The following is a 111,447-nucleotide window of genomic DNA, read 5'->3' on the forward strand; positions in this document are numbered from 1 at the left end:
GCCGCAACGACCCGATTCCTCCTGCCACTGCGCCCACGCAAAGACGCTGACTCTTGAGGCAGCGGACTCGCTGCAACGGCATACAGGCGCCCTGCCTGTGCATCGGACCTCCCGGTTCGCCTTCATCCCCTACGCACGCACCCACCACGCCCCGGCCTCTCTGGCCTGGAGCGTGGTGGAGGTGCGCGCGTAGGTCTGGCTCGCCCTTTATCGCCCCTTAGGGCCGGCACTTCAAGGCGTCGCCGTCAACGGCTGCGCTCACAACATAGAGGATCTACTTTGTTCATTCCGATCATGGCGGAGGCACACGCTCGCCCGCAATCAACCAGGCCATCCCAGGAACGGCTGAATCACTCTCCTGCAGCTTCCACCAAACAGGACATCTGCACCTATCACCTGGTGCGCGTCAGCCGCAACCGCAAGACCGGCCCGATCCCGGTGACCACGACGAGTGCGAACTCGTGCCCACCGAGCTGCAGCTTCAAGGGCAATGGCTGCTATGCCGAAAGCGGACCCCTGGCCATTCATTGGCGCAGCGTGTCACAGGGACGGCGAGGCCACAGCTTCGATGAATTGCTCCAGGAGATCTCCACCTTGCGGCGCCATGCCCTGTGGCGCCACAACCAGGCAGGTGACCTGGCGCCTGAAGCGCCCGGTGTCATCGATGCCGGCCAGCTCACACGGCTGGCCATGGCAAATCGGGGGCGTCGTGGGTTCACTTACACCCACTATCCGCTCACCCGTAACAACCAGGCGGCGATCCTTAACGCGAACCGGCTTGGCTTCACGGTCAACCTCAGTGCCGAGACCTTGGTCCAGGCTGACGCGTATGCGGACCTGGGCATCGCGCCCGTGGTGGTCGTCCTGCCCCAGGGGTGCACCAAGCCAATGCGAACGCCTGCCGGGCGCCAGGTGATCGTCTGCCCTGCCAGCACTGGCAACTCCGATTGCCTGAACTGCGGGATCTGTCAGCAACGCGATCGCGCCGCCATCGTGGGCTTCCCGGCCCATGGCAGGGGGGCCGAGCGCGTGCAGGCAGTGTTCTTTGACAAGAGTTCGCGATGAGCACGTCCCGAACAAACGACTCAGCGAAACCCGAGGAGCCTGGATTCGACGAGGCCTTTCTGGAACGTGTGGATCGGGCGGTCCTACTTTCCAAGCAGCGTGACCCATACCGTCTGGATCAGGTCCATCGCGCTCTTGAGCAAGAGGCTTACCTCGCAGCAATCGCTACGCCACTCAGTGACGGTCCACCTCGCAGAAACGCATCAACCGCTACTTCCGATATCAACCAAGGAACCCCTTCATGACCCCTCGAAAAACTATTCACCAATGCCGAGTTGGCCGAGCAGCCGAAGCCCGCATTGAGCGGCGACGCACCACAGCTGTTGCGAATTCGAAGTCTGTGGCTATGCAGAAGGCCGGGATCGCCGCCAACGGAGTCAGACGATTCGCGTCGTTGCCGTGGGGTAGTGCTGCAAGGATGTCGGCATGAATACGGCTGCAGGTCCGCTGGAATACCTGGTTGTCTACGCGCTGGTCTTTTTGGCTGGACTCATCGTCGGCTTGGCGTCAGGTCTGCGAGATCTTCTTGGCGGCTGACGACTCTTCTGCAGCGACGCTGAACCACAAGCGCATCGCGAGGCACCGCCCGTGATCTGTCAGTTCGCAGATATTCCACGTCAGCTTGGCTCGTCAAACAAGCCGGCTTCACCGGCGACCCTTGAGGCTAGGAGGGCGAAGTGGAGCGGAAGTGCTTACCGAACCTCAGAGAGGTTGCTCGCAAACTCGACGAGCGACCTTCGCTGCTTCTGGTTCAGTTGTCCAAACCACAGAATGAGCTTGGCCAAGTCGTCATCCGGTGCGTAGAAATATGCGACTGGCACGTTGAGTTCAGAAGCCAATCGTTGAGCAAATGCAATGTTGGGCTCGTGAATTCCGCTCTCGTAACGGGAGATGCGTGCGCTCGCAGTACCTTCATCCAACCCCGCTCTCACACCTAGTCGATCTTGCGGCAAGCCGGCCGCAAGCCTCGCCATGCGAAGGCGTGCTCCAAAAACGGAACGAGCAGGGTTGAGAGACGGCACCTTACGATATTCGTAACAAGGAGCAATCTCGTCTCTACGTTTAACGTAGAATTTTCAAGGCTGAAACCCCAGACGGGTTGAAGCCAATCATCACCATGACCCATCCAGCGTCCGCAGGGCAATGAGCCGGTCGGACACAGGTGTGAATTGGCATGTCTCTCTTGATCCTGAGGAGGTTCAACACGTTTCTTGCCACGACATACACGAACAAGAAGTGCTGCGCGTCAAAGAACCAGGCAGACCTGGTTCTCGAGCCGAAGCGGCACCCCTTGACGGCTTCGGGAGGGAAGCCTCCATTTTTTAGAACCGAATCATGAACATTCACTTCGCCAAGAACAACCAGACCCGCTTCGTCAAGCACGGGTACTCGTGGCAGCTCTTCTTCTTCGGACCGATCGCATTCCTGATGCGCGGTCAATGGCCGCTGGCACTGTTGTGCGCGGTCTTCCTGTATGCGGCCTTCTTCGTTGTGGGGCTGGCCATCTTGCTGGTGCTTGACCCGGCCGAGGACTGGGTAGCACAGACCTGGGCGATCCTCATCGCTTGTGGCCTGATCGGGCATTTCGGAAACAGGCTCTCGGCACGCTCCTATGTGAAGAACGGCTGGGTGCCGGTCGACACTTTTCCACCCGACTGGAACATCCCACAGCTGATTGCGCCCAAGTCTGCCGATACCAAGCTTGGTTGAGCGGCCTGCGGTCTGTTCGGCTGCGCTCGTTTGGTCACGCTTCAAGTCCATCTTTTCAAGGCTCCCCATGAGAACCATGCACAGCACTGTCTTCGCCGTGCTTACTGCGATCGTCTTCACCCCTTTGGTTCTGGCCAAGGGCATCGATCCGCTGATCAGCCCCGATGCCGTGAGGCACCAGATCGACCGCTCGGCCATGGAGATCCAGATCCAGGGTTGGAGTCGTGACCTCAAGTACCCGGTCTATCCGGTCCAGGTGCAGGCAGGGGCCGGCGGCGTTTACTACACGACCACCGAACGCGCGAGCTCCTATAAGGAGTTCGACTTCGACGAGCTGCGCTGTGAGATCGGTGATGCCGATCGCGCCGTGCTGAAGACGCCCGGCTATGCCTGTGCCGATGGCGTGTGCATGACCAAGGAAGGTGCCGTGCTCGGCACCGATCCGCGCCGGCCGCGCAATCTCAAGCATCGCTGCTAGGCGCGCTCTGAGCAGCAATTGCGGCGAGGGCGGGTGAGGCAGCAACCAAGCGCGTCCGCCTTCCCCATATCCATCACTTCCACAACCATTTTTTACAGAAGATCTTTCAGATGATCCCCCTCAATGACATCAAGTTGATCGGCCTCAGCTTCTCTCTGTGCATGCTGGCTGCCTGCGGCGACAGCAAGATTTCCGCCGTCAAGGACACGCGCTTGGGTGGCGATGAGTTCACCATCGGCGAGACCCTGAGCAAGGTCAAGGAATGCAAGAGCACCGACTGGTCCAGCGAGATCGTCAACAACTCCACCGTCGTCACGCACATCTGCGCGGTGAAGCTGGATGACGAATTGCTCAACGCATCCAAGAAAGGGGAGTTGGCCGCCTTGAAGACAAGAGCGGGTCTCGCGAACATCTCCGTCACCACTGCCTTGTCGCAAGCCCGCAGTGCCCATGCAGAAGCAGTGCGATTCAGTCAGGAGCGCTCGACGCAGTGGGCCCGAAGGGTGGCCGAAGTCGACAAGCGGATCGAATACATCGCCACTGAGCCACGTTCGCAGTTCATCTCGATCAACGGGACTGCACTGAGGCGAGGGGAGGCGCCGCCGGACGCCGCGGCATGGGAAGCGCGTCGCTCCGAGCATCTGGTTGTGGCGAATGGCGAGAAGGAAAAGTTGCTGGCGGAGATCGAGGCCGAGAAGCAGAAGGCTCAAGCTGCGATCGACGCCGCCCTCAAGCAGATCGACGACGCGACGGCGTGGAACGAAAAGTACGCCCAGGAGATTCAGCGGACCTACGAAGTCGTGGCCAAGGAAGTCGGCACCTACTACGACAAGAGCCACACCCTCAAGGTCAAGACCACTTTCCGATACCGTGAAGGCGGCAATGCCGAGCCCGTGTCAGCCGCCTTGTTCATCGATGATCTTGAGGGAAGAAGTGCCATGCCGGTCTACCTGATGGATCCCAAGCGTATGCGGGAGTACCTCACCTACCTGACGAAAAACGGGATGGGGATGGAGGCGCCCCGGTTGTTTGACGAGCGCTTTCCCATCGAAAACATCAGTGGTCCAGACGGTGGTTTTCGATACAAGAGCTCCAAGCCGGCAACATGAATCTCCACTGTGGAAGAGGCAGCTCCGCCATACTGGCATCGAGGCTCCTGCAGCCCGCTGGTGCGCCCCGATCTTCTTCGCTGCAGGAATCAGTAGAACTCACGTCAATGCTAGGCGAATGAACGTATGCCGTTCTGAGCAAGCCACATCGATCTGGGACAGAGGCAATTCGCTCAATTCTCTCTTTGTGCGCCGCGTTTCTGCAGTGGTGGGGTACTCCACTTCATAGGCACTCTTTTTTTTCTCGGCCTTCTCTCCAATGGAAAGATAGAGGTTGTGGAGCATTATTTATTTGCGCGTGCCTTACTGATAGTACGCTGGATCACACGTAATTTTCTCCAGCGCAGGTCAAGTCAAAAGAGGTATTTAGGCATTTCCGATATGCATTTAGATCGCATACAAAAAATTATCGGACACGCCGATAGATTTGATTGGGAGCAAACATCCAAAACGCGGTTCGCTTCGCTATCCTAAGCAACGAAGTTTCGCACTTGCGCGATGCGGTCTGCTGGATAAGCCAAGGACAGACCTCAACCGAAGCGGCCAGTCGTTGTGCCACCATGGACTGTGCGTCAGTGCTTCATACGCCGACAGCTATCGCGATGGGGAAGGGGTCACACAGTGCGTCGGCCGCGACCTGCGTTCAGATACCCGCGCAAGGCGCGCGATCTTTCATCGCCGAAGTCACGCAGGTGCTTCAGCGCGCCGCAGTCGACGCCTTCAGCGCCTCCACCTGCGCCGCATACGCCTTCTCGATCCGCTGCAGCCGCTGCTCCCGCGCAGCATCGTTGACCCACGCCGCCGACAACGCGCGCTGGCGCCCCAGCTGGTATTCCAGCTTCGCTTCCGGCAGCAGCGCACTGTCGTCCGCCGCGACGTAGCCATACGCCGCGCGCAGGTTCTTCAGCACCTCGCGCTCGGCGTCGGCGCGCGGGCCCTTGCCCTTGCCGTAGCCGACCAGGAAGGCCTGCAGCTTCGCCTGGAACTCGGGCGGGTAGTCGCGGCGCACCACCATCGGCGCGCCGGGCGGTGGCTCGGACTCCCAGATCACCTGCAGCCGTGCGGCCTCGACCGGGAACTGCTGGCGGAAGCGCTCGAAGTCGGTGGTGTTGTTGGTGGCCACGTCGGCATCGCCGTTGGCCACGGCCAGCGCGGTGGCCTGGTGGGTGCCGACGAACTCGCTGCGAAAGCGCGTCTCCATCTCGATCTGGTTCGGCAGGAAGAGCTGACTCTGCGGCACGATGAAGCCGGTGACCGAGCGGCTGTCGCCGCGCGCGAGCCGCCAGCGTTCGGGCTGGGCCAGCAGGACCTCGAGCGTGTTGAGCGGCCCGGTCTTGCGCGCGAGCAGCACGGCGCGGTGCTCGGGCATGCCGTCGCGCCGCGCGATCTGCGCCACCACCTTCATGCGCCGCTGCATGACGGCGTCGAGCGCCATCTTGGCCGAGAGAAAGGCCATGTCGATCTCGTCGCGGCCGATGGCGCGGTCGAGCTCTTCGTACGACGGCACCGAGTACGCGCTGACGGGCAGGCCCAGCGCGCGGCTCATGTCGGCCATGAGCGGCGTCCACAACGCACGCGACTCGACGGTGCCGCCCAGCGGCAGTACGCCGAAGCGCACCTCCTTGATCACCAGCGGGCCTTTGGCGGAGGGCACTGGCGCAGGCTGCGCGCCCGCCAGCCATGGCGCCATCAGCGACGACACGGCCAGCGCGAGCATCGTGCGACGGTTCAAGGGCTCACATCCTTCAAGACAGCCAACTGGTCGGCATAGCCGTTTTCCAGCCGCTGCAGCCGCGCCTGCCGTGCCGCGTCGTTGACCCACTGCGCGGTCTTCGCGTTCTGCATGGCGAGCTGGTAGGCGAGCTTGGCGGCGGGCAGCAGCGAGCTGTTGTCGGCAGCGACGAAGCCCGCCAGGTCATGCAGCGACTTGAGCACCACGCGCTCGGCGTCGCCGCGCGCTCCCTTGCCGCGGCCGTAGGCGACCAGGAAGGCCTGCACGCGCTGGCGCAGTTCGGGCGGGTATTCGCGGCGCACGACGATCTGCGCATGCGGGATCAGCTCCGACTCCCACAGCACCTGCAGCCGCTGCGCCTCGGCCGGAAAGCGCAGCTTGAAGCGCTCGAAGTCGGCCGAGTTGTTGGTGGCCACGTCGGCCTCGTTGTTGGCCACGGTCAGCGCGTTGGCCTGGTGCGTTCCGACCACCTCGCTCAGGAAACGCGTTTCCATGACGATGTGGTTCGGCAGAAAGAACTGCAGCTGCGGCACGATGAAGCCCGACACCGACTGCCGCTCGCCGCGCGCCAGTCGCCAGCGCTCGGGCTGGTCGACGAGGTTTTTCAGCGTGTTGAAGGGCGGCGCCTTGCGCGTGAGCAGCAGCCCGCGGTAGCCGGGCAGGCCGTCGTGCCGCACGACCTGGGCCACGACCTTCATGCGCTTCTGGCTCACGGCGTCGAGCGCCATCTTTCCCGACAGGAACGCCATGTCGACTTCGCCGCGCTGGATGGCCTGCTCCAGCGCTTCGTACGAGTTGACCGAGAGCACGCTCACCGGCCGCTGGATGGCGCGGCTGAGTTCGGCCAGCAGCGGATCCCAGTCGCTGCGCGACTCGAAGGCCCCGCCCAGCGGCAGGATGCCGAAGCGCACCGGCGCATCCGCGGCGGGCGCCGACGCCTGCGCCGCCGCCAGCAGCGGCAGCAGCAAGAGCCCCATGGCCAGCGCCAGGGCCGCACGGCGGCCGGTGCCGGGAAAACTGCCGAAACGACGCAAGAAGGCGTGCATGGAAGGAGCGGAAGACACGGGGCCCGCGGCGAGCCGGCGGGGTCTAACATGGGCGACGCGGACGCCATTACATCCCAAATGCGAGTCTTTCTCGTGATGTTTTTCCGGTCTTCCCTGTTCGGGGCCGTGGCCCTAAGCTCGCGCCCCATGCGTTCAAGGCCTTCATGAACTGGAACTTCCGCCTCCTGCGCGGGCTGGCCCGCCTCACCTTCGCCCAGCAGCTGATCCTGCTGGCGCTGGTGCCGGCCACGGCGGCCACGCTGGTGGCCATCGCGGTGCTCACGCGCCAGCACCTGGGCAACCTCACCGAGCTGATGCGCGCCAACGCGCAGACGGTGGCGCTGCAGGTGGCCACGGTGGCGCAGGCGCCGCTGGCGCGCATGGACCGCCGCGCGCTGGCGCGCACCGCGCAGACCGGCACCTACCAGCCGCACGTGCAGCAAGTGCAGATCTGGACGGAAGACGGCGAGATCGTCGCCAACTCCGAGACCGTCGACCGCCGGCGCGGCGAGGGCCTGCAGGTGGTGGTGCCGATCGTCAGCGACGACGGGCGCCACAACGGCAAGGTGATGGTCGAGATCGGGCTGGACGCGGTGCAGAGCGCGCGCCGTTCGGTCTGGCTCAACGTGGCGCTTGTGCTGGCCATGAGCCTGCTGGGCGTGGGGCTGGCCGGCTGGTGGGCGGCGCGCCGCATCAGCGAGCCGATCCGCGCGCTGGGCGAGGCGGTCGACCGGCTCGGCGCGGGCGAGGCCGCCAGCGTGGCGATCGAAGGCACCTCCGAGGTGCGCCACCTGCAGCACGGCTTCAACCAGGCGGCGCGCGCACTCGCCGAAAGCCACCGGCTGCTGCAAAGCCGCATCAACGAGGCCACGGCCGAGCTGGCGCGCAAGAACCAGCTGCTCGAAGTGGCCAGCCAGGCCAAGACGCGGCTGCTGGCCGCCGCCAGCCACGACCTGCGCCAGCCGCTGCATGCGCTCACGCTGTTCTCCGACGGACTGGCCAACGGCGAGACCGACCCGGTGAAGCTGCAACGCATCGGCCACATCCGCGAATGCGTGGATTCGCTCGACCGGCTGTTCTCGGAACTGCTGAACCTGTCGCAGCTCGACGCCGGCGTGCTGCAGCCGCAGTGGGCCGACTTTCCGCTCGACCGCCTGTTCGACGAGATCAGCCGCAACTTCCGCCCCGTGGCCGAGCAGCAGGGCCTGCGGCTGGTGGTGCGCAAGACCGAGCTGTGGGTGCGCTGCGACTACGTGATGCTCTCGCGCATCCTCAACAACCTGGTGTCGAACTCGCTGCGCCACACGGTCGAGGGCGGCGTGCTGATCGGCGCGCGCGCCCGCGGCAAGGGCGTGCGCATCGACGTGGTCGACACCGGCGTGGGCATTGCCGCGCACCACCAGGCGCGGGTGTTCGAGGAGTTCTACCAGGTCGAGCCGGCCAGCCGCAGCAACGCGCCCGGCGGCGCGCGCGGCATGGGCCTGGGGCTGGCCACGGTGCAGCGGCTGGCCGAGCTGCTGAACACGCGCGTCGAGCTCAGCTCGCGCCTGAACAAGGGCACCTGCGTGCGCGTGCAGGTGCGCGCCGCGCCCGCCGCGCTGCCGGCGCCGGTGGCACCGGCGCCGGCAGCGGCCAGCGCCGACGACGAGAGCAACGGCGACAGCCTGGCCGAGCTGCGCATCCTCGTCATCGACGACGAGCGCACGATCCTCGAAGGCCTGAGCGTGGTGCTCTCCAACTGGGGCGCCACCGTGCTGGCCGCGCAGACGCGCGCCGAGGCGCTGGCGCTGGCCGATGGCTGGGACACGCCGCCCGACGTGGTGGTGAGCGACCTGCTGCTGCAGGGCGGCGACAACGGCCTGGACGTGATCGCCGCGCTCGAGCGCCACCCCAACGGCATCGGCGCCGGCACCGCGCGCCTGCTGGTCACCGGCGAGACCAAGCCCGACCGCCTGCGCGAAGTGGCCGCCGCCGGCATCGCCGTGCTCTACAAGCCGGTGTCGCCGCGCGTGCTGCGCCAGGCGATCCAGGCGCAGCGCGCGGCCGCGCTGATGGTGGCCGCGGGCCTCTGACACGGTACCTTCCCTGTAGGCGCCGGGTAGTCCGTCGGACATAGACCAAGCAGCCGCCGCGGTGTGATCTTCCTCACACGCGCAGGCCCTCGCGCATGCGGGCATAAGCCCTCCGCCTTATCGCGGGAAACAGGGCGCGTCCTTACATTGGACCATTGCCTCTCGCTGCACAAAGCAGTCCATGTCCGTCGCTGTGAACCCTCCCATTCCGCTTTTCTCCGGAAGAGTGCACCGTGCTGTCCACGCGCTGCTGGCCGTCGGCCTCGTGCTGTGCCTGGCCGCCGCGCCGCGCGTGGCATCGGCGGCCACGCTGACGGTGCTCGTCGGCGACGACCAGGCCGCGTCGGCTGAGTTCGTGCAGCAATTGCGCACCGGCCAGTCGGCCTCCGGCAAGTTCGAACTCGTGCGCATCGGACCGGGCGCCCCGGCCGCGGAGCCGGCCAGCGCCGACACCGAGCCCGCCGCCAACACCGGCGTGCGCACGCGCAGCCTGCGCACCGCGAGCGACGCGGGCCTCACCGTGGCGGTGGGCACCGCCGCCGCGCGCGCCGCCCTCGAACGCCCCGGCGCGGAGCCGCTGGTGCTCGCGATGCTGAGCCGCCTCGACTACGAGACCCTCAAGGCCGCCAGCCCCGCCGCCCTGCGGCGCGGCGACCGGCGCGTGGGCGTGCTGTTGCGCGACCCGGCCATGGCCGACCAGCTCGCGCTGGTGAACGCCGTGCTGCCGCAGAAGCGCCGCCTGGGTGTCATCGCCACGCCCGAATCCGAACCGCTGGTGCGCGAGTTGCAGCGCGCCGCGCAGAACGCCAATCCGGCCTGGGACCTGCAGGTCGAGATCGCGCCCGACGCCCGCTCGCTGGCCACCGCGCTGCGCGCGCTGGTGCCGCGCAGCGACGCCCTCATGGTGCTGCCCGACCTCATCGGCGACAGCCAGGCGGCCACGCTCTCGGTGCTGCATGCGGGCGCCGGCGCGGGCCTGCCGGTGTTCGGTGCCAGCGAAGGGCTGGTGCGCTCGGGCGGCCTGGCGGCGGCGGTCTCCACGCCCGGCCAGCTCGCGCAACAGGCGCGCCAGCTCGGACAGAAGGTGGCCAGCGCAGGCAGCACCGGCAACAGCAACAGCCCGCTGGTGGAGGCGGCCACGCCGGCCACCGTGCGGATCAACGCGACCGTGGCACGCGGGCTCGGACTGCGTCCGCCGGAGGAACGGGAGCTCACCGAACGACTCGCAGCCCCGCGATGAGCACCACGCCGGTCCCCCCAGGCCCGCTGTCCCGCCCGACGGCGGCGGGAGCAGCCACGGCGACCGAATCGCCACCGCCGCCTCCACCACCGGCCGCCGCCTCGCTCGTCGTGCGCGGCAACCTGCAGCGCGACCTGTTCCGCCTGGGCGTCGTGCCCTGCGCCGCGGTGGCGCTGGCGCTCACCGGCTGGTTCACCCACAACCGGCTGCAGACGCTCGAAGCCGCCTTCGACGCCGAAGGCCAGGCCGTCGCCAAGCAGGTGGCGGCCATGTCGGACCTGAGCCTGTACGCGGGCGACCTGCCGGCGCTGCAGAACGTGGCCTCGGCCGCGTTGCGCGGCGGGCAGGTGACGCGGGTGGAGATCAGCAACAGCGCCGGCGTGTACGTCACGGCCGGGCCCAAGAACGAATCGCTCGCGCAGCTGCGCATGTTCAGCGCGCCCGTCACCTTGCGCGAGGCCTCGCGCGCCAGCGCCTTCGCGCCGGCCGGCTCCACCGCGGCGGGCGACACGCCCATCGGGCTGGTGCAGACCTTCCGCGACACCACCGCCTACACGCACGAGCGCAGCCGCTCGCTCATCGCCGGCATCGGCATCGCGCTGGTCGCGCTGCTGGCGGCCTGGGCCTCGGTGCGCCACATGGCGCGCACGGTGGCGCGGCCGCTGCGGCGCGTGTCGCGCACCGTGGCGGCGCTGGAGGCCGGCCACTTCGAGGTGCGCTGCGACGTGGTCGAAGGCGGCACGCGCGGCACGCACGAGCTGGCGGTGCTCGCGCACGACATCGACCGCCTCGCCGAACGCCTGCAATACAACCGCCAGGTGAGCGAGGAGCGCGTGCGCGAAGCCACCGCCGTCGCGCTGCAGCGCATGGCCGAGGCCGAGCAGGCCGCCCTGTCGCGCGCGCGCTTCCTGGCCGCCGCGAGCCACGACCTGCGCCAGCCGCTGCATGCCATGGGCCTCTTCATCGACGGCCTCCTGCCCAGCGCCACCGAGGCGCAGCGCCCCGCCGTGCTGCGGCTGCAGGAGAGCACCGGCTTCATGGGCGTGCTGCTGGACGACCTGCTCGAAATTTCGCGGCTCGATGCGCAGGTGCTCACGCCCGCCATCACGCGCGTCTCGCTGGCCGCGCTGTTCGACCAGCTCGACGCGCAGCACGCGCCCGCCGCCAGCGCGGCGCAGGTGCGGCTGCACTGGCGCGACCGCGGGCTGGCGGTGCGCAGCGACGCGGCCATGGTGCAGCGCATCGTCGGCAACCTGGTGGCCAACGCGCTGCGCCACGCGCCCGAAGGCGGCACCGTGCTGGTGGCCGCGCGGCGCAGCCGGGCCGGCGTGCGCATCGAGGTGCGCGACAACGGCGTGGGCATCGCGCCCATCCACCAGGGCCGCATCTTCGAAGAGTTCTACCAGGTGGCCAACACCGAGCGCGACCGCCGCCGCGGCTTCGGCCTGGGGCTGGCGATCTGCGCGCGCATCGCCACTTTGCTGGGCACCCGCATCACCGTGCGCTCGGCGCTGCAAGCGGGCAGCACCTTCGCGTTCACGCTGCCGCCCGCGCGCAAGGCCGACGTCGCGCCGCCCGAGCCCGCACCGGTGGCACCGGCGCCGCTGGCCGGCCTGCGCTGCCTCGTGGTGGACGACGACCCCGCCATCCTCGACGGCACGCACGCGCTGCTGACGCAGTGGGGCTGCGAGGTCGAATGCGTCACCACCGGTGCCGAGGCGCTGGCGCGGCTGGGCACCGGCGACATCGTCTACGACGCCGTGCTGTGCGACCTGCAACTGGCCGGCGACGCCGACGGCGTGGAAGTGATCGACGCCGCCCGCCGCCTGCAGCCCGGCGCGCTCGCCGTGCTGGTGTCGGGCGCCACCGGGCCCGAAGTGCTGCAGCGGCTGCGCCACGGCGGCGTGACGCTGTTGACCAAACCGGTGGCGCCGGCCAAGCTGCGCGCACTGCTCACCACGCGACGCCACGCGCCCGGCGCCTGACCCCGCATGCCCACCGCCATCGACCTGAAAAACGTCCGCCCCTTCGTCGCCACGCCCTGCCACGGCGGCGCGGTCGGCACCGAGTGCGTGCGCAGCCTGCTCGGCCTGGTCAACCTCGCGTGGACCCACGGCTTCGCGATGCAGACGCGCTTTCTCGACGGCGACAGCCTCGTCACGCGCGCGCGCAACCGGCTGGCCGCCGAGTTCCTGGCCGACACGCGCTGGACGCACCTGTTCTGGATCGACGCCGACATCGGCTTCGAGCCCGAGGCCGCGCTGCGACTGCTGGGCGCGGGGCGCGACGTGGTGGCCGGCGTGTACCCGCACAAGAGCGACGGCTGGCCCGAAGGCGGCCTGCGCGCGCCGCTGCCGGCCGGCACCACGCGCGCCGACTTCGAGGCGCTGCATGCGGCGTTTCCGGTCAACGTGAACGACGCGGGCGCGCACGTCGATGCCGACGGTTTTCTCGAAGTGCTGGACGCACCCACCGGCTTCATGCTGATCGCGCGCCGCGTGCTCGAACAGATGGCGCAGGCGCTGCCCGAGCTGCGCTACACGCCCGACCGCATGGACGACCCGGTCGCCGCGGCGCGGCCGCACTACCGCTTCTTCGACGTGTTTGCCGAGCCGGGCAACGGACGCTACCTCAGCGAGGACTACGGCTTCTGCCGGCGCTGGCAATCGATCGGCGGGCGCGTGCACGTCGACACGCGCTCGCGGCTGTCGCACCAGGGTCTGCGCACCTACCGTGGCGACTTCGCGAGGACGCTGGGGCTGAGCGACTGAACCGCTTGCAGGTCGGGCGGCAAGGTGCGGCGGTCGTAGTCGCGCTCGGGCTCGATGCACCTCAGTTGCAGCCCCGGCCCTTCCTCCGCGAGGTAGTCGTAGCCGATGGCCTGGAACTGCCGCGCCGGATCGAGCCGCGTGTACAGGTCGCGCCGCACCACGCGGTCCGCGTGACGGATGCTCTTCAGGTGATAGAGCCGGTAGCGGCTGTAGAACATCAGGCCGTGGCGCTGCGCGTCGTCGGGCAGCCAGGGGCCGTGCAGTTCCGAGCTCAATTCGAACGAGATCTGCTGCGGCAAACGGAACAGCCGCGCGCGCGACTTGCGGCCCCACGGGCCGTCGCTGCGCCAGGCGTCGGGCGAATTCCAGAGTTCGCAGGACACGAGCGACAGGCTCGCGAGCTGGTGGTCGGGCAGCGAATCGACGGTGGCATGCAGGTGGCGCAGGAACAGCGCTTCGTAGCGCTCGTCGGCATCGCACACCAGCACCCAGCCTGCGCCCTGGCGGCGCGCGGCTTCGAGCAGGCGGCGCTTGTTCTCGTTCTCTCGCCAGACGTGCGCGCCGTCGTCGCGCGACGGGTTCGACAGCAGCTCCAGCAGCATCGGTTCGCGCCGCAGGATGTCGGCGGTGGCGTCGGTCGAACCGTCGTCGAGCGCGACGATGCCGTCCACATGGCCGCGCAGGTGGTCGAGGCAGCCCGGCAGACAGCGCGCCTCGTTGCGCAGCTGCAGCACGCAGACGATGCGCAGCCGCGAGGTGAGACGCTGTGCGATCAACGGGCGCGCGCACCGCGGGCAATGAAAGGCGCTGGCCTCGTGGTGCAGCAGGCGCGCGCAGACCTCGCACTGGCGGCGCGAGCCCATCGGCACCACGGGTGCGGCGGCCAGCCAGGCCGGTGCTTCAGCGGGCCATGCGCCGGCGCTGTCGTCACGCGCGATGCGGTTGAAATCGCGGCCCCAGCCGGCATCGCCGGCGCGCGCCTCGTGCGGCGTGCACTTGATCCAGTCCACATCGCGGTCGAACTGCTCGCCGCCCGTGCGCGTTTCGGCCGACAGGTGCAGCAGGTGCGCGTCCGGACAGGCCAGAAGTTGCCAGCCCGCCATCTCCAGGCGCACGCGCAGGTTGTCGTCGTCGCCGCCCCATTCTTCGAACGATTCGTCGTAGCCATGCACGGCATCGAAGGCCTCTCGCGCGCAGCACAGCGAGCCGTAGAAGGTCTGCAGCAGCAGCTCGGGCGGCACCTGGCGCGCGAAGACGGCCTCGAGCGTGTCCGTGAGTTCGTCGAAGCGCGCGAAGCCGACGCGGCCGACCGCCACGCCGCGTGCGGGCCCCGTCGCCGCGTGCAGCAGCAGGGCCAGCGCATCGCCCACGTAGGCGGACTCGGGCGAATGGACCAGCACGAAGCGCCCCGCGCTGCAACGCACGCCGGCGTTGATGGCTTTGCAGGGTGGTCGCCATGCATGTGCGACGTCGTTGACGAGCACCTTCCAGCGGATCTGCGGAAAGCGTTCGACCAGCGCCAGCACGCCGGCTTCCTCGCCGGGCTCGTCGAGCGCGAGCACGACCTCGATGCCTGGCCGCGCCCAATACCCGGCATTCATCGGCAGCACGCGCTCGAACTCGGCAAGCTTGCGGTAGAAAGGCAGCACGACGCTGAGCCACGGGCGGTTCGTGTCAGCCTCTCGACCTTCCGCCGTCATGATGTTCACTGCATCGCTCCTTCAGCGATGACGCACCGGAGATGCCCATGCAAGGCTGCTACATCAACCTCGAGCGAAGCACCGAGCGCCGCGCCGCGATGGACGCGCAGTTGCAGCGGCTCGGGCTGACGAATGTCTGGCGACACGCAGCCATCGATGCGCAAACGCTTGCGCCCGGCAACACGGCGATCACGACCGGCGAGCGCGCCTGTTTTCTCTCGCACACCGAAGCCCTCACCCGCGCGAACCCCGGCGAAGCACTCCTGGTGCTCGAGGACGACGCACAGCTCAGCGAGGCCCTGCCGGCCGTGCTGCGCAGTGGCGCGCTCGCGCAACTGGAAGCGGAAGGCTGCGACATCGCGTTCCTCGAATGCCAGCCCGTGACCTCGACGCAGCACCTGCTCGCGCTCTGGCACAGCCTGCAACGGCGCCTGCCGCCGCAAGGAAGTGGTGCGCCGCGCCATGCACTGTCGGGCATCGACTTCCTCGACGCGCGCACGCTCTACAACTGGGGCGCGGTCGCCTACGTCGTCACGCCGAAGGGCCTGCGCGTGCTGCCCGCGCTGCTGCAGGAAGCGCTCGCGCACGGGCCGTTGCAACCGTACGACCTGACGCTGGGCACCTTCCTGCGCGACGGCCGCCTGCAAGGCACGGTGCTCTCGCCCTTCCTCGCCACGCCGGCCTGGGGCAGCCATGCCGACAGCACCCTCGGCAGCCCCGCGGAATCGGCGGCGCACGACGTGCTCGGCGGTGCGTTGCGGCGCCTGTTCTTCGCCGGTCCGCTCGAAGGCCTCGAGGCCCATGTCGCGCCGTGGCGGCACGCGCCGCTCACCGACGACCCGCAGCTGCGGCTGCTCGCGGACCTGATGGCGCAGCTCTTCGTGCTCACGGCCCGCGATCACGCGCCGCGCTGACACCTTCTCAAAAATCCGAACAGCCGTTGCGCCGCTCGGTGTTCACGCAGCTCAGCAGGTTGGGCCGCGAGCGCACGCGCGACCATTCGCGCGCCAGCACGTCGGCGCCCTGCTGCGCGCGGTCGCCGTCCAGCGGCCCGGTGGCCAGGCAGATCGGCGCCTGGCCGATGTTCCGGTCGTACAGGTACGAGGTCAGCGGCTCGCGCACCACGTCCACCGAAGGCAAGAGCGGCAGGCCGCTCACGCGCAGCTGGCCCGGCACCACGCGCACGGCGTAGCCCTCGGCCGAGGTGAAGCTGCCGTTGATCGGGTACAGGCCCGTCGGGCTGCCCGGCAGCGCCGGCGAGAACATCGAGCCGCTGAAGCCCGCCCCGGTGTCGCCCAGGATCAGCCCCGTGATGCTGTAGATGAAGAAGGGGTTGGGCGCGCCCACGGTGCGCGACGCGTCGGCGATCACGATCGTCGCCGTCGGCTGCTGCGCGTAGATGAAGTGGTTGTCGCCCGGCGTCACGGTCACGGTGCACAGGCCCAGGTAGGCGCAGTGATAGAAGTTCGGCAGCGGACCCGAGCCGGCCAGGCCGCCGCGCGTTTCGCCCACCCAGGTGTCGGCCCACACGCGCCACAGCGCGCCCGAGATGCCGTGGCCGCCCGGGTTCTGGAAGCGCGCCGCGGCCACGAGGTCGGTGCCGCTGGTGCTGCTGACCGGTGCGCCGAGCGTAAGGTCGCCGCTCAGCGTGCGCACGAACACGGTGTTGGCGGCCATCGAGTCGGCCGAGGTGATCTGCGGCAGGTTGCCCGCCGCATCGAAGCCCGTGACCGACACCGGCCCGATGGTGACCGCGTTCGCGTCCACGTAGGCAAAGCCGCCGGCCGCACCGCCGCCGACCGTGGCCACGTCGTTGCCCGGGTTGCGCAGATCGACGCTGCCGTTGCGCGAGCGCGCGAGCAGCGCACCCGCCGTGATCGTGCCCGCGCCCGACTGGCTCACGTTGCCGCCCGACAGCAGCCCCAGCGTCGCGGCCGAGACCGGCGCGTTGAGCGCGATGCCGCCGCCACCGCCTTCGTTCTGCAGGGTGAGCGCACCCGAGGTCGTGAGCGCGCCGGCCACCGTGATGGCGCCCGCGTGCGTGGTGCTGCCCGCGACGATGGTCAGCGCCGACAGCTGCGCGAACTCCGCGCCCGACACCGAGAAGCCGTTGACCGTCGGGCCGCCCAGCACGATGGGCGTGGCCGTGTCGTCCGACGCGACCATGTTGACATCGACCCCGCCCGGGCGCAGGTCGATGGCGCCGGCCGCGACCACCGGCGCCTCGATGACGATCGAATCGCCGCTGCCGTCGTTGCTCGCGCGCAGCAGCACGTTGCCGCTGCTGCGGATGCCGGGCAGCGCGCCCGGCGCGGTCGGCGCGCCGCCGGCCTGCAGCACGACGCCGCGCCCGCCGTTCTGCGAACGGCCCGTGACCTCGATGTTGCCGCCGCCCGTGGTGACGAGCTGCGCGCCGTTTTCCAGCCGCACGCCGCTGTCTTCGGTGGCGCCCGGCGCCGAGGGGTCGTTGTTGAAGTTGTAGCCGCGCACCGCGATGTTGCCGCTGCCGGTGGTGATGGAGCTGCCGCCGTTGATGAGCACGCCGTGCGCCGCCGCGAAGGTCGACGAAGCCTGGCGCCGCGCCACGCCCTGCACCGTGACGTTGCCGCTGGTGGTGCTGATGGTGCTCGGCCCGATCTGGCCGCTGGTGATGACCACGCCGCTGTCCCAGGTGGTCGAGGTGCCGCGGATGTCGACGTTGCCGGTGGCACTGGCGATGCGCGCGCCCTGCAGCAGCACGTCGCCGCCTTCGATGCGCACGTTGCCGCCTGCGCCCGCGTTGCTCTGGCCGACGCGCGTGTCGACCTGCACGTCCTGCGTGAGGATCACGGTGCCGGTGGGTGCGCCGGGCTGGCCGCTGAGCAGCGACACGTTGCCGCCGTCGGTGATGACCTGCCCGCCGTTCAGGCGGATGAAGCCGCTGCCGGGCGTGCCCGTGCCCAGCGCGTTCATCGTCACGCTGCCGCCTTGCGTGAGGATGTTGCCCCCGAAGTCGATGAAGCCGCTGTTGCCCGACGGCGTGCCGTCGGGGTTGACGCCCGCGTTCATCACCACGTTCAGGTCGTCGCCGCCGGTCGCGCGGATCGTGGTGCCGGGCGTGCGTGTCTGGATGCCGCTGGCGGCGTCCAGCTGCAGCGTGAGCGGTCCCTTGGAGCCGGTGTAGTTGATGTCGACGTCGGCATCGAGCGTGATGACGCCGCCACCGCCCGTGCCGGTGCCCGTCGTGATCTTCACGCTGGTGCCGCCGTTCAGCGCGGTGTTGATGTCGCCGTCCTGGATGGTCGAGTTGGCGACCGCGTCGTAGGGGTTGGTCGGCAGCGTGCCCGCGGCCGTGCCGTGGGCGATGGTGAGGTCGAAGGGGTCGATGAACCACTGCCCCGCCGCGCCCACCGGTGCCGACGCGTCGACGCGCGCGCCGCGCAGGTCGAAGCGCCCGGCCGAGGTCTCGATGCGCCCGCCGTCGCCGCCGGCCGCGCCGCCGCGCGCCGAGAGCTGGCCATGCGCGCGCAACGACTCGGTCGCCACCACCTTGATGCTGCCACCGTTGCCCGCGCCCGTGCCCGCGTTGGCTTCCAGGCGCGTGTTGCCGCCGACGGCGATGGCGTTGCTGGCCGCGATGTCGATGCTGCCGCCGCCGGTCGCGCCGCTGGCGTGCAGGCGCGCCACCGCGGGCGAGCCGTCGAAGTTCGTGGCGCCGTCGATGAGCACGTTGCGCCCTTGCACCGAGATGCTGCCTCCCTTGCCGCTGTCGCTGGCCACCGAGGCCAGCGTGCCGACGCTGGTGCCCACGCCGGAGATGAAGGTGACCATGCGCATCGAGATGTCGGTGCCCTGGGCGTCGATGGCGATGGTGCCGCCGTCGGTGCGCAGCGCCGTCGGATGGTCGGCGTCGGCCGTGACGGCCACGCCGTAGGTGGGCGTGGTGGACGGCGTGATGATGATGTCGGGGCTGCCGAGCGTGGCGCTGAAGCCTTCGCTGCCCGCGCGGCCGATCACGTCGATGCGCCGGCCCGCGCCGGCCGAGACCGCGCCGCGGATGGCCACGCCGTTGCCGCCGCCGGCGGACATGTTCCCTGCTGCAAAGCCCGTGTCGGTGCGCAGGCCGTCGAGGTTCGCACCCTGGCCTTCGATGCGCACGTCGCGCTCGCCGGCGACGGTGGCATCGTCGATGACGACCGCCGTGCTGGCGCCCACCGCGGCGCCGCCGATGTTGGAAGTCCAGGTCGGGCCCTGGCCCTTGATGCCGATGTCGCCCACGGACTTCAGCACCGCACCGCTGCCGATGGCGACGCCGCTGCGCCCGTAGCCCGCGAGGCCGTCGAGCTGCAGGCCGCCGGCGCCCGCTTCGACCGTGCCGCCCGTGATCGACACGCCGTTGCTGCCGCGGAAGATGAAGTCGCTGTTGTTCTGGTCGTCGATCCAGGTGCGGCCCTGGCCGCGCATCGTCACGCGGCCTTCGCCGCCGGTGGTGACCTGGCTGCCGGCGAGCGTCACGCCGTCGCGCCACACGAAGTCGCCGGTGTCGCCGCCGAGCGGGACGATGCCACCGATGGCGCGGCCGTTCTGCGCGTCGCCCTGGCCGAAGAAGCGCACGTCGCCACCGTTGGCCGCGATGGTCGCGCCGGTCAGCACGATGGCGCCGGCAAAGTCGGTCTCCGCAGAAGGGTTGCCGCTGCTGTTGTTGATGTTCTTCGCGTTGGTGGCGACACGGCCGGACGCGTCGGCGTTGAAGTCGACGTGCAGCGCGCCTTGCTGCGATGCGATGGCCGAGCCCTCGTTCATCACGATGCTGCCGGCCGAATCGACGCGCAGCCGCGCCGTGCCGCCCTCGCTCTTGACGACCTGCACACCGGGCGCAAAGGTCACGCCCGCGCCGAGGCCGGTGCGCCCGCTCGCCAGCGTCACGTCGGTGCCGCGGCCCAGCGTGTCGCCGACACTGCCGGCGCTCACGGAGCCGCCGGTGAAGGCCGGCAATTTGCTGTCATACGCCGGCACGTTGCCGGCCTCGACGATGCCCAGGTCGGACTGCTTCGCGTTCACCGTCCAGCTGCCGTTGGCGCCGCCCTGCGCGCCACCGCCTGCGTCCACACGCACTGCCTGCACACGCACCGCATCGGCTTCGTTGGAGATCGCACCGCCCTTGCCGGCGCCCGCACCGCGCGCGGTCATCTCGCCGTAGGCCTGCAGCCGCGACTCGCGCTCGGGCGCCGGATCGGCCTCGCCCACCAGGGCCTGGCCCTGGGCGCTGGCCGTGGTGAGGGTGCCGCCCGCGCCACCCGTGGTGGCGTCGGCGCGCAGCACCGAGGTGGACGACAGCGCCACGTCGTAGCCATGCACCGACACGCTGCCGCCGCCGGCCTGGCCGCTGGCGTCGATCACCGCGCGCTGGTCGCCGCCGCCGGTGCCTTCGATGCGCACCTGCCCCGCCGCGATGCGGATGGTGCCGCCGTGCTGCCCCGCGCCCATGCCGGTGGCATCGAGCGTGCCGCCGTTCATCTCGATGCGGTTGTTGCTGCCGGCGCCGAGCACGATCTCGCCGTTGACGTTCTCCAGCGTGCGCGCGCGCACCGTGCCCGACTGGTTCACCACCAGCTCGCCCGCCGTGGTGGAACTGCCGATGAGCATCACGCGCCCGCCGTCGGCCTGCAAGGTGGCGCCTGCGGCGTTCACCACCTTGGCACTGGTGGCCATGGCATCGGCCGCGACCACGAGGTTGGTGAGCCCGTCGTTGCCCAGGTCGAAGCTGATCTTGCGGCCCGAGGCCAGAGCGACGGTGCCGCGGTTGGCGGTGATGCTGCCGGTGTTGGTCACCTCGGCGCCCATCAGCACCACGGGGCCGCCCACGGCGGTGAGCACGCCGGCGTTGCTCACCACCTTGGCGTTGGCGTCGTCGCGCAGGAAATCGAGCTTGGTGCTGGCAGCAGTGAGGAAGTCGTTGTCGGTGGTGTTCAGTGCCAGCGTGGAGGCCACGAGACCGCCCACGTTGACCGTCGCGCCCTGGCTGAACACCACGCCGCTCGGGTTGATGAGGAACACGCGCCCGTTGGCCGTGAGCTGGCCGGCGATGGTCGAGAGCTCGCCGCCCGTCACGCGGTTGAGCAGGATGCTGGACACGCCCATCGACTGGTTGATGTTGACCGCGTCCTTGGCACCGATGGAGAAGCTGTTCCAGTTGATGATCGCGCGCAGCGACGACTGCGAGATGCCCAGCGCCTGTCCGCCCACACTGGTGGCCGACGTGGTGCTGCCCACGGTCACGCCGCCCTGCGTGGTGTAGCCGTTCGGGCCGAAGCTCGGCAGGATGGTTTGTGCCAGCGCCGGGGCCAGGCCCATGCAGGCAATCGAAAGCGCCAGCGGGCGCAGCGGATGCCGGGGTTGGAAGGGGGTGCGGGGCTTCATGGTCAGAACGCCTTCTGCAGCTGCACGTACAGCCGCGGGTTGCGCCCGCCGCCGTCGGTCTGCGCGGGCGGTGTGCCGGCGCGCCAGGCGAGCGTGGCGTTGATCGAGAAGTTGCCGGGGCGCGACCAGCTCAGGCCGATGCCGTAGCCGCGCAGGCTGTGGGAGTTCTCGCCGTCGAAGGGCGAGGGATGGCGCGCGATCTTTCCGCGCGCCGCGTCGTAGAACAGGTAGGGCGTGATCTCGTCGGTGGCGGCCCAGCGGTATTCAAAGGTGCCGATCAGCCCCTGATCCACCAGCAGTTCGCCCGAGGGGTAGGCGCGCACCGCGCGCGCGCCGCCGAGCGCGAGTTTTTCCGAGGCGTCGAGGTTCTTGCTGGCCCACTGCCCGCCGACCGAGAAGTACAGCGAATGGCGCGGCACGATGGCCTGCAGCCGCGACACCTGGAAGCTCAGCTTGGTGAAGCCGCCTTCGGTGTGGCGCCCGCCGAACTGCTGGTCGGACTGGAAGCTCTGCGCGTCGCGGATCGACAGGTCGCCGTGGTACAGCGTGCCCGAACTGGCCCAGTAGCCGCCGCCGAGCACCTCGTCGCGCCGCTCCCAGGCCCAGCCGATGCCGAAGCCCTGCACGCGCTTCTTCGCGGTGAAGTCGACGCCGCGCAGCTCGTCGGTGAGGTCTTTCACGTCGGCCGTGAGGCGCAGGAAGAGGTTCTGCTGGCGCTGGCGGATCAGCGGGTAGTTGAGCGACACGTCGAGCACGTCGGCACGGCCGCGCGCGTCGAGGTCGACGAACTGGCCGCCCAGGTCGTAGCTCACGCGCGAGATGCCGATGCCCGCGCGCAGGCCGCTGGTGCCCAGCGGCGCCTCGTAGGCCACGCGGCCGTACTGCAGCGCGTTGCTGTTGGACAGCAGCAGGCGCGCATCGAGGTTGTCGCCGATGCCGAAGGGGCTGAGCCAGCGCGCCGTGCCGCCCACGCGGTAGCGCCCTGCCTCCTTGGTGCCGTGGTTGTCGGCCTCGGCCGAGAAGGCCCAGCGCGCGCCGGCCTCGACCTCGACCGAGAGGTCGGTGGTGCCCGCCTGCGCGCCCTCTTGCAGGCTCGACGACACCTTGAGGCCGGGCTGGTCCGACAGCAGCAGCATGGCGCGCTCGTAGGCCGGCGCGTTCACCGCCTCGCCCGGCTGCAGTGCCGCCAGGAAGCCGCGCACGCGCGCCTCGCTGATCGGCGCCTCGGGCGCCACCAGCACGTCGACCTTGCCGAGCCGGCCTTCGATGATGCTGATCTCGACGATGCCGTCGCGCACGGTCTGCACCGGCACCACGGCCTGCGCGAGGAAGTAGCCGCGCTCCTTGTAGCGCGTGGTGATCGCCTGCGCGAGGCCTTCGAGGTCGCCGAGCGTGACCTCGCGGCCGATGTACGGCGCGGTGATGGTCTGCAGCTCTTCGTTGCTCAATGCCTTCACGCCGTTCAGGCGCAGGTCGGTGAGCTTGAAGCTGCCCGCGGCGGCGGGCTGCGGCGGCGCGGGCAGGGTTTGCGGGGCGACGGCGCCGGTGGCTTGCGCCACGGGGCGGCCGCAGCTACCGCACGGGTCCTTGGTGGGCAGCAGCGTGGTGGCCTCTTGCGCATGGGCGCGGGGCATGGCGACCCACAGCGTGGCACCGACGAGTGCAGTCGCCGCGATGGCGATCGGCGTCGGCCGAGGACGAAGGCGGATCGCAGGGGCCATGGCAGTGCTTCTTTGCAGGAGGGAGCGTGGCGAAGACATGGTCAGCTTCCCACGGTGAGGCGCCAGTTGCCGATCAGGTTGAACGGCGCCCAGAAGAAGGGGTGGGACATCTTGGGGTCCTTCAGCACGGCCAGCTGTCCGGCCTGCATGGCCTTCTGGATGTCGCGCCCTTTGGCGAGTTCGCCATAGAGCGTGCCCATGAGCACGGCGGTGGCGTCGTCCGACACGGGCCACAGCGAGGCGATGAGGCTGGAGCTGCCGGCCGAGAGGAACGAGCGCGTGAAGCCCAGCACCTCGTCGCCCTGCGCGATGCGCCCCAGGCCCGACTCGCAGGCCGAGAGCGTGACCAGCGCCGTGCCGTCCATCGGCAGCGCCAGGATCTCGTGCGCCTCGAGAAAGTTCTGCTTGCCGCCTTCGTTGGCCAGCAGGATGCGCGAGTACAGCGGATCGACCTCGTCGGCCTCGGCGTGCGCCGCCACGTGCATCAGCGGCGAGCGCGAGGCCACGTCGCGGAACTGCGTCTTGGTGGCGGCCGCGCCCATGTACACCGTGTTGCGCGGGAAGAGCTGCGCGAGCTGCTTGACCTCGGTCTCGGCGCCCGGCAGGTCGTACTTGTCCTCGATGCGCGGATTGCCGAAGGCCGTGAGCGATGCGTTCACGCGCGGCGTGCGCTGCGCCAGCTGCACCGCGATGCTGATCGACGGTGCCACCGACACCGGGTGCGTCTCGATGAGGTAGCGCCCGTCCAGGCGCAGCGCCTGGAACGGCAGGTAGTGCAGCGGCCCGTGCGGCACCACCACCACGCGCTGGCCCGGCGCCAGGCCCAGCGGGCCGAGCAGCGCGGCGCCCAGCTTGTCGGCGTTGGTGATGGCCGCGCGGCGGCCGCGCACGATCGAGTTGCGGAAGGTCTCGACGAGTTCGGTGAGCTCGTCGCGCTTCACCGCGATGCGCTTTTCGACGATGCTGTCCGGCCCCACGACCCAGACCATCAGGCGGTCGGGCAGCGCGTGGTACTGCACCACGCGCTCGTCGGCCGCCAGCGTGCGCTGCAGCGCCGCCACGCCGACCGTGCCGGCCGACGATTCGCTGAGCTTGGCGCGCCCGCGCACCGCGTCGAGCAGCGCGCGCGAGCGGCTGTGCTCGCTGACCTCGAAGGCGCGTTGCGGATCGCCTGCTTCGCTGTACACCGCCACGCCGCGCTCGAACACCGACTGCAGATCGGAGAACAGGCCCATCTTCACTTCTTCGCTGCGAAAACGCGCGCGCACCTGATCGACGTCGGCGAGCGCGCGGCCCGCGGCCTCGGCCGCGGCCTGCTTCTGGCCCAGCGCGAGTTCGCTGCGCGCCACGCCGTCCCAGGCCCAGAGCCGGTAGTAGGCGGTGTCGGTGCCGACCTGACGCGTGGTGAGCGCGCGGTACTTGTCGCGTGCCTCGGCCGGCTTGTTCTCGGCCAGCAGCAGGCGGGCGCGCGTGCGTTCGAGCTGTGCGGCCAGCGGCGCCTCGCGCGGCTCGGCCATGTCGCCGAGCACCTGGCGTGCGCGTGCCGCGTCACCCGATTCGATGAGCGCGTTCACCAGCGAGGCCTGCACCAGCGGTGCATAGCGCGGCGAGCTGTTGGCCAATGCCTCGTCGTAGCTGAGCACCGCGCCGGCGAAGTCGCCGCGCCGCGTGCGCACGTCGCCGATCACCTTCTGCACCGGGCCGACCACCAGCTTCGGGTCTCGCGCGGGATGGCGCAGCGCTTCGCGCGCGAACTCCTCGGCTTTTTCGAGCTGGCCCGAGTAGCTGTAGACGATCGCCAGGTCGCGGTTGGCCACGGCGCGCAGGTTCGGGTCGCTGGTGGCGTTGGCCAGGTGCAGCGCCTTGCTCGCGGCGCGCACGCTCTGGCGGAACTCGCCCGCCTCGGCCAATGCGACCGCCTGGCTGCAGTATTGATAGCCCGAGAGCTTGACCGCGTCCTGCCCGTAGAGCACCGCGCCTTCGCTGGTCAGGGCCAGCAGCGTGTCGGTGTCGGCCAGCCGCGCCTGCGCCATGCGGTCGGCAGCGGCCTCGGCATTCGGGCCGCCCGCCGCCGCGGCGGGAGTTGCAGGTGGTGGCGCGGGACGTTGTGCCAGCGCCGAAGGGCCGCCGGGACCCAGAAGCAGCACACCCACCAGGCCGACCGCACCGGCAAGACCGGCACGGCGACGCGCCGGATGCGCACATCCCCATCTCGAAAACCACGCCATTGAACCCCCTCGACCCATGCACTCGCTGCCGCGAACGCTCGACGCCGCGGGAGTGCGCGCCGTTCAGGCCTCGTGGGAAAGTCTAGGAGCGGGTGTTCACCTCGCCTATTCGCAATACGGTCTAGCGCAAATGGCGTAGAGCCGGTTCACGCTAGGCGGGCACGCTGTCGATGTTGAGTCGGTCCCAATGCCGGTGCTTCGCAATCGCCGCAATGAAGTCGTGCGCGATCTGCGTCGCCGCCGTGGCGTCGCCCAGGTTCGTGACCGGCGTCTCGGCCACCACCACACCGGCCGGCGCCTCGCCCTCGGGCGTGACGCCCAGCGTGGCCAGCAGCTGCACGCCCTCGCCCACCGCGCAGATCGCCTTGCAGTGCTTGTAGGCCTCGAGCACGAAATGCACGGCATCGCCCTGCGCCGCGAGCGCCGCAGCGCCCTCGGCACCCGCAGGCACGAGCACCGCGTCGAACAGCACCGAGGCGGTGTTGGTGAAGGTCATGTCGACGTCGATCTGGCGCTTCGACGCACTGGCCACGGTGCCGAGTTTCGGGCCCACCACCTTGCACAGCACGCCCACCTGTTCGAGCGCGTCGCGGATCGGCTTGAGCGAGGCCGAGTCGACGCCGTCGGCCACGAGGATCGCGACCTTGCGCGTGCGCACCACGCCGTCGGCGCTGCCGTCGCTCATGCGCAGCGCGGGCGATTCGTCGATGGGCAGCTCGATGCGGTGTTCGCGAAAGCCCGAGTACCCTGCGGCCGCTTTCGCGTCGGGCTCGCCGATGCCCAGCGGCTCGGCCACGCGGCGGGCGAGTTTCTCGTCCACGTGCGCGAGGTTGTCGACCATGCGCTGGCGGATCGCGGGCACTTCGAGCTTCGAGAGTTCGAAGCGGAAGGCCGCGACGATGTGCTCCTTCTCGGCCATGCTCTGGCTGTTGAAGAACAGGCGCGCCTGCGTGAAGTGGTCATCGAACGACGGGCTGCGGCGCCGCACCTTCGGCGACTCGATCTCTTCGGGGAACGACTGGAAGCCGTGGCTGCCGCCGTCCACGCGGAACTCGGTGCCGCTGCCCAAGGTGTTGGGCTCGTAGGCGACCTGGCCGCGCGCGATGGTCTGGCGGTGCATGCCGTCGCGCTGCATGTTGTGGAACGGGCACACGGCCTTGTTGATCGGCAGCTCGTGGAAGTTGGCGCCGCCCAGCCGCGAGATCTGCGTGTCGGTGTAGCTGAAGAGGCGCCCCTGCAGCAGCGGGTCGTTGCTGAAGTCGATGCCCGGCACGACGTGGCCCGGGTGGAAGGCCACCTGCTCGGTCTCGGCGAAGAAGTTGTCGGGGTTGCGGTTGAGCACCAGCTTGCCGATGCGCTGCACGGGCACCATCTCTTCGGGGATCAGCTTGGTCGGGTCGAGCAGGTCGAAGCCCAGCGATTCGGCCTTGTCGGGCGCGATGAGCTGCACGCCGAGTTCCCACTCGGGAAAGTGGCCCTGCTCGATGGCCTCCCAGAGGTCGCGACGGTGGAAGTCGGGGTCCTTGCCGGCGATCTTCTGCGCCTCGTCCCACACGAGGCCGTGCACGCCGAGCTTGGGCTTCCAGTGGAACTTCACGAAGTGGCTCTCGCCGCGCGCATTGACGAAGCGGAAGGTGTGAACGCCGAAGCCTTCCATCATGCGAAGGCTGCGCGGAATGGCGCGATCGCTCATGGCCCACATCAGCATGTGGGTGCTCTCGGGCATGAGCGAGGCGAAGTCCCAGAAGGTGTCGTGCGCGCTCGCGGCCTGCGGCATCTCGTGGTGCGGCTCGGGCTTGACGGCGTGGATAAGGTCGGGGAACTTCATCGCGTCCTGGATGAAGAACACGGGGATGTTGTTGCCCACGAGGTCGTAGTTGCCCTCGCGCGTGTAGAACTTGACGGCGAAGCCGCGCACGTCGCGCACGGTGTCGGCCGAGCCGCGCGAGCCGGCCACGGTCGAGAAGCGCACGAACACGGGCGTCTTCGCATCGGGGTCCTGCAGGAAATCGGCGCAGGTGTACTGCGACATCGACTGGTAGACCTGGAAGTAGCCATGCGCCGCCGAGCCGCGCGCGTGCACGGCGCGCTCGGGAATGCGCTCGTGGTCGAAGTGCGTGATCTTCTCGCGCAGGATGAAGTCTTCGAGCAGCGTCGGCCCGCGCACGCCCGCCTTGAGCGAGTTGTGGTTGTCGGGAACCTGCAGGCCCTGGTTGGTCGTCAGGTGCGTGGGGTGCTCGGTGGTGAAACCCTCGAGCTGCAGCTGCTTGGCGTTGGCGCCGTCACCGGTCTTGGCGGTGCTGGCGCGGCGGCCTGCGGCGGCCTTGTTCTGGGGGGACATCGGGGTTCTGGGCATCGATGCGGGTCGGCTCAGCCGGCCTCGTTGCTGTTGCCGCTGCCGATGAAGATGTCGAGCACGTTCACCACGGCGATCAGGCCGATGCAGGCGGTCACGGCAGCCACCGCCCAGATCAGGATGTCGTCGCCCCAGGTGCCCATGAGCGAATCGAACAGTGCCGAGATTTCCATGATGTTTTTCCCTCCGAGAGAAGCGGGGCCGCAAGCCGGCAAATCCGCAAAGAGGAAGCTTAGGTGGGGCCCGGTGCGCGGGCCGTAGTGGCCGCCCCTCCCCGTCTGTGGGAGAAGGTGGGCGTCACCGGTAGGAGGGCGCCGACAGGCGCGAGCCTCAGGCGGTCAGGTCGAGCACGCGCTCGCTGGGCCGCGCGAAGTAGAACCACTCGGCGCCCGGCAGCGCCATCGCGTTCGGGAACACGATGAAGCCGTCGTCGGGCGCGCTGACCAGCGTGCCGTCGTGCCGCATGCCCACGGGCTCGCCGCGCTGCACGGGGTCGAAGGTGGCCCAGTCGCGCACGAAGCTGTCGTCCTCGTGCAGGCGGTCGGTCACGCTCGCCAGGCGCAGCAGCTGGGGCGGCTGCGGGGGCGCGGCCGACAGGCCCGGCGGCAGCGCCGCCATGCCCAGCAGCGCGAGCGTGCGGCGGATGGCCGCCCACGCCACCTGCGGCGCCTGCGGGTCCTGGTGCTGGCCGCATTCGAGCGTGACGCCGTAGCCGCCGCAGCTGCGGATGTATTCGTTGGTGCCGCGGCCGAAGTCGATGGCGGCCTCGTCGACGGCGGCGCCGCGCTGCGCGAGGCCGGCGGCGTAGATGTCGAGCCAGCCCTCGACCACGACGGGCGTGCCGATGTGCAGCGCGAGCCGGCCTTCTTCCTGCGCGCGCGCAAAGGGTTCGAGGCTGCCGCTGTTGTCGCGCGGGCCGATCATGGCGAAGGCCTCGCCCTCGCTCTGGAAGGAATGCAGGTCGAGCAGCACGTCGTGGCGCGCGATGACGGGGGCCAGCCGGTTGGTGATGCGGGCCTCGTAGTCGGCCGGTGTCTCGCTCGGACGGAACAGGCGGTTGAGGTTGCGCTGGCCCTCGCGCTGCAGGCGCCGCCGCGCGAGCGGGTTGGCGACCGGCACGAGCGTGAGTTCGCCGCGCAGCAGGCGCAAGTCGCCGGCATCGAACTCGGCCAGCACGCGCGCGATGCCCTCGGTGCCGCAGGTCTCGTCGCCGTGCACCCCGCCGATCACGAGCAGGCGCGGGCCGGGGTTCAGCGACGCGAAGGCGTGCAGGCGCAGGCTGTCGGTGGCGGTCGCGACGTCGTCGAAAAGCGGGGTGGACATGCGGGCGATTATGCGGAGGCGACTGTGACCACGCAAAAGGCAAGACCCTGTGGCATGGCGGGCGCGCAGCGCGAACCTACAGCCGCGCCCTGGCCTGTCCTACCGCCCCGTGGCGGGGCGCCGCGCAAGCTGGCGCCAGACCCGAACTTTGAAGGAGCACACGATGGCCCAGCCCCCGCGCAAGGACAAGAAGGACACCACCCGCGTCGAAAAGGACGGCGAATCGGCGCCGCGCCTGCCGCACGAGCGCGACCAGTCGTCGGACAGCCAGGTGATGCAGGACGGCCAGCCGCCCGAGAAGGGCCGGCGCGGCTACGAGGACGTGGAACGCGGCGTGGTCGACACCGACCGCGGGCTCACGCCCGAGCGCACCGCCGACGGCAAGGTCAGGCCTTGACGGTGGCCAGCTGCTGGCGCATGTCGCCGATCACCGCGCCGTAGTCCTTGGCGTTGAAGATCGCGCTGCCCGCCACGAAGGTGTCGGCGCCGGCCGAGGCCACGCGGGCGATGTTGTCGGCCTTGATGCCGCCGTCCACCTCGAGGCGGATGTCGCGCCCGCTCTGCTCGATGCGCTTGCGCGCCTGCTCGATCTTGCGCAGCGCGGAGTCGATGAAGCTCTGGCCGCCGAAGCCGGGGTTGACGCTCATGATGAGGATCAGGTCGATATCGTCGATGGCCCAGTCCAGCGCCTCGAGGCCGGCGCCCGGGTTGAACACCAGGCCGGGCTTGCAGCCGGCGGCCTTGATGGCCTGGATGCTGCGGTGCACATGGGTCGATGCGTCGGGGTGGAAGCTGATGTAGTCAGCGCCCGCTTGCGCGAAAGCTGCGGCCAGCGCGTCGACCGGCTGGATCATCAGGTGCACGTCGATGGGCACGGGCGTGCCGTCGGCGGTCTTGGCGTAGGGCTTGAGGGCCTGGCAGATCATGGGGCCGAAGGTCAGGTTCGGCACGTAATGGTTGTCCATCACGTCGAAGTGGATCCAGTCGGCGCCGGCCGCGATCACGTCGGTCAGTTCCTGGCCGAGGTGCGCGAAGTCGGCGGAAAGAATGGAGGGCGCAATGCGGAACGGGGTGCTGCTCATAACCCCGGATTCTCGCAGCCGACGGAAGTCCGAGGAAAGGCCTCCGTTACCATGCGCCCCATGTCACACAGCCCCTTCAGCGTACAGGTCGAACCGCGTTACCTGGCCGACCAGTCCTCGCCCAAGGACAACGTCTACACCTTCTCCTACACGATCACCGTCACCAACGTGGGCACGGTGGGCGCGCAATTGATCGCGCGCCACTGGCTCATCAACGACGCCTCGGGCCATGCGCAGGAGGTCAAGGGCCTCGGCGTGATCGGCCAGCAGCCGCTGCTGGCGCCCGGCGAATCGTTCCGCTACACCAGCGGCTGCCGCCTGCAGGCGGCCAGCGGCACCATGCACGGCAGCTTCTTCGTGGTGACCGAAGAAGGCGAGCGTTTCGACGTGCCGGTTCCCATGTTCGTGCTCGAAGCCGACATCGGCGGTGCCCCGGTCTCCCGGGTGCTTCACTAGGTACTCCCCCAGGCTTCGCGCACTTCGTGTCGCTTCTCCTTCCCCCTCGCCGGGGGCAACACCAGCGGCCCGGCTGAGCCGGTTCCGCGGTGTTCCCCGCACTGATCCGTTACGAATTCATCATGGCTGCTGCATCTCGCGACTTGCAGGGGCTGCTTGCCGGCCTCGACCCCACGGCCGATGTGGCGCAGCGCCACATCTGGCTCATCAACCTCTTCGACTGGCTGCGCGGCGACCGCGCCTCGCCGCAGGCCGCCATCGGCCGCGTGCAGCTGCTGCTCGACGCCGTCGAGGCACGCCCCGAGCTGTGCGACCGGCTGCGCGCCTGGTGGCGCGCGTTCACGCAGTCGGTCGACCTCACGGCGCTGCTGGCCGACTACGGCTTTGCGCCGCGCACCGCCTTCCTGAGCGAATTCGGCGAGCGCATGCGCCGCAAGATCCTGCCGGGCACGCCCGAGACCACCGACGCCTCGGACCTGTTCCGGCTGGTGCTGCCCGGCGTGTTCGACGCCGGCTGGATCGCGCTGCTCGACGACGCCCAGCTCGCGCGCATCGGCGCGCTGCTGGCCGACGCCGCGCCCATGCCCGACGGCTCGGCGCGCTGGCGCCACACGGTGATGGACGCCGTCACCTACTGCTGCAGCCAGGTGGTGGCGACGGGCTTTTCGCCCGAGCTGCGACTGCGCATCAGCCCCGAAGCCGGCGAGGCGCGCCCTTTCCACGCCCTCATGGCCGACCTGGACGCGCTGCGCGAGCAGATGTTCGCCCTGCCCCGCGACGAAGAATCCCTGCAGGCCGCCTTCGTGGCCTTCCGCGACCGGCTCGACGCCTGCCGCTCCAGCGCCTCGTCGGTCTACACGCACCTGGAAGACAACGGCATCTCGGTCGGCCTGGTGTTCCGGCTGCGCCAGCTGCGCGAGCGCGTGCTGCGCATCCGCGAGCTGCTCGACTGCCTGATGTCGCCCGTGCCGGGGCCCAGCATGGCGCGGCTGGTGGGCAAGCTGGTGCTGGCGGGCGGCGAGCGCAACAGCATCCGCGCGCTGATCGCCTCCAACTCGTCGATGCTCGCGGCCAAGGTGACCGAGCGCAGCGCCGAGACGGGCGAGCACTACATCACCCGCGACCGCCGCAGCTACCTGCAGATGGTGAAGAAGGCCGCCGGCGGCGGCGCCTTCACGGCGCTGACGGTGCTGGCCAAGTTCGGCATCTACGCGCTGGCCCTGTCGGCCTTCTGGAGCGGGCTGGCCGCGGGCCTCATGTACGCGGCCAGCTTCGTGGCGATCCAGCTGCTGCACCTGACGCTGGCCACCAAGCAGCCGGCCATGACCGCCCCCGCCATGGCCGCGCGGCTGCGCGACATCAAGTCGGACGACGCCGTGGACCAGTTCGTCGACGAGGTGGCCAACCTCGTGCGCTCGCAGGTGGCGGCCGTGCTGGGCAACGTGCTGCTGGTGGTGCCGGCGGTGGGCTTGCTGGTGCTGGGCTGGCAGGCCGCGCTGGGCCGGCCGCTGCTGGACGCGGCGCATGCGGCCTCCACGCTGCATTCGCTGTCGCTGCTCGGACCGACCGTGCTTTTCGCGGCAATCACCGGCATCCTGCTGTTTTCGTCCAGCATCATCGCCGGATGGACAGAAAACGCCTTTGTCCTGCATCGCCTGGACTCCGCCATGCGTTACAACCCTCGCATCGGCGCCTTTCTCGGTGCCGCCCGGGCCCGTCGCTGGGCCGCCTTCATGCGCACACACATCTCAGGCTTCGCCTCCAACATCTCGCTGGGACTCATGCTCGGACTGCTGCCCGCGTTCGCGGGCTTCTTCGGGCTCGGGCTGGATGTGCGCCATGTCACGCTGTCGGCCGGCCAGATCGCGGCCGCGGCGGCATCCATCGGGCTGCCGGCACTGCACCAGCCGGCCCTGTGGTGGGCGGTTGCGGCGATCCCGGTGATCGGCGCGCTCAATGTGAGCGTGAGTTTCTACTTCGCTTTCCGGCTGGCGCTGCGCGCGCACAGCGTGAGCCTCGGTGACCGCGCCCGCATCCGCAGCGCGATCTGGGCCCGCTGGCGCAGCCGGCCGGTGAGCTTCTTCCTGCCTACATGAACCTGACCGCACTCCTCGCCGAACTCCAGGGCTTCTGGGCCGAATGGGCGCGCCCCTCGGCCGGCCTGCCCACCGTGCTCTGGGCCCTGCTGGTGGCCGCCGCCGCGGCCTCCGGCCACCTGGTGCAGCGCTACCTGGGGATGCCCAAGGTCATCGGCTATTCGGTGGTGGGCGCGGTGGTGGGCTTTGCCGGCTTCGAGGGCGCGATCTGGCCGCTGCGCGGCATCAGCCTGTTCCTGCTGGAGCTGGGCGCGGCCGTGGTGCTGTTCGAAGCGGGCGGGCGGCTGCCGCTGCGCTGGTTCCGCCATAACCCGATGGTGCTGGTGCAAAGCCTGCTGGAAGCGGGGCTGACCTACTTCGGCGTGTACTGGATATTGATTCTTCTGGGCCTGCCCGAGCCGGTGGCCAACCCCATCGCACTGATGGCGATCGTCGCCTCGCCCGCCGTGCTCAGCCGCGTGATCATGGACACCCGCGCCGCCGGCCCGGTGACCGAACGCGCCATGACGCTGGCCACGCTCAACACCTTCTACGCCCTCACGCTGGGCTACGCGCAGGCCGGCCTGATCGAGCGCGCACCGCAGTCGCTGATGCTCAAGCTCTACCCGGTGGCGGTGGTGCTGGGCATGTCGTTCGTGGTCGGCGCCATCATGGCGCTGGCGCTGCGCTCGGCGCTGCGCGTGATGAGCCCGAACAGCGAGAACACCTCGATCCTGCTGCTGGCGATCATCGCGGCGGGCGCGGCGCTCACGGCCCACATCGGCGGCTCGGCGCCGCTGGCGGCACTGATCGGCGGCGTGCTGCTCAAGACGCTCAACCCCAAGCCCTGGGCCTGGCAGCGCCAGCTCGGCACCGCCTCGTCGCTGCTGACCATGCTGATGTTCGTGCTGGTGTCGATGGTGGCGGCGCAGGCCGACTGGACCCTGCCCGTGGCCAGCGTGGTGCTGGCCGTGATCGGCGTGCGCCTGGTCACCAAGATCTCGGGCGTGGCCATTGCCAACCCGGGCAGCGGCGCCAGCTGGAAGCAGGCCTTCTGGGTCGGCTGCGCGATGACGCCGCTGTCGTCGATCGCCCTGCTGATCGCCTCCAATTTCGCCTCGGCCTCGCCGCTTCTGGGCACCATGATCACGCAGGTCGCCCTGCCCTCGATTTTGCTGATGGAAGTGATGGGCGCCGTGCTCGCCACCGTGGCGATCCACGCCGTGGGCGAGAGTTCGGTCCCCTGGACGCCACAGGCCTTCAGCACCACGGAAGACACGCAGCGATGAGCAGCAGCAACAGCAACCCCACCTCCGTCCTCCCGATCGACCCGGACAGCGACGACGTCCGCTCCGCGCCGCTGCCCGCCGATCCGGCCAGCCGCGCCGTCAAGCTCGAGCCCTTCAACAAGTCCGAAGCGCTGTCGCTGGGCGTGGAGCTCGAGCTGCAGCTGGTCAACACGCACGACTACGATCTCGCGCCGTATGCCGAGGACATGCTGCGCCTGATGGCCCAGACCCCGCTGCCCGGCAGCGTGGTGCCCGAGATGACCTCGAGCATGATCGAGATCTCGACCGACATCTGCCACTCGGCGCAGGACGTGATCACGCAGCTGTCGCCGATCCGCGAGGCGCTGATCAAGAACGCCGACAAGCTCAACATCGCGGTGGTCGGCGGCGGCACGCACGCCTTCCAGCAGTGGCACGAGCGGCGCATCTACGACAAGCCGCGCTTTCGCGAGCTGTCGGAGCTGTACGGCTACCTGAGCAAGCAGTTCACCATCTTCGGCCAGCACGTGCACATCGGCTGCCCCGACGCCGATTCGGCGCTGCTGATGCTGCACCGCATGTCGCGCTACATCCCGCACTTCATCGCGCTGTCCGCCTCGTCGCCCTTCGTGCAGGGGCAGGACACGCAGTTCGACTCGGCGCGGCTCAATTCCGTGTTCGCGTTCCCGCTCTCGGGCCGCGCGCCCTTCACCACGAGCTGGAAGGAGTTCGAGGCCTACTTCGAGCGCATGACCCGCACCGGCGTCGTGCGCAGCATGAAAGACTTTTATTGGGACATCCGCCCCAAGCCCGAGTTCGGCACCATCGAGATCCGCGTGTTCGACACGCCGCTCACCATCGAGCGCGCCGCCGCGCTGGCGGGCTACGTGCAGTCGCTGGCCGCGTGGTTCCTGCAGGAGCAGCCTTTCGAGCCGAGCGAGGACGACTACCTCGTCTACACCTACAACCGCTTCCAGGCCTGCCGCTTCGGCCTGGACGCCGTGTACGTCGACCCGGCCAGCGGCCAGCACATGCCGCTGCGCGACCACATCCTGATGACCATGACCCAGCTCGAATGGCACAGCGAGGCGCTCAACGCCACGCAGGCGCTGGGCGAGCTGCGCACCAGCGTCGAGGCCAACCGCAACGACGCACGCTGGCTGCGCGAGAAGCAGGGCAAGGAACGGCTGCTGGCGGAAGTGGTGCGCCAGGCCTCGCTGCGTTTTCGCGGCGCAGCCTGAGTCCGCGGGTCAGGCCGCCACGGCCTCCTGCGAGAACTGCCGGCGGTACACCGTCGGCGACACCTTGAACGCCGTGGCGAAGTGCTTGCGCAGCAGCACCGCCGAGCCGAAGCCCGCATCGGCCGCCACGCGCTCCACCGAGCGGTCGGTCGTTTCGAGCAGCCGCTGCGCCAACGCCAGCCGCTGGTTCTGCAGCCACTGGCCGACCGTCGTGCCCGTCGATTCGCGAAAGCGCCGCGTGAAGGTGCGCCGGCTCATGAGCGCGCGCTTGGCCAGGTCATCGAGTTCGTGCGGCACCTGCAGATGCCGCCCCAGCCATTCGAGCAGCGGCGTGAGCCGGTCGCGCTCGGCCGCTGCCGGCACGGGCTGCTGGATGTACTGCGCCTGACCGCCCTGCCGGTGCGGCGCGACGACCATGCGCCGCGCGGCCCGGTTGGCGGTGTCGGCGCCGTAGCGCACGCGCAGCAGGTGCAGGCAGCAGTCGATGCCCGCGGCCGTGCCCGCCGAGGTGAGCACGTTGCCGTCGTCCACGTACAGCACCTCGGGCTGCAGCACGACCTGCGGGTACTGTTTGGCAAACGCCGCGGCCAGGTGCCAGTGCGTGGTGGCGGGCCGGCCGTCGAGCAGGCCGGCCTCGGCCAGCACGAAGGCGCCCAGGCACAGCCCGACCACGGTCGCGCCGCGCCGGTGCGCCGCCTGCAGCGCGCGGATGAGCGCGGGCGGTGCGGGCCGGCCGTCGTCGCGCCAGGACGGCACCACCACGATCTGCGCGCGGCGGATCGCCTCCAGGCCGTGCGGCACCACGAGCGTGAAGCCCGCGTTGGTGGCGAGCGGCCCGGGCTCGGGCGCGCAGACCTGCACGCGAAAGCGCGGCGCGCCGGTGTCGGTGCGGTCTTCGCCGAACACCATGCAGGGGACGGAGAGGTGGAAGGGGCTGATGCCGTCGAAGGCGACCACGGCAATGGTCTCGGCGATGGTTTCGGCTGCAGATGGGCGCATGGCCCGATCTTATCGATGAATGGCTTTCGGGCCACTGTCGCAAAACCCGCGGTGCGCGAAGAATCGAGCCATTCCAGACACAACCACCACCGAAGGAGAGAGACCCCATGAGCCAATCCGCACCGCGCCGCGCCCTCGTCGTCATCGACGTGCAGAACGAATACTTCGAAGGCGGCGGCCTGCCGATCGAATACCCGCCGGTCGAGAGCTCGCTGCCGAAGATCGCGCAGGCCATGGACGCGGCCCGCGCGGCCGGCGTGCCGGTGGTGGTCGTGCAGCACCACGCGCCGAAGGGCGCGCCGGTCTTCCAGGCCGACAGCTTCCACGGCCAGCTGCACCCCGAGATTGCGAAGCGCCCGCGCGACCACCTGGTCACCAAGGCCTTCCCTAGCGTCTTCACCGGCACCGACTTCGCCGACTGGCTCGCGCGCCACGAGATCGACACGCTGAGCGTGACCGGCTACATGACGCAGAACTGCGACGCTTCCACCGTGTTCGAAGCCATGCACCGCGGGCTGAACGTGGAGTTCCTGTCGGACGCGACCGGCGCGCTGCCTTACGAGAACGCGGCCGGCCGCGTGAGCGCCGAAGAGATCCACCGCGTCTTCAGCGTCGTGTTCCACAGCAACTTCGCGGCCGTGGCGACGACCGACGTGTGGGTCGCTGCACTGAAGAGCGGTACAGCGATCGAAAAGGACAACGTGGTCATGTCCAACCGCCGCGCGCGCGGCGTCTGACCTTCTCGCTCAGGCCAGGTTCAGCGGCTGCAGCACGGGCTGCCAGCGCTGAACCGCGATCTTCTTGAAGCCGCGGCCGTTGGGGTGCAGCTCGTTGGCCCAGTCGGTCGGGCCCAGCGTGCCCCGGCTGTCCACCACGTGCAGGTGCTGCGGGTCGCCCGCGGCGATGTTCTGCAGCATGCCGTGGAAGCCGTCGATCAGGTGGTCGACGCAGGGCTTGAACAACTCCGGTGCTACGCCCGCGTCGACCAGCGCCGGGCGCAGCCAGCCTTCGCGCCCGAACAGCGCCTTGCCGGTGGGCGGCGCGTAGTCGTAGCTGTGCATGACGATGTGGCAGTCCACGCTGGTGCGGGTGTAGATGAGGCCGATGAGCGCGCGGTACTGCTCGTCCATGTCGACAAGGAACTGGTCGAAGCCGCCCTTGCCGTTGCGAAAGCACTGCGCGGCCTGCGTCTCGCCCGCGCAATCGGACTTGAGCAGCGGGCGCAGGTCGTTGAAGCCTGCGAAGTCGTTGCCGCCGCCGCTGATGAACACCGCCGACAGCGTCGGCCCGTACAGGCGCAGCGACTCGCGCACGGCGTTGCGGTACTTGCCCTCCACATAGTCCTGGGCTTCCGCGCCGTTCATGCCCTTGGCCAGGATCACGTGGCCGCGCGCGCCGACCACGTCGCCCAGGAAGTTCAGCAGGCTGCCGCCCGGCAGCGGATACCAGAACCACGAATCGCCGAAGGCGAGGATGGTCGCGGTGCCGTGCGGGCCCATCTGCATCTTGGTCTCGTCCCAGTAGACAGCCATGGCGAACTCCTCGTGTAGGGAGCGCCATGGTTCTCGCAACCGCCGCGCGGCGCCATCCCCCGTTCGCAGTAGAACCTGCTGCTCAGTCCCGCAGCGACTGCACCAGCAGCACCAGCTCCGCCTGCCGGTGGCAGTCGGTCTTGCGCATCACGTTGCGCAGGTGGCTGCGCGCCGTGTGTTCGGAGCAGTGCTGCGCGGCGGCGAAGTCCTTCACGGTCTTGCCACTCGCCAGGAGCAGCGCGAGCCGCGCCTCGGTCGGGCTCAGGCCGAGCAGGCTTTCCAGCTGCCGCGGCTCCACGGGCGCCGCCTCGGCCGGATGGGCGAAGACCACGAGCGCCCGATGGCGCTGGCGCAGCACGGCCAGCGGGTGCGAAGGTTTGAGCGGCAGCACCGTGATGCGGACCACGCTGCCGGCCACGGGCAGGTGCAGCACGCCGGCCCGCGCGCCACCGGCCGGGGCGCAGGCCTCGCGCACCCGCTGCTCGAAGGCCGATTGCAGCGCGGACGACGCGAGCCGCAATCGCCCCTGCGCGCTGTCGAACAGGCCGCCGCGGCCCGCGCACGCCGCCGCGCGCGCGTTCAGGTGGTCGATGCGACAGGCCTCGTCGACCACGGCGATGCCCTGCGGCAGCGCGTCGAGCGCCGACAGCCCGGTGGCTGCATGCTCGCCCAGTTGCATCATGCGGGCGCGCAGTTCGCTGGCGCGCACCAGGTGCGGCGACAGGCGCCGGCAGAAGGCCTCGCTCTCAGGACCGTAGGGCGCCTCGGCCCGGGGGCGGATGAAGCCGAGCACTTCGCGCGTGTCGTCGTCGGCGCGCAGCCCCATGGCCAGCGTATGGCGCAGGCCGAGCGGCGCCAGCCAGTCGACGTAGATCGCGCTGCGCGACAGCGTGCGCGCGCCGAAGTAGGCGTGGTCGGTCACCGGCGTGCCCAGCGGGGCGTTCACCGGCATCTGCATGCGGATGTCGTCGCGCGCCAGGTGCTGCTCGTACTCGCGCACCTTGTCGGGCGGGCTCTCCAGGTTGGCGAGCCCCGCGCCCACCACCGAGCAGTCGGTGCGGCGCACCGTGAGCGTGTGAAAGCACGCGGCACCGAGCACCTCGCGCATGGCATCGAGCGCGTCGTACCAGTCGCCGGGACAGGTGATCCCGTCGTACAGCAAGGCAACGATCCGGTCGGTGTCTGCCTCGGCGGACACGCCTCCCTGCACGATGGCTGTCATGGCGGCCTGCTCCTGTTCGGACTTTCGGTGTATCCGCTTGCATGACGGTATTACAAAATGCTTCCAGTGTCAGCCCCCCCTTTCCCGCGGGCGCCGCGGCGAGCGGCCCCGCGCCAGGTCGTTATGCTCTCGCACCCATGGGTGAATTCGACCTGATCACACGCTATTTCAAACGTCCCGCCACGCGCTCGCCGCTGGGCGTGGGCGACGACTGCGCCTTGCTCGCGCCGGCCGCGGGCATGCAGCTCGCCGTGTCCTCCGACATGCTGGTGGAGGGGCGGCACTTTCTCTCGACCGTGGAGCCGGCCCGGCTCGGCCACAAGGCCCTGGCCGTGAACCTCAGCGACCTGGCCGCCTGCGGCGCGAAGCCGCTGGCCTTCACGCTGGCGCTGGCATTGCCCGGCGTGGACGAGCCCTGGCTCGAAGGTTTTTCGCGCGGCCTGTTCGCGCTGGCGGACGCCCACGGCTGCGAGCTGGTGGGCGGCGACACCACGCGCGGCCCGCTCAACATCTGCATCACCGTGTTCGGCGAAGTGCCGGCCGGCGCCGCGCTGCTGCGCTCGGGCGCGCGCGCGGGCGACGACCTGTGGGTGAGCGGCTCGCTGGGCGATGCGCGGCTGGCGCTCGAGGTGTTCCGCGGCACGCTGAGCCTGCCCGCCGAGGCCTTCGCACAGGCCCGCGCACGCATGGAACAACCCACGCCGCGCGTGGCACTGGGCCAGGCGCTGCGCGGCATCGCCACGTCGGCGGTGGACGTGAGCGACGGCCTGATCGGCGACCTGGGCCACATCCTCGCGGCCAGCGGCGTGGGCGCCACGCTCGATGCCGATGCCACCACCGCGCTGATCGCGGTCGACACGGCCGGCCTGCCCCCCGAGGCGCTGCGCACCTGCGCGCTCTCGGGCGGCGACGACTACGAGCTGGTGTTCACTGCGCCGGCCTCGGCCCGCGATGCAGTCCTGCAGGCCGGCGTGAACAGCGCCACGCGCGTCACTCGCATCGGCCGCATCGAAGCGGACGCGGGGCTGCGCATCGTCGATGCGAGCGGCGCGCCGGTGTCACAGCGCTTCGGCTCGTTCGACCACTTCGTCTGATCAAGAGCCGCGCAGCATCGCGCGCATCTTGTCCTGCGCGGTGTTGATGGCGGCCGACTGGCGGCCCAGCTGCTGCACCATCTTGTCGAGCTCGGCCCTCACCGCGGGGTCGGTCACGGTGAGCGAAGCGCCGGAGACCTGCAGCTTCGACTTGTTCTTCTCCATGAAATCGCCGATGGCCAGCGCACTGTCGAACACGGCGTCGAGCGCGGGGAACACCTCCTTGAAGGTGGCGGCGGGCGTCGTCACCGTCTTCTCGTAGGCCTTGCCATAGACCTGCTTCAGGTCGTCGGGCTGCTTGAGCTGCGCGCGCGCCGCGTCGGCCTTGGCCAGTTGCTGGTCGAGCGCGGAGCGCAAGCCGCCCAGGCCCTCCTTGGCGGCCTTGAGATCGTCACGGCGCGCCGGCAGGTCGGCCAGCGAGCGCAGCGCGCCCTTGGCCATGACCTGCGTCATCGGCTGGCTCACCGACTTGTTCATGCCTTCGTTGAAATCGGTGATCACCGCGTAGTGCTGCGCGTAGTCGCCGAACGATGCCTTTTCTTCGGCGGTGGGCGTGGGCACGCGCAAGCCGGGCTTGTCGAGCACGCGGGTCTGCAGGTAGGCGATGAAGGCGGTGCGCTGTTCAGCCTCCTTGTTGCCGCAGGCCACGAGCAGCATCGACAGCATCAGGCCGAAGGCCAGGACCAGCCATGCGGAAGAGAAACGGGACCGTGTGGTTGTGGTCATGGGGCACCTGCTTTCGCGCAAAGAAAAAAGACCGGCCAGCATACGACCGGCCCGCCCCCACGGCTACTGCAGGCTCTGCTTCAACGCCTCGATGAACGCCCGCGCCGCCGCCGACAGCGAATGGCCGCGCTTGGTGACGATCGAGATGTCGCGCACCACGCGCGGCGCGCTGAGCACCTTCACCACCAGCACCGGGTTCTTCTCGGCGCGCGCGAAGGCCGACGGCATGATCGACGCGCCCATGCCGGCCGCCGTCATCCACAGCGCGGTGGACAGGAAGGACACCTCGTTCACCACGTCGAGCGTCACGCCGGCCTCGGCCGCCGTGCCGTCGATCAGCGGGCGCACGCCGTAGCCGGGGCGCACGGTGATGACGGGGTGGCGCCCCAGGTCCGACCAGCGCACCACGCGCGCCTTGGCCAAGGGGTGGTCGGTGCGGCACACCACGGCAAGGTGGTCGCGCATGAGGCGCTGCACCTCGACCTCGGGGCCGGGCCGCTCGGGCGTGCCGATGCCGAAGTCGACGTGCTCGCCGAGGATGCGCGACAGGAACTGGTCGGGCGCGCAGTCGTTCACCAGCACGCGAACTTTCGGGTGCTGCTCGCCGAAGGCGCGCAGCGCATCGGGCAATAAAAACCCGGCCAGCGTGGGCGTGATGGCCAGCGTCACGCGACCGCGTTCCAGCGTGGCGAGTTCGCGGAAATCGGCCGAGAGCGAATCGACGTCGCGCAGCACGCGCTCGACGGTGGAAATCATCTGTTCGGCTGCGGCCGTGGGCTTGAGCGCGCGCGTGGTGCGGTCGAACAGGCGCGTGCCCAGGCCCTCCTCAAGCTGGCGGATCAGCATGCTCACGGCCGACTGCGTGACGAACAGCCGCGTGGCCGCGGCGCCCAGCTTGCGCAGCTGGTAGACCGCGAGGAACGCACGCAGCTGGCGGATCGTAGGACTGAAGTTCGTATTCATCAGAAAATTTGAAAAATCATTCGGAATTTCTTGATTTACGAATGAATGCTGCCATCGTTCAATCTCCGATCAAAGCACCGAATTCAAGGAGAGGCCCGAATGACAGCACCCATCGCCCGCGGCATGCACGCATTTCGTGGGCGACGCAGGCAACTGCTGTGGGCCGTGGCCGGTGTGCTGGTGGCCGGCACCGCCCTGGCGCAAGCGCCGGCAGGCGATTTCCCCACCAAGCCGATCCGCATGGTCGTGACCTTCCCGCCCGGCGGCAGCGCCGATGGCGTGGTGCGCATGCTGGTGCCGCGCCTGAACGAGAAGCTGGGCCAGCAGGTGGTGGTCGACAACCGCCCCGGCGCGGGCGGCAACGTGGGGCTGACGCTGGTGGCCAAGGCGCCGGGCGACGGCTACACGCTGGGCGTGGGCGCGGCGGGCGCGCTGGCGGCCAACGTGAGCCTGTACCCGCAGATGCCTTTCGATCCGCAGAAAGACCTCAAGCCCGTGGGCATGCTGGCGGCCATTCCCTTCGTGCTGGTCGGCCACCCGTCGGTGGCCGCGAAGACGCAGCGCGAACTCATTGCGCTGGCCAAGGCGAAGCCGGGCACGCTGTCGATCGGCCACGGCGGCAACGGCACGGCCATGCACCTGTCGGCGGCGCTGTTCAACCAGATGGCGGGCACGCGGCTGGTCGAGGTGCCCTACCGCGGTTCGGGCCCGGCGGCGCTCGACGTGCTGGGCGGGCAGATTCCGCTGGCGGTGGTCGACCTGCCCTCGTCGCTGCAGCAGATTCGCGCCGGCAAGCTGATCGCCTTCGCCGTGACCAGCCCGCAGCGCCTGCCGATGCTGCCCGAGGTGCCGACGGTGGCCGAAGCCGGCCTGCCGGGCTACGACTCGACCGGCTGGTTCGGCGTGGTCGCGCCGGCCGGCACGCCGGCGCCGGTGGTGGCGCGGCTCAATGCCGAACTCAACGCCGCGCTCGGCGACGAGCAGGTGAAGACCGCCATGCGCGCGCTCGGCGTGGAGCCAGCGCCGGGCTCGGTCGAATCCTTCGACAGCTACATCCGCGCCGAGACGAAGAAGTGGGCCCAGGTGATCCAGGACGCTCACATCAAGCTCGATTGAACGACAAGCCGATAGAGACATGACGAAGACCGCCGACACCTCGATGCAAGCCGACGTGCTGATCGTCGGCGCCGGCCCCGTGGGCCTCACGCTGGCGATGGACCTGGCCTCGCGCGGCGTCTCGGTGATCCTGTGCGAGACGCGCCGCTTCGCCGAGCCGCCGAACGTGAAGTGCAACCACGTGGCCTCGCGCACCATGGAGCAGTTCCGCCGCCTGGGCGTGGCGCAGCAGCTGCGCGATGCGGGGCTGCCGGCCGACCACCCGAACGACGTGGTGTTTCGCACCACGGTGACGGGCACCGAGCTCACGCGCATTCCCATTCCGTGCCGGCGCGACCGCTACACCGAGACCGAGGGCCCCGACGCATGGTGGCCCACGCCGGAGCCGCCGCACCGCATCAACCAGATCTACCTCGAGCCGATTCTGCTGAAGCACACGGCCGCGCTGCCGGGCGTGACGCTGCTCAACCGCACGCGCTTCGAGCGCTTCACGCAGGATGCCGAGGGCGTGAGCGCCATCGCCACCGACATGGACAGCGGCGCCACGCGCAGCATCCGCTGCCGCTACATGGTCGGCTGCGACGGCGGCAGCTCGCCGGTGCGCAAGCAGATCGGCGCGAAGCTCGAAGGCACGGCCGTCATCCAGCGCGTGCAGTCGACCTTCATCCGCGCGCCGCAGCTGCGCGCGCTGATTCCGGGCAAGCCCGCGTGGTCGTACTACGCGATGAACCCGCGCCGCTGCGGCACGATGTTCGCCATCGACGGCCACGAGACCTGGCTGGTGCACAACCACCTGAACGCCGAAGAGCCCGAGTTCGACTCGGTCGACCGCGACACCTCGATCCGCGAGATCCTGGGCGTGGGGCCCGACTTCCACTACGACATCATCAGCAAGGAAGACTGGATCGGCCGGCGCCTCGTGGCCACGCGCTTTCGCGACGGCCGCGTGTTCCTCGCGGGCGATGCCGCGCACCTGTGGGTGCCCTACGCGGGCTACGGCATGAACGCCGGCATCGCCGACGCGCTCAACCTCTCGTGGCTGCTGGGCGCTTGCGTGCAGGGCTGGGGCGACGAGGCCATCCTCGACGCCTACGAGGCCGAGCGGCTGCCGATCACCGAGCAGGTGTCGCAGTTCGCGATGGACCATGCGCAGAAGATGATCCGCGCGCGCCGCGCCGTGCCGCCGGACATCGAAGCGCCCGGCCCGGCGGGCGACGCGCAGCGCGCCGAAATCGGCCGCGAGGCCTACGCGCTCAACGTGCAGCAGTTCTGCTGCGGCGGGCTCAACTTCGGCTACTTCTACACGGGCTCGCCGATCATCGTGCCCGACGGCGAGCACCGCGCGCCGCCGTACTCGATGGGCGAGTTCACGCCTTCCACCGTGCCCGGCTGCCGCGCGCCGCACTTCTGGCTGGCCGACGGGCGCTCGCTGTACGACGCCTTCGGCCCGGGCTACACGCTGCTGCGCTTCGACCGCAGCGTGGACGTGCGCCCGCTGGAGCGCGCGGCCGCGGCCTACCGCATGCCGCTCACGGTGCTCGACATCGAGACCGCGAGCCTGCCCAAGGCCTATGCGCACCGCCTCGTGATGTGCCGCGCCGACCAGCACATCGCGTGGCGCGGCGCGCACCTGCCGGCCGATGTGTATGACCTCGTCGCCACCTTGCGCGGCGAAACGCGCCGCGAACGTGGACGCCGGCGCGCGCTGGCCTGGGAAGGCGTACTGGCCTAGCGCCGCGCCACCGCGCGCCACGCCAGCCAGGCGGCGATGGCAGGCGCCAGCGCGAAGACCGTGAACAACCAGATCGCGGCCGATCGTGCACCGTCCACGCCGCCGGGCACCGTGAGCCCCGCCGCATTCGCCACCAGCCCGGCCACGGCCGCACCGACTGCCATGCCATAGAGCTGGACGGTCGTGATCGACGCAGACGCCAATCCTTCTTCACCGCGCGGCGCCAGCGCCATCACGCGCGTCAGCAGGTGCGGCCAGCCGATGCCCACGCCGAAGCCGACCGCGGCCAGCGCTGCGGCCACGAGCGCGGTCTCGACGTGGGCCTCGAGCGCACCCGGCGTCGGCAGGAGCCACGCGAGCGCCAGCAGGCCTGCGGTGCAGACCACCGGCCCGGCGCGCAGCATGCGGTCGGCGCCTGCGCCAGTGCGGCCCGACGAGGTCAGCGAGCCGATGCTCCAGCCGCCCGCCATCGCCGCCGTGAGATAGCCCGCCATGAGCGGCGTGTGGCCGTGCAGCAGCTGCAAAAAGTAGGGCACGAAGATTTCGGTGGTGGTGCCGATCAGCAGCAGCGCCACGCTCGCGTAGATCGCGCCCAGCGGCGTGCCAAGCGCATAGGCGCCGGTCGGCAGCAGGCGCACGGCGCCGGCGCGGCGGTCGATGCGGGTGGCGGCGAAGCCGATGGCCAGGCCCAGCGCCACGCCCACGGCCTGCCCCGCGAGGCCAGGCCAGAAGCCGCTGGCCGCGATCACCAGCACCGACAGCGCCAGCAGCGCGATCTGCGGCGCCGGCACGCGCGGCATCTGCGCCGGCCGGTCATGCCGGATGCCGGCCGCGGGCCGCAGCTGCACCGCCACCAGCAGGGCCTGCGCCGCCGCCACCGGCAGCAGTGCCCAGAAGGCCCAGCGCCAGTGGCCGGCCTGCGCGAACAGCCCGCCCACGGCTGGCCCGCACAGCGTGGCCACGCCCCACATGCCCGACACCAGCGCCACCGCGCGCGGCCACAGCCGGGGTTCGAACACGCGCTGGATCAGCCCGTAGCTCAGCGCCGCCAGCAGGCCGCCGCCCAGGCCCTGCACCGTGCGCCCCGTGAGCAGCCACGGCATGGCCGGCGCCAGCGCGCAGCCCACCGAGCCGGCGGTGAACACGGCCAGCGCCGTGAGGCAGGCGCCGCGCGGCCCGCGCGCGGCCAGCAGCCGCACCGAGAGCGTGGCGCCGAGGATCGAGCCGACCACGAACAGGGTCGTGCTCCAGGCGTACCAGTCGAGCCCGCCGATCTCGCGCACCACCGAGGGCAGCACGGTGGTCACGATGTGGACGTTGACCGCGTGCAGCGCGACGCCACCGGTCAGCGCCAGCGCGCGCCAGCCGTTGCGCCCGCTGAACAGCTCGCGCCAGGCGGCGGTGGGCGGCGGCGCGCCAACGGCGGCGGCATCGAGGGAAGAGGAGGAGGACGACATGAGAACGAAGGAGAACGCCAAGGGAGCCTGGATACTAGGCGGCGCCCCTCAATTAAACAAGCTATTGCTTTGATAAATAGAAACTTCGGCGCGCTGCCGTCGCACAGGATGCGCGACACTTCGAAACCGATGCACGCCGTTTCTTCTTCCCCTTCTTCCTCGATGGATTCTTCTTCCGCCACCACCGGCGCCCTGCCCCGTCCCCCGATGCGTCGCCCCACCCTGCGTTTTCTGCTCTCGCACCCCGCGCACTTCATCGCGCTGGGCTTCGGCTCGGGGCTGTCGCCCTTCGCGCCGGGCACCGTGGGCACGCTGTGGGCCTGGGCCGCGTTCGTGGTGATGCAACTGTGGTTCACGCCCGCGACCATCGGCTGGATCATTCTGGCCGGCCTGCCGATCGGCTGGTGGGCCTGCACGGTCGCTGCGCGCAACATGAACGTGTCCGACCCCGGCGCCATCGTGTGGGACGAGGTGGTCGCCTTCTGGCTCGTGCTCTGGCTGGTGACGCCGGCCGGCCTGTGGGCGCAGGTCGTGGCCTTTGCGCTGTTCCGTTATTTCGACGCCGCCAAGCCCGGCCCGGTGGGCTGGGCCGACGCCGCCTTCAAGCCGCACGACCCCGCGCGGGTGCAGTGGTGGCGCGCGGGCTTCGGCATTCTTCTGGACGACCTCGTGGCTGCCTTCTGCACGCTGCTGGTCATTGCGCTGTGGCGCGCATGGTGAACCCGATGCAACCTTCCGCTCCCCCGACCTTGGCCGAACAGGACGTGCCCGCGCTCGTCGCGACGCTGGCCGAACGGCTGCAGGCCCGGGGCTGGATGATGGCCACCGCCGAAAGCTGCACCGGCGGCCTGATCGCCGGCGCCTGCACCGACCTCGCGGGCTCCAGCGTGTGGTTCGAGCGCGGCTTCGTCACCTACTCGAACGCCGCCAAGACCGAGATGCTGGGCGTGGACGCCGCGCTCATCGAGGCCCACGGCGCCGTCAGCGAGCCCGTGGCGCGCGCGATGGCCGAGGGCGCTATTGCCCGCGGCGCCCCGGCGCGCGCGGCCGTGGCCGTGACCGGCGTGGCCGGCCCCGCGGGTGGCTCGCCCGACAAGCCGGTGGGCACCGTGTGGTTCGGCTGGTCGGTCGACGGGCAGGTGCGCACCGAGCGCCGCCGCTTCGACGGCGACCGCGCCACGGTGCGCGCGGCCACGGTGCACTACGCGCTGCAGACGCTGATCCAGCTGCTGCCGCGCTGATCGCACGCGGGCTGTTCAGGCCTGCATGAAATCGCCGACCGGCCGACGCGGCGCGGGCGGCACCGGCGCCGTCGGAAAGCCCAGGCGGCACATCATCTGCACGGTCGGGCTGCGCGCATGGCGCGACGGCGCGGCGCCGATCAGCATGTCGTGCGCCGCCGCGTGGTGTGGCGCCATCTCCGGAAATTCCTCGAGCGGCTGGCTCATCGGCTGCATGCCCAGGCCCAGGTCGGTGGCGCGCAGCTGCTGGCGCACGTAGGCCCGGCCCGCGGCGATCTGCTCGCTGCGGCTGTTGCCGCCGGTGCTGATCCAGACGAAGCCCATCGCCGTGTGGGCCTGGTCCTCGAACATCCGCAGCGTCTGGCGGAAGGAGAGGCTGTCTTCGGCGGCCGGCACCTCGCGGTCGAAGCGCCCCAGCGCGACCGCCATGCGCAGCGCCGGGTCGTTGAGCGAGAAGCCGTCGCGGTGCGCCAGGATTTCCTGCGGCCCGATGCGCAGCAGGCGCAGGTTCTCGCGCGCGGTGTGGGGCGTGACCAGCTCCACGCGCGCCGCCGCCGCGCACAGCTTGCGCAGCGGCAGCACGCGAGCCATGTCGACCGTGCCGGCCGATTGCACGCCCCCGCCCGCCCCCGAGGCCACGGCCGCGGTGAGTCCCTGCAGCATGTCGGCCGACACCGCGCGACCGGTGTCGAAGCGCTGCTTGGGCGTGCGCCGCCGCAGCACCTGCGCGAACAGCGGATCGGGCGTGCCGCCGCGCGAGAGCGTGAGCCGCGCCACCGGCAGGTCGGGCCACTGCTGCGGCGCATCGCCCACCAGCTCGCCCTGCGGCCACAGCTGCACGCGCGCCTGCACGCCCTGCTGGGCCAGCGCCATCACCAGCAGCTCGATGAACGCGCCGTGGCCGATCATGAGCTGGCGGCCGAAGGGGTCGGTAGCGGGCTGCACGCGGGCGCGGTCGGCGTGCAGCACGATGGCGTCGGGCTCGCGCAGGTCGACCCGCCACGGCTGGCCGTTGTAGGCCGTGGGCGCGGTGACCGCATAGGCGACGGCGCGCTTGCGCACGTCGGGCTCGTCGCCCGGGCCGTTCCAGATCTCGAAGGCGGCGGCCGGCACGTCGGCGTGCAGCCACCAGGTGGCCAGGGCCGTCGCGCCCGCCGCCACCGCGAGGCCGCCGCCCAGCAGGCGCACGAAATTTCTGCGTTCTCTCATGGGCTCGATCGGTTGAAGCATCGGGCGCGTGACACACGGCCTGCCCGTGGCCGATTGCAGCACCGCGCCGCGCGGCGCCACGCGGCCCCCTGTCGTTTCCGACAGGGGTAGGTGGGCCGGCTCAGGGCGTGAGCAGGCCCAGCGCCAGGGCCCGCGCGCAGGTGGCGGTGCGGCCCTGCGTGTCGAGCTTGCGGGCGGCGCCCACGAGGTGGAAGTACACGGTGCGCTCGCTGATGTGCAGGATCTCGGAGATCTCCCAGGTCGACTTGCCCACGGCCACCCAGTGCAGCACCTCGCGCTGGCGTGCGCTCAGGAGCGGCACCTTCGCATCGCCCTGCAGCCGGCGCACGGTCGAATGCAGGCAGGAGGCGAAGTAGTTCATCGGCGCCAACGTCGCACGCAGTTCGCGCAGGTCGGCGGTGGCGTCGGTGGTCAGGGTCATGAAGGCCCAGTCGATGCCGGGCGTCCACAGCGGCACGGTCAGCCCCGCCTTCAGCCCGTGCTCGCCGGCGCTGCGCAGCAGGCCGCGGGCGCGCTGCCCGATGTCGGCGCGCGTGTGGCTCACCTGCCCGAGCCAGCTCCACGCGGTGGCCGGCATGCCGGCGCGCACATGCTGCACGCGGGCGTCGGCCTGCTCGCCGGCGTTGCTGCGCAGCGACTCGTAGCGGGTGCGGGCCCACGCCGGGGGCAGGTCGTGGAAGAACACCAGCGCGTCCTGCGCGGGCGCGTCGGCACGGGGCGCGGGCACCGGGCGCTTGAGCACGTAGGCGCCGTGGTTGAAGCCCATCGCCCGCATCGCGCGGCGGTTGACCTGCGCGACCTCCTCGAGCGTGCGGGCGGCCATGACGGCCTCGACGAACTGCCAGTCGTTGATCACCTCGGCCATGGATGCGTCCCCTCGGGTTGTGTGCGGCGGGCGCAGCGACTGTGGTTCTGGTTTTTCTGCGGCCACCGCCAGGGCGCCGGCCCTGCAAGGACCGGCATCGGGGCGCATGTTAATGCGGGACACCCGGAATCACCCATGCGCTTCCTTGCACGGCGCATCCGGGCGATGATCCGGCACCACCCATCCCGAGGCCCCATGACCGCAGCCACCCACGCCCCGACCATCGAGCGCTTCTACAGCGCGTTCTCCAAGCTCGACGCCGCCACCATGGCCGCCTGCTACGCGCCCGACGCGGTGTTCGACGACGAGGCCTTTTCGCTGCGCGGCCGGCGAGAGATCGGCGGCATGTGGCGCATGCTCTGCGAGGCCACCAAGGCCAAGGGCGCCGACGTGTGGCGCCTGAGCTGGCGCGACGTGCAGGCCGACGCCCGCACGGGCAGCGCGCACTGGGACGCCCACTACCGCTTCAGCGCCACCGGCCGCCTGGTCGACAACAGCATCGACGCGCGCTTCACCTTCACGCCCGACGGCCTGATCGCCACGCACCGCGACAGCTTCCCGTTCTGGACCTGGTCGCGGCAGGCGCTGGGCACGCCGGGCCTGCTGCTGGGCTGGACGCCGATGCTGCGCAACAAGGTGCGCGCCACCGCCGCCGCCAACCTCGCCACTTTTCTTGCACGCCAACCCTCATGACCACTTCTTCTTCGACCGCCCTCACCTTCACGAACAACGAAGCGCAGCACCGCTACGAAGCCACGCTCGACGGCAAGCTCGCGGCCTATGCCGAGTACAACCTGCTGACCGACGCGATCATGTTCACGCACACCGAGGTGCTGCCCGAGCACGAGGGCAAGGGCGTGGGCTCAGGCATTGCGAGGCACGTGCTCGACGAGGCGCGCGCCAACGGGCGGCATGTGATTCCGGTGTGCCAGTTCATCGCGGGCTACATCCGCAAGCACCGCGAGTACGCCGACCTCGTGCGCCCGGACATCCAGCGCGCCTTCAAGATCTGACGGAGGCCGCCTTCGGCGCGGGCAGCCACGCGAAGGCCGCGATGCCGATCACCAGCAGCGCGGCAATGACCGCCAGCACGGCGGTCAGCGGATCGCCGCCGTGCGCCGCCGCCACCGAGGCCGCCACGCCCGTGCCCCATTGCATGAACGCGACGCCCAGGAACATCGCCATGGTGAAGACGGCCATCGCGCGGCCCGTGAGCGCGGCCGGGTAGGCCACGCGCACGTCGGCGTACTGCCAGACGATGAAGCCCGAGAGCACGCCGATGAGCACCATGCCCGCGATGTCGAGCCAGGCGGAATGCACCACCGCGATGAGCGCGAACAGGCCGGCGTAAAAGAGGCCGCAGGCCACGATCCAGCGGCGGCGCGCGGCGCCGTCGCGGTCGAAACGGCCGAACAGCGGCGAGCCGAACAGCGCGATCACCGACACCACGAGCGCGACGTTGCCGCTTTGCACCAGCGAGTAGCCGTGGCGCTCCATCATCAGCGGACCCAGCCACAGCCCGCGCAGCGAGATGAAGGCCGCATACGTCACCGCACCCAGCACCATGATGCCCAGCGTGTGCGGCATGGCGAACAGCGCGCCGAACTGGCGCACGGCTTCGGGAATCGACTCTTTCTTCTGCGGCACGGCCGACGCGGGCTCGTGCACCCAGCGCCAGATGGCAAGCCAGGCCAGCGCAGACGCCAGTGCAAGCACCAGGAAGCCCGCGCGCCACGAGTAGGCCTGCACCAGCCACGCGAGCGGCGTGCCCGTGGCCAGCATGCCCAGGCCGCCGATGGCCAGCACCAGGCCCGACACGGTGGCGAAACGCGCCGCCGGAAAGTGCCGCGCGATGAACACCGTGCACACCAGGAAGGCCGGCGCGCAGCCAACGCCGATCAGCGCCTGCCCGGCCACCAGCACGAGGTAGTTCGGCGACACGGCCGACAGCAGCGCGCCCGCGATCGCGACGGGAAAGGCCACGAGCACGGTGCGACGCACGCCGTGCAGGTCGATGCCGATGCCCATGAAGAGCTGCATCGCGCCGAACGCGAAGTGGAAGGCGCCCGAGAAGATGCCGAGGGCCTGGGCGGAGAGATGAAAGTCCGACTGCAGCGGGCTCGCCATGATGGCGCCGACGGTGCGGAAGGCCTGGCTGAGCGCAACCCCTGCGCAGAGGGCGAGGACCATGACCCAGGCGGCTCGGGGTGTCAGGGGCTGTGCTGCAGGGCTCATGATTCGTCAGTGTTCTTGCTGTGATTCAGGGCGCGCGCACAGGCCACCGGGTACTTCCCTCCGCGAATGTCCCCCGGGGCTTCGCCCCTCCTCCTTGATTTCGCTGCGGGAAGCACCCAGTGTCCTGCGCACGATGGGCGCGGTCGTTGTGTGCCCGATCAACAGCTGCACGGCCCAACGCTCACGCCGATGGGGTGCCTTGCGCAGCGAAATTAAGGAGGAGGCCGCAGGCCGGGGGACATTCGCGGAGCAAGGTACCCCGTCGGCGGGAGCGCGCCCTGAACAAGACGCTCCATGCCGAATCTGGGACTCAACCCAGTCACTCACCGTGGCACTTCTTGTACTTCTTGCCGCTGCCGCAAGGGCAGGGATCGTTGCGGCCGGGCGTGGCTTCCTTGCGGATCGTCTCGACCTTCGGGCCCAGGCTCTTCCAGAGCTGGCGCAGGTCGTACACCGCCCAGATCGCGGCGCCGAAGTCGTCCAGGCGCTGCTGGCTCACGCTCGGCGGGCCGTTCTCGTCGTACATCGACAGCGTGGGCTTGGCGGTGTCGTCCTCGGTCAGCGCGACGATGTTGTCGAGCGCGTCGTCGAGCATCTGCGCGGCTTCCTTGTCGCGCGGCGCGGCCCAGTCTTCGGGCCAGTTCTCGACCGCGTACATGAAGCCCAGCGCCCAGATCTGGGCGAAGGAGGGAATCTCTTCGGCGGCCATCTCGGCACGTTCTTCCTCGGGCAGCGAGGCGATGGCGCCGCGGGTGTCGAGCACCTCGGGTTGCCAGCTGCGCTCGTCCTCGAGCGATTCGACGGGGGCGTCGAGGCCTTCCTCGATCTCGCGCCAGCGGCGTTTCCAGTTCCAGACGAACTCCATGTGCTGGGCCGGCACGAAGTGGTCGCCCAGCAGCACGGGCCAGTATTCGGTGGGGTCGATGGGGCGGCGCGTGCAGATCAGCGCGGCCATGAAGCCTTCGCAGAACTCCCACTGGGGAATTTCCTCGTCGTGCTCGCGCATGGCGTCGAGCGCGCTGTCGAGGGCGTCGAAATCGTCGGGCCCCAGGGCTTGCGAGGAGGCGGCCAGGGCAGTGTCAGGGGTATCGGGGGTGTCGGGTGTGGTCGTCATGGCAGCAGTCATGGCAGGTTGGGGGCAGCCCTCTATGATGCAGCAGGCTCCAGCCGACATCTGATGACTATGCCCACGATTATTCCGTTTCCCGCACGCTACAGCGCGTTCGCCCTGTGTGTGCTGGGTCTGGTCGCCTGCCTGGCACTGGTTCTGGCCTCGCCGCACCTGTGGCTCGCGTGGATCGGCGTGGCCGCTTTCGCGGTGCTCACCGGCACCGGCGTGCACGACCTGCGCCAGGCGCGCCACGCCATCCTGCGCAACTACCCGGTCATCGGGCACCTGCGCTTTTTGCTCGAATTCATCCGCCCCGAGATCCGCCAGTACTTCATCGAGAGCGACGCCGAGGCCGCGCCGTTCTCGCGCGCCCAGCGCTCGCTGGTGTACCAGCGCGCCAAGGGCGAGCCCGACAACCGGCCCTTCGGCACGCAGCTGAACGTGTCGGCCGCGGGCTACGAGTGGATCAACCACTCGATGCAGCCCACCAAGCTGGCGAACCACGATTTCCGCATCGTGATCGGCGGCACGCCGCAGCCGGCCGATGCGAACCTGGCGCAGGTGTGTACCCAACCGTACAGCGCGAGCGTGTTCAACATCTCGGCGATGAGCTTCGGCGCCTTGTCGGCCAATGCCATCCTCGCGCTCAACCAGGGCGCGCAGATGGGCGGCTTTGCGCACGACACCGGCGAGGGTTCGATCTCGCAGCACCACCGCGTGCACGGCGGCGACCTGATCTGGGAAATCGGCTCGGGCTACTTCGGCTGCCGCAACGACGACGGCACCTTCAACGCCGAGCGCTTCACCGCCAATGCGCGCGACCCGCAGGTGAAGATGATCGAGATCAAGCTCAGCCAGGGCGCCAAGCCCGGCCACGGCGGCGTGCTGCCGGCGGCCAAGGTCACGCCCGAGATCGCGGCGGCGCGCGGCGTGCCGGTGGGCGTGGACTGCGTCTCGCCCTCGTCGCACAGCGCGTTCTCCACGCCGACCGAGATGATGCATTTCGTCGCGAAGCTGCGCGAGCTGTCGGGCGGCAAGCCGACCGGCTTCAAGTTCTGCCTGGGCCACCCGTGGGAATGGTTCGGCATCGTCAAGGCGATGCAGGCCACCGGCATCACGCCCGACTTCATCGTGGTCGACGGCGCCGAGGGCGGCACGGGCGCGGCGCCGGTCGAGTTCAGCGACCACGTCGGCGCGCCGCTGCAGGAAGGCCTGCTGCTGGTGCACAACACGCTGATCGGCGTCAACCTGCGTCACCGCATCAAGATCGGCTGCGCGGCCAAGGTGATCACCGCCTTCGACGTGGCCCGCATGATGGCGCTGGGCGCCGACTGGTGCAACGCGGCGCGCGGTTTCATGATGGCGCTGGGCTGCATCCAGGCGCAGAGCTGCCACACGGGCCACTGCCCCACGGGCGTGACCACGCAGGACCCGGTGCGCCAGCAGGCGCTGGTGGTGCCGACCAAGGCCGACCGCGTGCGCAACTTCCACCGCAGCACGCTGCATGCGCTGCAGGAGCTGGTGCAGGCCGCGGGCCTGGACCACCCGCAGCAGATCACCGCGCACCACATCGTGCGCCGCATCTCCGACACCGAGGTGCGCCTGCTGAGCAACCTGGTGATGCAGGTGCAGCCCGGCGCGCTGCTCGGGCCGCTGGACAACCAGCACACCGTTTTCCGCACCTACTGGCCGCTGGCCAGTGCACAGAGTTTCCAGCCCGTGACGCAGGGCCCGCACGGGCTGCTGGCGCCGGGCTTCGCCATGGCCGCATGAATCCACTGAGACGAGGAGGCGCCGCGACGCGCCTGTACAGCCAACGGGGCGCCGCGTCGGCGCCCGCGCCGCTCGACGACGCCCCGGGCTCGGCGCCCGGCGACTACGCCGAGTTCCTGCGCGTCACGCTGCCCAGGCAGGCCAAGAACGTGGCCAGCCACCGCTTCGGCAGCGAGCGCGTCTGGCTCAAGAAGGCCGGCCCGCGCCACGGCAAGTGGGGTTACCGCGTGATGGCGCTGGCCGCGCGGCTGGCCGGCCTCGACGTGATCAAGCCCGTGCCCAACCCGGGCGGCGAGGCCGCCATCGCCACCGAGGCACGGCGCCTGAAGCAACTGGCCGCCGCAGGTTTGCGCGTGCCGATCGTGCTGGCGCAGCAGGCCGACGGCCTGCTGATTTCCGACCTCGGCGAAAGCGGCCGTGCCACCGTGGTGCTGCAGGAGCGCATCGACCAGGCCGCCGCCGCCGGCCCGGCCGCCCTGCTCGCCGTGTGGCGCGAGGGCCTGGCCGCCATCGCCGCCGTGCACCTGTGCGGCCAGCACCTGAGCCAGGCCTTCGACCGCAACCTCGTGCAGTGCCCTGACGGCGTGATCGGCTACATCGATTTCGAGGACGACCCCTCCGAGGTCATGACCCTGGCCGAATGCCAGGCCCGCGACTGGCTGAGCTACCTGCACTCCACGGCCATGATGCTCGAGGCCGCCGCACCGCAGGCGGCGGGGCAGCACTGGCACGCGGCGCTGGCGGAAGTGGACGAGGAAGTGCGCGAGCGCATCGCGAACGCAGCACGGCGCATGAAGTGGGCGCAGAAGCTGCCGGCCAGCCGGCGCTGGGGGCGGGATACGCAGCGGGTGCGGGCCGTCGCGCGCCTGCTGGGGCAGTGGTACGAGCTGAACAAGGCCTGAGACGAACCGGCGTGGCCTACGCCAGCGCCGACCGCACCGCCACACCCCGCAGCGCCAGCCGCTTCTTCATCGACAGCACCGCCTTGTCCTTGCTGAACAGCTGCGCCCCGTGCGCCACGGACAGGTCGATGAACACCTGGTCGTCCGGATCGCTGCACACGCAGGGCGCGCGCGCCGGCACCTCGGTCACCAGCTGCACGCGCGCATCGAAATCCGCGAGCACCACGGGAATCGTCAGCTCCCGCTGCGCCATGCGCCGGGCGATCAGCGGGTAGCCCAGCACGCGTTCCAGTTCGCTGCGCATCGCGGGCGTGGCCAGCCAGCGCAGCGCGCCGCGCGCGAGGTCGTCGACCAGCGGCGCCCAGGCCGGGTCTTCGAAGACCAGCAGGTCGAGGGCGATATTGGTGTCGATGACGACGAGGTCGGGGGCTGGCAAGGTCATGGGTCGCGTGAAATCTGTCTATCGCCGATGTTGCACCATGCGGCGCCCGGGCTTCTAGCGCCCTGACGGCATGGCCAGCACCTTCGGGTCGGCGACGAGCCGGGCGTAGGCGAAGTCGGTGAAGGCCTTGATCCGCGCCACCTCCTTCAGATCGGGATGCGTCAGCACCCAGACCTGCGTGTCCAGCGCCTCCCTCGGCGGCTCGATCTGCACCAGCTCCTCCTCAGCGTCGGCCAGCATGCACAGGAGCATGCCCAGGCCCAGGCCGCGCTTCACGAGCTGCGTCATGCCGACGAGGCTGTCGACGCGCGCTGCGATCCGCGCCGGCGGCACCTGATCGCGCAGCCACCTGGCCTGCAGCAGGTGCGACAAGCCTTCGTCGGGCGCGACCCAGTCGTGCTCCGCCAGCGGGGTCGTCGCTGGGTGCTTCGCGAGGTAGGCCTTCGACGCGTACACCGCCGTCTGCAGGCGCCCAGCGCGGCGCCCGACCAGGTGGTCCGGCGGGGCGTTGGTCGGGCGGATCGCCACGTCGGCCTCGCGCTTGGTCAGGCTCAGGAACAGGTTGTTCATCACCACCTGCAGCTCGATGCCCGGATGCAGCGCCCGGAAGTCCGCCAGGATCGGCCCGAGCAGCCCGGCCATGAAGGTGTCGGTGCTGGTGATGCGGATGACGCCGGTCAGCCGCAGGTCGAGCCCCATGAGGTGGCGCTGCGCGGCGTCGATCTGCTCGCCCACGCCCTGCAGGCGCTCGCGCAGCGCCTCGCCGGCCAGCGTCATCGCGTAGCCGGCGGGCAGCCGGTCGAACAGGCGCACCGCCATGCGCGCCTCGAGCGCGCCCAGGCGCCGCAGCACGGTGGAGTGGTTCACGCCCAGCTGGCGCGCGGCGCCGGAGAGCGAGCCGGCCTGGCCGACGGCCAGGAACACGCGAAAGTCGTCCCAGTCTGTGTCCTGCATTTATGCATACCCCGGATGCGATTTTTTCGAATAGCTTTGCAAACGTGCCGATCCTACAGTCGTCCGCAAGGGGCCGCGATTCGCCCGCCCCGCATCCACTCCACACGGAGGTCGACCCACCATGGACGCGTTTTTCATTCCCGCCTCGCTCGTCGCCGGAGGCCTGCTCGCGGTGCAGGCCGGCGCCAACGCCCAGCTCTCCAAGGCCACGGGCAGCCCCTTCACCGCCACGACCTTGCAGCTGTCGGTCGGCACGCTGGCCCTGCTGGCGGTGGCGCTCGCCACGGGCACGCTGACGGCGCTGGCCGGCCTGCCGGGCGTGCCGTGGTGGCACGTGATCGGCGGCACGGCCAGCGCCTTCTACGTGGTCTCGACCATCCTGCTGTTTCCGCGCCTGGGCGCGGTGGTGGCGGTCGGCCTGTTCATCGCGGGGCAGATGCTGGCCTCGTTCGCGCTCGACACCTTCGGCCTGCTCGGCGTGGCCCCGAAGGCGCTGACACCGGCCATGGCCGGCGGCACGCTGGCCGTGCTGCTCGGGGCCGGGGCCATCGTCGCCGGGCAGGCCGGCAGCCTGCGCCAGGCGCTGGCGGGCAAGGCCGGCTGGATCGTGCTGGCGCTGCTGGCCGGCGCGGTGCTGCCGGTGCAGGGCGTGGTCAACGGCCTGCTGCGGCAGGACCTGGGCGCACCCTTCGCGGTAGGCGCGGTGAGCTTCTTCGTGGCGACGCTGGCGATGGCCCTGGCGCTGCTGCTCGTCACGCTGTTCCGGCGTGCGCCTGCGGCCACGGCACCGCAAGGCACCGCGCTGCGCGGCATGCCGTGGTGGGGCTGGCTCGGCGGCTTTGCGGGGGCGGCCTATGTGACAACGGTGTTCACGGCGATCCCGGCCATCGGCGCCGCGGCCGCGGTCGGGCTGACGGTGGCGGGGCAGCAGGTGGCGTCGGTGTTCGTCGACCGCTACGGCTGGTTCCGGCTGCCGCAGCGCCCGGTGTCGGGCCTGCGCATGGCGGGCGTGGCCGTGCTGCTGCTCGGCGTGGCCATCATCAAGCTGCTGTGAAGGGAGCGAACGCCATGGCCTGGTTCCTTCTGCTTGCCGCCGGACTGGTGGAGATCGTGATGGCCCTCGCGCTGAAGGCCGCGGCGGGCTGGGAGCGCCCCGGCGCCGGCGCGCTGGGCCTGGGCGCCGCGCTGGCGAGCATCGTGCTGCTCACCGCCGCGATGAAGACGCTGCCGGTCGGGACGGCCTACGCGATCTGGACCGGCATCGGCGCCATCGGCGTCACGCTGATCGGCATCTTCTTTTTCCAGGAGAGCGCGGCGCCGCTGCGGCTGGTGTGCATCGCGCTGATCTTCCTGGGCATTGCAGGCCTGAAGCTGCAGTCCTAGGCGTCTGGCGGCGCGGCCCGGTTCGAGCCCCGCACCATGTCGAAGCGGAACAGCCGGCATTCGATGGGGCCGTTCCACATCGGCACGCGGCGCGACTCCTTCAGGCGCATCTGCTTGGGCAGCTTCAGGTCGGGCGTGAGCACCCAGGCGGTCCAGCCCGCGTAGTTCTTCTTCCAGTGGGTGGCGAGCTGCGGAAAGAAGTCGCCGCCGTCGCCGCCTTCGCCATCGCCCGGGGTCTGGGCGGCTTCGCGGGCGCCGAAGCGCGCCACGCCGCCGACCTCGATGCGCTCGCCGTACGGCGGGTTGAGCATGATCACGCCGCCCTCAGCCGGCGGCATGCGCTGCAAGGCATCGCCGCCGCGGAACTCGATGGCGCCCGCCACGCCCGCGCGTTCGGCGTTGCGCTCGGCGAAGTCGACCATGCGGTGCGACACGTCGGAGCCGAAGACGGCGATGGCGCTCGCATGCTGCGCGTTGGCGGCTTCATTCTTGATGGCCGCCCAGACGTGCGCCTGGAACGGCAGCAGCTTCTCGAAGCCGAAGCGCCGCAGCGAGCCCGCCGCGATGCCGCTGGCGATCTGCGCGGCCTCGATGGCGATGGTGCCGCTGCCGCAGCAGGGGTCGTACAGCGGGGCCTTCGCGACCTCGCCGGTCTCGGGGTTCCACCAGCCGCTGGCGGCCAGCATGGCGGCGGCCAGGGTTTCCTTCAGCGGGGCGTCGCCCTTGTCCTGGCGCCAGCCGCGCTTGAACAGCGGCTCGCCCGAGGTGTCGATGTACAGCGTGCAGCTGTCGGTGGTCAGGTGCGCAAAGATGCGGCAGTCGGGCCACTGGGTCTCGATGCTGGGGCGCACGCCGTTCGCCTTGGCGCGGAAGCGGTCGGCCACGGCGTCCTTGATGCGCAGGGTGGCGAAGTTCAGGCTCTGCAGCGGGCTGTGCTGGGCCGTGGTCTCGATCTTGAAGGTCTGCTTGGGCGTGAACCAGATCTCCCAGGCCACGCCGTTGGCGATGGCGTACAGGTCGTTCTCGTTGCGGTACGGCCCATGGGCCAACTCGACCAGCACGCGCTGCGCGAGCCGGCTGTGCAGGTTGAGCTTGAGGCCGTCGCGCCAGTCGGCGCGCACGCGCACGCCGCCGCGCAGGGTGAGCAGATCCTGCCCGGCACGGCCGGTCAGGGCATGCACCTCCTGGGCAAGGAATTCCTCGACGCCGGCGGCGCAAGGCAGGAAAAATGAGAGATCGTTCACGGAAAGTCGGCCATCGGGAAGCCCGCTAAGGGCCCCCATTGTCGCCGGGGCTGGGGCCTTCTCTATATAGTCGATTTGCCCATGACGCCCACCCCCGCCTCCGCGGCCCCCCCGGCAGACGCCCGCGACGGCGACCACCGCTTCGCGATCCAGTGCGAAGTGCTGCGCTTGTCGATCCGCCCGCTCGGGCCGGTGCTGCTGGTGCAGTACCTGCTCAACTGCGGCGTGGCGGCGCTCTTCGCCTGGCAGTTCTCGCCGGTGCGCGCGCTGGTGTGGCTGGCGCTTGTTACCGGCGTCACGGTGATGCGCGGCTTCTTTGCGCAGCGCCTGCCCGAGCCCTTCACCCCCGCCACCCTGCGCGCCGCGCAGCGCCAGCACACGCTGCGCACGGCCATCTGGGAGCTGGCGCACGGCCTGGCGGGCGTGCTGCTGTTCAACCCCGAGCGGCCCGACCTGCAGCTGCTGCTGGGCCTCATCCTCATGGGCATGACGCTGTCGTCGGCGTTCTCGGTGTCGTTCTACACGCCGGCCACGCAGCTGGCCATCACGCTGCTGCTGGCGCCGGTGATCGTCACGGGCCTGTGGCTCGGGGCGCCGGTGATGATGGCGGTCGCGGTGATCGGCATCGGCCTGACCGCGATGATGTGGAAGCTGGTGGCCGACCATTCGCGCCAGCTCGAGGAGAACATCGGCCTGCGCCTGAACGAGCGCACGCTGCGCGAACAGGCGCTGGCCGGCCTGCGCGCCTCCGAGCAGGCCCAGGCCGAGCGCCTGCGCTTCTTCTCGGCGGCCAACCACGACCTGCGCCAGCCGGTGATGGCCATCGGGCTGCAGGCCGAGGTGCTGCGCCAGCAGCTGCAGCACGGCACCGACAGCGCGGCGGTGCAGCACACGGTGGCCTCGCTCTCGCGCGCGCAGCAGGCGCTCGAGGGTCTGACCAACCAGCTGCTCGAAATCGGCCGCATCGAGGCCGCGGTCGATCCGCTGCGCCCGGCGGCGGTGGCGCTGGCGCCGCTGCTGAACGAGCTGGCGCGCCAGGCCGGCGAAGGCCGCGTCGCGGTGCGCTGCCCGGCCGAAGCGGTGGCCTGGACCGACGCGGTGGCGCTGCGCCGCGTGCTCTCCAACCTGCTGGACAACGCCCTCAAGTTCACGCCGCGCGGGCGCGTGCTGCTGGCCGTGCGGGCGCGCCGCCGGCCCGGCACCGACACCGGGCGCGCGTGGCGCGTCGAGGTGCGCGACAGCGGCATCGGCATCGCCGCCGAGTCGCAGACCCGCGTGTTCGACGACTTCGAGCAGGTCGGCAACGTGGAGCGCAACCTGCAGCACGGCCACGGCCTGGGGCTGGCGATCGTGCGGCGGCTGGCGGGGCAGCTGGGCATCGAGGTCGCGCTGCGCTCGGCGCCGGGCAAGGGCTCGGTCTTCAGCTTCGAGCTGCCGGCGGCCCGCCCCGGTGCGGCGGCCGTGCCGGCGCCCGCGCCCTCCGTGGCGCTGGACGAGCCCGATGCCGACGCCGTGCTGCGCCCGGGGCTCGCCGTGCTGGTGGTCGAAGACAACATCGTGGTGGCAGACAGCCTCTCGGCGCTGCTGCGGCACTGGCACGTGGCGCCGCGCATCTACGCCAGCGCCGCCGAGGCGCTCGCGCTGGCCGACCTGGACGCGCTCGACGCGGCGCTGTGCGACATCCGCCTGCCCGGTGCGTTCAACGGCATCGCGCTGGCCGAGCGACTGGCGCAGCGCAAGCCCGCGCTGACGATCGCGCTGATCTCGGCCGACATCACCGAAGCCACGCAGCAGCTGGCCGCCGCGCGCGGCTGGCACGCGCTGCGCAAGCCGGTGCAGCCGGACGCGCTGCGGCGCGTGCTGCTGCGGGCCCAGCAGCAGCAACAACAACCGCCGTCGCCGTCGTAGCGCTCCGCGCGGGCCGGCCCCGCTGCGGTGTCATCGCTTCCGAGCTATGCTCCGCGCACAGGCCGCCGCCGCCCCTGCCCCGATGCCCGTCGAACCCCTTCCCGCTCCTGCCGTTGGCGCCGCCGCCCTGCGCGAGCCCCGCTACGGGCGGGTCGCAATGGCCCTGCACTGGCTGCTCGCGGCGATGATCGTTGGCTCGCTCGGCGTCGGGCTCTACATGACGGGCCTGCCCTTCTCGCCGCAGCGCCTGAAGCTCTACAGCTGGCACAAGTGGGCCGGCATCACCATCCTCCTGCTGTCGGCGCTGCGGCTGCTGTGGCGCCTCACGCACCGCCCGCCGCCGCTGTCGGCGCGGGTGCTGGCGGCCATGCCGGCCTGGCAGCGGGCCGCGCACCGCATCAGCCATGCGCTGATGTACCTGCTGTTCTTCGCGGTCCCGCTGTTCGGCTGGGCCTACAGCTCGGGCATGGGCGTGCCGGTCGTGTGGTTCGGCCTGCTGCCGTTGCCCGACCTGGTCGCGGTCGACAAGGACTTCGCCGAGGCCGTGCTCAAGCCGCTGCACCAGCGCAGCGCCTTCCTGCTGGCCGGTGTCACGCTGCTGCACGTGGCGGCGGCGCTCAAGCACCACTGGATCGACCACGACGGTCTGTTGCAACGCATGTGGCCCGCGCCACGCAAGGAATCCGCCGGATGACGACCCGTCTTTTGTGGGGCACCGCCGCCCTCCTCGGCCTCGCGCTGCACGCCGCGGCCGAGCCCATGCCGGCCACCACCGCCAAACTGGTGCCCGAGAAGAGCCAGATCGCCTTCGTCAGCAAGCAGATGGGCGTGCCAGTGGAAGGCAGCTTCAAGCGCTTCGACGCGCAGGTCGCCTTCGATCCGAAGAAGCCCGAGGGCGGCTCGGTCGTGCTGCAGATCGACACCGCCAGCGCCGGCTTCGGCGTGCCCATGAGCGATGCCGAGCTGCCCAAGCCGACCTGGTTCGACACCGCGCATTTCCCGCAGGCCAGCTTCCGCTCGAGCGCCATCAAGGCGCTGGGCGAGGGCCGCTTCGAGATGGCCGGCAAGCTCACCATCAAGGGCGTCAGCAAGTACGTGACAGTGCCCGTGAGCATCGTGTCGTCGGGCGGCGCGTATTCGGTCGCCACGGGCACCCTCACGATCCAGCGGCTCGACTACAAGGTGGGCGACGGCGAATGGACCGACACCTCGGTGGTCGGCAACGAGGTGCAGGTGCGCTTCAAGCTGACGCTCGCGGGCCTCGGGCCGCTGTGACGACGATTTCATTTCCCATGCATCCTTCTTCCCTTGCCATGAACAAGCTCTTCTTCGCCGCGGTCCTGTGTGCGGGCGCGGCCCTGCCCCTGGCCGCCACGGCCCAGGAATACACCGCGCCGCCGCTGGCCGCCAAGCCCGCGGGCGGGCCGGTCAAAAATGCGAGCTACGTGATCGACCCGACCCACACCTTCGTCATGTACGAGATGGGCCACTACGGCACCACCACCAACCGCGGCCGCTTCAGCACCAAGGACGGCTCGGTGCAGATCGACGGCACCGGCGCCAGCGGCAAGGTCGACATCACGATGGACATCAGCTCCATCAACACCGGCGTCGACCTGCTCAACCGCCACGTGCAGAGCAAAGACTTCTTCAACGTGGCCGAATTCCCCACCGGCCGCTTCGTGGCCGAGCGCATCGACTTCAGCGGCGACAAGGTGACCGACGTGCCCGGCACGCTCACGCTCATGGGCCAGACCAAGCCGGTGACGCTGAAGGCCGTGCGCTTCAACTGCTACCTGAACCCGCTCATCAACCGCCAGGTCTGCGGCGGCGACTTCGAGGCCACCGTGCAGCGCAGCGACTGGGGCATCACCTGGGGCCTGAACTTCGGCTTCGAGAACAAGGTGAAGCTGCTGGTGCAGGTCGAAGCCGTGAACGTGCAATGAACCCATCCCCCACCGGAGCCCACTCATGACCGACGCCCACCTCCTGTCCCTGCTCGGCATCGCCGGCGCCATGGCCGTGGGCGCGATGAGCCCCGGCCCGAGCTTCGTGATGGTGGCGCGCACGGCCGTGGCCTCGCGCAGCGACGGGCTCGCGGCGGCGCTGGGCATGGGCGCCGGCGGGCTGGCGTTCTCCATCGCGGCGCTGGCCGGGCTGCAGGCAGCGTTCCTCGCGGTGCCGGCGCTGTACCTCGCGATCAAGGCCTTCGGCGGCGCCTATCTGATCTACCTGGGCTTTCGCATCTGGCGCGGCGCGCGGCAGCCGCTCGCGATCACGCCCGACACGGACGCCTCGCCCCGAAGCCAGGGCCGCAGCGGACGCACCTTCCTGCTCGGCCTGGCCACGCAGATCAGCAACCCGAAGACGGCGGTGGTGTACGCGAGCATCTTCGCGGCCTTCCTGCCGCGCGAGGTGCCGCTGGTGCTGGCGCTCGCGGTGCCGGCCGTGATCTTCTGCATCGAGACGGGCTGGTACGCGATCGTCGCGCTGGCACTGTCCTCGGCCGCGCCGCGCGCGGCCTACCTGCGCTACAAGACCTGGATCGACCGCGCGGCCGGCGGCGTGATGGGCCTGCTGGGCCTGCGGCTCGTGTGGTCGGCCGTTCGCGGCACCTGAGGCGCTAGAGCAGGCTCTCGGGCGTGAGCGGCGACAGCAGCTCGAGCATGGTGCGGTCCCAGAAGCCCGAGTCGGGCTCTTCGTGCAGCACGGTGGTCTTGCCGCCTTCCTCGCTGACCCATTCGATGCGCCGCGAGCCGACTGCCGCTGCATCGCCGCCCTCGGCAAAGCGCAGCCGGTAGGCGCCCTGCTGCTTGAGCACGTCGAGCAGCTTCAAGGTCTGCTGCGCCATCTCGGGGCTGCGGATGAACAGGCCGATCTCGGTGTTGTGAATCTCGGAGCGCGGATCGAAATTCATCGAGCCGACGAACAGGATGCGCTGGTCGATCACCGCCGACTTGGCGTGCAGCCGCCCCACCGACGTGCCAAAGAGGCCGAGGCGCACGCTGCGCCGCGTGCGCGCGGAACTCAGCTCGTGCAGCTCGGCGCCCAGCGCCAGCATGTCGGCGCGGTAGCGGCGGTAGGCGGTGTGCACCAGCGGCTCGTCGGTGGCGGCGAGCGAGTTGGTGACCACGCTGATCTTCACGTTGCGTCCGCGGATCTCGCGCATCACCTCCAGCCCCGACGCGCCCGGAATCAGGTAGGGCGACACCAGCGTCACCTCGCTGCGCGCGCGGCGCATCTGCTCGACCACGTTGTAGCGCACGCTGTCCACGTCGAGCAGCGGCACGCCGCCGTACGACGCGGTCTTGCCGATCACGCGGTCGGGCGAATCGGCATACGCCTCGGCGGTGGTCCAGATCAGGCCCAGCTTGCCGGCGTCGAGGTCGTCGGCCACCGGGCTGTAGCCGAGCAGGTCGTTGGGCGCGGGCCTGGGCGGCGGCGGCGTGGTGTCGGGGCCGGTGGCGGCGTCGAAGCGGCGCTGCAGCTCCTCGCGCGGCAGGTCGGTGTGCACGACCGCGCCGATCGGGCGCACGTGCGGGCTGTTCCAGTACTGGTCGAACAGCACGCCCAGGCGCGGGATCAGCGCACCCGTGACGAAGGTGTCGAGGTCGATGAAGTTGGGGCCGGTGGTGCGGCGGAAGTACTGGTTGCCGATGTTGCGCCCGCCCGCCACGGCCATCGCGCCGTCGGCGATGAAGAGCTTGTTGTGCATGCGGCGGTTGACGCGGCTGAAGTCGAACAGCGATGCGGTGAAGCGCTTGAGCAGGCTGCCGCGCCCGGCCGGGAACGGGTTGAACAGGCGCAGCTCCACGTTCGGCGTGGCGGCCAGGCCGAGCAGCAGCTCGTCTTCGCCGGACGTGTACAGGTCGTCCATCAACAGGCGCACGCGCACGCCGCGCTGGGCCGCATCGCGCAGGGTGCGCAACAGGTAGCGGCCGGTCTCGTCGTTCTCGATCTGGTAGTACTGCACGTCGAGCGTGCGCTGCGCGCGGCGCGCCAGCTGCAGCCGCGTGTCGAAGGCGAAGTCGCCGCCGGGCATGAGGCGAAAGCCGCTGAGGTCGGGGTCGGGCTGCGAGGCCAGCGCGATCTTGCCGAGCGCGGTGTCGGCCGAGACGGCGATGGCCTTGGTGGGCGGGCGCGGTGCGTCGTCGGGCAAGGTGGCACAGCCGGCGAACAGCGATGCAGCCACGAGGGCGAAGACCCAATGCCCCCAGCGCGACAGCAGGCGACGGGTCATTGTGGGCTTTCTACAGGGCTTTGCGCAGGTTGGCCGGTGCGATGCGCAAGGCTTCGCGGTACTTGGCGACGGTGCGGCGCGCGCACTCGATGCCCTGCTCTTTCAGCATCTCGGAAATCTGGCTGTCGGACAGCGGCTTCTTGATGCTCTCGGAACTCACGAACTGCTTGATCAGCGCGCGCACCGCGGTGCTCGACGCATTGCCACCGGTCTCGGTGCCCAGCGCCGAACCGAAGAAGTACTTGAGCTCGACCGTGCCGAAGGGCGTGGCCATGTACTTGGCGGTGGTCACGCGCGAGATGGTCGACTCGTGCAGGCCCAGCTCGTCGGCGATCTCGCGCAGCACCAGCGGGCGCATGGCCAGCTCGCCGTGCACGAAGTAGCTCTTCTGGCGCTCGACGATGGCGTTGCTCACGCGCAGGATGGTGTCGAAGCGCTGCTGGATGTTCTTGATGAACCAGCGCGCCTCCTGCAGCCGCTGAGACAGCGCCTGGCTGCCTTCGCCCTTGTGTGACTTGAGCGCGCCGGCGTAGATGTCGTGCACGCGCAGGCGCGGCATGACCTCGGGGTTGAGCATGACGCGGAACTTCACGTTCGTGCCGCGCCCGGTCTTGGTGACGATCACGTCGGGGATGACGATGTTGCGTTCGACGTCGACGAAACGGCGCCCCGGCTTGGGTTCGAGCCGCGCAATGACCTGCAGCGCCGAGCGCACCAGGTCTTCGTTGGTGCGCGTGAGCGTGGCCAGGCGCTTGAAGTCGCGCCGCGCGAGCAGCTCCATGGGCTGCTTGCAGATCGCGATGGCGGTCTTGCGGATGAGCGCTTCGGCCTCGGTCTCGTCTTCGCTGGCGAGCGCCTTCAGCTGGATGCTCAGGCATTCGCCGAGATCGCGCGCGCCGACGCCCACCGGCTCCAGGCTCTGCAGCAGGCCCAGCGCCACCTGGAAGTGGTGCACGAGGTCGTCGAACTGGTCGTTGTCGTCGCCCGCCAGGCCCGAGGCCAATGCGGGCAGCGAGTCTTCGAGGTAGCCGTCGTCGTTGAGCGACTCGATCAGGAAGCGCAGCGCGGCGCAGTCGTTTTCATTGAGCCGCAGGCTCAACGCCTGGCGGTGCAGGAAGGACTGCAGCGACTCCTGGCTGCGCGCGAGTTCGGTGGCATCGGCACGCTCGTCGTCGCCCAGGTTGTTCTGGCGCGCGGGCGCATCGCTGCCCCACTCGCTGTCGTCGGGCGCCATGTCGACGGTGCCGTCGCCTTCCCAGTCGGGCTCGCGCTCGGCGATCTCGGCGGCGGGGCCATCGGTGTCGGGGGTCGAGGTGCTGGTGTCACTGGACGTGGAGGAAGTGCTGGCGGCGGACGGCGTGAACTCGGCCTCACCCTCGCCCGCGTCGTCGCGCGGCACCGGCGCGTCGGCCGTGTCCAGCCCGAATTCCTCGCGCGCCGCTTCTTCCGCGGTGCGCTCGAGGAACGGGTTCTCGTCCAGCATCTGCTCCACCTCCTGGCTCAGTTCGAGCGTGGAGAGTTGGAGCAGGCGAATGGACTGCTGCAGCTGTGGCGTCAGCGCCAGATGCTGCGAGACGCGAAGGGACAGCCCTTGCTTCATGGAGACCCGACCCTCCCTTACATGCGGAAGTGCTCGCCCAGGTACACCCTGCGTACCTCGGCGTTGTCGACGATCTCCGAGGGTGTGCCTTGTGCCAGCACGTGCCCGTCGCTGATGATGAACGCGTGATCGCAGATGCCCAGCGTTTCACGCACGTTGTGGTCGGTGATGAGCACGCCGATGCCGCGCTCTTTCAGGAAACTGATGATCCGCTGGATCTCGATCACGGCGATCGGGTCGATGCCGGCGAAGGGCTCGTCCAGCAGGATGAAGCGCGGCTGGGTGGCCAGCGCGCGTGCAATTTCAACGCGGCGGCGCTCGCCGCCCGACAGCGCGAGCGCGGGCGAATCGCGCAGGTGGTCCACGCGCAGGTCGGCCAGCAGGTCGGCCAAGCGCTCTTCGGTGTGCTGCTTGGTCAGCGGCATCATGCGGCCGTTGGCGTCGGGCTCGCGCTGCAGCTCGAGCACGGCACGCACGTTTTCCTCGACCGTGAGCTTGCGGAAGATCGAGGCCTCCTGCGGCAGGTAGCTCAGGCCCATGCGCGCGCGGCGGTGGATGGGCATGTGGGCGATGGGCTCGCCGTCGATGGTGATCTCGCCGGCGTCGGCGCGCACCAGCCCGACGATCATGTAGAACGAGGTGGTCTTGCCCGCGCCGTTGGGGCCGAGCAGTCCGACGACCTCGCCCTTTTGCACGTCGAGCGAGACGTCTTTCACGACCGTGCGGCTGCCGTAGCTCTTCTTGAGGCCGCGCGCCACGAGGCGGCTGCCCGGAATGCCGTCGGCGGTCTGGGTTCCTGCGGTTTCGATCACTTGCGCCCTTCCCCTTCGGTGCCGCCCAGCGTGGTGCTCGGGCGCAGCCCGGCGCCGGGCGCGGGGGTGGGTGCCGGGGCCGCGGGCTTCTTGCCGCCGGCTGCCGGTGCGGAACCGCCCGCTGCCGGGGCCGCGGCGGCCTTCGGCGTGAGGATGGCCTTCACGCGGCCGCCGCCGCCCGCCGAGACGCCGGCGTTCGGCGGCACGAGGGAGCCGTTGACGGTGTAGGTGTCGTTGCTCTGGTCGTAGACGATCAGCGCGCCGCTGCTCTCGTCGTTGGCCGTGGCGCCGATCAGCCGGCGCATGACGGCACGGCGGATGAACTTGACGTTGTCGGCGCGGCTGTCGTACTCGATGACTTCCGACTCGCCCTCGATCCACTCGTCGCCGGCGTTGCGCTTCTGCTTGTAATAGGCCAGCTTGCCGGGCGCCGCCGTGACCACGCCGTACTGGTAGCCCTCGGCGTCCTGGCGCACGTCCAGCCGCGCGCCGCGGATGATGATCGTGCCCTTCGTGACCAGCACGTTGCCGGTGAACACGCTGGTCTGTTTCAGGTCGTCGTAGCGCATCGAGTCGGACTCGATGTTCATCGGCTTGGTGCGGTCGGCGGTTTCGGCCAGGGCGCCCGAGGCGGCACCGGCCAGCAACAGCGCACCGAAAGCCAGGCGGCCGAGGCGACGAAGGGTGGGGAATGTGGGGATGGAGGGCAATGTCATAAAGGCACGAAACTTGCTCTGAAACATTGTATGCGTGGGATGGCAATTGCCCACCGCCGCCAATGAAAAAGCCCGCCGAAGCGGGCCTTGCATTCGACCGAAGAACCAGGTCGTCGGGTCGGTCAGCCCTTCTTGGCTTCGCCGATGAGGAAGGTCGCGACCTGCAGCACCTTGGACATGCTGCCGGCGGTTTCGCCGTCCACATACCAGCGGCCCGCCACGGCCAGGGCCGGCACGCCGGCGACCTTGTAGGCCTCGGTCTGCTGCGCTGCGCGGCGGGCCTTGCTGGCCACGCCGAAGGACGCAAAGGTTTCCTTGAACTTGGCGCCGTCGAGGCCGGCACGCTCGGCCCAGGCCTGGATGTTGGCGTCGCCGTTCAGGTTCTGGCGCTGCGCGTGGATGGCGGCGAACACCTTCGGGTGGTACTCGTCGAGCTTGCCCATCGCTTCGAGCGTGAAGTACAGGCGCTGCTTGGCTTCGACGTCGTTGCCCACGAAGGGCACGGGGATGCGGCGGAACGCCACTTCCTTCGGGGCTGCCTTGACCCAGGCTTCGAGCGAGGGCTCGAAGTCGTTGCAATGCGGGCAGTTGTACGAGAAGAACTCGACCACCTCGACCTTGCCGGCCGGTGCATCGACGGGCACGCGCTTGTCGAGCACGAGGAAATCGGTGCCGGCCTTGGGGGCGCGCTGGGCGTGTGCCGGAACGGCAGCCAGCGAAAGCAGCCCGATCGAAGTGGCGGCCAGCGAAAAGTCACGACGTTTCATGGAAAAGGTTCTCCTGTGGGTACCGCAGTACAGAGCCGGCGCGCCGCCGGGAGTTCCCCATGGACGGCGCGACCGAGGCGCTGGAATTGACAAACGAGTGCGGCGAATGCCGCGCGGGCGAGAGCTTAAAGGCTGTTCAAGAAAGGCGCTGACGGGTCAGCGCTGCACGCGCACCAGCGCCGATTCGAGACCGCCGCCGTCGAGCCGTTCCTTGAGCCGGTCGGCGTCGTCCTTCTTGTTGAACGGGCCGGCGCGCACGCGGTAAACCGTGCGACCGGCCTGCTCGCGCTCGGTGACCTTGGCCTCGACGCCCATGAGCGACAGCTTGGCGCGCTGCGCCTCGGCGTCGTCGGTGGTGCGGAAGGCGCCGGCCTGCACGAAGTACATGAAGGGGTCGGCACCCGACGGCGACGGCGCGGCGGCCGTGTGGCTCGGCGCGGCGGACGCGGTGGTCGTGCTGCCGCCTGCGCGGGCCCGGGCGAGGTCGCCCAGCGGATCGTTCGACGGCGGCAGGGCGTTGGCTTCGGCCGGCACCGGCGCGGGGCGCGCCGGCTTGGGCGCCACCACCACGGGGGCCGGGGCGGTGACCGGCGGGGTGACGGTGGTGGGCGCCGTGCCCGGTGCCGCGGTGACGGGGGCGCCGGTGATCGGGTTCACCGGACCGGTGGCCGTGGCGGCCGGTGGCGTGGCCGCCGGCTTGGGCGCGCCGGCCTTGCCGGCCAGCGGCGCGTTCGGGTCCCAGTCGCGGTTCTTGCGGGCTTCGGCTTCGTCCTGTTCGGCACCGCCGCGTTGCGTCTTGTTGACGAACGGGATCGGCACCTTGGTGACGTAGACCGCGATGCCCAGGGCGACGCCCAGACCGAGCACCAGGCCGATGATCAGCCCGATGACGATGTTGCCGCGTTGTCTGCTTGTCTTCTTCATGTTCAGAGGGTGATTCACATCTTGCTCGGCGCACTGACGCCGAGGATCGCGAGGCCATTGTGCAGCACCTGCGCGGCCGCTGCGACGAGTGCGAGACGCGCCAGCTTGACCGGCTCGTCGTCCACCAGGATGCGCTCGGCATCGTAGTAGCTGTGGTAGCTGGCCGCGAGTTCGCGCAGGTAGAAAGTCACGTCGTGCGGGGCGAAATCCTTCGCCGCCGCCGTCAGCATGGCCGGGTACTTGGCCAGCAGCAGCATCAGCGCCTGGGCCGCCGGACTGTCCAGCGGCGACAGGTCGACCGCCTTGAGCGCGGCCGCGTCGCCGCCCCAGGCCGCGAGCACCGAGCAGATGCGCGCGTGGGCGTACTGCACGTAGTACACGGGGTTGTCGTTGTTCTTGGTGACCGCCAGGTCGACGTCGAAGGTGTATTCGGTGTCGGGCTTGCGGCTGAGCAGGAAGAAGCGCACGGCATCGGTGCTGGTCCACTCGATCAGGTCGCGCAGCGTGACGTAGCTGCCGGCGCGCTTGCTGATCTTGACCTCTTCGCCGCCCTTCATGACGCGCACCATGGTGTGCAGCACGTAGTCGGGGTAGCCCTCGGGAATGCCTTCGCCGGCGGCCTGCAGGCCGGCGCGCACGCGCGCGATGGTGCCGTGGTGGTCGGTGCCCTGGATGTTCACGACCTTGTGAAAGCCCCGCTCCCACTTGGCGATGTGGTACGCCACGTCGGGCACGAAGTAGGTGTACGTGCCGTCCTGCTTCTTCATCACGCGGTCTTTGTCGTCGCCGTAGTCGGTCGACTTCAGCCACAGCGCGCCGTCCTGCTCGTAGGTCTTGCCGGCGGCCACGAGCTTGGCCACGGCCGCCTCGACGCGGCCGCTGGTGTAGAGGCTGGACTCGAGGTAGTAGTTGTCGAAGCGCACGCGGAAGGCCTGCAGATCGAGGTCCTGCTCGCGGCGCAGGTAGGCCACGGCGAACTCACGGATGCTGTCCAGGTCGTCGATGTCGCCGCTGGCGGTGTACTCGCGGTCGTCCGACTTGACGGTCTTCTTCGCCTTGAAGTCCTCGGCGATGTCGGCGATGTAGTCGCCGTTGTAGGCCGGGGCCTTTTCGCCGCTGGGCCACTCGGCGTCGCCGGGCTTGAAGCCCTTGGCGCGCAGCTGCGTGCTGTTGGCCAGCGTCTGGATCTGCACGCCGGCGTCGTTGTAATAGAACTCGCGCCACACGCTCTGGCCCTGCGAGGCCTGCAGGTTGCAGATGGCGTCGCCCAGCGCGGCCTGGCGGCCGTGGCCGACGTGCAGCGGACCGGTCGGGTTGGCCGACACGAACTCGACCAGCACCTTTTCGCCGGTGGCGGGCTGCTGGCCGAAGCTTTCACCGGCGGCCAGCACCTCGCGCACGATCTGCTGCTTGGCGGCAGCCTTCAGGCGGATGTTGAGGAAGCCGGGGCCGGCAATCTCGATCGCCTCGACCCATTGGCCGAAAGCGGGGGTGGCGAGCAGCGCAGCGCTCAGTTCCTCGGCCAGTTCACGGGGCTTGCGCCCCAACGGCTTGGCGAGTTGCATGGCGGCGGTGCTGGCGAAATCGCCGTGCGCCGCCACCTTGGGCGACTCGAACGCGGCTTTGGCGCCGGCGCCGGGAGAGAGGGTTTCGAGCGTGTTCGCGAGCGCCGCGAGCAGCTCCTGTTTGACCAATAGCATCTGTGAATTTTACCGGGGGCAAACCCGGACCCAGTTAACGATCGTCATCCGATGGGCGATGTCGCCCGTTAGGATGGTCGGCCCCGAGGCGGGGCGTCTGTCACAACCCAACCTTGCAAGGACATATCCACCATGAAGAAGCTCCTTTCCCTGGTCGCCTCCACCGTCGCGCTCGGCGCCTGCCTGTCGTTCAGCGCCTACGCGCAGGACAAGGCACCCGCCCCGGTCGTGGCCCCCGCCGCCGCCGCCGCACCTGCGGCAGCCCCTGCCGCCGCGGCCGCACCCGCCGGTGGCGCCAGCTGCGATGCCAAGGCCATCGACAAGAACGGCAAGCCCCTGGCCGGCGCCGCCAAGAACAGCTTCATGAAGAAGTGCAACAAGGCCGCCGCCGGACCCGCCTGCGCCGCCAAGGCCCTCGACAAGAACGGCAAGGCCCTGGCCGGTGCCGCCAAGAACAGCTTCATGAAGAAGTGCGAAGCCGACGCGGCCAAGGCCTGATCCGGCGCGGCGCCGTGTGGCGCTGACATTTGTTACTCCCGAAGGGCCCGCTCATGCGGGCCTTTTCTTTTGTCTTTTGTGTTGATTACTTGCCGAAGCCGCGCGCCAGGAACACCGCCACCAGCGGGATCAGTGCGATCAGGTGCGCCTGGATCATCACCAGCTTGCGCGTCTTCAGGATGTCGGCCTCCGCCGGCAACTTGCCCGTGGCGCGCAGCGTCTTGCGCCAGCGGAAGTAGGTCAGCGTCGGGAAGATCGACAGCACGCCCACGATGATGAACAGCGTGAGCTTCACGTGCAGCAGCGGGTTGGTCCAGTACCAGGCCGTGCCCTTCACGCCCCACCAGGTGCGCGCGATGCCGGTGGCCAGCACTGCGATGGCGGCGATGCCGTAGACCATGTCGACCTTGGCCAGCCGCTCGACCACGGCGGCATTGAGCCATTGCACGCGGCACAGCGCGGCTTCACTGGAGATGAACACGACCATCGTGAGGATGGCCAACAGATGCAGGTAGGCGAGGATGGCTTCGAGGGTCATCGGAAACTTTCTTCATCGGGGTTGCAAGCAAATGCAAAAAGCATTGTGCCGCCCGGTCACGATTTCAGGACCGCCCGCCCCAGAATTCCGGCTGCCCGTACTGCGCTTTGAGGAAATCAAGCCACAGTCGCACGCGCAGCGGCAGGTGCTTGGTGCCTGTGAACACCGCATAGATGCCGTTGGGCGGTGCGGCAAAGTCGTCGAGCAGGGGCACGAGCAGGCCGGCGTCGATCTCGGCCTCGACCTCCCACGTGCTGCGCCAGGCGATGCCATGGCCCGCCAGGCACCAGTCGTGCAGCACCTGGCCGTCGGAACAATCGAGCGGGCCGCTGGGGCGCAGGTGAATGAGTTCCTGCACGCCCTCCTCGCTGGTAATGCGAAAGGCCCAGCCGCGCGTCTGCGAGGCGTCGCTCGACAGCGTCAGGCAGGCAAAGCGCGACAGTTCGCCCGGGTGTTTGGGCGCGCCGTGGCGGCGCAGGAACTCGGGCGTGGCGACGCAGCGGCGGCGGTTGTCGGCCAGGCGCACGCTCACCAGCGACGAGTCGGGCAGGTCGCCCACGCGCACGGCGCAGTCGAAGCTCTCGCCCGTGACGTCGACCACGCGGTCGCTGAGGTTCAGCGAGATCGTCACTTCGGGATGCAGCGCATGAAAGCGCGGCACCAGCGGCGCGACGTGGCGGCGGCCGAAGCCGGCCGGCGCGGTCACGCGCAGGTGGCCGCTGGCCTTCACGCCGCCGGCGCTCACGCTGGCCTCGGCGTTCGCGAACTCGGTCAGGAGGCGCTGGCAGTCTTCGAGAAAGGCGCTGCCTTCGTGCGTGAGCGCGATGCGGCGCGTGGTGCGCACCAGCAGCTTGACGCCCAGGCGCTCTTCGAGCGCGTCGATGCGCCGGCCCATGATCGCGGGCGCCACGCCTTCCGCCTTGGCCGCCGCGGTGAGGCTGCCGCGGGTCGCGACCGAGACAAAGGATTCGAGCTGCTTGAGGCGGTCCATGGCGCGGGAACTATATCGCCCGCCACCGAAGATCAGTCGCCGGCCGTGACGCCCTGCGCCCGCAGCGCGGAGATGTCGCCGTCGCTGTAGCCCACTTCCTTCAGCAGCGCCGCGCTGTGCTCGCCGATGTGCGGCGGCTGCAGGCGGATGCCCGGGCGTTCGCCGCCGAGCGTGAACGGCGCAAGCGGCACCTTGGCCATGTGGCCGTCGTTCATGCGCACGGGCGCGAGGCCGCCGGTGGCGTTGAGGTGCGGGTCGTCGAACAGCTCCTGCGGCTTGGTGATGGGCGCGAAGGGCAGCTCGTTCTGCTCGAACACCGCACTGAGTTCGGCCGCGCTGTGGTTGGCGAGGTGCGAGCGCAGGATCGGCATCATCCACTCGCGTGCGCGCACGCGGTCGTTGTTGGTCTTCAGGCGCGGGTCGGCCAGCATCTCCTCGAGGCCGAAGGCCTTGCAGAAGATGGCCCACTGCTTGTCGCTCACGGCCGCAAGAAAGATCTGCTCGCCGTCCTTCACCGTGAACACGTCGTACACGGCCCAGGCCGAGATGCGGCTGGGCATCGGGTCGGCGGCCTTGCCGGTGGCGGCGAACTGCATCATGTGCTGCGCGACCAGGAACACGTTGTTCTCGAACAGCGCCGACTGCACCTCGCAGCCCTTGCCGGTGATGTCGCGCTGGCGCAGCGCGGCCATCGCGCCGATGGCGCCGAACATGCCGCCCATGATGTCGTTCACGCTGGTGCCCGCACGCAGCGGGTCGCCCGCGCGGCCGGTCATGTAGGCCAGGCCGCCCATCATCTGCACCACCTCATCGAGCGCTGTGCGGTGGTCGTACGGGCCGGGCAAAAAGCCCTTGTGGCTCACGTAGATGAGGCGCGGGTTGAGCTTGGCGAGCGTGTCGTAGTCGAGCCCCAGCTTCTTCATCGTGCCGGGCTTGAAGTTCTCGCTCACGATGTCGGCGGTGGCGATGAGGCGCAGCGCGGCCTCCACACCTTCGGGCTTCTTCAGGTCGAGCGCGATGCTCTTCTTGTTGCGGTTGAAGGTCGGGAAGAAGCCCGCGCCCGAGCCCAGCAGGCGGCGCGTGTTGTCGCCTTCGATGGGCTCGACCTTGATGACTTCGGCGCCCAGGTCGGCCAGCAGCAGGCCGCAGGTCGGGCCCATGACCATGTGGGTGAATTCGACGACGCGCACGCCCGCGTAGGGCAAGGGATTGGCTTCAGACATGAGAGAGGGTTTCCTGGACAAAGCCCTTGGGCAGGCCGGCTTCGGGCGTCATGCCGTAGACCGGCTCGCCGGGCAGGCCGGCCTTGAGCGGCGCGCGCGCCGCGATGAGTGTGTCGATGTCGATGCCGGTGCGCACACCCATGGCCTCGAACATGAAGACGAGGTCTTCGGTGACCGCATTGCCCGACGCGCCCGGCGCATACGGGCAGCCGCCAAGGCCGCCGAGCGAGGCGTCGAAGGTGCGCACGCCCTCGTCCCACGCGGCCAGGCAATTGGCGATGCCCAGGCCGCGCGTGTTGTGCATGTGAGCGGCGCCCGCGTGCACGCCGAGTTCGGCGCGCAGCCGTTTGAAGAGGCGGCGCACCTGCGCAGGGTTGGCATAACCCACGGTGTCCGACAGGCCGACCTCCTGCGCGCCGGCCTCGACGCACTGCACGGCCAGGCGGATCACGTCGTCTTCCGGCACCAGCCCCTGCAGCGTGCAGCCGAAGGCGGTGGAGATGCCCGCTTCGAGCTTCACCTGCGGCGCGAGGGCGCCGCGCAGTTCGGCGATGGCGCGCACCTCCTCGACCATCTCGGTCGGCGTCTTGCGCACGTTGGCCAGCGAATGCGCCACGCTGGCAGACACCGGCATCGTGAGCTTGTGCACGCCCGCCTCGAGCGCGGCCTGCGCGCCCTTGCGGTTGGGCACCAGCGCCATCACCACGAGGCCGGGCAACGTGACCGCGTGGCGCACCACCTCGGCGGCGTCGGCCATCTGCGGCAGCAGCTTCGCGGGCACGAACGAGGCGACCTCGATCTCGCGCAGGCCGGCGGCATGCAGCGCGTCGATCCAGCGCAGCTTGTCGGCCGTGGGCATGGTGGCCTTCACGGACTGCAGGCCGTCGCGCGGACCGACCTCGCTGATGAGAACGTCGGGGGAGGTCATTGGGTGCTTTCTTGACTGTTCTATCTTGCAGAACTATATTCTGTTAAACAGAATTAAATCGGCAAGCCCGCCGACTGTCAAGCCACGCCATGCCCCGCAAAGCCCAGACCGAATCGGTGTCCGACCTCAACGCCGCCCCCGGCGGCGCCGCCGCGGTCGACCGCGCGCTGAGCCTGCTGTCGGCCTTCCGGCCCGGCGACGAGGCGCTGTCGCTCGCGCAGTTCGCCGAGCGCACGCAGCTGTACAAGAGCACGGTGCTGCGCCTGCTGGCCTCGCTCGAACATGCGCGGCTGATCCGCCGGCAGGACGACGGGCGCTATGCGCTGGGGCTGGAGATCGCGCGGCTGCACGGGCTGTACGCCGCGTCGCAGTCGCTCGACCGCCTCGTGCTGCCGGTGCTGCGCACGCTCGCCGCCGCCACCGGCGAGAGCGCGGCGTACCACGTGCGGCAGGACCAGGGCGACAGCTGGGTGCGGCTGTGCCAGTTCCGCGTCGATTCCTCGCACGTCGTGCGCGACCATGTGCGCGCGGGCGATCTGCTGCCCAACGACCGGGGCGCGGGCGCGCGCGTGCTGATCGCCTTCGGGCCCGAGGCCGAACGGCCGCGCGGGGCGAAGGAGCGCAAGCTGTACGACGCGATCCGCGCGCAAGGCTATTGCGCGCTGGTGGGCGACCGCACGGCCGAACTGGCGGGCATCTCGGCGCCGGTGTTCCACGCGGATGGCGGCCTGGCCGCGGCGGTCACGCTGACGATGCCGACGCACCGCTATGACGCAGCCTACATCGAGCCCGTGCGCGCGGCGGCGAAGGCGCTCAGCGGGCAGGTGTGAGGATCAGGATTCAGCCTTGAAGCCCGAGTTCTTGATCGGCAGTTCCCACCGCTTCAGATGCGTCGCCTGGATGCTCGCCAGCTCCGCCGGCCCCGCATGTGCCGGCACGAGGCCCAGCGCGTAGATCTTTTCCTGCACGTCGGGCAGGCGCAGCGCGTCGGCCACGGCCTTGTCGATGCGCGCGACCAACTCGGGCGACATGCCCGGCGGGCCGTACAACCCGAAGAAAGCATCGGCCGTCACGTTGATGCCGGCCTCCTTCAGCGTCGGCACGTCGGGCAACGCGCGGCTGCGCTTTTCGCCCGTCACCGCGAGGATGCGGACCTTGCCCGCGCGGTGGTGCTCGATGGTTTCCGAGGCGGTGTCGACCATCAGCGGCACCTGTCCGCCGATGAGGTCCTGCGCGGCCGGCGCGCCGCCGCGGTAGGCGACGTGCGTCATCGGCACGCCCGAGGCCTGCGCCAGCAGCTGGCCCGCGAAGTGCGGCACCGTGCCGGCGCCCGAGGTCGCGTAGTTGGCCTTGCCCGGGTTGGCCTTCATCCAGGCCAGCACCGCCTTCAGGTCGCCCGCCGGCGCGCCCGGTCCGGCCGTCACCGCGAAGTCGAAGGTGCTGCCGAGCGAGATCGGCGTGAAGTCCTTCACCGTGTCGTAGCCGAGGTTCGAATACAGCCACGGGTGGATCACCATCGCGCCGCTGGGCGAGAAGATGAGCACGCTGCCGTCCGGCGGCGAGCGCTTGAGCTCGGCCAGCGCCAGCCGACCGGCCGCGCCGGGCTTGTTGTCGACGATGACGTTCTGTCCGAGCGACACGCGCATCTTGTCGGCCAGGATTCGCGCGACCACGTCGGCCGACCCGCCCGGCGGAAAGCCGATCAGGATGCGCACCGTGCGCTCCTGCGCGAACGCCATCGGCGCGAAGGCCGTGGCGGTGATGACGGCAGCGGCCTGCGCTGCGAACTGGCGGCGTTGCATGGGGCGGTCTCCTCGGGGTGGTTGTTCTTCGGTGTGCTCTGTGCGTGTAGCCGTCAGCGCAGCGCGGCCAGCAGCGCCTCGTTCTGCGCCGGCAGGCCGACGCTCACGCGCAGCCATTGCGGCAGGCCATACGGGCCGAGCAGCGAGACCTCGATGCCGGCGGCCAGCAGGCGCGCGTGCACGGCGGGCGCATCGCCGACCTGCACCATCACGAAGTTGCCCGACGACGGCACGTGCGGCAGGCCGAGTGCGGCGAAGCCCGCGGCGAGCTGCTCGCGCCCGGCGGTGTTGAGTTCGTAGGTGCGCGCCAGGAAGTCGGTGTCGCCCAGCGCCGCCACGGCCGCGGCCTGGGCCGGCGTCGTCACGTTGAAGCGCGGGCGGTGCGCGTTCAGGCGCGCCGTGAGCGCCGGCTGCGACACGCCGTAGCCGATGCGCATCCCCGCCAGGCCGAAGGCCTTGGAGAAGGTGCGCGCCACGATCAGGTTGGGCAGGCGGCGCACCCATTCGATGCTGTCGTAGCGCTGCGCGGGCGCCAGGTACTCGGTGTAGGCCTCGTCGAGCAGCACCGTCACGTGCGCGGGCACCGATTGCAGAAACTCGCGCAGCGGCGCAGCATCGATGAAGGTGCCGGTCGGGTTGTTCGGGTTGGCCACGAAGACCAGCTTCGTGTCGTCGCCGATGGCGGCGCGCATCGCGTCCAGGTCGTGGCCGAAGTCGCGCGAGGGCACGACGGTGGCGCGTGCGTGGGCGTGCGCCGTGGCCGCCGCATAGACGATGAAGCCGTACTGCGAATAGACGACGTTCTCGCCCGGCTTGAGGCTGACCTGCGCCGCGAGCTCGAGGATTTCGCTCGACCCGCTGCCCAGCGTGAGCCACTCGGGCGGCACGTCGAGCCGCGCGGCCAGCGCCTGCTTGAGCGCGGTGCCGTTGCTGTCGGGGTAGTTGCCCGCGCCTTCGAGGGCAGCGGCGGCGGCGCGGCGGGCCGACTCGGGCATGCCGAGCGGGTTTTCGTTGGAAGCCAGGAGGATCATTGCGGCGGGAACTGATTATTTAAGAAGTTAAATATATACAGCTGCCACCGGCCCGGCCTCAGGGCCTACCCTTTGAAGCGAGGCTGGGGCCTGGGTCGATTACCTTCATTTTTGTCACAGATAAATCTCACTTTCGGCTCTTACTCGCCCGCAAAGTATCGAATACAGTTCTCCCATGGCTTCACCTGGGGCAAGTGCGCCCCACTGCTGCGCCGCCCCCGATTTCCTGTTTTTTGCATTGCGTTCCCCAAGGAGAAACACATGACCGACCGCACCACCGCCCACCGACTCCAGGTCGCGACCGAACTGCACCGCTTCGTCGAAGAGAAGGTCCTGCCCGCCAGCGGCGTGGCCAGCGACGTGTTCTGGAAGGGCTTCGACGCCATCGTCCATGACCTGGCGCCCAAGAACGTCGCCCTGCTCGCCGAGCGCGATCGCCTGCAGAGCGAGCTTGACGCCTGGCACAAGAAGAACCCCGGCCCGATCGCCGACATGCCGGCCTACCGCGCCTTCCTGGAAAAGATCGGCTACCTGCTGCCGCAGCCCAAGGGCGTGAAGGCCACCACGGCCAACGTCGACTCCGAACTCGCGCTGCAGGCCGGCCCGCAGCTGGTGGTGCCGATCCTGAACGCGCGCTACGCCCTGAACGCCGCCAACGCGCGCTGGGGTTCGCTGTACGACGCGCTGTACGGTACCGACGCCATTCCCGAAACCGGCGGCGCCGAAAAGGGCAAGGGCTACAACCCCGTGCGCGGCGCCAAGGTCATCGAGTTCGCACGCAACGTGCTCGACCAGGCCGCCCCGCTGGCCAACGGTTCGCACAAGAACGCCACCGGCTACAGCGTGAAGGACGGCCAACTGGTCGTCGCGCTGCAAGGCAGCACCACCGGCCTGGCCGATGCATCGCAGTTCGTCGGCTACCAGGGCGACGCCGCCGCGCCGTCGTCGGTGCTGCTCAAGCACAACGGCATCCACCTGGACATCCGCATCGACCGCAGCACCGCCATCGGCAAGAGCGATGCGGCCGGCGTGAGCGACCTCGTGCTCGAAGCCGCGCTCTCGACCATCCTCGACCTGGAAGACTCGGTGGCCGTGGTCGACGCGGCCGACAAGGTCGTCGCGTACGCGAACTGGCTGGGCATCGTGCAGGGCACGCTGACCGAAGAAGTCGCCAAGGGCGGCAAGACCTTCACGCGCGGCCTGAACGCTGACCGCGAATACACCGGCGCCAACGGCCAGCCGCTGAAGCTGCACGGCCGCTCGCTCATGTTCCTGCGCAACGTGGGCCACCTGATGACCAACCCGGCCATCCTGTACGAAGGCGGCAAGGAAATCCCCGAAGGCATCCTGGACGCCGTGGTCACCACCACCATCGCCATGATCGACGTCAAGCGCAAGGGCAACTCGCGCACCGGCAGCATCTACATCGTCAAGCCCAAGATGCACGGCCCGGCCGAAGTCGCCTTCGCCAGCGAGCTGTTCGGCCGCGTCGAGCAGCTGCTCGGCCTGCCCGCCAACACCGTCAAGCTCGGTATCATGGACGAGGAGCGCCGCACCAGCGTGAACCTGCAGGCCTGCATCGCCGAAGCCGCCGCGCGCGTGGCCTTCATCAACACCGGCTTCCTGGACCGCACCGGCGACGAGATGCACACCGCCATGCAGGGCGGCCCGATGATCCGCAAGGGCGACATGAAGTCCAGCGCCTGGATCGGCGCCTACGAAAAGAACAACGTGCTCGTCGGCCTGAACTGCGGCCTGCGCGGCAAGGCGCAGATCGGCAAGGGCATGTGGGCCATGCCCGACCTGATGGCCGCCATGCTCGAACAGAAGATCGCCCACCCCAAGGCCGGCGCCAACACCGCCTGGGTGCCCTCGCCCACCGCCGCCACGCTGCACGCGCTGCACTACCACCAGGTCAGCGTGACCGCCGTGCAGCAAGAGCTCGAGAAGATCGACGCCGAAGGCGAGCGCGAGAACATCCTGAACGCGCTGCTGCAGGTGCCGATCGCCGCCGAAGCGAAGTGGACCGACGCCGAGAAGCAGCAGGAAATCGACAACAACGTGCAGGGCATCCTGGGCTACGTGGTGCGCTGGGTCGACCAGGGCGTGGGCTGCTCGAAGGTGCCCGACATCCACAACGTCGGCCTCATGGAAGACCGCGCCACGCTGCGCATCTCCAGCCAGCACATCGCCAACTGGCTGCTGCACGGTGTGGTCACCAAGGCGCAGGTCGACGAGGCCTTCCAGCGCATGGCCAAGGTGGTCGACGAGCAGAACGCCGGCGACGCGCTGTACCAGCCGATGGCCGGCCACTTCGACACCTCGGCCGCCTACAAGGCCGCGCAAGACCTGGTGTTCAAGGGCATCGAGCAGCCCAGCGGCTACACCGAGCCGCTGCTGCACGCCTGGCGCCTGAAGGTCAAGGCCGCGGCCTGACGCGTACCTTGCGCAGTGTCGGCCACCGCCGGCACTGACGCCTCGGAGACACGCAACGAACGGCGCCCTCGGGCGCCGTTCTGCATGGGGCGCGACATGCCGGTAGCATCGACGCCGCCCTCTTCTCTCTCCGGTCTCCGTTTCTTTCGATGAACAAGCACGCGGCTTCGCCGCCCCCGACCCGCGGGTCGACCTCGGCCGCGGCCATGCTGGTCGCACTGGCCACCGCCTTCGCGCTGAGCCAGGCCTTTCGCACCGTCGGCGCCATGATGGCCACGCCGCTCACGCAGCACTTCGGCCTCACGCCGCAGGCACTGGGCACCTGGGCCGGCACCTTCCATTTCACCTTCGGCATCATGCAGCTCGCGATGGGCGTGTCGATCGACCACTTCGGCGTGCGCCGCACCGTGCTCACCGCCTTTCCGCTGGCCATCGCGGGCGCCGCACTGTGCACCGTGGCACCGGGCTTCGGCGCGCTGCTGCTGGGGCAGGCGCTGATCGGCGTGGGCTGCGCGCCGGCCTTCCTGGCCTGCACCGTGTTCATCGCGCGGCACTTCGACGCCGCGCGTTTCACCGCCATGTCGGGGCTGGTGATGAGCCTCGCGGGCATGGGCATCCTGTTCACCGGCACGCCGCTGGCGCTGCTGATCGAAGCCGCCTCGTGGCGCGCCGGCTACGCCGCGCTGACCGCCTTCGCCGTGCTCTCGTGGATCGTCATCTTCTGGCGCGTGCACGAGCCCGCGCGCACGACGACAACAACAACGATCGCATCGGACGAACCCGCACCCGAGCGCCAGTCGCTGCGCCAGGCCGTGCGCGACCTGCTGCCGCTGTTCGCCATGCCGCACACGCTCGGCCTGCTGTGCTTCGCCTGCGTGTCGTATGCAGCCTTCATCACGCTGCGCGGCCTGTGGCTGGGCCCCGTGCTGCACGACCGCCACGGCCTCTCGCTCGTGGCCAGCGGCAACGTGGCGCTGGTGATGACCGTCGCCGGCATGGCCAGCCCCATGCTGTTCGGCCGCCTCGACCCCGGCGGCGCGCGCCGCACGCGCTGGATGATGCGCTGCGCCTTCGTCGGCGTGGCGATGTTCGCCGCCATGGCCCTCACGCAATCGCGCGCCATCGACATCGGCCTGCCGATCGTCTACGGCATGCTCTCGGGCTACAGCGTGCTGCTGTACGCGTACACCAAGAACGCCTACCCGGCGGCCGTGACCGGTCGCGCGATGGCGCTGCTCAACATGGCGATGTTCCTGGGCGTCTCTCTGATGCAATGGACCACCGGCGTGGCTGCCTCCTGGGCCGTGGCCCAGGGCAGCGAGCCGTTTCGCGCGGTGTTTCTCACGGTGAGCGGGATGCTGGCGGCGGGGACGCTGGCGTTTCTGCTGCTGCCGCGGGCGAAGGTGCCAGTGCGTCCCACGCCCTGATCGCCGACACGCGGCCTCACACCGCATCCCCCAACCGCGCCCGCACCTCGCGCCGGCTCAGCTGTCGCTTGGCGACGGCATAGACATCGTGACGCCCATACATGTCGAAGTGCGTGGGCAGGCCCGGCGCTGAGCGTCGCGCCGCACCGCAGCGCGTGACCATGCAGCGGCGCAGCACGTCGTAGCACTTGGGCTCTGGCTGCGTTGCGCTTGCGCGCTCGGGAAACTTCGCGAGCACGACCTCGAACCAGCAGCCGTCGACGCAGTGCCACTGCGTGGTCTTGTCGATCACGTGGTAGACCGCGTACGGCGTGTCGCCGCGCCGCGCGGCCCGGTCCACACGGCGCGCCGCGCGCGCCTCGCGCAAGCGCCGGTTCGGCAACAGGATGCCGGTGACCGGATGCACGAACAGCTCGACGCCCGGCGCTTCGTGCAGCGGCACGCCGTCGCGGGTTCCCCAGCGGTGAGGCCGCACCCGCACCTCGCCGTCGCACAGCACCGCGTCGCGTGCCACGAAGTCGTCGACGTGCAGGAAGATGTGCGCCTGCACCGTGCTGCGGCGATCGATGCCGCTGCACAGCTCGGCGTACACCTTGTCCCACGGCCGGTGCACCTGCTTGTGCAGCCAGCGCTTGAGCGGCTGGAGGTTTTCGCTCAGCCACTTCGGATGCTGCAGGCCGCGCTTCATGCCCAGGTGCGAACCGCGCTCGGGGCTGTTGCGCCACGGGCGGCCATCGCCCTGCACGCGCCAGCCGCCGCGCGGACGCTCGACGATCACCTTGTCCATGTCGTCACGCATCGTCGGCCCTCCGCCCGAAGTCGCGCGCGGCTTTCTGCAGCGCCACCTTCTGTGCGCGCCGCTCGGCGCGGTGGGTGCGCAGGTGGCGGCCCGCGCCCTGGCTGGATTCGCGGCGGGCCATCGCGGCCACCACGGGATTGCGCGGTGCCGACGCGGGCACCGCAAAGTAGAACCGGCCCAGACGCTTGTCGTCGTCGCGGGCCTTTCGTTGAGCACTCATGTGCACACACTCCGAAAAAACAAAAAGGCCCCGGCGAATGCAGTTGCGCGCGGGGCCCTTGTCGATTCGGCCGCGGCGGATGCGAAGGTGCACATCCGGCCAGGGCGGTCGGTGTGCGTCAGGTGTTCAGTGAACGGTTCATTGAATGGTGTTCTCGCCCGGGAGGTTGATCGTCGCCGTGCGCGGTGTCTGGAAAAACGGTCGCTGAAAAAGGAAGGGCGGATTCTGGCGAGGGCTCGCGCCGCGCGCAAGCGGGGCACGCAGCGCTGTGGCGCAAAGCTGACACGAACGCGCGCGTTGAATCCGCTTGGCGCATCACGCCGTATGGCATCTCAAGCGCATCGCGCCTCCGAGCTGTTGGCGGTTTCCACAGAGCCTTTTCTTCCAGGAGACATCCATGAAAAAACTCGTGATCGCCCTCGGCGTGTCGGTCCTGCTCGGCGCGTGCGCCGGCAGTGGCATGAGCAACGCCAGCAACAACAGTGCCGCCACGCCCATGGTCGGCGGCGCGCCGATGTACCCGACGAAGGACATCGTCGACAACGCGGTGAATTCGAAGGACCACACGACGCTGGTCGCCGCGGTGAAGGCGGCCGACCTCGTGGCCACGCTCAAGAGCCCGGGCCCGTTCACCGTGTTCGCGCCCACCAACGCCTCGTTCGCGGCGCTGCCGGCCGGCACGGTCGACACGCTGCTCAAGCCCGAGAACAAGGCCACGCTCACCAAGGTGCTGACCTACCACGTGGTGCCCGGTCGCATGGACAGCGCGGCGCTGACGAGCGCGATCAACGCAGGCGGCGGCAAGGCGATGCTCAAGACCGCCAGCGGCGGCACGCTCACGGCGACGATGAGCGGCGGCACGGTGTGGGTGACCGATGCCAAGGGCGGCACGGCGGCGGTGACGATCGCCAATGTCTACCAGTCGAACGGCGTGATCCACGTCGTCAACAAGGTGCTGCTGCCAGGTTGAGTCAGGCCCGCTGCGCGGCCTCCGCTTCGTCGCGCAGCCATTGCGCGAAGTCCTGCGCGTCGCGGTTGCCCGCGGCGCGCCGCGACGTCTCGATGAAGTAGCCGCGGTGCGAGGCCGCACCCTCGCCGAGCGGCGCCACCAGCCGGCCGTCGCGCACCAGTTCGCGCAGCAGCGGCAGGCGCCCGATCACCACGCCCTGCCCCGCCACCGCGGCGGCCACCGCATCGGCGTACTGCGAGAAGCGCAGCGTGCTCTTCATGCGCAGGTCTTCCAGCCCCATCACCTTGAGCCACGGCTCCCAGTCGGTGGTCGGGGCTTCGCTGTGGTCGGGGTATTCGATGGTCAGCAGCGTGAGCTTGGAAAAATCGGACAGCTCGCGCAGCGACGCGGCCACCTGCGGCGCGCACAGCGGGATCACCGACTCCTCGAACAGCGCCGGGCCCACGCCGCGGCCGATGGGCACGAAGCGCACCGCAAGGTCGAGCCGGCTCACGTCCAGGTCGAGCACGTCGAGCGTGGCCGACACGCGCACGTCGACCTGCGGATGCGTGCCGGTGAAGCGCGCCAGTTTCGGAATGAGCCACAACGACGCGAAGCCCGGCGTGGTGGTGATCGACACCTGCCGCGGCGCGGCGCTGGCGCGCACGCGGGCGGTGGCGTCGCGCAGGCGCTCCAGGCTGTCGGTGACGGCGCGCTGCAGCACGCCGCCGGCCTCGGTGAGCGCGAGCGCACGGTGGCGGCGCTCGAACAGCAGCACGCCCAGGCTGGCTTCGAGCTGCTGGATCTGCCGGCTCACGGCCGACTGCGTGAGGTGCAGCTCGCCCGCCGCCAAGGTGAAGCTGAGCCGGCGCGCGGCGGCCTCGAAGCTGCGCAGCAGCTCGAGCGGCGGGAGCTCGCCGGCAGGGGTTTTCGCATTCTCTGGAGGCATGCAACGAGTTCCGAATGACCGCGTGTAAGAGAGGGTTGGGCTCACTATATTCATTCGTATCACGAATGCAATGGAGGTTCCCATGAGCACCACCGACCGGTCCCCTTCCACCTTTTTCTCCTCGTCGAGCTCGCGCTTCCACGTGAGCCTGCCCAGCCGCGCCGTCTTCGCCGTGCCCGACGGCGCGGGCGTGGGCATCGAGTGCCGCAGCGGCGCGGTGTGGATCACGCTCGACCGCGACCCGCGCGACATCGTGCTCGGGCCGGGCGAGCGCTTCGAGAGCACCGAGCACCGGCGCGTGCTGGTGTCGGCGCTGGAGTCCTCGTGCATCTCGGTGTCGGACGCGCAGCCCGCCGCGCTGCCGAACCCGGCCTCGCGTGCACAGGCTCGCGTGCGGTCGCCTTGGCGACTGGCACTGCACGGGTTGTCCCCGGCTTGACCGCGGGCGCCATGGCATCGAACCTCGATGCCATGGACCGCCCCCGCAGGGAGCAGCACCGCGCGCCGCCGTGACGACAGGCGGCTTTTTGCTTTGGGCGTCCGTTTTCCTTCTTGGCCTTGAAAGGGACACGCCCATGACCACCACTTCCGGCGCAGCGCTCGCATGACCGCGCCGCAACCCACACCCCAACCCTGCATCCTGTGCGAGCAGGCCGACGGCATCGCCACGCTCACGCTGAACCTGCCGCACAAGCTGAACCCGATCGCGAAAGACCTGCAGGTCGAACTGCGCGACGCGCTCGAGCGCATCCGCGACGACCGCACGGTGCGCGCCGTGATCCTCACCGGCGCCGGCAAGGCCTTCTGCGTGGGCGCCGACCTGAGCGCGATGGCGCCGCCCGGCGAGCCCGGCCAGACGCTCGGCGACCAGACCGCCGAGTGGATGCAGAAGCTCAGCAACCCGCTCATCGAGACGCTGCGCACGCTGCCGGTGCCGGTGGTGGCCGCGGTCAACGGCCCGGCGGCCGGTGCGGGCGTGGGCCTGGCGCTCGCGGCCGACGTGACCATCGCCGCGCGCAGCGCCTACTTCTACCTCCCGTTCCTGCCCAAGCTCGGCATCGTGCCGGACCTGGGTTGCACCTGGACCATCCCGCGCCGCGCCGGTCGTGCGCGCGCGATGGGCATGGCGCTGCTCGACGAGCGCCTGAGCGCCGGGCGTGCCGTGCAGTGGGGCCTGATCTGGGCCTGCGCCGACGACGAGCAACTGATGGACGAGGCCCGCGCCATCGCGCAGCGCCTGGCGCGCCTGCCGGCGCACGCGGTGCTCGAAGCGCGCGAGGCCTTCGACGCCTCGGAGCACCACACGCTGAAGGAACAACTGCACTACGAGAGCGAGCGCCAGCGCGCGCTCATCGACCGCCCCAGCTTCCGTGAAGGCGTGAGCGCCTTCCTGCAGAAGCGCCCTCCTGTTTTCGAAACCCGCTGACGTCCCCATGACCATCGAACGCACCCTCTTCACCGCCGACCACGAGGCCTTCCGCGACAGCTTCCGCCGCTTCATGGACAAGGAGATCGCGCCCTTCCACGACGCATGGGAAGAGCAGGGCTACGTGGACCGCGCCGTCTGGTCCAAGGCCGGCGAGAACGGCTTCCTGTGCATGGCGCTGCCCGACACCTACGGCGGCGCAGGCGCCGACCTGCTCTATTCGGTGATCCAGTTCGAGGAGCTGTGGGCACGCGGCTTCACAGGCATCGGCTTCGGCCTGCACAACGAGATCGTGGCGCCGTACATCCTGCGCTACGGCACCGAGGCGCAGAAGCAGCACTACCTGCCGAAGCTCGCCAGCGGCGAGATGGTCGGCGCCATCGCCATGAGCGAGCCCGGCGCGGGCAGCGACCTGCAGGCCGTGAAGACCAGCGCCATCCGCCAGGCCGACGGCAGCTACCTGCTCAATGGCAGCAAGACCTTCATCACCAACGGCTGGCATGCCGACCTGGTGATCGTGGTCGCCAAGACCGACCCGGCCGCGGGCGCGAAGGGCACGAGCCTGTTCCTCGTCGAGCGCGGCATGCCGGGCTTCGAGAAGGGCAAGCGCCTGAAGAAGCTGGGACTGAAGGCACAGGACACGTCGGAGCTGTTCTTCAACGACGTGCGCCTGCCCGCCGAGGCACTGCTGGGCGAGCTCAACCGCGGCTTCGTCTGCCTGATGGAGCAGCTGCCCTGGGAGCGGCTGCAGATCGCGATCAGCGCGGTGGCGGCATCGCAGGCCGCCATCGACCACACCGTGGCCTACGTGAAGGAGCGCAAGGTGTTCGGCCAGCCCGTGGGCAACTACCAGAACACGCGCTACACGCTGGCCGAGCTGCAGACCGAGGTGCAGGTGGCGCAGGTGTTCGTCGACAAGTGCATCGAGCTGCTGATGGCCGAGAAGCTCGACACCGCCACCGCGAGCATGGCCAAGTACTGGACCAGCGACCTGCAGTGCAAGGTGATGGACGAGTGCGTGCAGCTGCACGGCGGCTACGGCTTCATGTGGGAGTACCCGATCACCCGCGCGTACGCCGACGCGCGCGTGCAGCGCATCTACGGCGGCACCAACGAGATCATGAAAGAGGTGATCACGCGCGCGATGGGCCTCGGCGGGCGCTGAAGCGCCCCGCATTTGGCACCACTGGCGCCATGGAAAGGGCTGCGGGAGAATGCCGCGCATGCCCCTCCTCAACGCCTTCTACGCCCAGTCGGGCGGCGTCACCTCGGTCATCAACGCCTCGGCCTGCGGCGTGATCGAGACGGCGCGCCAGCACCCGGACCGCATCGGCACGCTCTATGCCGGTCGCAACGGCATCCTCGGCGCGCTCACCGAGGACCTGATCGACACCAGCGCCGAGCCGGCCGAGGCGATTGCGGCGCTGCGCAGCACGCCCTCGGGCGCGTTCGGCTCGTGCCGCTACAAGCTCAAGTCGCTCGAAAAAAATCGCCGCGAGTACGAGCGCCTGATCGAGGTATTCAAGGCGCACGGCATCGGCTACTTCTTCTACAACGGCGGCGGCGACTCGGCCGACACCTGCTTCAAGGTGAGCCAGCTGTCGCAGTCGATGGGCTACCCGTTGCAGGCCATCCACGTGCCCAAGACCATCGACAACGACCTGCCGCTGACCGACTGCTGCCCGGGCTTCGGCTCGGTGGCGAAGTACGTGGCGGTGTCCACGCTCGAAGCCTCGTTCGACGTGCGCTCGATGGCCGCCACCTCCACCAAGGTGTTCGTGCTCGAGGTGATGGGCCGCCACGCGGGCTGGATCGCCGCGGCCGGCGGGCTGGTGGCCGACCATGGCATTCCGGTGGTGGTGCTGTTCCCCGAGATCGAGTTCGATGCGGCCCGCTTCCTGGCGCGCGTCGATGCGATGGTGCAGCAGCACGGCTACTGCTCGGTGGTGGTGTCCGAAGGCTGCCACCACCCCGACGGCACCTTCCTGGCCGAACAGGGCGCGCGCGATGCCTTCGGCCATGCGCAGCTGGGCGGCGCGGCGCCGGTGGTGGCGCAGATGGTGAAGGAGGCGCTGGGCCACAAGTTCCACTGGGCGGTGGCCGACTACCTGCAGCGCGCGGCGCGCCACATCGCCTCGGCCACCGATGTGAAGCAGGCCTACGAGCTGGGCCAGCGCGCGGTCGAGCTGGCGCTCGAAGGCCGCAACGCGGTGATGCCGACCATCGAACGCACGAGCGACGTGCCTTATGCGTACACGCTGGGCGCGGCGCCGCTCGAAGCGGTGGCCAATGTCGAGAAGCCGATGCCGCGTGACTTCATCTCGGACGACGGCTACGGCATCACCGAGAAGTGCCGCCGCTACCTGCTGCCGCTGATCGCCGGCGAGGACTACCCCGCCTACCGCGACGGCCTGCCGGTGTACGCGACGCTGCGCAACGTGGCGGTGCCGAAGAAGCTGCCGGCCTTCGCGCTCGCATGACGGTGGTCATCGACACCGCGCGCTGTCCGCTGTGCGGCGAGGCGAACCGCTGCGCGATGGAGGTCGAGCGCGAGACCGGGCAGGCGCAGCCGCCCTGCTGGTGCATGGCCGCCGATTTCTCGCTGGCCCCGCTCGACACGCTGCCGCCGGCACTGCGCGGCCAGGCCTGCATCTGCGCGCGCTGCGCCGCAGGAAAGCCGCCGCTTCAGGACTGAGCGACGTCGCCCTGCGACTGGGATTGGGTCTGCCCCTGTGCAGGCTCGGCAGCCTCCGCCACATCCCCCGCCGTCACCATCGTCGGCGCCGTGCCGCTGCGCTGCGCGGTGACCACGCCGTGGATGAACTGCAGCTTGCCCACCGCCGCGCGCGGCAGCACGAAGGGGTAGTAGTCGGGCTGGCCCATGCTGCGCGACAGCTCGTTGAGCATGCTGGTCAGCAGCACCCAGCCGTTGATGAAGTCGAGGAATTTCGCGGCGTCGGGATGCTCGGGCTGCCACAGGTCGGCGGCGGTGAACAAATCGCTCTGCAGTTCCACGTTGCTCGCGTCGATGCCGAAGCTCATCGCCGTGTCGGCGGTGTCGGCCATGTGCAGGTAGTGGGCCCAGGTCTCGGCCCAGTCTTCCCACGGGTGCATGCTCGCGTAGCTGCTGACGAAGCGCTGCGCCCAGTCGGGCGGCGGGCCCTGTTCGTAGTGCTGCTGCAGCGCGGCGCCGTAGTCGGCGCGCTCGTCGCCGAAGAGCACGCGGTAGTCGTCGATCCAGCGCGTGGGCAGCACCAGCAGGTCCCAGTAGTAGTGGCCGATCTCGTGGCGGAAGTGGCCCAGCAGCGTGCGGTAGGGCTCGTGCATCTCGGCGCGGATGCGCTCGCGCACGGCGTCTTCGGCCTCCTCGGCGTTGAGCGTGATCAGGCCGTGCTCGTGGCCCGTCATCACGTGCGGGGCACCCGGCATGTTGCTGAGGAAATCGAAGGCCAGCCCGCGCACCGGGTCGGCATGGCGGCTCACCACCGGCAGGCCGAGCGCGAGCAGCTGCGAGATCAGTCGGCGCTTGGGCATCTCGAGCTTGCGCCAGAGCTCGCCGTTGGCTTCCACCGACAGGTCGGGGATGGTGCGCGTGACGCTGCAGGCCAGGCAGTAGCCGGGCGCCAGGCCCTGCGTGTCGGCGGGAATGGTCTCGCCTTCGCGCGGCTGCGCCACCATCCAGTTGCAGGCGGCCGGTGTCATGAGGTTGGCGCAGCGGCGGTAGGTGGCGCCGTGCGGATCGCCGAAGACGGTGAAGGTGTCGGGCAGCGCGCCCTCGCCTTCGGCCGGCGCCAGCGGCACCACGCCGAGCCGGTCGATCACGTAGCCCAGCGGCGTGTGGCAGGCCAGGCACTCGCTGTTGCGCAGGAACACGGGGCGCCCGCACTGGCAGCGGTAGGCGCGGCTGACGGTGGGCGCGGCGAGTTCGGCCGCGAGCGTGGGGACGGCGTCGGGCGCGGCAGGGTCGTGGACCGAGTCGGGGGTCGATGGATGCATGGCTTGTTCTTTGGAGACTTGACGCACAGGGGACAGCCGCCGCATTGTGCGACCGGCCCGCGCGCGGTCGACGCCGCAAACACCGATATGCTTGTAGGACGACGGACCCGCGACCGTCCCTGCGCCGCCCCATGACCTCCCCCCCAACACCCGACACGCCGCCCTCCATGGGCGCCCTGCGCGCCCGCTACGGCGAGCGCTACCGCTGGTACCTGCTGCTGTCGGTCATGGTGGGGACGATGGCGTCCATCATGTCCTCGACCATCGTCAACGTGGCGATCCCCGACATGAGCCACCACTTCGCGCTGGGCCAGGAACGCGCGCAGTGGGTGAGCTCGGGCTTCATGGTGGCCATGACGGTGTCGATGCTCACCACGCCCTGGCTGCTGTCGCGTTACGGCTACCGGCGCACCTACGTGGGCACCATGCTCCTGCTGCTGGCCGGCGGCATCGTCGGCGGGCTGGCCAACCACTACCCGCTGGTGCTGCTGGCGCGCGTGGCCGAGGGGCTGGCGGCAGGCGTGGTGCAGCCCATTCCGGCCATCATCATCCTGCGCGCCTTCGAGCCGCACGAGCAGGGCCGCGCCAGCGGCATCTTCGGCATGGGCGTGGTGCTGGCGCCGGCCATCGGGCCGAGCATCGGCGGCGTGCTGGTCGACCTGTTCGGCTGGCGCTCGATCTTCTTCATGGTGGTGCCCTTCTGCCTGGCCTCGATCTGGCTGGCCTACAAGTTCGTGCCCAAGACCGCGCCCGGCGGCGTGGCCGCGACGCGCGGCAGCGGGCTCGATGCGCGCGGGCTGGCGCTGGGCACCGTGGGCACGCTGTGCCTGCTGAACGGGCTGGTCGAGCTGCGCGGCGATTCGCCGCTGCAGGCCGCGCTGCTGCTGGCCGGCGCGCTCGTCGCCTTTGCCGCCTTCGTGTGGTGGCAGCACCGGCTCATGGCCTCGGGCGGCGCGCCGCTCATGAACCTCGCGCTCTTTCGCTACCGCCAGTTCGCCATGGGCAGCCTGGTCGCCTTCATCTACGGCACCGCGCTGTTCGGATCGACCTACCTGCTGCCCGTGTACATGCAGGTGGGGCTGCACCTGTCGGCCTCGCACGTGGGCACCACCCTGCTGCCGGCCGGCATCGTGCTGGCCTTCACCATCGCGGGCGTGGGCCGGCTGGCCGACAAGCAGCCGACCTGGCTGCTGGTGAGCATCGGCCTGGCGCTGCTGGCGGTGTCGTTCGCGCTCATGGCCGTGCTGCGGCTGGACAGCCCGCTGTGGCTGCTGGTGGTGTTCGCGATCGTCGGGCGCATCGGGCTGGGCTTCATCCTGCCTTCGCTCAACCTCGGGTCGATGCGCCCGCTGGCCAAGCCGCTTATCCCGCAGGGCGCGAGCGCGATCAGCTTCGTGCGCATGCTCGGCGGCGCGGTGGGCGTGAGCCTGTGCGCCATCATTCTCGAATGGCGCCTGGCGGCGCACGGCGACTCGCTCGCCAACCCGGTGAGCACGCCCGCGCGCTTGGCCGCCTTCGACGAGGTGTTCCTGATGCTGGCCGGCCTGTGCGCGCTGGCCGTCTGCGCGGCCTGGCAGCTGCGCGAGCCGCCCGGCGAGGACACGGCGCAACACAGGGGGTAAACCCCGGCGGCGCGGGGACTCGCTTTCGCTTTCAATTGTTATCAGTTGTATCTAGAAGCGGAATCGGTTCCATGCATCGCAGACGTTTTCTCGCCGCCTCGGCCGCGGCGACGGCCGGACTCGGCCCCCTCCTTTCCTTGCCTTCCACCGCCCTGGCCGCCGAGAACGGCGTCAGCGACGGCGAGATCGTCCTCGGCCACACCGGCATCCTGAGCGGGCCGCTGGGCGTGCCGATCAAGGTCGTGATGGCCGGCGCCGGGCTGGCCTTCGACGCGGTCAATGCGCAGGGCGGGCTCGCGGGCCGCAAGCTCAAGCTGGTCTCGCTCGACGACGAGCTCAAGCCCGAGAAGGCCGTCGCCAACTACGAGAAGCTGCTCGCCGAGCACCGCGCCTTCGCCTTCTTCGGCTGCGTGGGCTCGGGCACCACGGCCGCCGCGGCCAAGGTGCTGGGCCAGAGCGGCGCGCCGATGGTGGGCGGTTATGCGGTGTCGGACTCGGCGCGCGAAAAGGTCGCGGGCGCAGGCTACTTCGTGCGCGCCACCTTCGCGCGCGAGGCGCAGGCGCTGGTGCAGCACCTGAGCACCATCGGCGTCTCGCGCATCGCCGTGGCCTACCTGGACAACCCCGGCGGCGCCGAAGTGGCGCGGCTGGTCGAGGCGGCGCTCGACACGCTCAAGCTCAAGCCCGTGGCCGCGGTGCCCGTCAAAGGCGACGGCACGACCAACGAGGCCGCGGGCAAGGCGCTGGCCGACAGCCAGGCGCAGGCCGTGCTCATGTATTTGGGCGGCGGCATCGGCGGCGAGGTCATGAAGAGCGCCTGGGCCGCCGGCGGTCGCCAGATGTTCTACGGCATGTCGATCGTTCCGGGCGACGTCACCGCCAAGCTCGTGGGCGACAAGACCAGCGGCCTGGCCATCTCGCAGATCGTGCCCTACCCCTGGAGCGAGGTCGACGCCACCGCGCGCGAATTCCGCCAGCTGGCCGAGCGCGCCAAGGTCGACATCGGCTACCTCAGCTACGAGGGCTATGTGAACGCGCTCGTGATGATCGAGGCCCTGCGCCGCACCGGCCGCGACCTCACGCGCGCGAAGCTGCACGCCACGCTGAAGGCGATGAAGCTGCGCATCGGCAACATGGAGATCGACTTCACGGGCGCGAGCAACACGGGCTCGCGCTTCATCGAGATGGTGCGGGTGACGAAGGAAGGGCGGTTCCTGCGATAGAGACAGAGGCCGGGTCTGCTCACAGCCCCAGCTGCGTGAGCGCCCAGGCCACCGTGCCCAGCTGCATCACGTTGAGCACCATGCCCGCGATGTGGAGCTTGCGGAACTGCACGATCGACGTGACCGTCGCCGGGATCGTGTGGCGCAGCAGGTCCATGCGCGGAATGATGAGCCAGCGGCGCAGCGCAAACGCCAGGCCGGCGATGAAGGCCATGCCGACTGCGAAGAAGGGCTTGCCGCACCACGCATAGCTGAGCGCCGCCGCGCTTGCGGTCAACACCACGGCCACGTAGTACACGTTGAACAGGCCGCGGATGAAGCGCGAATCCAGCGGGGTGTCGTGCGAGAGCACGAGCAAGGGCAGCGAGCCCATCATGAAGAACCCCATCCAGACCAGCAGGATGACGGTCGCCATGAGCGCAACGACGATGGGAAGCATCTTTGAAAACCCTCCGCGGCGCGCAAGCATACGCCCGGGCGGGCGTGGCGTCTCCTACACCGCGCGTGCGGCCGCCGGCACCCGCGCCCCGCCATCGGCCACCAGCGCCGCGCCGGTCACGAACGAGGCTTCGTCGCTGGCCAGGAACAGGCAGGCGGCGGCCATCTCCTCGGGCGTGGCCATGCGGCCCAGTGCGATGCGTGCCACCGTCTGCGCGCGCGCGGCGTCTTCGTCGATGCCGCGTTCGGCGGCGAGGTCGCGCATCTCCTGGCGGCTCATGGGCGTGTCGACCCAGCCGGGGCACAGCGCGTTCACGCGCACGCCCTTCGGGCCGTAGGCCTGCGCGGCCGAGCGCGTGAGCGCGACCACGCCAGCCTTGCTGGACGCATAGCTGGCCATGCCGGCGCCCGCGTTGAAGGCCGCGACCGAGGCGATGTTGACGATGGCGCCACCACCCTGCGCCACCATGCCGGGCAGCACGGCGCGCTGGCAGCGCATGGTGCCGCCGAGGTTGACCTCGTGCAGGCGGTGCCAGTCGCCGTCGTCGATGTCGGCCGCGTCGTCGCTCTGCACGATGCCGGCGCAGTTCACCAGCACGTCGATGCGGCCGAACGCGGTCTGCACCGCGGCCACCGTGGCGCGCACGGCCGCGTCGTCAGTCACGTCGCAATCGAAGGCCGGGCCCTCGCCCACCGGCTGCGGACGCGGCCAGCCGGCCACGGCGACGCGCGCGCCCTCGGCCGCGAAACGCGCGGCCACGGCGGCGCCGATGCCGGTCGCAGCGCCGACCACGAGGCAGGCCTTGCCATGCAGGCGCGCGCTCATGTCGGTTGCTCCGCGAAGAAGGGGCTTTCAGGCAGCGTCGAGCCGCCATCGACCACGATCGTCTGCCCCGTGATGTAGCGCGCCGCCGGGCTCGCCAGGAAGCGCATCGCGTAGGCGATGTCTTCAGGCCGCCCCAGTTCGCCGGCCGGGATGTGGCGCGCGATGCGCGCGGCCTTCGCGGGGTCGGACAGCAGCGAGCCGCCCTGCTTGGCGATGTAGCCCGGCTCCACGCCGTTCACGGTGATGCCCTCGCGCGCGTACTCCAGCGCCGCCGTGCGGATGAAGCCGTTCACGCCGGCCTTGCTGGCCGCGTAGTGCGCGCTGCCCGGCATGGCCACGCGCGGCCCGGTCACCGACGAGGTGACGAGCAGCCGCCCGCCGCCGCGCGCACGCAGGTGCGGCACAGCGGCCTGCGTGAGCCAGAAGCAGGCCTTGAGGTTGACGGCCAACGTGTGCTCCAACTGCTCGTCGGTCATCGCGTCGATGGCGGCCCACGGATTCACGGCTGCGTTGTGGACCACGATGTCGAGCGCGCCGAACACGCGCACCGCCTCGGCCACCGCGCGCTCGGCCTCGTCGCGCCGGCCGATGTCGCAGGCCATCGCCTGCGCCGCGAAGCCGCGCGCGCGCAGCTCCGCCGCCACGGCCTCGCCCGCACTGCCGGTGCGGTTGGCGATGAGCACGGAGGCCCCGGCTTCGGCGAACACCTGCGCGATGGCCGCGCCGATGCCGCGCCCGCCGCCCGTCACCAGCGCCACCTTTCCCTGCAGGCCGAAGAGGTCGGGCGTGCTCATCCCTTGCACTCCCGCACAAACTCGGCGAAGGCCGCGTTGTGCTCGTCGACCTCGCGCTCGGTGGTGCCGGGGCAGCACAGCATCATGTTGTGGAAGGGCGTGATGAGCACGCCGCGGTTCATCATGAAAAGGTGCAGCAGCGCTTCGAGCTCGCCGTCGCGCGTGCGGCGCACGTCGCTCGCGTTGCGCGGCGCGTCGGCACAGAAGAGCGTCTCCACGCGCGCACCGACCTGCGTCGCATGCCACGGCAATCCTGCAGCGGCGATGCTGGCGTTGACGCCTTCGGCCAGGCGCTGCGCCAGCACCAGCATGCGATCGAAGGCCTCGGGCGTGAGCACCTGCGAGAGCACCGCGCGCATCACGGCCACGGTGAGCGCGTTGCCCGCCAGCGTGCCGCCGAAGCCGGCGTGCGCCGACTGGCGCTTCGTCGGGTGCAGCTTGGGCAGCACCTGCCAGACGCGCTCGGCGGTCTCGGCACTCAGCCCGAAAGCGGCGGCGGGAATGCCACCGGCGATGGCCTTGCCGATCACGAACATGTCGGGCGCGAGCCCGTGCTGGCGCGTGTAGCCGCCGGGCCCGCTCGAGATGGTGTGGGTCTCGTCGATGACGAGCAGCGTGCCGGTCTCGCGCGTGAGGCGGCGCAGCGCGTCGTGAAAGCCGGGCGCGGGCGCGATCATTCCGTAGTTGGTCATGGCCGGCTCGGCCAGCACGCAGGCCACGTCGCCGGCGCGCAGCGCGCGCTCCAGCGCGGGCACGTCGTTGAACTCGACCACGGCCGAGAGCTGGTCGTGCGGAAAGCCGTTGGGGTGGATGTCGTTGCGCATCGCGACGGCGCCGTCGCGCAGCTCCACATGCGCCTCTTCCACCGAGCCGTGGTAGCAGCCCGAGAACACCAGCACGCGCGGCCGGCCCGTGACCATGCGCGCCAGGCGGATGCAGGCGCGGTTGGCGTCCGAGGCCGAGGTCGTGAGGTTCCAGTACGGCAGGCCGAAGCGGCGCGACAGCTCTTCGCCGACCCAGGCCGCGTCGTCGGTGGGCAGCATCAGCGAGCTGCCCACGCGCGCCTGCCGCGTCAGCGCCTCGACCACCGCCGGATGGCCGTGGCCGCACATGCCGCCGGTGTCGCCCAGGCAGAAGTCGGCATAGCCGTTGCCGTCCACGTCGACAAAGCGCGCGCCGTAGGGCAACTGTGCGTCCTGCACGTAGAGCGGCCAGCCGCCGATCCAGCGGCGCATCCAGTGCGAGGGCGCGCCGTAGAGCCAGGCCTGCTGGCCCTGCGCAAAGCGTTCGCCGCTGCGCGCGTGGGTGCGTGCGTAGCGGTCTTGTTCGGCCTGCATCAGGGCCTGCACGCGCTCGCGCGGCACGGTGGGTTCGAAGGTCGGGGTCATCGGGAACTCGGTCAGGAAGAAAGAGAGGAAGAAACGCCCAGCATCGAGAGCGCCTGCGCATAGCTCGCGCCCGGATGCATCACGTCGAAGTGCACCGTGCGCAGGCCCACGCGCTGCGCGCCGGCGATGTTGCGCAGCTGGTCGTCGACGAACACGCAGGCGTCGGCGGGCAGGCCGAGCTGGTCCAGGCACTGCTGGTAGGCGCGCGCATCGGGCTTGAGGATGCCGGTGTGCGTGGCATCGACCACCACGTCGAAGGCGCTCATGAAGGGCAGGCGCTGGCGAAAGCCCGCGCCATAGAACAGGTCGAGCTCGTTCGACAGGATGGCGAGCCGGCAACCGGCGCGCCGCGCCGCCTCGATGGCCGCGAGCGCCTCGGGGCGGATGGCGGCCTCGGGGTCGGCGCCGCGCGCGCGCTGCACGAAGGTCTCCATGCGGTCCCAGCGTTCGCCGACCAGCGCACCGACCTCGCGCGTGCGCGCCATCCAGTAGTCGCGCTCCGAGAGCTTGTCGGCCTGCATGTCGCGCCACAGCGGATCGCTCGCGAGGTCGAAGGGGCCGCGCCAGGTGAGCGCGCCGCGCGGCAGCGACAGCGCTTCTTCGGTGAGTGCATGCGTCTCGAACAGCGTGCGGCTGATGACGCCGCCGAAGTCGAGCACGAGGGCTTGCGTGCCGGGGCTCATGCGCGGCTCCCTGCGGGCACGGTGCCGTCGGCCACCCAGGCATCGAACACGCGCAGTGCAGCGTCGCAGAAGGCGCTGTCGTTGATGTGCGCGTCGAGCTCGACGAGCCGCGCGGGGTCCACGCTGCCGCGCAGCGCCTCGGTGAAAGCCGCCAGGCCTTCAGGATCGTGCAGCGGCTCGCCCGGACGGTCCCAGCCTTCGATGCCTTGCAGCGGCATCAGCAGGCAGGTGGCGCCCTCGGCGCGCGCGAGACGGCGCGCGATCTCGCTCGCCACATCGCGGCGGAACGCGGGCGCGCTCAAGGCCGAGGCCAGCAGCCGGTTGTGGATGTGCGTGGGCCGCCCTTCCAGGCCCTCGGGCGTGGACTGCCAGGCCGGGTAGTCAAGCATGTCGATGGCGCCGGGTGCGACGATCTGCGGCGTGCCCGCGCGGCCGGCGCCGAGCAGGCGGTCGGGGCCGGCCGTCACGCACGAGCCGCCGAGCTGGTTGGCCAGCTCCTGCAGGCTGAAGTCCATCACCGCGCAGAAGCGGCCCTCGGCGGCCAGTGCCTCGAAGGCGCGCCCGCCCATGCCCGTGGTGTGGAACACGGCGACCTCGTAGCCGCGCGCCTCGAGCGCGGGCTTGAGCGTCTTCATGTAGGTGAGCGCGCTGGAGCCCAGCGAGGTCATGCCCACCAACGGCTTCTGGAAGGCCGGCACGCAGGCCTGGCGGCAGGCGCCGAGCACCGCGCCCGCGGCCTGGCTCAGGGCCGAGCGGCACAGGCTGTTGAGGCCATAAAGCCCGCCGGCCCACAGCACCATGATGAGGTCGGGCGGAATGCGCTCGGGCGGCAGCAGGTGCGAGTAGGCGATGGTCGACACCAGCACCTTCGGCACGCCCAGCGGCAGCGCCTGCGCCACGTCGAGCGCGAGGTCGGTGCCCATGGTGCCGCCCAGCGCGAGCAGGCCGTCGATGCGGCCTTCGGCCTGCCAGCGCGCGGCGAGCTTCGCGGCGCCGCGCGCCATCAGCGTCATGGCGCTGTTCTCGTCGCCGCTGGCCGCCACCTCGGCGACGGTCTTGCCTGCAGCCGCGGCCACCTCGGTGTTGGGAATGTCGGGCGTGAAGGGCGCGCCGTCGAGCACGCCCACGTCCATCACGACGACACGGCCGCCGCCGGCTTCGATGCATTCGCGCATGAACAGCAGCTCGGCGCTCTTAGTGTCGGCGGTGCCGATCAGCAGGATCGTGGGCGATGCACTCACAGCGTCGCTTCCACGTCGGCGAACGCACCTTCAAGCGCATCGACCATGAAGTCCACCTCCTCGCGCGTGATGACCAGCGGCGGCGAAAGGATGAGGTTCGGGCCCGAGATGCGCACCATCAGCCCGCGCTGGTAGGCCGCCTGCGCCACCTTGGCGGCGATCGGGTTGCCGCGCGGCAGCGTGGTGCGCGTCGCCTTGTCGGCCACCATCTCGATGCCCAGCATGAGGCCCATGCCGCGCACATCACCGACGAAGCTGAACTTGTCGACGAAGGGCCGCACGCGCGCCTGGAAATGCGCGCCCACGCGCGCCGCGTTGCCAGGCACGTCGAGCGCCTCGATCTGGTCCAGCGTGGCGAGTGCGGCGGCTGCCGCCACAGGGTGCGCGCTGTAGGTGTAGCCGTGGCCCACCGCGGCCTGGCCCGTGGGGTCGTTGAGGAAGACCTCGGCCACCTTGCTGCCGATGGCGGTGGCGCCCAGCGGCACGTAGCCCGACGAGATGCCCTTGGCCAGGCACCACAGGTCGGCCTTCACGTTCCACAGCCGCGTGCCGAACATCGCGCCGCCGCGGCCGAAGCCGGTGACGACCTCGTCGGCGATGAGCAGCACGCCGTACTTGTCGCAGATTTCGCGCACGCGCGGCCAATAGTTGGGCGGCGGCACGATCACGCCGCCCGCGCCCTGGATCGGCTCGGCGATGAAGGCGGCCACGGTGTCGGGACCCTGGAACTGGATCTCGCGCTCCAGCTGCGTGGCGCAGATCTCGCCGAGTTCTTCCGGGTCCTGCGTGTAGGGGTTGCGGTACAGCCAGGGCGTGTCGACGTGAAAGCAGCCCGGCAGCAGCGGCTCGTAGGCGCGGCGGAAGTTCAGGTTGCCGTTCACGCTCATGCCGCCGAAGTGCACGCCGTGGTAGCCCTGGCGCAGCGCAATGAACTTGAAGCGGTCGGCCTGGCCCTTGAGCTTCCAGTACTGGCGCGCGAGCTTGAGCGCGCCTTCGACCGCGTCGGAGCCGCCGTTGCTGAAGAACACCGCGGCCACGCCGTCGGGCTCCATGGTCTTGACCAGGCGCGCCGACAGCTCGATGGCGCGCGGGTGCGTGGTGCCGCGGAACACGTTGTAGAAGGGCAGCTCGTCCAGCTGGGCGACGATGGCGTCGCGCACCGGCTTGTTGCTGTGGCCCAGGTTCGCGGCCCACAGGCCGCCGACGCCGTCGAGCATCTTGTGGCCGTCCACGTCCCAGATCCAGCAGCCCTGGCCGCGCGCAATGATGTCGGGCCTGGTCTTGAGCATGGCCTGCGGATGCGCCATGGGGTGCCACAGGTACTGGGCGTTGTCTTGCTTGAGCGCCGCCACGGCGGCGGCTTCTTTCGTTGTCATGCAGGTCTCCGGAAGTGTTCGATGCGCGTGCTCAGGACGGCACGCCGACGGTGAGGGTCTTGACCTCGGTGTAGTGCAGCAGGCCTTCGGCACCCATCTCCTGGCCGATGCCGCTTTCCTTCCAGCCGCCGAAGGGCATCTCGGGCTGCGAGACGCCGAAGTGGTTGATGCCGACCATGCCGGCCTCGAGCGCGTCGCCCAGGCGGTGCGCGGTGTGCAGGTCGCGCGTGAAGGCGTAGGCGCCCAGGCCGTAGGGCAAGGCGTTGGCCTGGGTGATGGCTTCGTCCAGCGTGTCGTACGGCTGCAGCACGGCGATGGGGCCGAAGGGCTCCTGGCGCATCACGCGGCTGTCAGCCGGTGCGTTGGCGATCACGGTGGGCTCGAAGAAGAAGCCGGGGCGCTGCACGCGGTGGCCGCCGCACAGCAGCTGCGCGCCGCGTTCCACGGCGTCGTCGACGAAGCGCTGCATGTCCTCGATGCGGCGTGCGTGCGCGAGCGGGCCCATCTGCGTGGCGGGGTCGGTGCCGTCGCCCAGGCGCAGTGCGCGCGCGGCCTGCACGAAGGCGTCGCTCCATTCGCCGAAGCGGGCGCGCGGCACGTAGAAGCGGATCGGCGACGCGCACACTTGGCCCGCGTTGCGGAACTTGGCGGCCAGCGACTGCTTGAGCGCGAAGGGAAAGTCGGCGTCGTCGCAGACGATCACCGGCGCGTGGCCGCCGAGTTCGCCGGTGAAGCGCTTCACATGCCGCGCCGCCTGCTCGCCCAGCAGCTTGCCCACGGCCACCGAACCGGTGAACGACACCTTGGCGATCGCCGGATGGTCGATGAGGAACGACGACACCTCGGCCGGGTCGCCGCACACCATGTTCAGCGCGTCGGGCGGCACGCCCGCGTCGAGAAAGGCGCGCACCAGCAGCATGCAGGTGCCCGGCGTTTCTTCCGCCGGCTTGATGACCACGCTGCAGCCCGCGGCCAGCGCGCTCGCGAGCTTGCGCGCCGGCAGGTTGGCGGGAAAGTTCCACGGCGTGAAGGCCGCCACCGGCCCCACGGGCTGGCGCATCACCGACTGCGAGAGGATGCCCTCGACGCGCGGCGGCACGAGACGGCCGTACAGGCGCTTGGCCTCCTCGGCCTGGAAGTCGATGATGTCGGCCGACAGCGTGACCTCGCGCAGCGACTCGGCCAGCGGCTTGCCTTGCTCGAGCGTGAGCACGTGCGCAATCGTCTTCGCTTGCTCGCGGATGTTCTGCGCGGCGGTGCGCAGGATGTTGCAGCGTTCGAGTGCGCTCTTGCTGCGCCACTGCACGAAGCCGCGGCGCGCGGACGCGGCCGCTTCGGCGAGTTCGTCGCGGCCGGCCAGCGGCAGCTGCGCGATCGTTTCTTCGGTGGCAGGGTTAATGACCGCGCGGCGGCCGCCGGCGGTCTGCGTGCGCCATTGGCCGGCGATGTGCAGTGCGAGTTCGGGGTAGTCCATGCCCTGCACGATAGGGAGCGAGCCCCTTGCCGCGTTATCGAAAACTGGCAAACCTCGCGCGGCCTCGTGCGTCGCGCGCAAAGGCCTTCCTATACTGTCCGCGCCGATCTTCTTTCACGACGCCTCCACGCCACGACCTCACCGTGCCCCGTTCACGCACCCCTTCCCGGCCCAGCGCCAAGCCCCTGCCCAAGGCACGCAGCAATGCCGCGAGCGCCCCGGCCTTCGACCTCGAGACCTTCCTGCCCTTTCAACTCTCGGTGGTCGCCAACCGCGTGAGCCAGACGGTGGGCCAGTCGATTGCCAGCCGCTTCTCGCTGCAGATTCCGGAGTGGCGCATCGTCGTGGTGCTGGGCAAGTACGGTGCGCTCTCGGCGCTCGAAATTGCACAGAAGACGAGCATGGACAAGGCCCGCGTGAGCCGCGCGCAGCACCGGCTGGTGGACCTGGGCCTGGCCAACATGCACCCCTCGGCCGACGACCGCCGCAAGGTCATCGTGTCGCTCGAGGAAGAAGGCCTGGCGCTGTACCGCGACATGGTGCCACTGGCGCACGACACCGCGCAGCGCCTGTTTTCGCAGCTCACGGCGGACGAGCGCCAGGTGCTGCAGACCATCGTGCAGAAGCTGTTCGACAGCACCACCGGCTTCGAGCCCAGCGGCGAACTCGAATAGACCCCGAGACAGGGCGCGATCGGGTGGCTTAGGGGTTTGCCCTGTCACTTTAAGATCGTTGTCAACGAAACAATCTGGTCTGGAGATTGCTTCCGGCACGGGTCTTCGCACCCCTGCCACCGCTTCGCCGGACCGCCATGACCAGCCAGACCGCCTCCGTTCTTCCTGCCCCCGCCCCCACCGTCGCGACGCGCTGGACCCTGTCCACGCACGACATCGACGCCTACGCCAGCGGCCAGAACGGCTGGCACCTGGCGTGCGACATGCTCTCGGGCGGCAGCTTCGCCGGCTTTCTCGACCACGTGCAACTGCCCGGCCTGCGGCTGGTGCGCGAGACCACCAACCGCGCGCTGCGCCAGCACGGCGAGATGAACCCCGACTGCTGCGGCTTCGCCCTCACCTGCCGGCAGGACGGCGAGGCGCGCTTCTCGGGCCAGCGGCTGGACACCGAATCGGTGATGGTCGGGCGCTGCGACGAGCTCGACCTGTGCAGCCCGCCGGGCTTCGAGCTGACGGGCATCGTGGTCGACAACGCGCTGCTGCAGTCGCTCACCGAACGCCTGAACGACCGCGCGCCGCCGGCCTGGCTCGAACGGCGCGTGGTGCTGCACTTCGACGACCCCACCATGCAGTCGCTGCGCGGCACCTTGCGCGGCGCCTTCAGTGCGCTCGACGCGATGCCCGGCCTGCTCGACGACCCCGTCGCCACGGTGCAGCTGCGCGACGACGTGCTGCTGGCCTGGCTCAACGCCCTGCCCGAAGACGTCGACCTGCGCGAGCTGCGCTCCACCGAAGCGCACCGCCGCGTGGTGCGCCGCGCCTGCGAGCTGATGATGTCGCGGCCCGACGAGCCGCTGTCGATGCTGCAGGTGTGCAGCCGCATCGGCGCGAGCCAGCGCAAGCTGAACTACTGCTTCCAGGAAACGCTGGGCCTGAGCCCCGCGCGCTACCTGCGGGCGCTGCGCCTGAACGGCGTGCGCCGCGCACTGAAGCGGCCCGAGTCGCGCTCGGTGCAGGACATCGCGGCGCACTGGGGCTTCTGGCACCTGAGCCAGTTCGCGACGGACTACCGGCGCCAGTTCGGCGAGCTGCCCTCGCAGACGCTGCGCGGCGCGGCGCTCACGAGGCACTGATCCGGTGCACGGGCCGAGGGGAATCCCTCGGTTTTCGGGGCGCCAGTTTTGCCGTTTTTTGATACCTGCTTGCGGAGGCGGTCGCTATCGTTGACCGCCATATGTCCGCCACGCTGCCACCCCTTCCCAGCGCCCGTTCGCTCGCCGCCGCCCTGCAACGCCGCGAGCTCTCGTGCCGCGAACTGATGCAGACCTGCCTCGCGCGCATCGAGCGCCTCAACCCGCGGGTCAACGCACTGGTCTCGCTGCAGCCTGCCGAGGAGATGCTGCGCCAGGCCGATGCCTGCGATGCACAGTTGGCGCGCGGCGACGCGGTCGGCCGGCTGCACGGCTTCCCGATGGCGCCGAAGGATTTCGTCGCCACCGCCGGCCTGCCGACCACGATGGGCAGCCCGGTGTTCGCGAAGCAGGTCACGCCGCACGACGCGATCATGGTCGAGCGCCTGCGCCGCGCCGGCGCCCTGTTCGTGGGGCGCAGCAACACGCCCGAGTTCGGCCTGGGCTCGCACACCTACAACACGGTGTTCGGCACCACGCGCAATGCCTGGAACCTCGACCATGCAGCCGGCGGCAGCAGCGGCGGCGCGGCGGTGGCGCTCGCGCTGCACATGCTGCCGGTGGCCGACGGCAGCGACATGATGGGTTCGCTGCGCAACCCCGCGGCCTGGAACCACGTCTACGGCCTGCGGCCTTCGCTGGGCCGCGTGCCCACCGGGCCGGGGCCGGAGCTGTTCTTCCAGCAGCTGGGCTGCGAAGGGCCGATGGGCCGCACGCCCGAGGACGTGGCCTGGCTGCTGTCGGTGCAGGCCGGTTACGACGCGCGCTCGCCGCTGAGCCTGGCGGGCGACGGCGAGGCCTTCGCGCAACCGCTCGATGCGGAGCTGCGCGGCAAGCGCGTCGCGTGGCTCGGCGACCTCGGCGGCCACCTGCCGATGGACCCGGGCGTGATGGCGCTGTGCGAATCGGCGCTGCGGCATTTCGACACGCTGGGCTGCAGCGTCGCGCCCGCCGTGCCCGCCTTCGATTTCAACGCCCTGTGGACCGCCTGGCTGCGCCTGCGCGGCTTCATCGTCGCCGGCGCACTGCGCGGGCTGCATGCCGACCTGGCCACGCGCGCGCAGCTCAAGCCCGAGGCCTGCTGGGAGATCGAACAGGGCGAGCGCCTGAGCGCCGCCGCGCTGCACGAGGCGGCCGTCACGCGCACGCAGTGGCATGCCGCGCTGCTGCAGCTCTTCGAACGCTTCGACTTCCTGGTGCTGCCGGCCGCGCAGGTGTTCCCGCTACCGGCCGACGTGCACTGGCCGCGCGAGGTCGGTGGCCGCGCCATGGACACCTACCACCGCTGGATGGAAGTGACCATCGGCCCCTCGCTCGCCGGCCTGCCCGCGATGGCGATCCCGGCCGGCTTCTCACAGGCCGAGGGCACGCGCGGCCTGCCGATGGGCCTGCAGCTCATCGGCCGCCCCGGCGCCGACTTGGACGTGCTGCGCATGGCGCACGGCTGGCACCAGGCCGTGCCCTTCGCGAACGTGCAGTCGCCACTGCTGTTGCAGTAGCAAGCCCCCTGTTCCCCGTACTCCGACACATCTCACACAACCCGAGGAGAGAACCCATGCGCAGACGTTCGCTGATTGCTGCCGGCCTGGCCGCCGGCCTGTCCCCCATCGCCCTGCCCGCCCTGGCGCAGGGCCTGGGGGGCAAGACCCTGAACCTGATCGTGCCCTACCCCGCGGGCGGCGGCTCCGACATCAACGCGCGCCTGGCCGCGCCCGAGCTGTCGCGGCTGCTGGGCCAGCCGGCGATCGTCGACAACGTGCCCGGCGCCAGCGGCTCGCTCGGCGTGATGAAGGCGGCCAACGCGCCGGCCGACGGCTCGGCGCTGCTGGTGGGTTCGCCGATGGAGCTGATGCTCACGCCGCTCACGCTCAGCAGCGCGCGCTACAAGGCCGAGGACTTCCGCCCCATCGGCGTGATGGCCGTCACCTCGATGGTGCTGCTGGCGCGCAAGGACCTGGGCGCGGGCAGCGTCGACGAACTCATCGCGCTCTTGCGCCGCCCCGACACGAAAGAGCTGAGCTACGGCAGCATCGGCCCCGGGTCGCTCTACCACCTGCTGGGCGAGCGCTTCATGCAGCAGACGGGCACCAAGATGCTGCACGTGCCCTACAAGGGCTTCGCGCCGCTGGTGAACGACCTGCTGGGCGGGCAGATCGACCTGGTGTTTGCGCCGCTGGCCGGCAACGTGCCCGACCTGCTGGACGCCGGCAAGGTCAAGGCGCTGGGCATCGCGGCCTCGGCGCCGCACGAGCGCTTCACGGCCATTCCGCTGATCCGCAACAGCAAGGGGCTGGACGACTTCGTCTACAGCCTGTGGGCAGGCATCCAGGTGTCGCACCGCGTGCCCGAGGAAGCGCAGCAGCGGCTGCACACGGCCTTCAACCAGATGATGCTCAAGCCCGAGCTGCGCCGCGCGCTGGAACTCGGCGGCAGCAAGGTGGCGCCCGAACAGACGCTGGCCGAGCTGCGCCGCGGCTACCAGGCCGACATGGAGCGCTACCGCGCCATCGCCAAGTCGGTCAACCTGCGGCCCGAATGACATCCGCGGGCACGGGCCCGCGTTTTGCCAGTTTTCGATAACGCCGCGGCGGCGCGCAGAGAGAGGATGCGGACCTGTCCATCCTTCATCCGCCAAGGAGAACCTCCATGTCCGCCGACCTTTTCCCCGCAGCCCCCGGCGCCCTCACGCGCCGCCAACTCGTCATCGGCGGCGGCGCGGCCGCGCTGGCCGGCGTGCCTGCGCTGGCGCACGCGCAATCGAAGACCATCAAGATCGGCTACCTCACCACGCTGTCGGGCGTTCGCGCCAACTTCGGCGAGGCCGACCCCTGGAGCCTGGAGCGCGTGCGCGCCGCGCTGAAGGACGGCCTGACCATCGGCGGTACGACCTACAAGGCGGAGATCGTGGTGCGCGACACGCAGTCCGACGCCAACCGCGGCGCCACCATGTCCAGCGAGTTGCTGCTGCGCGAGAAGGTCGACCTGCTGCTGGTGCAGGACAGCGACGCCGCGCTGGCCGCCGGCCAGCTGTGCGACGTCAACGGCGTGCCGATGGTGTCGACCATGGGCCCGTGGCAGGCCATCACCTTCGGGCGCGGCTCCACGCCGCAAAAAGGCTTTCCGTTCTCGTTCCATTTCTTCTGGGGCGCCGACGACGTGCTGAAGAACTTCTTCGGCATGTGGGAGCCGCTGAAGGTGGAGCGCACGCTGGGCACGCTGTACATCGACAACGGCCCGGGCCACGCCTTCGCCGATCCGGCCACGGGCATCCCGGGCGGCGCGAAGCAGCGCGGCTACAAGGAGACCAACGGCGGCTTCTTCAAGATCGCGACCGACGACTTCAGCAACCAGGTCTCCAGCTTCAAGGCGGCGCGCGCGAACATCGTCTCGGGCTTTGCCTACGCCAACCACTTCGCCACCTTCTGGAAGCAGGCGCAGCAGGCGGGCTACCGGCCCGAGGTGGTGACGATGGCCGCGTCGTTCCTGTTCCCGAGCGCCGTGGAGTCGCTGGGCGCGGCGGGCAACGGCATGTCGACCGAGGTCTGGTGGACGCCCAACTTCCCGTTCAAGTCGTCGCTCACGGGCCAGAGCGCCAAGGCGCTCGCGGCCGACTGGGAGGCCACCACCGGCAAGCAATGGACGCAGCCCATCGGCTACGGCCACGCGCTGTTCGAGGTCGGCATTGCGGCGCTGAAGAACGCCACCAACCCGAAGGACAAGAAGGCCGTGCGCGACGCGCTGGCCAACCTGCAGCTCGATTCAGTGGTGGGGCGCATCGACTTCAAGGGCAGCCCGATCAAGAGCGTGGCCGTCACGCCGATGGTGGCGGGCCAGTGGCGCAAGACCAAGGCGGGCAGCAAGTTTCCGTACGAGCTGGTCATCACGCACAACAGCACGGCCAAGCAGATTCCGGTGGAAGACGAGCTCAAGCTGCTGTCGCAGCTGAAAGCTGCATGACCGACTGCCTCGTCATCGACGGCCTGTGCAAGCGCTACGGCGAGATCGTCGTGGCCGACCAGGTGGCGCTCTCGCTCGCACGCGGCGAGTGCCTGGGCGTGGTCGGGCCGAACGGCGCGGGCAAGAGCTCGCTGTTCAACCTGATCACCGGCGTGGCCGTGCCCGACGCCGGCAGCATCCGCCTCGAAGGCCGCGAACTCGTCGGGCTGCGCGCCGATGCGCGGGCGCGGCTGGGCGTGGCGCGCGCCTTTCAGATCCCGCAGCCCTTCGCGCACCTGAGCGCCTACGAGAACGCGCTGGCCGCCGCCACCTTCGCCGCGCGGCTGCCGCGCGCGCAGGCCGCGCGCCAGGCCTGGGCCGTGCTGGAGCGCACCGGGCTGGCCGACCGCGCCGACGTGCCGGCCGGCCGCCTGCCGCTGCTGGACCGCAAGCGCCTCGAGCTGGCCAAGGGCCTGGCGGCGCGGCCGCACCTGCTGCTGCTCGACGAGATCGCCGGCGGCCTCACCGAGGCCGAGGTGCAGGTGCTGGTGGCGCTGGTGCTCGAGCTGAAGCAGGACGTGGCGATGATCTGGATCGAGCACATCGCGCAGGCGCTGATGGCCGTGGCCGACCGCATCATGGTGCTGAACTTCGGCCGCAAGCTGCTGGAAGACACACCCGCCGCCGCCATGGCCAGCCGCGAGGTGCGCGAGGTCTACATGGGCGTGGGCGACGAAGACGCGCAAGAGGAGCACACCCATGCCGCTGCTTGAAGTGCGCGAGCTGTGCAGCCACTACGGCGACCTGCAGGCGCTGTTCGACCTGTCGCTCGACGTGGCGGAAGGCGAAGCCACCGCGCTCATCGGCGCCAACGGCGCGGGCAAGTCGACGCTGATCCGCGCCATTGCCGGGCTGGGCTCGCGCAGCCGCGGCGGCATCCGCTTCGACGGCCAGGCCATCGAGGCCGAGCCGGCCGAGCGCATCGCGCGCCGCGGCATCGCGCTGGTGCCCGAGGGGCGGATGCTGTTCCCCTCGCTCACCGTGGAAGAGAACCTGCGCATGGGCGCGCTGTGCGGCCGCACGGGCCACTGGACGCTGCCCACCGTGTACGCGCTGTTCCCCATCCTGCAGGAGTTCCGCCACCGGCCGGCCACGCAGCTGTCGGGCGGACAGCAGCAGATGGTGAGCATCGGCCGCGCGCTCATGGCCAATCCGCGCCTGATGCTGTGCGACGAGATCTCGCTGGGCCTGGCGCCCGTGGTCATCGAGCAGATCTACCGCGCCTTCGGCGACATCCGCGCGCAAGGCACGGCGTTGCTCGTGGTGGAGCAGGACGTGACGCGCGCCTGCCGCATCGCGCAGCGCGTGTACTGCCTGCTCAAGGGGCGCGTCACGCTGGCGGGCCGCGCGAGCGACTTCAGCGCCGCGCAGATCGCCAACGCCTACTTCGGACACTGAACACCACCCCACCATGGCCTGGCTCGAAACCCTCATCAACGGCGTGCTGCTCGGCGGCCTCTACGCACTCTTCGGCCTCGGGCTGGCGCTGGTCTTCGGCGTGATGCGCATGGTCAATCTCGCGCATGGCGAGTTCGTGGTGCTCGCGGCGTACTTCGCGGTCTTCCTGGCCACGCAGTTCCCCGGTGTGTCGCCGCTGTTCTTCATCGCGCCGGTGGCGCTGGCGGCCTTCGGCATGGGCTACCTGCTGCAGCGGCTGCTGCTGAACCGCGCGGTGGCCACCGACGATCCGCTCACGCCGGTGCTGGTCACCTTCGGCATCGCGGTGGTGCTGCGCAACCTGATGGTCGAGCTGTTCGGCGCCGACCCGCGCGCGCTCGACGGCGGCGCGCTGGCCACGGCCGGCTTCGAGATTGGCGGGCTGCGCATCGGCTGGTACCCGGTGCTGGTGCTGGTGCTCGCGGTGCTGGCCTTCGGCGCGCTGCAGTGGCTGCTGCAGCACTCGCGCTTCGGGCTGGTGGTGCGCGCCACCTCGGACCACCGCGAGATCGTGCGCACGATGGGCGTGCGCCCGCGCCATGTGTATGCGGTGGTGATGGGGCTGTCGCTGGCCTTCGCGTCGGTGGCGGGGCTGCTGCTGGCGCTGCGCACCTCGTTCACGCCCTTCTCGGGCGTGGAGCGGCTCTTGGGGGCGTTCGAGGTCGTGATCATCGGCGGCCTGGGCTCGTTCCGCTGGGCGCTGGTCGGCGGCATCGCGCTGGGCGTGGCGCAGCTCGTGGGCCAGCGGCTCGATTCCAACGCGGGCGCGCTGTACGCCCACCTGCTGTTCTTCGCGGTCCTGATGGTGCGCCCCAACGGCATCGCTGGCGCACGCACCTGAGATGACTTCGATGCGCCATCCGTCCCTCGCCCCCTGGATCGGCTTCACCGCAGCGGCTATCGCCATCGCCTTCGCGCCCACCGTGGCCGACGGCGGCCTGCTGCGCCTGCTCAGCGAGGTGCTGATCACGCTGGCCATGGCCCAGATGTGGAACCTGCTGGCCGGCTACACCGGGCTGGTGTCGATGGGCCACCAGGCCTTTGCCGGCATCGGCGCCTACCTGCTGTTCGTGGCCTCCGACCGGCTGGGCATCTCGCCCTACTGGATGGTGCCGGTGGCGGGCCTGGGCGGCGCGCTGCTGGCCGCGGTGGTGGCGCCGCTGATGTTCCGCCTGCGCGACGCCTACTTCTCGATCGGCATGTGGGTGCTGGCCGAGATCGTGCGCCTGCTGGTCGCCAAGTTCCCGCTGTTCGGCGGCGAGTCGGGCGTGCCACTGCAGGCGGTGCGGCTGGTGGAAGCCGAGACCTTCCAGCAGAACGCGTTCTGGATCTCGGGCGCCATCGGCCTCGCAGCGGTGGCCGGCGTGTACCTGCTGATGCGCTCGCCCTTCGGCCTGGGGCTGATGGCGGTGCGCGACAACGAGCTGGCCGCCACCAGCATCGGCGTGAACGTGTGGCGCAACCGCTTCATCGCCTTCGTGCTGTCGGGACTGGGCTTCGGGCTGGCCGGCGGGGCGCACTTCATGGGCACGATGTTCGTCTCGCCCGACTCGGCCTTCGACATCAACTGGGTGGTGACGGCGATGTTCATCGTGATCATCGGCGGCATCGGCACCATCGAGGGGCCGCTGATCGGCACCGTCATCTACTTCGGGCTGCGCGAGCTGTTCAACACCTGGTTCGCGATGTCGGGCGGCTGGTACCTGATCGCGATGGGCTGCATCGCCATCGCTGTCATGCTGCTGGCACCGCGCGGCCTGTGGGGGCTGGCGCGCGAGCGCTGGGGCTGGCGCGGCCTGAGCGTGCAGCGCCATCCACCGCCGCGCGACGAGACCACCCTTTCTTCTCCCCTTCCTCCCTCCACCCAAGGACGCACCGCATGAAGACCACCGCCTTCTTTCACAACGAACGC

General features: G+C 70.0%; 102 protein-coding genes and 1 pseudogene (2 of these 103 cut by a window edge). 54 read left to right on the forward strand and 49 right to left on the reverse strand.

Annotated elements, in window-relative coordinates:
* On the forward strand, positions 1-50 hold the final stretch of the coding sequence (locus tag VHAB30_RS22995; RefSeq protein ID WP_159278708.1) for a hypothetical protein. It extends 211 nt beyond the left edge of the window; only the last 50 of its 261 coding nucleotides appear in the window; its start codon lies off the left edge, out of view; the stop codon is at positions 48-50.
* Between the two features lie 229 nt (positions 51-279).
* The gene (locus VHAB30_RS23000) at positions 280-1,065 is read left to right on the forward strand and encodes a DUF7227 family protein (RefSeq protein WP_235926896.1); all 786 of its coding nucleotides are present in this window, start codon (positions 280-282) and stop codon (positions 1,063-1,065) included.
* Positions 1,066-1,757: 692 nt separating this feature from the next.
* Here the strand turns inward: VHAB30_RS23000 and VHAB30_RS23005 are convergent.
* Complete coding sequence (locus VHAB30_RS23005) at positions 1,758-2,087, reverse strand: helix-turn-helix domain-containing protein (protein ID WP_268894364.1); 330 nt, start codon at positions 2,085-2,087, stop codon at positions 1,758-1,760.
* Between the two features lie 313 nt (positions 2,088-2,400).
* On the opposite strand from VHAB30_RS23005, the gene VHAB30_RS23010 reads away from it, so the two are divergent.
* From VHAB30_RS23010 to VHAB30_RS23020, 3 genes are all read left to right on the forward strand, one after another.
* Positions 2,401-2,775, forward strand: a complete 375-nt coding sequence (locus VHAB30_RS23010; RefSeq protein ID WP_159278710.1) for a hypothetical protein — start codon at positions 2,401-2,403, stop codon at positions 2,773-2,775.
* A 67-nt stretch (positions 2,776-2,842) separates the two neighbouring features.
* On the forward strand, positions 2,843-3,253 hold the full coding sequence (locus VHAB30_RS23015; RefSeq protein WP_216850750.1) for a hypothetical protein: 411 nt from the start codon (positions 2,843-2,845) through the stop codon (positions 3,251-3,253).
* A 110-nt stretch (positions 3,254-3,363) separates the two neighbouring features.
* Entirely contained in the window at positions 3,364-4,362 is a 999-nt protein-coding gene (locus tag VHAB30_RS23020; protein WP_159278712.1) for a hypothetical protein, read from the forward strand.
* A 697-nt stretch (positions 4,363-5,059) separates the two neighbouring features.
* Here VHAB30_RS23020 and phnD (VHAB30_RS23025) read toward each other — a convergent pair.
* The gene (gene phnD / locus VHAB30_RS23025) at positions 5,060-6,079 is read right to left on the reverse strand and encodes a phosphate/phosphite/phosphonate ABC transporter substrate-binding protein (protein WP_159278936.1); all 1,020 of its coding nucleotides are present in this window, start codon (positions 6,077-6,079) and stop codon (positions 5,060-5,062) included.
* An 11-nt stretch (positions 6,080-6,090) separates the two neighbouring features.
* The gene (gene phnD, locus VHAB30_RS23030) at positions 6,091-7,140 is read right to left on the reverse strand and encodes a phosphate/phosphite/phosphonate ABC transporter substrate-binding protein (RefSeq protein WP_159278713.1); all 1,050 of its coding nucleotides are present in this window, start codon (positions 7,138-7,140) and stop codon (positions 6,091-6,093) included.
* Positions 7,141-7,304: 164 nt separating this feature from the next.
* On the opposite strand from phnD (VHAB30_RS23030), the gene VHAB30_RS23035 reads away from it, so the two are divergent.
* The 4 genes from VHAB30_RS23035 to VHAB30_RS23050 all read left to right on the forward strand — a co-directional run bounded on the left by VHAB30_RS23035 (position 7,305) and on the right by VHAB30_RS23050 (position 13,223).
* Positions 7,305-9,212: an ATP-binding response regulator gene (locus VHAB30_RS23035; protein WP_159278714.1), complete on the forward strand. Its 1,908-nt coding sequence runs from the start codon at positions 7,305-7,307 to the stop codon at positions 9,210-9,212.
* Positions 9,213-9,438: 226 nt separating this feature from the next.
* Positions 9,439-10,452: an ABC transporter substrate binding protein gene (locus VHAB30_RS23040; protein ID WP_235926897.1), complete on the forward strand. Its 1,014-nt coding sequence runs from the start codon at positions 9,439-9,441 to the stop codon at positions 10,450-10,452.
* Positions 10,449-12,437, forward strand: a complete 1,989-nt coding sequence (locus VHAB30_RS23045) for a hybrid sensor histidine kinase/response regulator (protein WP_235926898.1) — start codon at positions 10,449-10,451, stop codon at positions 12,435-12,437. Before VHAB30_RS23040 ends, VHAB30_RS23045 begins: the two co-directional genes overlap by 4 nt.
* 6 nt (positions 12,438-12,443) lie before the next feature.
* On the forward strand, positions 12,444-13,223 hold the full coding sequence (locus tag VHAB30_RS23050; protein ID WP_159278716.1) for a hypothetical protein: 780 nt from the start codon (positions 12,444-12,446) through the stop codon (positions 13,221-13,223).
* Here VHAB30_RS23050 and VHAB30_RS23055 read toward each other — a convergent pair.
* Complete coding sequence (locus VHAB30_RS23055) at positions 13,181-14,923, reverse strand: glycosyltransferase family 2 protein (RefSeq protein WP_235926912.1); 1,743 nt, start codon at positions 14,921-14,923, stop codon at positions 13,181-13,183. The two genes, VHAB30_RS23050 and VHAB30_RS23055, sit on opposite strands and share 43 nt — an antisense overlap.
* A gap of 47 nt (positions 14,924-14,970) precedes the next feature.
* Between VHAB30_RS23055 and VHAB30_RS23060 the strand changes: the two genes are divergently transcribed.
* Positions 14,971-15,837: a glycosyltransferase family 25 protein gene (locus tag VHAB30_RS23060; protein ID WP_159278718.1), complete on the forward strand. Its 867-nt coding sequence runs from the start codon at positions 14,971-14,973 to the stop codon at positions 15,835-15,837.
* Positions 15,838-15,844: 7 nt separating this feature from the next.
* Here the strand turns inward: VHAB30_RS23060 and VHAB30_RS23065 are convergent, their stop codons facing one another.
* The 6 genes from VHAB30_RS23065 to VHAB30_RS23085 all read right to left on the reverse strand — a co-directional run bounded on the left by VHAB30_RS23065 (position 15,845) and on the right by VHAB30_RS23085 (position 28,950).
* Complete coding sequence (locus VHAB30_RS23065; protein WP_159278719.1) at positions 15,845-21,322, reverse strand: two-partner secretion domain-containing protein; 5,478 nt, start codon at positions 21,320-21,322, stop codon at positions 15,845-15,847.
* Positions 21,323-21,324: 2 nt separating this feature from the next.
* Positions 21,325-23,043 (reverse strand): ShlB/FhaC/HecB family hemolysin secretion/activation protein, encoded by a 1,719-nt coding sequence (locus VHAB30_RS23070; RefSeq protein ID WP_235926899.1) that lies wholly within the window; start codon positions 23,041-23,043, stop codon positions 21,325-21,327.
* Positions 23,044-23,084: 41 nt separating this feature from the next.
* Positions 23,085-25,196 (reverse strand): CHAT domain-containing protein, encoded by a 2,112-nt coding sequence (locus tag VHAB30_RS23075; RefSeq protein ID WP_235926900.1) that lies wholly within the window; start codon positions 25,194-25,196, stop codon positions 23,085-23,087.
* Positions 25,197-25,422: 226 nt separating this feature from the next.
* On the reverse strand, positions 25,423-27,612 hold the full coding sequence (locus VHAB30_RS23080; protein ID WP_159278722.1) for a catalase: 2,190 nt from the start codon (positions 27,610-27,612) through the stop codon (positions 25,423-25,425).
* Between the two features lie 29 nt (positions 27,613-27,641).
* Entirely contained in the window at positions 27,642-27,800 is a 159-nt protein-coding gene (locus VHAB30_RS30985; protein ID WP_167394958.1) for a hypothetical protein, read from the reverse strand.
* 157 nt (positions 27,801-27,957) lie between these two features.
* Positions 27,958-28,950 carry a succinylglutamate desuccinylase/aspartoacylase family protein gene (locus tag VHAB30_RS23085; RefSeq protein WP_159278723.1) on the reverse strand — a complete coding sequence of 331 codons (993 nt, stop codon included), beginning with the start codon at positions 28,948-28,950 and terminating at the stop codon, positions 27,958-27,960.
* A 163-nt stretch (positions 28,951-29,113) separates the two neighbouring features.
* Here VHAB30_RS23085 and VHAB30_RS23090 point away from each other — a divergent pair, with 163 nt between their 5' ends.
* Complete coding sequence (locus tag VHAB30_RS23090; protein ID WP_143599123.1) at positions 29,114-29,347, forward strand: hypothetical protein; 234 nt, start codon at positions 29,114-29,116, stop codon at positions 29,345-29,347.
* Here the strand turns inward: VHAB30_RS23090 and rpe are convergent.
* Positions 29,337-30,032 (reverse strand): ribulose-phosphate 3-epimerase, encoded by a 696-nt coding sequence (gene rpe, locus VHAB30_RS23095; RefSeq protein ID WP_159278724.1) that lies wholly within the window; start codon positions 30,030-30,032, stop codon positions 29,337-29,339. The genes VHAB30_RS23090 and rpe overlap by 11 nt on opposite strands.
* 60 nt (positions 30,033-30,092) lie before the next feature.
* Here rpe and apaG point away from each other — a divergent pair, with 60 nt between their 5' ends.
* The 4 genes from apaG to VHAB30_RS23115 all read left to right on the forward strand — a co-directional run bounded on the left by apaG (position 30,093) and on the right by VHAB30_RS23115 (position 35,072).
* Positions 30,093-30,488 carry a Co2+/Mg2+ efflux protein ApaG gene (apaG, locus tag VHAB30_RS23100; RefSeq protein ID WP_062481013.1) on the forward strand — a complete coding sequence of 132 codons (396 nt, stop codon included), beginning with the start codon at positions 30,093-30,095 and terminating at the stop codon, positions 30,486-30,488.
* 122 nt (positions 30,489-30,610) lie between these two features.
* A complete protein-coding gene (locus VHAB30_RS23105; protein ID WP_159278725.1) occupies positions 30,611-32,584 on the forward strand; it encodes a site-specific recombinase in 1,974 nt (657 codons plus the stop codon).
* Positions 32,581-33,852, forward strand: coding sequence for a cation:proton antiporter (locus VHAB30_RS23110; RefSeq protein WP_062480997.1), 1,272 nt, complete (start codon positions 32,581-32,583; stop codon positions 33,850-33,852). The genes VHAB30_RS23105 and VHAB30_RS23110 overlap by 4 nt, the downstream gene beginning before the upstream one ends.
* Positions 33,849-35,072 carry a YbdK family carboxylate-amine ligase gene (locus tag VHAB30_RS23115; protein WP_095743380.1) on the forward strand — a complete coding sequence of 408 codons (1,224 nt, stop codon included), beginning with the start codon at positions 33,849-33,851 and terminating at the stop codon, positions 35,070-35,072. The genes VHAB30_RS23110 and VHAB30_RS23115 overlap by 4 nt, the downstream gene beginning before the upstream one ends.
* 9 nt (positions 35,073-35,081) lie before the next feature.
* Here the strand turns inward: VHAB30_RS23115 and VHAB30_RS23120 are convergent, their stop codons facing one another.
* A complete protein-coding gene (locus VHAB30_RS23120; protein ID WP_159278726.1) occupies positions 35,082-36,071 on the reverse strand; it encodes a GlxA family transcriptional regulator in 990 nt (329 codons plus the stop codon).
* A gap of 107 nt (positions 36,072-36,178) precedes the next feature.
* On the opposite strand from VHAB30_RS23120, the gene VHAB30_RS23125 reads away from it, so the two are divergent.
* Positions 36,179-36,808, forward strand: coding sequence for an isochorismatase family protein (locus tag VHAB30_RS23125; RefSeq protein WP_159278727.1), 630 nt, complete (start codon positions 36,179-36,181; stop codon positions 36,806-36,808).
* Positions 36,809-36,817: 9 nt separating this feature from the next.
* On the opposite strand, the gene VHAB30_RS23130 is transcribed toward VHAB30_RS23125, so the two are convergent.
* Together VHAB30_RS23130 and VHAB30_RS23135 are read right to left on the reverse strand one after the other, a co-directional pair.
* Positions 36,818-37,603, reverse strand: a complete 786-nt coding sequence (locus VHAB30_RS23130) for an SGNH/GDSL hydrolase family protein (RefSeq protein ID WP_159278728.1) — start codon at positions 37,601-37,603, stop codon at positions 36,818-36,820.
* A gap of 82 nt (positions 37,604-37,685) precedes the next feature.
* Positions 37,686-38,825 carry a helix-turn-helix transcriptional regulator gene (locus tag VHAB30_RS23135; RefSeq protein WP_159278729.1) on the reverse strand — a complete coding sequence of 380 codons (1,140 nt, stop codon included), beginning with the start codon at positions 38,823-38,825 and terminating at the stop codon, positions 37,686-37,688.
* 137 nt (positions 38,826-38,962) lie between these two features.
* Here VHAB30_RS23135 and thiL point away from each other — a divergent pair, with 137 nt between their 5' ends.
* Positions 38,963-39,919: a thiamine-phosphate kinase gene (gene thiL, locus VHAB30_RS23140; protein WP_159278730.1), complete on the forward strand. Its 957-nt coding sequence runs from the start codon at positions 38,963-38,965 to the stop codon at positions 39,917-39,919.
* On the opposite strand, the gene VHAB30_RS23145 is transcribed toward thiL, so the two are convergent.
* Together VHAB30_RS23145 and VHAB30_RS23150 are read right to left on the reverse strand one after the other, a co-directional pair.
* On the reverse strand, positions 39,920-40,645 hold the full coding sequence (locus VHAB30_RS23145) for a DUF3053 domain-containing protein (protein WP_159278731.1): 726 nt from the start codon (positions 40,643-40,645) through the stop codon (positions 39,920-39,922).
* A gap of 63 nt (positions 40,646-40,708) precedes the next feature.
* Complete coding sequence (locus tag VHAB30_RS23150) at positions 40,709-41,608, reverse strand: LysR family transcriptional regulator (RefSeq protein ID WP_095743373.1); 900 nt, start codon at positions 41,606-41,608, stop codon at positions 40,709-40,711.
* Between the two features lie 99 nt (positions 41,609-41,707).
* Between VHAB30_RS23150 and VHAB30_RS23155 the strand changes: the two genes are divergently transcribed.
* Positions 41,708-42,724, forward strand: coding sequence for a Bug family tripartite tricarboxylate transporter substrate binding protein (locus VHAB30_RS23155; RefSeq protein ID WP_159278732.1), 1,017 nt, complete (start codon positions 41,708-41,710; stop codon positions 42,722-42,724).
* A 19-nt stretch (positions 42,725-42,743) separates the two neighbouring features.
* Entirely contained in the window at positions 42,744-44,456 is a 1,713-nt protein-coding gene (locus tag VHAB30_RS23160) for an FAD-dependent oxidoreductase (protein WP_159273648.1), read from the forward strand.
* On the opposite strand, the gene VHAB30_RS23165 is transcribed toward VHAB30_RS23160, so the two are convergent.
* Complete coding sequence (locus tag VHAB30_RS23165; RefSeq protein WP_159278733.1) at positions 44,453-45,913, reverse strand: MFS transporter; 1,461 nt, start codon at positions 45,911-45,913, stop codon at positions 44,453-44,455. The genes VHAB30_RS23160 and VHAB30_RS23165 overlap by 4 nt on opposite strands.
* A gap of 162 nt (positions 45,914-46,075) precedes the next feature.
* Here VHAB30_RS23165 and VHAB30_RS23170 point away from each other — a divergent pair, with 162 nt between their 5' ends.
* Entirely contained in the window at positions 46,076-46,633 is a 558-nt protein-coding gene (locus tag VHAB30_RS23170) for a phosphatidylglycerophosphatase A family protein (RefSeq protein WP_235926901.1), read from the forward strand.
* Positions 46,627-47,154, forward strand: coding sequence for a CinA family protein (locus VHAB30_RS23175; protein WP_159278734.1), 528 nt, complete (start codon positions 46,627-46,629; stop codon positions 47,152-47,154). The genes VHAB30_RS23170 and VHAB30_RS23175 overlap by 7 nt, the downstream gene beginning before the upstream one ends.
* A gap of 15 nt (positions 47,155-47,169) precedes the next feature.
* Here VHAB30_RS23175 and VHAB30_RS23180 read toward each other — a convergent pair whose 3' ends face one another.
* A complete protein-coding gene (locus VHAB30_RS23180; protein ID WP_235926903.1) occupies positions 47,170-48,363 on the reverse strand; it encodes an Acg family FMN-binding oxidoreductase in 1,194 nt (397 codons plus the stop codon).
* A gap of 121 nt (positions 48,364-48,484) precedes the next feature.
* Positions 48,485-49,249: a helix-turn-helix transcriptional regulator gene (locus VHAB30_RS31280; RefSeq protein ID WP_159278735.1), complete on the reverse strand. Its 765-nt coding sequence runs from the start codon at positions 49,247-49,249 to the stop codon at positions 48,485-48,487.
* A 195-nt stretch (positions 49,250-49,444) separates the two neighbouring features.
* On the opposite strand from VHAB30_RS31280, the gene VHAB30_RS23190 reads away from it, so the two are divergent.
* Positions 49,445-49,942 carry a nuclear transport factor 2 family protein gene (locus VHAB30_RS23190; RefSeq protein WP_159278736.1) on the forward strand — a complete coding sequence of 166 codons (498 nt, stop codon included), beginning with the start codon at positions 49,445-49,447 and terminating at the stop codon, positions 49,940-49,942.
* Complete coding sequence (locus tag VHAB30_RS23195) at positions 49,939-50,262, forward strand: GNAT family N-acetyltransferase (RefSeq protein WP_159278737.1); 324 nt, start codon at positions 49,939-49,941, stop codon at positions 50,260-50,262. Before VHAB30_RS23190 ends, VHAB30_RS23195 begins: the two co-directional genes overlap by 4 nt.
* On the opposite strand, the gene VHAB30_RS23200 is transcribed toward VHAB30_RS23195, so the two are convergent.
* Positions 50,252-51,439, reverse strand: a complete 1,188-nt coding sequence (locus VHAB30_RS23200) for an MFS transporter (RefSeq protein ID WP_159278738.1) — start codon at positions 51,437-51,439, stop codon at positions 50,252-50,254. The two genes, VHAB30_RS23195 and VHAB30_RS23200, sit on opposite strands and share 11 nt — an antisense overlap.
* A 364-nt stretch (positions 51,440-51,803) precedes the next feature.
* Positions 51,804-52,598, reverse strand: a complete 795-nt coding sequence (locus VHAB30_RS23205) for a UPF0149 family protein (RefSeq protein WP_159278739.1) — start codon at positions 52,596-52,598, stop codon at positions 51,804-51,806.
* Between the two features lie 69 nt (positions 52,599-52,667).
* Between VHAB30_RS23205 and VHAB30_RS23210 the strand changes: the two genes are divergently transcribed.
* Together VHAB30_RS23210 and VHAB30_RS23215 are read left to right on the forward strand one after the other, a co-directional pair.
* Complete coding sequence (locus VHAB30_RS23210; RefSeq protein WP_159278938.1) at positions 52,668-54,368, forward strand: FMN-binding glutamate synthase family protein; 1,701 nt, start codon at positions 52,668-52,670, stop codon at positions 54,366-54,368.
* On the forward strand, positions 54,365-55,270 hold the full coding sequence (locus tag VHAB30_RS23215) for a BUD32 family EKC/KEOPS complex subunit (protein ID WP_070063745.1): 906 nt from the start codon (positions 54,365-54,367) through the stop codon (positions 55,268-55,270). The genes VHAB30_RS23210 and VHAB30_RS23215 overlap by 4 nt, the downstream gene beginning before the upstream one ends.
* A gap of 16 nt (positions 55,271-55,286) precedes the next feature.
* Here VHAB30_RS23215 and VHAB30_RS23220 read toward each other — a convergent pair whose 3' ends face one another.
* Both VHAB30_RS23220 and VHAB30_RS23225 read right to left on the reverse strand, forming a co-directional pair.
* Positions 55,287-55,712: a PIN domain-containing protein gene (locus VHAB30_RS23220; RefSeq protein WP_062480304.1), complete on the reverse strand. Its 426-nt coding sequence runs from the start codon at positions 55,710-55,712 to the stop codon at positions 55,287-55,289.
* Positions 55,713-55,766: 54 nt separating this feature from the next.
* Positions 55,767-56,666 (reverse strand): LysR family transcriptional regulator, encoded by a 900-nt coding sequence (locus VHAB30_RS23225; RefSeq protein WP_159278740.1) that lies wholly within the window; start codon positions 56,664-56,666, stop codon positions 55,767-55,769.
* A gap of 121 nt (positions 56,667-56,787) precedes the next feature.
* Between VHAB30_RS23225 and VHAB30_RS23230 the strand changes: the two genes are divergently transcribed.
* Both VHAB30_RS23230 and VHAB30_RS23235 read left to right on the forward strand, forming a co-directional pair.
* Positions 56,788-57,720, forward strand: a complete 933-nt coding sequence (locus tag VHAB30_RS23230; RefSeq protein WP_159278741.1) for a DMT family transporter — start codon at positions 56,788-56,790, stop codon at positions 57,718-57,720.
* 14 nt (positions 57,721-57,734) lie between these two features.
* Complete coding sequence (locus VHAB30_RS23235) at positions 57,735-58,049, forward strand: DMT family transporter (protein WP_062480310.1); 315 nt, start codon at positions 57,735-57,737, stop codon at positions 58,047-58,049.
* Here the strand turns inward: VHAB30_RS23235 and VHAB30_RS23240 are convergent.
* Entirely contained in the window at positions 58,046-59,293 is a 1,248-nt protein-coding gene (locus VHAB30_RS23240; RefSeq protein WP_095743360.1) for a THUMP domain-containing class I SAM-dependent RNA methyltransferase, read from the reverse strand. The genes VHAB30_RS23235 and VHAB30_RS23240 overlap by 4 nt on opposite strands.
* Before the next feature lie 81 nt (positions 59,294-59,374).
* Here VHAB30_RS23240 and VHAB30_RS23245 point away from each other — a divergent pair, with 81 nt between their 5' ends.
* The 5 genes from VHAB30_RS23245 (at position 59,375) to VHAB30_RS23265 (ending at position 63,820) form a co-directional block, all read left to right on the forward strand.
* Positions 59,375-61,201, forward strand: a complete 1,827-nt coding sequence (locus VHAB30_RS23245) for an ATP-binding response regulator (protein ID WP_159278742.1) — start codon at positions 59,375-59,377, stop codon at positions 61,199-61,201.
* Between the two features lie 82 nt (positions 61,202-61,283).
* Positions 61,284-61,895 carry a cytochrome b gene (locus VHAB30_RS23250; RefSeq protein WP_139702172.1) on the forward strand — a complete coding sequence of 204 codons (612 nt, stop codon included), beginning with the start codon at positions 61,284-61,286 and terminating at the stop codon, positions 61,893-61,895.
* Positions 61,892-62,476, forward strand: a complete 585-nt coding sequence (locus VHAB30_RS23255; protein WP_062480316.1) for a YceI family protein — start codon at positions 61,892-61,894, stop codon at positions 62,474-62,476. The genes VHAB30_RS23250 and VHAB30_RS23255 overlap by 4 nt, the downstream gene beginning before the upstream one ends.
* 38 nt (positions 62,477-62,514) lie before the next feature.
* The gene (locus tag VHAB30_RS23260) at positions 62,515-63,147 is read left to right on the forward strand and encodes a YceI family protein (protein ID WP_062480318.1); all 633 of its coding nucleotides are present in this window, start codon (positions 62,515-62,517) and stop codon (positions 63,145-63,147) included.
* Positions 63,148-63,172: 25 nt separating this feature from the next.
* The gene (locus VHAB30_RS23265; RefSeq protein ID WP_095743356.1) at positions 63,173-63,820 is read left to right on the forward strand and encodes a LysE family translocator; all 648 of its coding nucleotides are present in this window, start codon (positions 63,173-63,175) and stop codon (positions 63,818-63,820) included.
* Positions 63,821-63,824: 4 nt separating this feature from the next.
* Here the strand turns inward: VHAB30_RS23265 and VHAB30_RS23270 are convergent, their stop codons facing one another.
* The 7 genes from VHAB30_RS23270 to argS all read right to left on the reverse strand — a co-directional run bounded on the left by VHAB30_RS23270 (position 63,825) and on the right by argS (position 71,960).
* Positions 63,825-65,441: a phospholipase D family protein gene (locus tag VHAB30_RS23270; RefSeq protein ID WP_159278743.1), complete on the reverse strand. Its 1,617-nt coding sequence runs from the start codon at positions 65,439-65,441 to the stop codon at positions 63,825-63,827.
* 10 nt (positions 65,442-65,451) lie between these two features.
* A complete protein-coding gene (gene rpoN, locus VHAB30_RS23275) occupies positions 65,452-67,041 on the reverse strand; it encodes an RNA polymerase factor sigma-54 (protein ID WP_159278744.1) in 1,590 nt (529 codons plus the stop codon).
* Between the two features lie 17 nt (positions 67,042-67,058).
* The gene (lptB, locus tag VHAB30_RS23280) at positions 67,059-67,853 is read right to left on the reverse strand and encodes an LPS export ABC transporter ATP-binding protein (protein ID WP_070063734.1); all 795 of its coding nucleotides are present in this window, start codon (positions 67,851-67,853) and stop codon (positions 67,059-67,061) included.
* Complete coding sequence (gene lptA / locus VHAB30_RS23285; RefSeq protein WP_159278745.1) at positions 67,850-68,569, reverse strand: lipopolysaccharide transport periplasmic protein LptA; 720 nt, start codon at positions 68,567-68,569, stop codon at positions 67,850-67,852. The genes lptB and lptA overlap by 4 nt, the downstream gene beginning before the upstream one ends.
* Before the next feature lie 122 nt (positions 68,570-68,691).
* Positions 68,692-69,336 (reverse strand): thiol:disulfide interchange protein DsbA/DsbL, encoded by a 645-nt coding sequence (locus VHAB30_RS23290; RefSeq protein ID WP_095743352.1) that lies wholly within the window; start codon positions 69,334-69,336, stop codon positions 68,692-68,694.
* Between the two features lie 156 nt (positions 69,337-69,492).
* Positions 69,493-70,260 carry an SPOR domain-containing protein gene (locus VHAB30_RS23295; RefSeq protein ID WP_159278746.1) on the reverse strand — a complete coding sequence of 256 codons (768 nt, stop codon included), beginning with the start codon at positions 70,258-70,260 and terminating at the stop codon, positions 69,493-69,495.
* Positions 70,261-70,274: 14 nt separating this feature from the next.
* On the reverse strand, positions 70,275-71,960 hold the full coding sequence (gene argS / locus VHAB30_RS23300; protein ID WP_159278747.1) for an arginine--tRNA ligase: 1,686 nt from the start codon (positions 71,958-71,960) through the stop codon (positions 70,275-70,277).
* Between the two features lie 132 nt (positions 71,961-72,092).
* Here argS and VHAB30_RS23305 point away from each other — a divergent pair, with 132 nt between their 5' ends.
* Entirely contained in the window at positions 72,093-72,458 is a 366-nt protein-coding gene (locus VHAB30_RS23305) for a hypothetical protein (protein ID WP_139702177.1), read from the forward strand.
* Positions 72,459-72,543: 85 nt separating this feature from the next.
* Here VHAB30_RS23305 and VHAB30_RS23310 read toward each other — a convergent pair whose 3' ends face one another.
* The 4 genes from VHAB30_RS23310 to VHAB30_RS23325 all read right to left on the reverse strand — a co-directional run bounded on the left by VHAB30_RS23310 (position 72,544) and on the right by VHAB30_RS23325 (position 76,138).
* Complete coding sequence (locus VHAB30_RS23310; RefSeq protein ID WP_056584391.1) at positions 72,544-72,996, reverse strand: DUF2214 family protein; 453 nt, start codon at positions 72,994-72,996, stop codon at positions 72,544-72,546.
* Between the two features lie 64 nt (positions 72,997-73,060).
* The gene (locus tag VHAB30_RS23315; RefSeq protein ID WP_062479733.1) at positions 73,061-73,987 is read right to left on the reverse strand and encodes a LysR family transcriptional regulator; all 927 of its coding nucleotides are present in this window, start codon (positions 73,985-73,987) and stop codon (positions 73,061-73,063) included.
* A gap of 32 nt (positions 73,988-74,019) precedes the next feature.
* Positions 74,020-75,210: a CaiB/BaiF CoA transferase family protein gene (locus VHAB30_RS23320; RefSeq protein WP_159278748.1), complete on the reverse strand. Its 1,191-nt coding sequence runs from the start codon at positions 75,208-75,210 to the stop codon at positions 74,020-74,022.
* Complete coding sequence (locus VHAB30_RS23325) at positions 75,203-76,138, reverse strand: hydroxymethylglutaryl-CoA lyase (RefSeq protein ID WP_159278749.1); 936 nt, start codon at positions 76,136-76,138, stop codon at positions 75,203-75,205. Before VHAB30_RS23325 ends, VHAB30_RS23320 begins: the two co-directional genes overlap by 8 nt.
* An 89-nt stretch (positions 76,139-76,227) precedes the next feature.
* Between VHAB30_RS23325 and VHAB30_RS23330 the strand changes: the two genes are divergently transcribed.
* Positions 76,228-76,968 (forward strand): IclR family transcriptional regulator, encoded by a 741-nt coding sequence (locus tag VHAB30_RS23330; RefSeq protein WP_070063727.1) that lies wholly within the window; start codon positions 76,228-76,230, stop codon positions 76,966-76,968.
* A 3-nt stretch (positions 76,969-76,971) separates the two neighbouring features.
* On the opposite strand, the gene VHAB30_RS23335 is transcribed toward VHAB30_RS23330, so the two are convergent.
* Positions 76,972-77,940: a Bug family tripartite tricarboxylate transporter substrate binding protein gene (locus VHAB30_RS23335; protein WP_159278750.1), complete on the reverse strand. Its 969-nt coding sequence runs from the start codon at positions 77,938-77,940 to the stop codon at positions 76,972-76,974.
* Between the two features lie 53 nt (positions 77,941-77,993).
* Positions 77,994-78,977 (reverse strand): annotated as a pseudogene (gene hisC / locus VHAB30_RS23340) (histidinol-phosphate transaminase); the annotation flags it as partial.
* Positions 78,978-79,232: 255 nt separating this feature from the next.
* Between hisC and VHAB30_RS23345 the strand changes: the two are divergent.
* The gene (locus tag VHAB30_RS23345) at positions 79,233-81,407 is read left to right on the forward strand and encodes a malate synthase G (RefSeq protein WP_159278752.1); all 2,175 of its coding nucleotides are present in this window, start codon (positions 79,233-79,235) and stop codon (positions 81,405-81,407) included.
* Positions 81,408-81,556: 149 nt separating this feature from the next.
* A complete protein-coding gene (locus VHAB30_RS23350) occupies positions 81,557-82,834 on the forward strand; it encodes an MFS transporter (RefSeq protein ID WP_159278753.1) in 1,278 nt (425 codons plus the stop codon).
* A gap of 16 nt (positions 82,835-82,850) precedes the next feature.
* Here the strand turns inward: VHAB30_RS23350 and VHAB30_RS23355 are convergent, their stop codons facing one another.
* A complete protein-coding gene (locus tag VHAB30_RS23355) occupies positions 82,851-83,633 on the reverse strand; it encodes a hypothetical protein (RefSeq protein WP_159278754.1) in 783 nt (260 codons plus the stop codon).
* Positions 83,626-83,853, reverse strand: a complete 228-nt coding sequence (locus VHAB30_RS23360; RefSeq protein ID WP_062479749.1) for a hypothetical protein — start codon at positions 83,851-83,853, stop codon at positions 83,626-83,628. Before VHAB30_RS23360 ends, VHAB30_RS23355 begins: the two co-directional genes overlap by 8 nt.
* A gap of 397 nt (positions 83,854-84,250) precedes the next feature.
* On the opposite strand from VHAB30_RS23360, the gene VHAB30_RS23365 reads away from it, so the two are divergent.
* Positions 84,251-84,823 (forward strand): fasciclin domain-containing protein, encoded by a 573-nt coding sequence (locus VHAB30_RS23365; RefSeq protein ID WP_159278755.1) that lies wholly within the window; start codon positions 84,251-84,253, stop codon positions 84,821-84,823.
* Position 84,824: 1 nt separating this feature from the next.
* Here VHAB30_RS23365 and VHAB30_RS23370 read toward each other — a convergent pair whose 3' ends face one another.
* Positions 84,825-85,751, reverse strand: a complete 927-nt coding sequence (locus VHAB30_RS23370) for a LysR substrate-binding domain-containing protein (protein ID WP_159278756.1) — start codon at positions 85,749-85,751, stop codon at positions 84,825-84,827.
* A gap of 82 nt (positions 85,752-85,833) precedes the next feature.
* On the opposite strand from VHAB30_RS23370, the gene VHAB30_RS23375 reads away from it, so the two are divergent.
* The 5 genes from VHAB30_RS23375 to VHAB30_RS23395 all read left to right on the forward strand — a co-directional run bounded on the left by VHAB30_RS23375 (position 85,834) and on the right by VHAB30_RS23395 (position 89,872).
* A complete protein-coding gene (locus VHAB30_RS23375; protein WP_062479754.1) occupies positions 85,834-86,190 on the forward strand; it encodes a DUF2917 domain-containing protein in 357 nt (118 codons plus the stop codon).
* A 165-nt stretch (positions 86,191-86,355) separates the two neighbouring features.
* Complete coding sequence (locus VHAB30_RS23380) at positions 86,356-87,177, forward strand: enoyl-CoA hydratase-related protein (protein WP_159278757.1); 822 nt, start codon at positions 86,356-86,358, stop codon at positions 87,175-87,177.
* Between the two features lie 7 nt (positions 87,178-87,184).
* Positions 87,185-88,342 (forward strand): acyl-CoA dehydrogenase family protein, encoded by a 1,158-nt coding sequence (locus VHAB30_RS23385; protein WP_159278758.1) that lies wholly within the window; start codon positions 87,185-87,187, stop codon positions 88,340-88,342.
* 58 nt (positions 88,343-88,400) lie between these two features.
* Positions 88,401-89,657: a 6-phosphofructokinase gene (locus VHAB30_RS23390; RefSeq protein ID WP_159278759.1), complete on the forward strand. Its 1,257-nt coding sequence runs from the start codon at positions 88,401-88,403 to the stop codon at positions 89,655-89,657.
* Positions 89,654-89,872 carry a cysteine-rich CWC family protein gene (locus VHAB30_RS23395; protein WP_159273620.1) on the forward strand — a complete coding sequence of 73 codons (219 nt, stop codon included), beginning with the start codon at positions 89,654-89,656 and terminating at the stop codon, positions 89,870-89,872. Before VHAB30_RS23390 ends, VHAB30_RS23395 begins: the two co-directional genes overlap by 4 nt.
* Here VHAB30_RS23395 and VHAB30_RS23400 read toward each other — a convergent pair.
* The gene (locus VHAB30_RS23400; protein ID WP_159278760.1) at positions 89,863-91,173 is read right to left on the reverse strand and encodes a zinc-binding metallopeptidase family protein; all 1,311 of its coding nucleotides are present in this window, start codon (positions 91,171-91,173) and stop codon (positions 89,863-89,865) included. The genes VHAB30_RS23395 and VHAB30_RS23400 overlap by 10 nt on opposite strands.
* 131 nt (positions 91,174-91,304) lie before the next feature.
* On the opposite strand from VHAB30_RS23400, the gene VHAB30_RS23405 reads away from it, so the two are divergent.
* Together VHAB30_RS23405 and VHAB30_RS23410 are read left to right on the forward strand one after the other, a co-directional pair.
* Entirely contained in the window at positions 91,305-92,795 is a 1,491-nt protein-coding gene (locus tag VHAB30_RS23405) for a DHA2 family efflux MFS transporter permease subunit (RefSeq protein ID WP_159278761.1), read from the forward strand.
* A 137-nt stretch (positions 92,796-92,932) separates the two neighbouring features.
* Positions 92,933-94,018, forward strand: a complete 1,086-nt coding sequence (locus VHAB30_RS23410; protein ID WP_235926904.1) for an ABC transporter substrate-binding protein — start codon at positions 92,933-92,935, stop codon at positions 94,016-94,018.
* Between the two features lie 19 nt (positions 94,019-94,037).
* Here the strand turns inward: VHAB30_RS23410 and VHAB30_RS23415 are convergent, their stop codons facing one another.
* Genes VHAB30_RS23415 through VHAB30_RS23450 form a run of 8 tightly spaced genes read right to left on the reverse strand, consistent with a single transcriptional unit; the run spans position 94,038 to position 102,238 of the window.
* The gene (locus tag VHAB30_RS23415) at positions 94,038-94,457 is read right to left on the reverse strand and encodes a hypothetical protein (protein WP_159278763.1); all 420 of its coding nucleotides are present in this window, start codon (positions 94,455-94,457) and stop codon (positions 94,038-94,040) included.
* 54 nt (positions 94,458-94,511) lie between these two features.
* Complete coding sequence (locus tag VHAB30_RS23420) at positions 94,512-95,282, reverse strand: SDR family NAD(P)-dependent oxidoreductase (protein WP_159278764.1); 771 nt, start codon at positions 95,280-95,282, stop codon at positions 94,512-94,514.
* Positions 95,279-96,076: an SDR family oxidoreductase gene (locus VHAB30_RS23425; RefSeq protein ID WP_159278765.1), complete on the reverse strand. Its 798-nt coding sequence runs from the start codon at positions 96,074-96,076 to the stop codon at positions 95,279-95,281. Before VHAB30_RS23425 ends, VHAB30_RS23420 begins: the two co-directional genes overlap by 4 nt.
* Positions 96,073-97,464 (reverse strand): transaminase, encoded by a 1,392-nt coding sequence (locus tag VHAB30_RS23430; RefSeq protein WP_159278766.1) that lies wholly within the window; start codon positions 97,462-97,464, stop codon positions 96,073-96,075. The genes VHAB30_RS23425 and VHAB30_RS23430 overlap by 4 nt, the downstream gene beginning before the upstream one ends.
* 11 nt (positions 97,465-97,475) lie before the next feature.
* Complete coding sequence (locus VHAB30_RS23435) at positions 97,476-98,147, reverse strand: HAD-IA family hydrolase (protein ID WP_159278767.1); 672 nt, start codon at positions 98,145-98,147, stop codon at positions 97,476-97,478.
* Positions 98,144-99,388, reverse strand: a complete 1,245-nt coding sequence (locus VHAB30_RS23440) for a Tm-1-like ATP-binding domain-containing protein (RefSeq protein ID WP_159278768.1) — start codon at positions 99,386-99,388, stop codon at positions 98,144-98,146. Before VHAB30_RS23440 ends, VHAB30_RS23435 begins: the two co-directional genes overlap by 4 nt.
* A complete protein-coding gene (locus VHAB30_RS23445) occupies positions 99,385-100,764 on the reverse strand; it encodes an aminotransferase class III-fold pyridoxal phosphate-dependent enzyme (protein ID WP_159278769.1) in 1,380 nt (459 codons plus the stop codon). The genes VHAB30_RS23440 and VHAB30_RS23445 overlap by 4 nt, the downstream gene beginning before the upstream one ends.
* A 31-nt stretch (positions 100,765-100,795) precedes the next feature.
* A complete protein-coding gene (locus tag VHAB30_RS23450) occupies positions 100,796-102,238 on the reverse strand; it encodes an NAD-dependent succinate-semialdehyde dehydrogenase (protein ID WP_159278770.1) in 1,443 nt (480 codons plus the stop codon).
* A gap of 143 nt (positions 102,239-102,381) precedes the next feature.
* Between VHAB30_RS23450 and VHAB30_RS23455 the strand changes: the two genes are divergently transcribed.
* The 10 genes from VHAB30_RS23455 to VHAB30_RS23500 form a co-directional block, all read left to right on the forward strand.
* On the forward strand, positions 102,382-102,912 hold the full coding sequence (locus tag VHAB30_RS23455) for a MarR family winged helix-turn-helix transcriptional regulator (RefSeq protein WP_159278771.1): 531 nt from the start codon (positions 102,382-102,384) through the stop codon (positions 102,910-102,912).
* A 137-nt stretch (positions 102,913-103,049) separates the two neighbouring features.
* Complete coding sequence (locus VHAB30_RS23460) at positions 103,050-104,045, forward strand: helix-turn-helix domain-containing protein (protein WP_159273608.1); 996 nt, start codon at positions 103,050-103,052, stop codon at positions 104,043-104,045.
* A 101-nt stretch (positions 104,046-104,146) separates the two neighbouring features.
* Entirely contained in the window at positions 104,147-105,601 is a 1,455-nt protein-coding gene (locus VHAB30_RS23465; RefSeq protein WP_159278772.1) for an amidase, read from the forward strand.
* Positions 105,602-105,657: 56 nt separating this feature from the next.
* Positions 105,658-106,641, forward strand: coding sequence for a Bug family tripartite tricarboxylate transporter substrate binding protein (locus tag VHAB30_RS23470; RefSeq protein ID WP_159273606.1), 984 nt, complete (start codon positions 105,658-105,660; stop codon positions 106,639-106,641).
* Between the two features lie 107 nt (positions 106,642-106,748).
* Complete coding sequence (locus VHAB30_RS23475; RefSeq protein ID WP_159278773.1) at positions 106,749-108,059, forward strand: ABC transporter substrate-binding protein; 1,311 nt, start codon at positions 106,749-106,751, stop codon at positions 108,057-108,059.
* Positions 108,056-108,811 (forward strand): ABC transporter ATP-binding protein, encoded by a 756-nt coding sequence (locus VHAB30_RS23480; RefSeq protein WP_159278774.1) that lies wholly within the window; start codon positions 108,056-108,058, stop codon positions 108,809-108,811. The genes VHAB30_RS23475 and VHAB30_RS23480 overlap by 4 nt, the downstream gene beginning before the upstream one ends.
* The gene (locus VHAB30_RS23485; RefSeq protein WP_159278775.1) at positions 108,798-109,496 is read left to right on the forward strand and encodes an ABC transporter ATP-binding protein; all 699 of its coding nucleotides are present in this window, start codon (positions 108,798-108,800) and stop codon (positions 109,494-109,496) included. Before VHAB30_RS23480 ends, VHAB30_RS23485 begins: the two co-directional genes overlap by 14 nt.
* A gap of 13 nt (positions 109,497-109,509) precedes the next feature.
* Positions 109,510-110,376 (forward strand): branched-chain amino acid ABC transporter permease, encoded by an 867-nt coding sequence (locus VHAB30_RS23490; protein WP_062477701.1) that lies wholly within the window; start codon positions 109,510-109,512, stop codon positions 110,374-110,376.
* A gap of 10 nt (positions 110,377-110,386) precedes the next feature.
* Positions 110,387-111,418 carry a branched-chain amino acid ABC transporter permease gene (locus VHAB30_RS23495; RefSeq protein WP_159278776.1) on the forward strand — a complete coding sequence of 344 codons (1,032 nt, stop codon included), beginning with the start codon at positions 110,387-110,389 and terminating at the stop codon, positions 111,416-111,418.
* Positions 111,415-111,447, forward strand: partial view of a class II histone deacetylase gene (locus tag VHAB30_RS23500; RefSeq protein ID WP_159278777.1) — the 5' portion only. It continues 1,080 nt past the right edge of the window; only the first 33 of its 1,113 coding nucleotides appear in the window; it begins with the start codon at positions 111,415-111,417; its stop codon lies off the right edge, out of view. The genes VHAB30_RS23495 and VHAB30_RS23500 overlap by 4 nt, the downstream gene beginning before the upstream one ends.

This window comes from Variovorax boronicumulans (assembly GCF_009811375.1).
Classification (GTDB): domain Bacteria; phylum Pseudomonadota; class Gammaproteobacteria; order Burkholderiales; family Burkholderiaceae_C; genus Variovorax; species Variovorax boronicumulans.

Excerpts from the sequence above, each read along its gene's own strand:
- VHAB30_RS23010 (WP_159278710.1), top strand. The coding sequence starts at position 2,401 with ATGAACATTCACTTCGCCAAGAACAACCAGACCCGCTTCGTCAAGCAC.
- VHAB30_RS23015 (WP_216850750.1), top strand. The coding sequence starts at position 2,843 with ATGAGAACCATGCACAGCACTGTCTTCGCCGTGCTTACTGCGATCGTC.
- VHAB30_RS23020 (WP_159278712.1), top strand. The coding sequence starts at position 3,364 with ATGATCCCCCTCAATGACATCAAGTTGATCGGCCTCAGCTTCTCTCTG.
- phnD (WP_159278936.1), bottom strand. The coding sequence starts at position 6,079 with ATGCTCGCGCTGGCCGTGTCGTCGCTGATGGCGCCATGGCTGGCGGGC.
- phnD (WP_159278713.1), bottom strand. The coding sequence starts at position 7,140 with ATGCACGCCTTCTTGCGTCGTTTCGGCAGTTTTCCCGGCACCGGCCGC.
- VHAB30_RS23035 (WP_159278714.1), top strand. The coding sequence starts at position 7,305 with ATGAACTGGAACTTCCGCCTCCTGCGCGGGCTGGCCCGCCTCACCTTC.
- VHAB30_RS23045 (WP_235926898.1), top strand. The coding sequence starts at position 10,449 with ATGAGCACCACGCCGGTCCCCCCAGGCCCGCTGTCCCGCCCGACGGCG.
- VHAB30_RS23050 (WP_159278716.1), top strand. The coding sequence starts at position 12,444 with ATGCCCACCGCCATCGACCTGAAAAACGTCCGCCCCTTCGTCGCCACG.
- VHAB30_RS23055 (WP_235926912.1), bottom strand. The coding sequence starts at position 14,923 with ATGACGGCGGAAGGTCGAGAGGCTGACACGAACCGCCCGTGGCTCAGC.
- VHAB30_RS23060 (WP_159278718.1), top strand. The coding sequence starts at position 14,971 with ATGCAAGGCTGCTACATCAACCTCGAGCGAAGCACCGAGCGCCGCGCC.
- VHAB30_RS23065 (WP_159278719.1), bottom strand. The coding sequence starts at position 21,322 with ATGAAGCCCCGCACCCCCTTCCAACCCCGGCATCCGCTGCGCCCGCTG.
- VHAB30_RS23070 (WP_235926899.1), bottom strand. The coding sequence starts at position 23,043 with ATGGCCCCTGCGATCCGCCTTCGTCCTCGGCCGACGCCGATCGCCATC.
- VHAB30_RS23080 (WP_159278722.1), bottom strand. The coding sequence starts at position 27,612 with ATGTCCCCCCAGAACAAGGCCGCCGCAGGCCGCCGCGCCAGCACCGCC.
- VHAB30_RS30985 (WP_167394958.1), bottom strand. The coding sequence starts at position 27,800 with ATGGAAATCTCGGCACTGTTCGATTCGCTCATGGGCACCTGGGGCGAC.
- VHAB30_RS23085 (WP_159278723.1), bottom strand. The coding sequence starts at position 28,950 with ATGTCCACCCCGCTTTTCGACGACGTCGCGACCGCCACCGACAGCCTG.
- VHAB30_RS23090 (WP_143599123.1), top strand. The coding sequence starts at position 29,114 with ATGGCCCAGCCCCCGCGCAAGGACAAGAAGGACACCACCCGCGTCGAA.
- rpe (WP_159278724.1), bottom strand. The coding sequence starts at position 30,032 with ATGAGCAGCACCCCGTTCCGCATTGCGCCCTCCATTCTTTCCGCCGAC.
- apaG (WP_062481013.1), top strand. The coding sequence starts at position 30,093 with ATGTCACACAGCCCCTTCAGCGTACAGGTCGAACCGCGTTACCTGGCC.
- VHAB30_RS23105 (WP_159278725.1), top strand. The coding sequence starts at position 30,611 with ATGGCTGCTGCATCTCGCGACTTGCAGGGGCTGCTTGCCGGCCTCGAC.
- VHAB30_RS23110 (WP_062480997.1), top strand. The coding sequence starts at position 32,581 with ATGAACCTGACCGCACTCCTCGCCGAACTCCAGGGCTTCTGGGCCGAA.
- VHAB30_RS23115 (WP_095743380.1), top strand. The coding sequence starts at position 33,849 with ATGAGCAGCAGCAACAGCAACCCCACCTCCGTCCTCCCGATCGACCCG.
- VHAB30_RS23120 (WP_159278726.1), bottom strand. The coding sequence starts at position 36,071 with ATGCGCCCATCTGCAGCCGAAACCATCGCCGAGACCATTGCCGTGGTC.
- VHAB30_RS23125 (WP_159278727.1), top strand. The coding sequence starts at position 36,179 with ATGAGCCAATCCGCACCGCGCCGCGCCCTCGTCGTCATCGACGTGCAG.
- VHAB30_RS23130 (WP_159278728.1), bottom strand. The coding sequence starts at position 37,603 with ATGGCTGTCTACTGGGACGAGACCAAGATGCAGATGGGCCCGCACGGC.
- VHAB30_RS23135 (WP_159278729.1), bottom strand. The coding sequence starts at position 38,825 with ATGACAGCCATCGTGCAGGGAGGCGTGTCCGCCGAGGCAGACACCGAC.
- thiL (WP_159278730.1), top strand. The coding sequence starts at position 38,963 with ATGGGTGAATTCGACCTGATCACACGCTATTTCAAACGTCCCGCCACG.
- VHAB30_RS23145 (WP_159278731.1), bottom strand. The coding sequence starts at position 40,645 with ATGACCACAACCACACGGTCCCGTTTCTCTTCCGCATGGCTGGTCCTG.
- VHAB30_RS23150 (WP_095743373.1), bottom strand. The coding sequence starts at position 41,608 with ATGAATACGAACTTCAGTCCTACGATCCGCCAGCTGCGTGCGTTCCTC.
- VHAB30_RS23155 (WP_159278732.1), top strand. The coding sequence starts at position 41,708 with ATGACAGCACCCATCGCCCGCGGCATGCACGCATTTCGTGGGCGACGC.
- VHAB30_RS23160 (WP_159273648.1), top strand. The coding sequence starts at position 42,744 with ATGACGAAGACCGCCGACACCTCGATGCAAGCCGACGTGCTGATCGTC.
- VHAB30_RS23165 (WP_159278733.1), bottom strand. The coding sequence starts at position 45,913 with ATGTCGTCCTCCTCCTCTTCCCTCGATGCCGCCGCCGTTGGCGCGCCG.
- VHAB30_RS23170 (WP_235926901.1), top strand. The coding sequence starts at position 46,076 with ATGGATTCTTCTTCCGCCACCACCGGCGCCCTGCCCCGTCCCCCGATG.
- VHAB30_RS23175 (WP_159278734.1), top strand. The coding sequence starts at position 46,627 with ATGGTGAACCCGATGCAACCTTCCGCTCCCCCGACCTTGGCCGAACAG.
- VHAB30_RS23180 (WP_235926903.1), bottom strand. The coding sequence starts at position 48,363 with ATGAGAGAACGCAGAAATTTCGTGCGCCTGCTGGGCGGCGGCCTCGCG.
- VHAB30_RS31280 (WP_159278735.1), bottom strand. The coding sequence starts at position 49,249 with ATGGCCGAGGTGATCAACGACTGGCAGTTCGTCGAGGCCGTCATGGCC.
- VHAB30_RS23190 (WP_159278736.1), top strand. The coding sequence starts at position 49,445 with ATGACCGCAGCCACCCACGCCCCGACCATCGAGCGCTTCTACAGCGCG.
- VHAB30_RS23195 (WP_159278737.1), top strand. The coding sequence starts at position 49,939 with ATGACCACTTCTTCTTCGACCGCCCTCACCTTCACGAACAACGAAGCG.
- VHAB30_RS23200 (WP_159278738.1), bottom strand. The coding sequence starts at position 51,439 with ATGGTCCTCGCCCTCTGCGCAGGGGTTGCGCTCAGCCAGGCCTTCCGC.
- VHAB30_RS23205 (WP_159278739.1), bottom strand. The coding sequence starts at position 52,598 with ATGACGACCACACCCGACACCCCCGATACCCCTGACACTGCCCTGGCC.
- VHAB30_RS23210 (WP_159278938.1), top strand. The coding sequence starts at position 52,668 with ATGCCCACGATTATTCCGTTTCCCGCACGCTACAGCGCGTTCGCCCTG.
- VHAB30_RS23215 (WP_070063745.1), top strand. The coding sequence starts at position 54,365 with ATGAATCCACTGAGACGAGGAGGCGCCGCGACGCGCCTGTACAGCCAA.
- VHAB30_RS23220 (WP_062480304.1), bottom strand. The coding sequence starts at position 55,712 with ATGACCTTGCCAGCCCCCGACCTCGTCGTCATCGACACCAATATCGCC.
- VHAB30_RS23225 (WP_159278740.1), bottom strand. The coding sequence starts at position 56,666 with ATGCAGGACACAGACTGGGACGACTTTCGCGTGTTCCTGGCCGTCGGC.
- VHAB30_RS23230 (WP_159278741.1), top strand. The coding sequence starts at position 56,788 with ATGGACGCGTTTTTCATTCCCGCCTCGCTCGTCGCCGGAGGCCTGCTC.
- VHAB30_RS23235 (WP_062480310.1), top strand. The coding sequence starts at position 57,735 with ATGGCCTGGTTCCTTCTGCTTGCCGCCGGACTGGTGGAGATCGTGATG.
- VHAB30_RS23245 (WP_159278742.1), top strand. The coding sequence starts at position 59,375 with ATGACGCCCACCCCCGCCTCCGCGGCCCCCCCGGCAGACGCCCGCGAC.
- VHAB30_RS23250 (WP_139702172.1), top strand. The coding sequence starts at position 61,284 with ATGCCCGTCGAACCCCTTCCCGCTCCTGCCGTTGGCGCCGCCGCCCTG.
- VHAB30_RS23255 (WP_062480316.1), top strand. The coding sequence starts at position 61,892 with ATGACGACCCGTCTTTTGTGGGGCACCGCCGCCCTCCTCGGCCTCGCG.
- VHAB30_RS23260 (WP_062480318.1), top strand. The coding sequence starts at position 62,515 with ATGAACAAGCTCTTCTTCGCCGCGGTCCTGTGTGCGGGCGCGGCCCTG.
- VHAB30_RS23265 (WP_095743356.1), top strand. The coding sequence starts at position 63,173 with ATGACCGACGCCCACCTCCTGTCCCTGCTCGGCATCGCCGGCGCCATG.
- VHAB30_RS23270 (WP_159278743.1), bottom strand. The coding sequence starts at position 65,441 with ATGACCCGTCGCCTGCTGTCGCGCTGGGGGCATTGGGTCTTCGCCCTC.
- rpoN (WP_159278744.1), bottom strand. The coding sequence starts at position 67,041 with ATGAAGCAAGGGCTGTCCCTTCGCGTCTCGCAGCATCTGGCGCTGACG.
- lptA (WP_159278745.1), bottom strand. The coding sequence starts at position 68,569 with ATGACATTGCCCTCCATCCCCACATTCCCCACCCTTCGTCGCCTCGGC.
- VHAB30_RS23290 (WP_095743352.1), bottom strand. The coding sequence starts at position 69,336 with ATGAAACGTCGTGACTTTTCGCTGGCCGCCACTTCGATCGGGCTGCTT.
- VHAB30_RS23295 (WP_159278746.1), bottom strand. The coding sequence starts at position 70,260 with ATGAAGAAGACAAGCAGACAACGCGGCAACATCGTCATCGGGCTGATC.
- argS (WP_159278747.1), bottom strand. The coding sequence starts at position 71,960 with ATGCTATTGGTCAAACAGGAGCTGCTCGCGGCGCTCGCGAACACGCTC.
- VHAB30_RS23305 (WP_139702177.1), top strand. The coding sequence starts at position 72,093 with ATGAAGAAGCTCCTTTCCCTGGTCGCCTCCACCGTCGCGCTCGGCGCC.
- VHAB30_RS23310 (WP_056584391.1), bottom strand. The coding sequence starts at position 72,996 with ATGACCCTCGAAGCCATCCTCGCCTACCTGCATCTGTTGGCCATCCTC.
- VHAB30_RS23315 (WP_062479733.1), bottom strand. The coding sequence starts at position 73,987 with ATGGACCGCCTCAAGCAGCTCGAATCCTTTGTCTCGGTCGCGACCCGC.
- VHAB30_RS23320 (WP_159278748.1), bottom strand. The coding sequence starts at position 75,210 with ATGTCTGAAGCCAATCCCTTGCCCTACGCGGGCGTGCGCGTCGTCGAA.
- VHAB30_RS23325 (WP_159278749.1), bottom strand. The coding sequence starts at position 76,138 with ATGACCTCCCCCGACGTTCTCATCAGCGAGGTCGGTCCGCGCGACGGC.
- VHAB30_RS23330 (WP_070063727.1), top strand. The coding sequence starts at position 76,228 with ATGCCCCGCAAAGCCCAGACCGAATCGGTGTCCGACCTCAACGCCGCC.
- VHAB30_RS23335 (WP_159278750.1), bottom strand. The coding sequence starts at position 77,940 with ATGCAACGCCGCCAGTTCGCAGCGCAGGCCGCTGCCGTCATCACCGCC.
- VHAB30_RS23345 (WP_159278752.1), top strand. The coding sequence starts at position 79,233 with ATGACCGACCGCACCACCGCCCACCGACTCCAGGTCGCGACCGAACTG.
- VHAB30_RS23350 (WP_159278753.1), top strand. The coding sequence starts at position 81,557 with ATGAACAAGCACGCGGCTTCGCCGCCCCCGACCCGCGGGTCGACCTCG.
- VHAB30_RS23355 (WP_159278754.1), bottom strand. The coding sequence starts at position 83,633 with ATGCGTGACGACATGGACAAGGTGATCGTCGAGCGTCCGCGCGGCGGC.
- VHAB30_RS23360 (WP_062479749.1), bottom strand. The coding sequence starts at position 83,853 with ATGAGTGCTCAACGAAAGGCCCGCGACGACGACAAGCGTCTGGGCCGG.
- VHAB30_RS23365 (WP_159278755.1), top strand. The coding sequence starts at position 84,251 with ATGAAAAAACTCGTGATCGCCCTCGGCGTGTCGGTCCTGCTCGGCGCG.
- VHAB30_RS23370 (WP_159278756.1), bottom strand. The coding sequence starts at position 85,751 with ATGCCTCCAGAGAATGCGAAAACCCCTGCCGGCGAGCTCCCGCCGCTC.
- VHAB30_RS23375 (WP_062479754.1), top strand. The coding sequence starts at position 85,834 with ATGAGCACCACCGACCGGTCCCCTTCCACCTTTTTCTCCTCGTCGAGC.
- VHAB30_RS23380 (WP_159278757.1), top strand. The coding sequence starts at position 86,356 with ATGACCGCGCCGCAACCCACACCCCAACCCTGCATCCTGTGCGAGCAG.
- VHAB30_RS23385 (WP_159278758.1), top strand. The coding sequence starts at position 87,185 with ATGACCATCGAACGCACCCTCTTCACCGCCGACCACGAGGCCTTCCGC.
- VHAB30_RS23390 (WP_159278759.1), top strand. The coding sequence starts at position 88,401 with ATGCCCCTCCTCAACGCCTTCTACGCCCAGTCGGGCGGCGTCACCTCG.
- VHAB30_RS23395 (WP_159273620.1), top strand. The coding sequence starts at position 89,654 with ATGACGGTGGTCATCGACACCGCGCGCTGTCCGCTGTGCGGCGAGGCG.
- VHAB30_RS23400 (WP_159278760.1), bottom strand. The coding sequence starts at position 91,173 with ATGCATCCATCGACCCCCGACTCGGTCCACGACCCTGCCGCGCCCGAC.
- VHAB30_RS23405 (WP_159278761.1), top strand. The coding sequence starts at position 91,305 with ATGACCTCCCCCCCAACACCCGACACGCCGCCCTCCATGGGCGCCCTG.
- VHAB30_RS23415 (WP_159278763.1), bottom strand. The coding sequence starts at position 94,457 with ATGCTTCCCATCGTCGTTGCGCTCATGGCGACCGTCATCCTGCTGGTC.
- VHAB30_RS23420 (WP_159278764.1), bottom strand. The coding sequence starts at position 95,282 with ATGAGCGCGCGCCTGCATGGCAAGGCCTGCCTCGTGGTCGGCGCTGCG.
- VHAB30_RS23425 (WP_159278765.1), bottom strand. The coding sequence starts at position 96,076 with ATGAGCACGCCCGACCTCTTCGGCCTGCAGGGAAAGGTGGCGCTGGTG.
- VHAB30_RS23430 (WP_159278766.1), bottom strand. The coding sequence starts at position 97,464 with ATGACCCCGACCTTCGAACCCACCGTGCCGCGCGAGCGCGTGCAGGCC.
- VHAB30_RS23435 (WP_159278767.1), bottom strand. The coding sequence starts at position 98,147 with ATGAGCCCCGGCACGCAAGCCCTCGTGCTCGACTTCGGCGGCGTCATC.
- VHAB30_RS23445 (WP_159278769.1), bottom strand. The coding sequence starts at position 100,764 with ATGACAACGAAAGAAGCCGCCGCCGTGGCGGCGCTCAAGCAAGACAAC.
- VHAB30_RS23450 (WP_159278770.1), bottom strand. The coding sequence starts at position 102,238 with ATGGACTACCCCGAACTCGCACTGCACATCGCCGGCCAATGGCGCACG.
- VHAB30_RS23460 (WP_159273608.1), top strand. The coding sequence starts at position 103,050 with ATGACCAGCCAGACCGCCTCCGTTCTTCCTGCCCCCGCCCCCACCGTC.
- VHAB30_RS23465 (WP_159278772.1), top strand. The coding sequence starts at position 104,147 with ATGTCCGCCACGCTGCCACCCCTTCCCAGCGCCCGTTCGCTCGCCGCC.
- VHAB30_RS23470 (WP_159273606.1), top strand. The coding sequence starts at position 105,658 with ATGCGCAGACGTTCGCTGATTGCTGCCGGCCTGGCCGCCGGCCTGTCC.
- VHAB30_RS23475 (WP_159278773.1), top strand. The coding sequence starts at position 106,749 with ATGTCCGCCGACCTTTTCCCCGCAGCCCCCGGCGCCCTCACGCGCCGC.
- VHAB30_RS23480 (WP_159278774.1), top strand. The coding sequence starts at position 108,056 with ATGACCGACTGCCTCGTCATCGACGGCCTGTGCAAGCGCTACGGCGAG.
- VHAB30_RS23485 (WP_159278775.1), top strand. The coding sequence starts at position 108,798 with ATGCCGCTGCTTGAAGTGCGCGAGCTGTGCAGCCACTACGGCGACCTG.
- VHAB30_RS23490 (WP_062477701.1), top strand. The coding sequence starts at position 109,510 with ATGGCCTGGCTCGAAACCCTCATCAACGGCGTGCTGCTCGGCGGCCTC.
- VHAB30_RS23495 (WP_159278776.1), top strand. The coding sequence starts at position 110,387 with ATGCGCCATCCGTCCCTCGCCCCCTGGATCGGCTTCACCGCAGCGGCT.